The organism is Actinomadura sp. RB99, assembly GCF_014706005.1.
Lineage (GTDB): Bacteria > Actinomycetota > Actinomycetes > Streptosporangiales > Streptosporangiaceae > Spirillospora.
Map to the genome: position 1 here is coordinate 1 of NZ_JABMCA010000043.1, position 81,696 is coordinate 81,696.

The following is an 81,696-nucleotide window of genomic DNA, read 5'->3' on the forward strand; positions in this document are numbered from 1 at the left end:
CCCGCAGGTCCAGCGCGCCGAGCGCCTCGGCGTGCCGCGCGGCCGCCTCCAGCCCGGCGCGGACGGCGCCGACCGCGCCCGGGACGTCGCCGCGCGCCGAGCATGCCAGCGCGGCCGCGTGCCATCCGGCGATCCGGACCGCCGCGGGACCGTCCGTACCGTCGACCTCCGCCAGCAGATGGGCGGACGGCCTGCCGAGGGCCATCGCGACCCGCGCCGCGATGACGCGGGTCTCGGCGGCGGGCCCGGCCCATCCGCCGTCGCCGAGCAGGCCCGCCGCCGCGGAGGCGTCCGCCAGCAGCGCGCCGGACCGCTCGCCCGCCTCCCAGCGCGCCTTGATCAGCACGTGCTCGGCGAGCGGGATCCAGCCGGGGCGCTCCTGCCCGGCGAACGCGTCCCGTGCCCGCGCGGCGCTCCCGGCGGCGCGTCCGGGGTCGCCGTCCGCGAGTTCCGCGTGCGCGCGGAGCAGGAGGGCGTCCGCGACGTCGCACCTGTAGCCGTGCGCCTTCGCCGCGTCCAGGGCCGCGTCGAGGAGGGGCCGCGCCTCCCTCGGCAGGCCCGCGACGATGAGGGTCTCCGCCTGGTCCAGGCGGCACTGCGCCAGGCGCTCCCCGGTCAGGAACGGCTCGGCCTCCGCGTACAGCCGCAGGGCGCGCGGGACGTCCCCGCGCCGCGACACCGCGAACGCCAGGTTGCCCTTGGCCATCGCCGTCTGGTGTCGCAGCCCGGCGGCCTCGCCGACCGCGACGGCCTCCGCGAGGGCCTCCTCGGCGCCGCCGAAGTCGCCGCGCATCGCCCGCGCGAGCCCGATGTTGGTCAGCAGCCCGTTGAGCGCCGCCCGGTCGTGCCCTCGCCGCAGCCCCGCGAGCGCGCGCTCCGCGACGTCGTGCGCCTCCGCGACGCGTCCCGCGCGGGCTAGGGCGCAGGCCTTGTTGGCGGCCAGCCGGTCCGCCTCCTCACCGCGCAGGACGGTCTCCGCCTCCTCCGCGTGGGCCAGCGCCCCGGTGAGGTCCCCGCGAGCCGTCAGGAGACCCACGAGGTTCATCCGGACCTTCGCGGCGGTGTACGGGTCGGGACGCGTGTCACCGGTCCACGCGTCGTCGGCGAACACCGGCCAGCCGTCGTCCTCGGGCGCCGCGCGGGGCGTCTCGCGCCCGGTCGCCAGGTCGAGCGCCCGGTGCAGGAAGGCCAGCCCCTCCTCCAGGCGCCCCAGCTCCTTGCACGCCAGGCCCGCGATCCGCAGCGCGAGGATGTCGTCGCCGCGCTCCAGCAGCGTCGTCGCGCGGGCGTGCGCGGTCGCCGGGTCGATCGCCGCCAGCCACAGCAGCGCCCGCTCGTCCTCGCCGCTCACATGCGGACCCAGCTGGTGACGACCGACGAGCCGTCCGGCAGCCGGAACAGCAGGCTGACCAGCCCTTCCGGTACCTGCGGAAGGCAGAACATCCCGGCCGGCCCGGTGCGCCCGGCCGGACGCCCCGCCGGAAGGCCGCCGTGCCGGACGACGATCTCGGCGCTCGCCGGCGGGACGAGCCGTCCGGTGATCTCGCGGTGCCGCCCGTCGCCGGTGACCTCGATCTCCACCGCCGACCGGGGGCAGGTGAACGTCAGCGACCGGCCCGTCCCGCCGCGCACGCCCGCCGCCGGACGCACGGCGCCGTCCCGGTGCAGCTCCGCCAGCGCCGCCGCCGGTGTCCGCCACGCGAGCGCCGAACGCGCCGCCGCGAGCACGCCCTCCGGCACCGGGTCGAGGACGTCGAACGCGGCCCGCGCCCCCGCCATCAGCTCCTCGTCGTTCACGGGACGAGCCTCCGCAGCGCTGCCAGGCAGCGGGCCCGCGTCGGCCCGACGCTGCCGACCGGGACGCCCAGCGCCGCCGCGAGCTCGGCGTAGCTGGCCGCCTGCGCGAACAGCCGCAGTAGCGTCCGGCAGCGGCGGGGGAGCGCCTCCAACGCGGCGCCGACGCGGCCCAGCCGGTCGCGGGCGACCGCCACCTCGTCCGGGCCGGACGCCGGACGGGTGCCGAGCGCCACCGGCGCCAGGTCCCGGGTCCGCCGCCGCACCAGGGCCCTGCACTCGTTGCGCGCCGTCGTCGCCAGCCAGCATCCCGCCGCGGACGGGTCGTCGAGCGCGCCGATCCGTTCCACCAGCCGCAACCAGGACGTCTGCACCACATCGCCCGCGTCCGCGTCGTCCAGCCCGTGCGCGCGGGCGATCGACCACAGCAGCCCGCTGTACCGCTCGACGAGCCGCGCCCACGCCGCATCGTCGCCGTCCCGAGCCCGCACCACCAGCGCGCTCGTATCGTCGTCCTGCAAAGTCGCCAAGGGGGCTCCCACCACGTCATCCGCTGACATCGGTGGATCACCCTAAGTTGGAATACGGCGACGGTCCGTGCGCGGTTACCGCTTCGCCATCGGACCGTGCTCAAGAACTGATGAGTACGCCGAGATCGGGGAGGGTCGCGCAGCGCGCCGGATCGAGGACCCGGTCCGCCGCGGACGGCGCGTCCAGGCCCTCCCGCGCGGCGAGCCCGGCGATCCGCCCGGCCACGGCAGGCGCCGCGAACGACGTCCCGCTCCACGTCGCGTAGCCCTCGAACCGGTCCGCGTCGACGCCTCCCGAGGGGGCGCGCTGGCCGTCGAACCACACGTGGGTGCTCGCCACGTCGACCCCCGGCGCGCACGCGTCGACCCACCAGCCGTAGTTGGAGAACCAGGCCCGGTCGTCCCCGTCGAGCGCCGCCACCCCGATGACGGGCTTCATCGCGGCCGGCCAGAACGGGCGCTCGCTCGCGGTGTTCCCCGCGCACGCCACGACGACCGTCCGGCGGCCGAGCGCGGTGATCGCCCGCGCCAGCACCGGCGACGGGCGGTCGTCGAAGGTGTGGCAGCCGAGCGACAGATTTCATCTATCTCACGAAGCGGCCCCGGCCGGTGCTGCGAACACCGCCCGGGGCCTAGGGATCAACCTTGCAGGAGGCCAACCCCATGGCTTACGAGCCTACCCACCGCGTCGCCTTCAGCGCTGCCGCTCTGACCGACAGCCAGCGCGACGGCCTCGCCTGCGTCAACTGCGGTGCCGACCTCACGACCGGTATCGCGTCCGTGCCGGTCGCCACCGTCGACGGCGGGCAGGTGTTCGCCTGCTCGACCCACACCTTCCCCGCGGCGGTCGGGAAGTCGAGCACCTGGCCGGGCGGCGAGCCCGCGTCGGTCAGGGGCGCCGAGATTGACGTCGAGGAGCACGAGCGGTTCGTCCGCTTCGCCGAGGACGTCGTCGACCTGTCGCGCCGCGGCCCGTACGCCGAGCAGCTCGCCGAGCAGCTTCGCGGCGAGGGCCACCAGGCCGCCGCCGACGCCGTCACCGAGGCCGCCGCCGCGTGCAACGCCCTGCGTTCCGTCCTCGACGAGCGGCGGGGCCCGGACGCGCTCGGGTCGGCGCTGGAGACCGTCCACGCGGCCATGTCCCGCGCCGTGTCCGCGGTTCGTGCGGCCCGCACCGCCGAGGACGGTCGCAAGTGAGCGGCCAGGCGGCGGCCGTGCGCGTCGCGGAGCTGGAGGCCGAAGTGGCGACGCTGCGGACCGCTGTCGGCGCCCTTCAGCAGATCGTCAACGCCCTGTGTGAGGACGGCGGCGCGGCGCTGAAGGCGCGCGCGGCCGAGCAGGCGCAGCAGGCCGCCGAGGTCGCCGACCGGCGCGCCTCGCTCCGGCTGGTCGCCGGGGGTCGGTCGTGAGCGCGGCGGACAAGGCGATCCGGTGGGGTGCTGCGGTAGCCGTGACGGTCGTCGCGGGCATCGCCGCCGTCATCTCCTACGGCCACGCCTACGAGTTGGCCGTCCGGTACGGCGAGAGCGGCGCGACGGCCCGCGCGCTGCCTTTCACCGTCGACGGTCTCATCGTGACGTGCTCGCTGGTGCTGCTCGACTGCGCGCGCCGCGGGCAGCGTGCCCCGCTGTTGGCGTGGCTGCTGCTCGGTGCGGGGATCGCAGCGACGGTCGGCGCGAACGTCGCGCACGGCCTGTCCCACGGCCCGGTGGGGGCGATCATCGCGGGGTGGCCGGCACTGGTCGCGGTCGGGTCGTTCGAGATGCTCGCGAGGCTGATCCGCAACGCCCAACCTGGCGCGAACGTCGCGCCTGAGGACGTGCCCGCGGGCGCCGCTGGAGGGCTGCTGTGGTGGCCGCTCCCGGAGTTCGGGGCCGCAGGTCAAGGCGCGCCCGCCCCGACGCTCCAGGGCGGGCAGGGGCCCGGCGGGGAGCACGCTCGCGAGCGTCCCCCGAACGGGAACGGCGACGGCCCCGGCGAGGACGATGCCGCGGACGTCGAGCCCGTTCTTGCGGGGTTGGTCGCGACCGCCCGCGACCGGTTCGCGACCACGCTCGCCGCCGGGTCCGTGCCGTCGGTGCGGGCGCTCCGTCGAGAGCTCCGGATCGGGCATCCCCGCGCCGTCGCCGTCCGCCAGGCGCTCGACGGCGCGGCCGTCGACGCCGGTACTCGCAGCGGTACCGGCACGGCCGTGGGGTGATCCCTGAACGAGACTGGCGCCCCGTCCCTCATCGAGGGGCGGGGCGCCGGTGCATCGCGCTCACAGCGTAGCCCGCGCGGCCGGTGGCGGTCAGCCCGTCTCGATGCTCCACCCGCGTATCTGGGCGATCTGCTCGGCGAGGTCGGCCAGCGTCGACGACGGCCCGCCCGGACCGCACTGCGACCGCAGTACCTTCCGCACCGCCGAGCGAAGCATTACCTCCGTGCGCGCCGAGACGACCTCGCGCGTGAAGTCCGCGACCGTCGCCGTCAGCGCCTCGGTCTCCCGCCACGCCTCGGCCATCGTCAGCGCGAGCAGCAGGTGCACGAGGTCGTTGTACGCGGCCCGTCCCCATTCCTCGCCGCGCGCGGTGACGGGGCCGGCCTGGATCGTCGGGACGTACGGGTCCCGGGCGAGGCGCCCGTGCGCGGCCTCGTCGAGGTAGGGCATCGCGGCGTCAAGGTCGCCGAGCTCCATATGCAGGATGCCGCGGTGCCAGTTCAGTTCGGACGCGTCGAGCCACCATGTCCAGTGTGGGTCACGCGGGTGCAGGGACTCTTGCAGCGCGCCGGATGCGGCGTCGAGGGTCCGCAGCGCGCGGGCCCGGTCGCCGCCCTGGGCGAGGGCACGGGCGGCGCGCAGCTTGAACAGCGCTTCGACGCGCGGGGCGAGGGTGGCGCCCTCGATGGTGTGCTCGGCGATCTGGAGCGCCTCGCGGCTGTGCCGCTGATGGACGTCGATGAGGGCGAGGTGCGACAGCTCGAACAGCTCCATGCCGCGGTCGCCGGCGAGGCGGGACAGGAGCATCGCCTCGTGCGTGGTGGCGCGGGACTCCTCCAGGCGGTCGGCGTCGTACAGCGTCCACGCGGCGATCTCGCCTGTCTCGCCGGCGGCGGCCTGGAGGTCGCGCTCGTCGGCGTCATGGCGGCCGGTGGCGAGCGCCGTCCGGGCGGTGGTGAATGCGCGGACGGCGAGGTCGGCGATGCTCGTTCCGCCGAATCGGGAGTCGAGCACGATGAGGTGCTGGTTGGTGTCCCGGACGGTCGCGGCGTAGTCGAGCGCCGCTGTCCCGTTCATGGCGGGCAGGACGGCCTGTGCGGGCGCCTCGTCGCCGAACAACTCGGCCTCGGTCTTCCCGGTCACGCGGCAGTACAGCGCCCGATAGCGGGGCCATGGGACGTTCTTCCCCGCCTCCCAGTGTTTGATCATGTCGGCGAGGGTCTTCACGTGCGGCAGGCCCGGCCGGTCGCGCGGGTCCGCTGCGTCGCGCAGCAGGCGTGCGAGGTCGGGCCGCGACCAGTACGGCGGCGCCTCGCGTTCCGCGCGCAGGCGTGCGCCGATGGCTTTCTTGCCGGGGGTCATTTGCGATGCACCTTCCGGACTGTCCACCGAGGGGGAAGGAACTCGTCCCCTCCCATCCCCCACTATCCCCCTCCCCGTGTGGCACCCGCCACAGATTCACTGACGGTGACCGTGCATCGCAGCAGTGGGAGACGAGCCATGGAGACCGAGGGCCGAACGGCACCCGCCGCATTGACGCCCGCCGAGCAGATGCGAAACGCGCTACTCCGAGACCTGCGCGAGACCTTCCCGGACTGGCAGATCATCGCCATTCGGCACAAGCCGCACCCGTGGCGCGCCCGGCGGACGCTGAAGTACCACGACCTCGGCGGCGCGCTCGTCATCGAGGCCAAGGACGCTGAGATCCTCCGCGAGCTGATCGAAGCCGCGCGGGACATCGACGCCAAGATCTCCGGGACGCGGCCATGACGCTGGGCGCGTTCGAGGACACCGCGGTATTCAGCGCCGAGCCGATCCACCGCGCCGAGGCCGACCGGTTCCGCGAGCGGTACGGCGTCACCGCGTGGTTCGGGCACCACACCCGGAACTGGTGGGCGCTGGTCGACCGGCGGGCCCTGGTCGAGGGGACGACGCCGGAGCGGCTCGGCGAGGCCATCATGGCGGCGCGCAGGCGGTCGGCATGACCGCCGCTGAGGACGTCGGCGACCTGGTCGACGAGATGGGCCGGGCGTTCCCTGGCTGGACGGTCGTCGAGGTCGGCGGCCGGTGGTTCGCCGCGCGCGGCCCGCTCAACGGCGAGCAGCTCCCCGCCGGCGCGCTGGAGGCCGACTCCCCAGCCGCGCTTTACCTCCAGCTGGAGGCGAGGCGCCGGTGAGGATCGGCCGAACCCAGTACGAGGTGCGCGGCAAGGATGAGGTGTTCATCCTCGTGCACGAGCCGTCCGGCGACGTCGTCGGCGCGTTCTATGCCGAGCCGGACGAGCCGGGATGGTGGCGCGGCGCCTCGTGGGGGAAGGTCCGCCGGTTCTACATCCCCGGCGCCGAGCCCGTCGACATCGGCGCCCGTTTCCTGCAGTAGACCCCGTGGTCCCGGGTTCGGCGCGGCGGCCCGGGACCACGGGCCCATGAACGCGCGCCGGTCGCGGTTGTGCTGTCCCCAAACAGACACGGCCCGCGGCCGGCGCGCCCCTGCGTCAGCCTGATCCTCGCCCGAACGCGATCTGAACGCTGCCGCCGCCCTCGGTCCGCGCCGTCTTCCGGATCCACTTCTTCAGCTCGGCTGGCAGGCCCCGCAGGTCGATGATCACGCGCGTCGGGCCGCTGCTCGGCGCCGTGGTGGTGCGCGTCGAGTTCACGGCCCCGACCGAACCGGACGCGGTGAACTCAGCGGCGCGCGGGCCTGCCACGCCCACGAGGCCCGACATGGCGGCGGCGACCCTGCCCCGGGACGAGGTGATGCCCGTTGCGAGCATGGCGCCGATCTTCGCGCCGGACACCTGCGGGTTACCGGAGCCGCTCAACGGGCCTTCCTTCGCCGGGGAGAACGGCAAGAAACCGCGGATCTTGCCCGCGATGTCGCCCATGGCGCCGCCGAGGTCACCGATCTTGGACTTGATGCCGGAGATCAGGCCCGAGATGACGTTCCGGCCGGCGCCGCGGAGCAGGGAGCCGAGGGAGCCGAGCGCGGACTTGATCCGGCCTGGGAGCCCTCGCATCCAGCTGGCGAGGCTTTTGGCCTTGCTGATCGCGGAGTCCTTCATCCTGCCGAACCATCCCGCGACCGCGCCCGGGATGGACGCGAGCCCGCGAACTCCGGCCTTCAGCTTCGCGACCTGCGACTTCACGAGCGTGACGACCGCGTTCCAGATCTTGTGAACGTGGCCCTTGACCAGGTTCCAGACGGCTTTCCAGCCGGTCCATATCAGGCTGAGTGCGCCCTTCAGGATCGACCATACGGCGTTGAGAGCGCCGCTGAAAATCTGCTTGATGCCCTTCCAGACCCGCCCCCAATCGCCGGTGAAGATCCCGGCGAAGACGTTCCAAACGCCCTGGATCATCGTGAACAGGCCGGACCAATAGCCGAGGAAGGTATCGACAAAAATCCCGATCACATTTAGCAGGGTCGGGCCGAAAATCTGGCCCAATTTCGACGCGACATCGAGGGCAGACGACACGATATCCGCCACGGACCCGACGACTTTTCCGATCTTGCCGGACCACTCGTCGATCTTGCCCTTGTTGTCGTCGAGCCACCGCTTCACGCCCGCAACGGCGCTACCTACTCCGTCGGTGAGCTTCGTCCAGATCCGCTTCACCTTGTCGACGGTAGCGCCGTTGTCGCCGACCCACTTCTGAAACCACGTGTTGGCCTTGCCGCCGAATTTCGTCAGGCCGGGCAGGACTTGGCCGCCCATGAAGTCCGTGACTTTCATCTTCACGGTGCGCTGGAACTTCGTGAGGTTCTGGCTGGCGGTCTGATGGAGGGTCTTGCCCATGCGTTCCGCGGCGCCGCCGACCTTGCCGAGCTTGTTGTCCGTTGCGTCGAGGTTCTTGAGGAACTTGGGGATATAGCTGGTGCCCAGGTCCTCTAGTGGCGTCCCGAATAGCGCGAGGGCCGCTTGTGCCCGTGCGCTCGGATCCTTGATGCCGCGTAGGCCGGACACGATTTTCTGGAATGCTGACGCGCCCCGCGTCCCGCCGGCGAGCAAGTCGGCCGTCATCTTCTTCTGAGACAAGCCGATCTTGTCGTAAACGGCCTTGGTCGAGGCGGACATGTTCGTCGCTCGAAGCGTGAACTCTTTCAAGGCATCGCCGGTCTTATCGAGTCCGAACGCGCCCTTGTCGGCGGCACCCGCGAGCAGATTGAACGCCTGCTGTCCCTTCACGCCGATCTGCTCGAAGAACGGCGAGTACTCGTCGATTGCGTCGACCACGTCCTCACGGACCTCGCGGGGGACATGGGAAAGCGTTGCCGTCAGCAGGTCGAGGCCCTGCTTGGCGTTGTCGACGAGACCGGCCTTGACCATCTGCCCGGCGATCTGCGCGGACCGCCCGACGTCGAGGTCGAACGCCGTCGCCAGGTCGGAGACCTTCGCCGTCATGGACTCGATGTCGGCGTTCGAGGCGTTGCGCATGCCGCCGATGGAGGAGACAACGGCGTCGAGAGCCTCGGTCACCTCGCCCATGGACTCGCCATAGCCGCGGGCGAACAGGTGCCCGGCGGCCTTGCCGAGCCGGTCGGCCTCCGGCCCGAACGCGCCGAGGCTGGCCTTCAGCTTGGCCATGGCGTCTTGCTTCTCCATGGCGCCAGCGAGGCCGGTCATCAGGACACCGCCGATCGCGGCGCCGGCGGCCAGCCACGGGCCCGCCTTTGCGAGCGGCGCGAGCTTCGCGCCGAGCTTCCCGAACCGGGACTTGCCGGTCTTCTCGGCGCCCTCGCCGATCCCGTCGCCGGCGCCCTCGCCGACGTCCTGACCGGACGAGCGGAACCGGCTCCGGGAGCCGCGTAGTTCGCTCTGAACGCCGCGGGAGAGCTTCTCCCCGGCGGCCTTGCCCGCCTGCTTGGCCTCAGTCTCGACCTGGTCGAGACCGGACCGCATACCGTGGGCGGCCGCCTTCCCCGCGGCTTGCCCGCCCTCGCCGCTGATCGCCTCCATGCGGTTCATGGCCTGCCGGACCTGCTGAACGTTGCTGTTCCCGGCGCGCTCGTATTCGTGCTCGACCTCGTCGAGGCTGCGCTTGGTCGTCGACTCCAGCCGGTTGAGGCCGCGCTCTGCGGTCCGGAGCGTGCCCGTGAACCCCTTGTCATCAAGGGAAACGGTGGCGACGAGTTCGCCGAGGTCGAGAGCCATGGGGGGCGGGTCCTATTCCGGCTTGCGTGCGGTGTGGTGGGCGGTGACGTGGTCGTCGACGGCGTCGAGCCAACGGGCGGCCTGGGGGTCGCCGGTGGCGGCGTCCCACTGGTCGCAGGCGTGCGCGGCGAGCGTCGCGAGCTGCCCGACGAGCCACGCGTTCGCGGTCGCGTACTGGCCGGGGTGGGCGTCGAGCAGGTCGCGGGTGATGACGGTGATGTGTGTGCCGAGGTCGCCGGTTGAGAGGCCGTTCCGGACGGCGCGGATCAGCTCGACGGCAGCGGCGGTCCCGTCCTCGGCAGGCGTCCGCGGCGCCCTGGTCGCTGCTCTCGCCGCCTTCGCGGCCTCGTTGCGGGTCGCGGCCCGGTCGGCGCGGCGGGCGGCCTTACGCATCGCGTGAGCGGCGCGGCGGCGGGCTGCTCGGTCGCCGCTCACGCCGTCGCCACCGTGCGGGCGGCCGGGCGGCCGAGGGCGTGGTCGAGGCGGCCCGCCGCGTACGCCTCGGCGACCTCGTCCGGCTGCATCGTCGCGAGGGCGCCCACCGTCACCTGACCGTCCGGCACCGCGCCGCCGGTGGCGTCCTCGGCGTCGGGCGCTGGCGGGGCGGCGAGCAGCTCGGCGAGCTCACCGGCGGTGTACGCCGCGGTGATCTGGGCGGGGGTGGCGGCGACGAGCCACGCCTCGTCGCGCTGCACGGGTGCGGTCACTGGCCCCACGCCTCCCGCCGGGTGATCTCGGCCGTGATGCCGCGGGCCTCGTGCTCGTTCGGTTCGTGGTCCAGGACCAGGACGGCGCCGCCGGTGGTGCGGAAGAACCGCAGGTCCTCTGGCGGGTCCTGCACGGGCGCGTCGACCTTGCCGAGCTCGTCGTACACCTCGGGGTGCGGGGCGGCGCCGATGACCGCGGCGGGCAGGGCGCCGGCGGCGAAGCGGCTCCGCAGCGTCAGCCCGTCCACGGGGGTGTGGGCGTGGGCAACGCGCGCGAGCATCTGGCCGAGCCACGGGCCGGGGTCGACGGTGTCGAGGCGGCGCCGCCCGGCGATGACGCCGGAGCCGGGGAGCTGGCCGAGGTGGGCGTGCTCGGCGGGCGGGACGAGGGGGTTGCCGTGCTCGGGAACGCCCAGCTCGGCCATGCGCGCCCGCCACGCCCCGATCCGGGCGTTGCGGTCGGCGACGGCGGCCGTGAACGCGGCAACGGCGTCCTCGGCGGCCTGGAGCAGCTCGACGTACCGGGCGCCGGTGCCGGTGGCGTACGCCTCGATCTCGGCGCGGAGCGCGTCGCAGTCGGCGAGGCGGGCGGCGCGGGCGGCGCGCTTGGCCTTGCGGGCGGTGGCCTGGGCGCGCAGCTCGGCGAAGCGGGACAGGTCCCGCTGTGCGCTGATCTGGTCGGCTGTCACCGACTCATCGCCATCGATCACCCGGCCTTCGAGGGCATCGACGAGCGCGGCGGCGTCCGCCGCTTCCTGCTCGGCCCGGTGGACGTCGTCGGGGGTGACGTGCCCGGCGTCGGCGTCTGCGGCGAGCAGCTCGGCGACGCGCGCCGACGTGGGGGCGGGGGCGGTGGTCGTCGTCATGGTGCGGTGTCTTCCTTGAGGCTGTCGGGGTCGATCAGCCAGGTTCGGCCCACGCGGCGAGCGCGGACCCGGCCGGCCGCCGCCCAGTGCCGCAACGTCCGTGGAGGGTGTCCGGAGTAGGCGGCGAGCTGGGCGACGGTGGACCACCCGGTTCCCTCGATCGTTTCGGGTGCCTCGCCGTTGTTGCCGTGATCGGCAAGCGGGGCCGGTTCGGTGGCGTTGTGCAGGGCGCGCAGGAACGCGACGAGGTCGGGCGGGATGCGGGCGCCGCCGTCGCGTACGTCGCGGGTGAGGGCGCGGGTCAGGTAGGCCAGCAGCGGCCCGCACAGCGAGGCGGGCACCACGACCGGTCCGGCCTGCGTGGTGCCCGCCTCGTCCATCCTGTAGCGCCCGTTCAGTCGCCGGCGGCGGCGCGGACCCGCGCGGGGACGTCCCACCCGTGGACGAGGTCCCCGGCGGGGGACCATGCCTCGCCGGGCCGGATCGCCTGATGCACGATGACGTCGACGAGCGTCGCGGCGTCGAGGGGCCGGAACTCTCGGCCGTCGATCACAACCGCGCCGTCCTGCCCGAACACCACCGAGGCCGGCGCCTCGACGTTGCGGGGCGTGGTGCGGTCGGGGGCGTCGGCGTTGCGGGCGGTGGTGTGCCAGCGCGAGACGCGGGCGTTGTGGTCGGCGACGCTCTCGACGAGCGCGGCGACCGCGGCCCGGATGGCGTCCACCGCGGCGATGAGCGGCCCGGACCGGTTCGCCTCGTCGGCGGCCTCGGCGCGGAGCTGGTCGAGGACGGCAGCGCGGGGATTGGTCTCGGCCTGGTCGAGGGTGGGCTTGGTGGTGGCCATGGGTGCGTGGTTCTTTCCGGTGCGCAGGAGCAGGGCAGGGGCTATCGGGCGTACGGGTTGAGTTGCCGGGTGCGGGCCTGGGCGCGGGCGGCGTCCTCGGCGGCCTTGCGCAGCACCGCCACGTTGGCGGCCTCGGGCGGGCGCCGCTGCGGCATGAACGCCCTGCGCTCCCATCCCCGCGTCGCCGGGTCGTGTCCGGCGAGTTGCACCCGCAGCGCCCGGATCTCGGTCACGAACTCGGTCTTGCCGGTCGCGGCGGCCCACCGGTCGACGAGCTGGGTGTCGCCGTCGTCCTGGGCGGCGGTGATCAGGGCGCGGATCTGGGTGTCGTCGCCGAACCGGATCGCGTCGTCGAGTGCGGCGGCCCGGGCCTTGGCCGGTGTGGCGCGGGCCTGGTCGAGGGCGGTGCGGAACGCGGTCGCCAGGACGGCGCGGTCGGCGGCGGACGCGTCGGCGGGGTAGCCGGGGCCCGTGGGGATGACTGGTTCCAGCATGGCCAGACGCGCCGCGCGGCGGTTCTGCAGGTCGGTGCGGTGCTGGTCGAGGGCGGCGAGGTGGTTCTCGTGCGCGGTGGCCAACTGCTCGGCCTTGGCCAGTTCGGACAGGCGCGGGTCCTGCCGGATGGCGTCGATCTGGGCGGGGTAGGCGTCGGTGGCCGCCGTCGCGCCGATGACGGCCGGGTCCTGATTGATCGGCGGTAGCGGCGGGACGATGGCCGCGGCGGTCTGCGCTGGCGTCGGTGTGGTCATCGGTGGTGCCTTCCTCGTCGGGCCGCGACGAGCGCGGCGGCGTCCTGGGCGGCCCACAGGCCGCGCGATACCGGGGTGACCCCGGCCCGGCGGGCGAGGCGCCGCGCGTGCTGCTCGGTGACGCCCAGGCGCGCGGCGAGGTCGCCCGTCCGGACCGGCCCGGAATCCGCTGCTGAGGATGCGCCGATGTTCGGTCCGTCCGTGCGGGCAGGTTCGTTCGCGGTCGTCTCGACGAGGTGGGCGAGGTGTGCGGCGCGGAGTGCGTCGAGGGCGGCGGCGACGTTGGGCGGTACCTGTCCGCCGTCGGCGCGGTGCCGGGCGAGGTAGTCGCGCAGCACGCGCCAGAACGGCCCGCACACCGCGCCGGGCAGCCATGCACCCCCGCCCGCCGTCGCGGCGGTAGGCGCGTCCTGGGCGCCGCCCGCCGGGATCATGGGCGGCGGGCTTCCTGCGCGGCGCGGAACTCGTCGAGCTTGGGGGCGAGGCGGGCGAGCATCCGATCAGCCGTCGCGCGGGCCCGCTTCGATGCGGTGGTCTGTCCGTCCGCGCGGGTCGCCAGCTCGACCAGGAGCTCGGCGGCCTCGGCGGAGAACCGGACGCCGGCGGCGCGGGCAGCCGGGTCCGGGTCGCGGGCGAGCTTGGTCAACGCGACCCGGAGCTGTATGGCGCCGTAGTCGAACCGTTCCTTGCCGGTCCAACCGCAGTACCGGCCCTTCCGTCGCTCCGGCGCCTCGACGTCCTCGGCGTTCGGGCCGTCCGAGACGGGCGGGGTGGTGGTCATGGTCCGGTGTCCTTCCTCGCGTAGGCATGGGCACGCGACCGCGTGCGCGCGAGCGAACGTTCGCCGTTCGCGGCGGCCCGCGTTGTCGTCTGCGCTTGCGTCTGCGCTTGCGTGTGTGGGTGTGGGCGTCGCGTGCAAGGCCGCGACCGAGCGCGGTCGCGGTTGATCTGCTGTCCGGCGGCGAGGGCTGGCGTCTGCCCTGTCCCCCTCTATAGAGAGGGGGACGGGGACAGGTCGCCGCGGTGGCCCTGGGGTGCTGTCCCCGGACTGTCCCCAACCTGTCCCGGACAGGTCTGCAACGCCGTGACGTGCGGATACACGGGGCGGCGCGTCGACCTGTCCGGGACAGGTGGCGGTCATCGGTCGGAAACCTGTCCCCGACCTGTCCCGGACAGGTCGACGGTGTCGGCGGTGGCGTCGCCGCGTTCCCTGCGGACCTTGAGGGCTGCGGCGAGTACCTCGTTGCGGATCTTGTAGGCGTTGGCGCGGAGCACTTCGGCGGCGCGGTCGCGGCCCCAGCCCGGGGGGACGTCGAGGTCGTCGAGTTTGGCGATGCACGCGCGAACGTCGGGGGTCATGACGTCGGCGCCGGGCTGGTCGACGTGGTCGTGCCGGACGGGGCCGGTGCGGCGTTCGAGCTCGACGAGGTCGGGGCCGCGGCCGGTGCGGGTCTTGCGGCGTTCGAGTCGGAGACGGCCGTTGCTCTTGACGGTGAGGAGCCACAGGACGTCGACGTTGTCGACCTTGCTGGAGCCGCCGCGGGGGCCGCGTCCGAGTTCCTTGCCGGAGTGGTCGAGCGCGATCACGGTCACGTTCTTGCGGCGTAGGGGGACGATCGCGAGGTTGTACGCCTCGGTGTGCGTGGTGGGGGCGGCCTCGTCTCCGGCGAGGAACTTCGACCAGGTATCGAGGATGATCACGTCCGGGTTGAGGTTGTCGGCGAGCTGGTGGAGCTGTGCGGCGCCGTCGGGGGTGTCGAGGGCGGCGACGGGCGGGAAGCTGAGGTAGGTGAGGCCGGGCGGGTTGGGTCCGTGGTGGCCCATGTCGCGGCGGCGCTTCTTGACCTCGCTGACGGGGTTCTCGTGGTCGAGGTAGAGGACGCGGGCGCCGGCGGCGGCGAGCCGGAACGCGTGGTCCTGGGCGAGGAGGCTCTTTCCGACGCCTGCGGGCCCGTAGATGCTGGCGAACTGGCCGCGCTCGATCAGGGGCTCGATCAGCCATTCCGAGGGGTTCTCGTCGGCGTCCCAGTCGATCGCGCCGTGCGTCTCCCGAAGCGAGTGCTCGGTGACGAGGCCGAGGGCGGTAAGCGGGTTGTGCTGCTGACCGGCGTAGCAGATGACGCGGAGTTGCCCGAACTGCCGCTTGGACCGTGTGGGCTCGCAGGCTTCAACGAACACCTCAAGGCGGTGTTCGGTGTCGCCCGCGCCGAGGCATTGCGGGCACTGGGCCTTCACTGCCTTGTCGCCCCAGCCGTTGGGTTCGGGGTCGAGGCGGGGGAGGTCGTGGGTGAGGTTCTTCGCTCGGATGGCGTTCCACACGCGGTCGAAGTCGCGGCGGCCTCTTTCGATTGCGTCCATGAGTTTCGTCCTTACGCCCAGCTCGGCGCCGATCGCGTAGAGGACGTGTCGTTCCGACTCGCAGAAGAGTCCAGCGCTTCCCCATGGCCCGGGGTAGATGGCGAGTCCGCCGTTCTGGCCCTCCCGGGCGCAGAGGGGGCAGACGCTGCTGCATTCGTTGTGCGGCGGTTGCGAGGCGGTGACGACGTGTCCGCGGGCGGCGAGGGCGGTGGCGAGTTGTGTGAACTCGGCGACGCCTTCCGGGCTGTAGCTGTGGCTGGGGGGAGGGGTTGTGATGTGACGACCGGTCGCGACCTGGTCGTCTAGGATGGACGTCATCCATACCTCTCTTTGGCGGTGGGGTTGGTGTACGGCGGCGGCCTGGTCGGGCGAGGACCAGGCCGTTCGCGCGTTCGGGGGTTGTTCAGGCGGCGTCGGCGGTCGGAACCGCGGCGCGCCGGGGTGGTGCTGCGGCGAGGATCGCGGCCGCTTCGTGCCTGTCGTCGTCGGTGAGCGGCGGCAGGTTGCCGAGCAGCTCGTCGATCCGCCGATCAATGGCGTCGGTGTGTGGGGCGTCAGGCCGCATTGCTCACGCTCCGCAGCTCGAACAGATCGTCGGTCGCGCAGCTCAGGGCATCGGCGAGGCGCGCGAGGACATCAACTGTGGGGGTGACGCGACCGCGCTCGTACTCGCGGACGCTGAAGGTGGAGCGTCCTACGGTGTGAGCGAGTGCGGCGGGGGAAAAGCCGGCAGCGGTGCGCAGTGCGCGGAGACGGCGGCCGGAGAAGTGCCGAGCCATTCGTGAGACCCATTCCGGGAGAAACGGACACCGGACAAAGCAATGGGTCGGGCTGGGCTGGATCAGGCGGGGTCGAGCTGGATCGGATCGGGTTGGAGCCCGCAACGCGGGTTGAGAGTCTGCCTACATCATCGCACGAAGATCACGGCGTCTCACCGTCGGCGGTGAGTCAGGTGCGTCGGCCTCTCCGTGAGACCGGCACCAGGTCGACGCGGTCGGGGTCGAACCGGCCTCGGAGCTTGGTGGGGTTGATGATGATCCGCTTGATACCGGCGACGCGGAGGAGCCCGGCTTTCTGGGAGATGTCGAGGCGGTCCCAGCGGTCGTCGAGGTTGTCGACGTCGACGCCCACGAGGGGTTCCGCGCCGGTGAGGTGCGAGAGTTCGTCTCGGCGGCGCTTGATGCGTGCTCGGACGGTGCGGATCGCGGCGCGTGTCTCGGGGATGTCGTCCGGCTCGGTGTCCTCACTCTCGAGGTCGGCGCGGAGCATGGCGAGGCGCCGTTCGTCGCGTTCGATCGCGTCGACGAGCTCTCTGGATTCGTCCTGGGTGGTGCTTTCTCGCTGGGCGAGTTCGGCGAGGATGCCGGGGTCCCGGAGACGCTTGATGACGAGGCGCCGCATCATGCGGTCGAGCTCGTCGAGGTCGACGACCCGCCCGCCGCAGCCACCTTCCCGGCGGGGAAGGCACTCATATCGACGACGCCCGTTCTTGGCTTTCCCGACGCGCATGGACACACCGCACGAGCAGTAGACGTGACCGGTCAGCCAGAACTTGCGGGCGTTGCCGTGTCCGGGCTTGCCGCGCCCGGTCAGTAGGGCGTGGAGCTGCTCGTGGGTTTCGCGGTCGAGGATGGCGGGCCATTGCGCAGTGACGCCGGCGACGGCTTGACGGTTGTGCATGACGAGTCCGGCGAGGCGACCAGAGGTGATCATCTGCCGGAACGGGGTCACGGCCCACTGATTGCCGAGGCTGGTGAGTAGGCCGCGGTCGTTCCACTCCCCGACGATCGAGCGCATGGACTCGCCGCGGAGGAGACGTTCGGCGGCGTCGCGGATCGCGGCGGCCTCGGTCTCGTTGACGGTCTCTTTGAGGATGCGGCGGCGGGGGCTGTCTGGGTCGTCGTAGTGGCGGTCATAGCCGAACGGGCGGGGCCCGCCGCATGGCCGTTTCCCGTCTGCGATCATCTGCGCCGCCTTCGCCTTGAGCCGTTCGGACTTCCGTCCGCTCTCGAACTTAGCGACGCTGCCCGTGATGCGGGCGCGGAGCTGGCCTTCTTCGGTGTTGAGGTCGAGTTCCCCACCGGCGACGGTCTGAACGGTGGTGCGGTGCGGCACGAAGATGTCGACGAGCCGTTCCAGTTCCATCGGGTGCCGGGTGAGCCGGTCGAGGGCGAAGCACACGATGCCGTTGATGCGTCCGGACTGGACGTCGGTGAGCATGCGTTCGTACTGCGGGCGGGCCTTGCGCCGGTCGTAGGCGCTCTTGCTGTTGTCGGGGTAGACGTCGACGACGGTCCAGCCGAGGCGCTCGGCGAGTTGCCGGCAGGCGGTCACCTGTCGGGCGATGCCGAGTCCTTCGCCCTGGTCGTCGCGGCTGATGCGGGCGTAGATCGCTGCGCGGACTCCGTTGCTCTCCATAGTGTGAATAGCGTAGGTTACCGAGCGAGATGTTCACCACGTCCGCGCGCCCCCAGGCCGTGAGCCGGGCGAGCGCGCGGATGACGTCCAGTTCGTCGCCGACGCCGTCCCCGCCGATGACGCGCAGCGCGCGGAGCGCCGCCGTCGGCGCGTGCCGCAGCACCACGCCGGCGATGAACGTGCCGTGGCCCGCCTGCGCGTCCAGTTCGAGGTCGAGGTCGGCGTCGAGCACCTCCGCCACCTCGTCGCGCTGCTCCCGGAACCACGCCGTGTCCTCGTACCAGGGATGCGGCGACAGGCCCGTGTCGAGGATCGCCACCGTCACGTCCCGGCGCGCGCCCGCCGCGACCGGAGCGGGCAGCGGCGCCGCCGGGCGCGGCCGGTCGGCCGGGCCGCTCCACCACATCGGCTGGCCGTGGACGAGATGGTTCGGCGACACGCTCAGCGTCCGATGGCGGCCACCACCGGACAACTGGGCGGACAGTTCGCACACGTCCACCTTCGCCGACGGCCGCAGCCGCAGCCGGGTCGCGCCCGCCTCGTCCTCCCGCGCGTCGCACCAGCGCCGCACCAGGTCCTGCGCGGCGTCCGCGTCCCGGCCGGAGACGAGGACCTGGTCGCGGCGCACCAGCGCCCGCCGCCCCGGCACCGGCTCCACCATCACCGCGTCGCGGTGCCGCGCCAGCAACCGGACCAGCCGCGCCTCCTGGTCGAGCATCGCGTTCCCTCCCTGCCCACGGAATCGGCACTCATCGTGCCGGAAAGGCGACCGAAAGTGACCGCCGAACGCGCCGAAACGGCGGCGCGGCGGCGGGGCGAGGGCCTACGCTTGGCGGCCGAGAGCGGTGAACGGCGCGCATCCCGTGGTCAAGCGTTCGGCAAACGGTGAAGTCACGGTGGTGCGACCCGGGCCGATGATGCACAATGAGGGACGCGGACGCCGTCTTGGGACGTACGAGGCCGTAGGGGAAGACGAGCCTCGGTACAGATCCAGGAGGTCCGGTGACCGCACGTGGCGTTTTCTACGTCCACTCCGCGCCACCTGCGCTGAGCCCGCACATCGAGTGGGCCGCCGCAGGTGTTCTCGGCGTGCCCGTTTCCCTTGAGTGGGCTGATCAAGCGGCCGCGCCGGGGACGCTGCGCGCCGAGCTTCATTGGGAGGGCAGGCCGGGCACCGCGGCAGGGATCACCTCGGCCCTGCGCAACTGGAAGCTGGTGCGGTTCGAGGCCACCGAGGATCCGACGCCCGGCAGCGACGGCGTCCGCTACAGCTTCACCCCGACCCTCGGGGTGTTCAGCGGCGTCATCGGCGCCAACGGCGACATCATGGTGCCCGAGGACCGGCTGCGCTCGGTCATGGCCAACGCCGCCGTCGGCAAGACGAACCTGGAGCACGAGCTCGAGCGGCTCCTCGGCACCCCGTGGGACAACGAGCTGGAGCCCTTCCGCCGCGCCGGCGACGGCGCTCCGGTGCGCTGGCTCCACGCTGCGGTTTAAGGCAACCCCGGCCCAAGGTGCTCGCCTGGCGGCTCGCACCTTGACCGGGCTAGGGCGAGCGCGACCTCGCTTCGCGAGCTTCTCGGTGGGGGCTCGCCTTCGGCGTCGCCCCCACCGGTCAGATAACGCGCTCGCGTGATGGCCGAGGTCGTTGCCGGGGGCAGGAACGAGCATCACCTGCCGGTCATCACCTGCCGGTCATCGCCGCCGGCGTCAGGCTTGGGAACACAACGGCCCGGCGGGTCCGAGAAATCGGACCCGCCGGGCCGTTGACGTGCGCGGTCAGAGAGCGCGTTCGAAGGCGACCGAGACGTTGTGGCCGCCGAAGCCGAACGAGTTGTTGAGCGCCGCGGCGGGCCCGTCCGCGAGCTTGCGCGGCTCGTCCCGCACGATGTCCAGGTCGACCTCGTCGTCGAGGTCCTCCAGGTTGGCGACCGCCGGGACGAGGCCGTCCCGCAGCGCCAGGATCGTGAAGACCGACTCCAGCGCGCCCGCGCCGCCCAGCAGGTGCCCCGTCATCGACTTGGTCGCGGTGATGGCGACCTTGGCGGCGGCCTCCTCGCCGAGGCCGGCCTTGATGGAGTTCAGCTCGGCGACGTCGCCGGACGGGGTCGAGGTGGCGTGCGCGTTGATGTGCACGATGTCCTCGGGCCGCAGCCCGGCGTCGGCGAGCGCCCGCTGCATCGCCTTGGCCTGGCCGCCGCCGCTCGGGTCCGGCAGCACGATGTCGTAGGCGTCGTTGGAGTAGCCGCACCCGGCGGCGACGCCCTGCACGCGGGCGCCGCGGGCGCGGGCGTGCTCCTCCGACTCCAGGATGATCATGGCGGCGCCCTCGCCGAGCACGAAGCCGTCGCGGTTCTTGTCGTACGGCCGGGACGCGCGCGTCGGCTCGTCGTTGCGGGTCGACATCGCGCGCATGCGGCCGAACGAGGCCATCTGCAGCGGGTGGATGCACGACTCGGTGCCGCCGCAGATGACGACGTCGGCGCGGCCCGCGCGGATCATGTCGATGGCGTAGCCGACGGCCTCGCCGCTGGACGCGCACGCGCTGACCAGGGCGTGCGAGCCGGCGGTCGCGCCGAACTCGATGCCGACGTGCCCGGACGCGCCGTTCGGCATCAGCATCGGCACGGTGAACGGCGACACCCGCGACCAGCCCTGCTCGCGGTACACGTCGTAGCTGTTCAGCGCGGTGTGCAGGCCGCCGATGCCGCTGGAGACGACGACGCCCAGCCGGTCGCCGTCGACGACGAAGCCGCCGGGCACGCCGGCGGGCTCCTCGTTGCGCATGGTCTTGTTGCTGACGGCCGGGGCGAAGCCCGCGTCGGTCCACGCCTCGCGGGCCGCGATCAGCGCGATCGCCTGGCTGCGGTCCAGCCGGCGCAGCGACTGCTTCGGCATGACCTCGGCCGGGTCCACCTTCAGCGTGGCGGCGAACCGGACCGGCAGATCCTCGACGCCCTCCCAGTCCAGGCTGCGGATCCCGGACTCTCCGGCGAGCAGGGCGGACCAGGTCGACGGCAGGTCTCCGCCGAGAGGAGTCGTTGCACCGAGACCGGTCACCACGACTCTGGTCTGGCTCTTGCTCATAGATGCTCCTTGCGGACTGGAGGGGGAGTGGAGGCAGGGCGCGCCCGGCCCGGGACGCCGTCGGGGCCCGTGCGGACCCGTCCGGGCGGCCCGGCGGCGCGCCCTCCCTGCGGCCGGCCCGTGCGGAGCACGGCCCGGCCACCGGCCGGAACTAGCTCTGGAGCTTCTGGACGAAGTTGATGACGTCCTGGACGCTCTTCAGGTTGCGCAGCTCGTCGTCGGGGATCTCGACGCCGAAGCGGTCCTGCGCGGCCACCGCGATCTCCACCATCGACAGCGAGTCGATGTCGAGGTCGTCGATGAAGTTCTTCTCCGGGGTGACCTCGGACTTGTCGATGCCGACGATCTCGTCGATGATCTCGGCGAGGCCGTCCAGGATCTGCTGCTCGGTGGCGACTGCCATGGTTCTGCTATCTCCTTCGATGGGTTGGTCCAGAGCCTGCGGGCAGGCGTGACGGCCTACGGGATCTGGATGACTTGGGCAGCGTAGGACAGTCCGGCACCGAACCCCACCAGGAGGGCGGGGGCGCCGGACGGCACGTCGCCGCGTTCGATCATGCGGGACAGGGCCAGCGGGATGGAGGCCCCCGAGGTGTTGCCGGAGTGCACGATGTCGTCGGCCACCACGGCGTTGGTGGCCTTCATCTTCCGGGCGATGGCCTGGATGATCCGCAGGTTGGCCTGGTGCGGGACGACGGCGGCGAGGTCGCCGGGGGCGATCCCGGCGCGCTCGCACGCCTCCAGCGCGACCGGCGCGATGGCGGTGGTGGCCCAGCGGAACACCGCCTGCCCCTCCTGCCGGATGAACGAGTGCCGGTCGTCAATGATGATCTTGTCGTAGTTCTCGCCGGCGCTGCCCCACACGACCGGGCCGATGCCGGGGGACTCGCTGCCGGTGACGACCGCGGCGCCCGCCCCGTCGGCGAAGATGATGCTGGTGGAGCGGTCGGTCCAGTCGATCCACTGGGACATCTTCTCCGACCCGATCACCAGCACGTTGCGGGCGCTGCCCGCACGGACGGCGGCGCTGGCGGTGCCGAGCGCGTAGCAGAAGCCGGCGCAGGCGGCGTTCAGGTCGAAGGCGCCGGGCGCGTCGATGCCGAGCCGGTGCGCGACCTGCGGCGCGTGGCCGGGCATCGGCGACTCCGCCGAGCAGGTCGCGAGGATCACCAGGTCGATGTCGGACGGGTCGAGGCCGCTGTTGGCGAGGGCCTTGCCGCCCGCGTGCACGCCGAGCTCGACGATGCCCTCGTCCTCGCCGGCGATCCGCCGCTCCTGGATGCCGACGCGGGTGCGGATCCACTCGTCGTTGGTGTCGACGGTCCGCGACAGCTCGTCGTTGGTGACGATCCGGGCCGGGCGGTAGTCGCCGAACGCGAGGATGCGGGCGCCCGCGGCCGCCTCGGGGATGCGCAGGCCGGTCATGCCGCGTCCGCCTTGATCAGCTCGCGGGCCTTGTCCAGGTCCTCGGGGGTCTTGAGGGCAACCAGCTCGATGCCCTTCAGCTCGCGCCGGGCGAGCCCGACCAGGGTCCCGGCCGGGGGCAGCTCGATGATCCCGGTGACGCCGATCTCCCGCATCGTCGCCATGCACGCGTCCCAGCGCACGGGGGCGCTGACCTGCTCGACGAGGCGCCCGACGAAGTCGCGGCCGGACGCGACGACGGCGCCGTCCCGGTTCTGCAGCAGCTTGGTGCGGGGGTCGGCGACGGGGGCGCCGGGGGCCAGGCGGCGGAGGGTGTCGACGGCGGGGGCCATGTGGGCGGTGTGGAAGGCGCCGGCGACCGACAGCGCCCGCAGCCGCGCCTTGGCGGGCGGCTCCTCGGCGAACTTCGCGAGCTGCTCCGTCGTCCCGGCGGCGACGACCTGGCCGGCGCCGTTGACGTTGGCGGGGGTGAGGCCGTGCTTGTCGATGGCGGCGAGCACCTCGTCGGCGTCGCCGCCGAGCACGGCCGTCATGCCGGTCTCGGTGACGGCGGCGGCCTCGGCCATCGCGCGGCCCCGCTCCCGGACGAGCACCAGCGCGGCCTCGGGGGTCAGCACCCCGGCGATCGCCGCGGCGGCGAGCTCGCCGACGCTGTGCCCCGCGACGGCGCCGGGGACGGCGTCCTCGTAGAGCACCTCGTAGGCGGCGAGCGCGGCGGCGACCAGCAGCGGCTGCGCGACGGCGGTGTCGCGGATCTCCTCGGCGTCGGCGGTCGTCCCGTACCTGACCAGGTCCAGCCCGGTGACGGCCGACCACCAGGCGAGACGGTCGGCGACTCCGGGTATCTCTAGCCATGGCTGCAGGAAGCCGGGGGTCTGGGCGCCCTGGCCGGGCGATGCGAGGAGAATCACGGCGTCCAGCCTTTCGCGAACGCCCCTCCGCTCACGATGCCGATCGCGACGAAGTTTGGTCCGGGCCCTTTGTACGACCCCTACAAGCGCCTCAGGCGCGGGGCGGGCGGGCGGCGAACCGGCCCAGGACCAGGGCGATGCGGAGCGTGAACGCGTTGCGCCCGTCGGTCGGCGCGAGGCCCGTGAGCTCGGTGACGCGACGCAGCCGGTAACGTACCGTGTTCGGGTGCACGAACAGCAGCCGGGCGGTCGCCTCCAGTGACGAACCCTGCTCCAGGTAGGTGGTGAGCGTGTCCAGCAGCGGCGCGCCGGCGGCGAGCATCGGGTTGTAGACACCCTCCACCAGGTACCGGCGGGCCTCGGCGTCGCCGTCGAGGGCCCGCTCGGGCAGCAACTCGGTCGCCGGGACGGGCCGCGGCGCGTCCGGCCAGCCGGCGGCGGCGCGCAGCCCGGCGACCGCGGCCTGCGCGGACTTGGTCGAGTCGTAGAGGTCGCCGACCTTCGGGCCGACCACGACGGGCCCCGGCCCGCACTTGGCGGCGATCGGGCGGGCCGCCTCCATCGGGTCGGCGTCGCCGCCGACCACCACGATGACGCGGTGGCCGTGCACGCCGGCCAGCACGTCGGCGCGGGCGCGCCGGGCGGCCAGCTGCATCTGGTCGATGGTGACCTCGGGCTCCTCGTCCTCGGGGGTGTACCCGGCGATCACGGTGACGGGCTTGGACGTCCAGCCGAGCGCCGCCGCCCAGGAGTGCATGCCGTCGTCGACCTCGCCGCGCAGCACCGCGTTGACGACGAGGGCCTCCAGGCGGGCGTCCCAGGCGGCGCGGGTCTCGGCGGCGCGCGCGTACACCTGGGCCGCGCCGAACGCGACGTCCCGCGTGTAGCGCAGGATGGCCTCGCGGAGCTGGGCCTCGCCGCCGGGGGCGGCCAGCTCGTCCAGCCGGGTCTCCACCACCTCGATGATCACCCGGATCATGTCGATGGTGTGGTGCAGCTTGATGGACCGCAGCAGCTCGCGCGGCGCGGTGCCGAACACCTCGCCGGCGATGGCGGGCCGGGTCCGCTCGTTGCTCTTGAACCACTCCACGAACGCGGCGATGCCCGCCTGCGCGACCAGCCCGATCCAGGAGCGCTGGTCCGGCGGCATCCGCCGGAACCAGGGGAGCTGCTCCTCCATGCTGGTCAGCGCCGCGGTGCCGAACGTCCCCATCGCCTTCTCCAGGCGCTGGGTGGTCTGCTCGCGGATCTCGGCCTCGCTTGCGGTGTCCACCTCCTTAGGGTGCCACCGAACCGGCGATGTTCCGTCCCCGAGTGCGGAACGGGCCTCAGCCGCGGACGACGGCGGAGGCGTCGCCGAGGGCGATCTCGGTGAGGTTGCGCAGCGGGATCGAGCCCGGCGCGAGGTAGTCGCTGTGGCCGCCGGAGCCCGCGGCGAACACCCGGGCGCCGAAGCCGCGGGAGACCGGGTCGGGCCCGAGCCCGAGGCCGAGGATGCGGACGTGCGGGACGTCCTCCATCCAGTCCGTCGCGCCGCGTCCGGCCCAGACGCGGGCGGTGCCGGCCAGGTCGGCGGCGGACCACGCGGTCGTGCCGGGGCTGCCGTACAGGGCGATGTCGGTGACCTGCCCCCATGCGGCGGCCGGGCCATGGCCGTGGTGGTGGAGCGCGGCGCGGCCGCACACGACGGAGCCGTAGCTGTGGCAGAGCAGTGCGACGCGGGCGGTGGGGTTCGCGCGGCGCATGCCGGCGAGGAAGTCGAGCAGTTCGCCCGCGCCCTCGTCGGCGCGCTGGTCGGTCAGGACGTCTCCGCTGAAGGTCCTGGGGGCGGCGTAGCCGAGCCACGCCACGACGGCCAGGCCCGGATCGGCGGTGAGCGAGTGCGCCCGGGCGTAGACGGCCCGCGCCCCGCCGCCGGGCGTGGACCACGGCTTGCCGCCCCGCCGGTCGAAGGCGGTCAGCGTCGTGTCGGCGCCCGGGACGAGCACCGCGATCCGCCGCGCGCGGGCGAGATCGCCGACGACCTCGATGGCCTGCCCGCGTCCGCGCGGGTCGAAGTACAGGAAACGGCGGTCCGGTGCCAGGAACGCGCCGAGCGCGCGCGCCCGCTTCCCGTCACCGACGTTGCGCGCCGTCCGCAGCGCCTGCTCGATCGACCGGCGCTCGGTCGCGAACCGGGCGTCCAGGGTCGACGGCGCCATCGACGGGACGGCGGCGGGGGCGGCGTACGGGTCGGCGTGGCCGGTCCCGGCGGTGGTGAGCATGAGGGCCGAGATGGAGACCACGCAGGCCAGCGCCCGTCGCAACCGTCGGGCGCGCCTTGAGGTCGTCTTGGGTGGCGGCGGCATCTTCGGCCTTTCTACCATCCGGGGCCGGTGGGGGATCCCGGCCGGGGTGACCGCGGCGCGCCGCACGCCAGTTTCAGCCGGTCACCTCCGCGTCCCTGCCGAGCGCGATGAGCGCGAGGTTGCGCAGCGCGACGGTCCCGGGCTTCAGGTACGCGCTGTGCGGGCCTGTCCCGGCGTCGAAGCGCCGCGCGCCGAACCCGGGCGAGATCGGGTCCGCGCCGAACCCGATCCCGCCGAAGCTGATCTTCGGCACGTACCGCGTCCAGTCGCCGCCGGCGCGGCCCGCCCAGACTCGCGCGGACGTGCCGAGGTCGGACGCCCGGTGCGCGGTGACGCCGGGGCTGCCGAACAGGGCGATCTCGTCCACCGGCGCGGCGCCCAGGTGGCGGGCGGCCTTCCCGCAGACCACGGACCCGTAGCTGTGGCAGAGCAGCGCGATCCGGGCGCGCGCGTTGACGCGGTGGACGCCGGTGAGGAACCGGCCGAGCGCGCGGGCGCCCGCCGCGGCGCGGCCGCCGGTCAGCACCTCGGGGCTGAGCGTGCGCGGCGGCCGGTAGCCGAGCCAGGCGACCACGGCGATCCGCTCGGCGGGCGCGCCGGCGCGCGCCTGCCGGTACAGGGCGCGGCTGCCGCCGCCGACGAACTTCGGCGAGTCGAAGTTGGCGAGCGCGGTGTCGGCGCCCGGCACCACGACCGCGATCCGGTCGGCGGCCGCGAGGTCGCCGATGACCTCGACGGCCTGGCCGCGGCCGCGCGCGTCGAACGACAGGAACCGGCGGCCCGGCGCGAGGAACGCCGACAGGGCCCGCGCCCGGTCGTGGTCGCGGACGCGCCGCGCCGTCGCCCATGCCCGGGCGATCTCCGCGCCCGCCGCCTGGTAGCGGGCGTCCAGCGTCGCGGCCGACAGGTCCGGGAGACGCGCCGGGCCCGCGTACGCCTCGGCGTGCCCGGCGGCCGCGGTGGTCGAGGCCGTCACCGTCAGCACGGCGGCGGCCACGACCGCCCTGGTGCGCCGGCCGGGGGCCGGGTGCGCGCCGCTCATCCGAGGTCCTTCCTGGTCAGTGGTGAAGCACTGACCAGGACGCTAGGAACCGGACGCCGTCGCGCGGATCAACCGGTGGTGCGGTCCTGCGGGGTGCGACCCCGGTATGACGGGCGATACCCGGGAGGGTGCCCGCGGGGCGTCAGTCGCCGGGCCGGACCAGGCCGACCTCGTAGGCGTAGACGATCGCCTGCGGCCGGTCGCGGAGCCCGAGCTTCATCAGGACGCGCCCGAAGTGCGTCTTCACGGTCTGCTCGGCGACGACCAGCTCCGCGGCGATCTCGCCGTTGGACAGGCCCCGCGCCACCAGCGCGAGCACCTCGGTCTCCCGCTCGGTCAGCTCCTCCAGCCGCTTGCGGGACGGCGCGCGCGGCCCGCCCAGCCGGGAGAACTCGGCGATCAGCCGCCGCGTGATCGACGGGGACAGCAGCGCGTCGCCGGCCGCGACGATCCGGACGGCGTCGGCGAGCTCGGCGGCCGACGCGTCCTTCAGCAGGAACCCGCTGGCCCCGGCGCGCAGCGCTTCGTAGACGTAGTCGTCCAGGTCGAAGGTGGTCAGCATCAGGACCTTCGGCGCCCCGCCGCCGTCCCCGCCCGAGCCGCCGTCCCCGCCCGAGCCGCCGTCCCCGCCGGAGCCGCCGCGGCCGTCGAGGAGCCGCCGGGTCGCCTCCAGGCCGTCCATGACGGGCATCCGCACGTCCATCAGGACGACGTCGGGCCGCAGCTCGGCGACGCGCCGCAGCCCCTCCTCGCCGTTCACCGCCTCCCCGACGACCTCGATGTCGGGCTGGGCGTTCAGCAGCACCCCGAACCCGGTGCGGACCATGCCCTGGTCGTCGACGATCACCACGCGGACGGTCACGTCGCGGCCCGGGCCTTCACCGGAAGGGTGGCGTTCACGGCGAATCCTCCGTCCACGGTGGTTCGGGCGGACACCTCGCCGCCCAGCATGGCCGCCCGTTCGCGCATCCCCATCAGGCCGTGGCCGGTGCCCTCGGGCGAGGGGGTGGGGACGTGGCCGCCGCCCGGGGGGCCGTTGACGACGCCGAGCCGCAGTATGCCGTCCTCCCGGACCGCCGCGACCGCCACCCTCGATCCGGGCGCGTGCCGCATCGCGTTGCTCAGCGCCTCCTGCAGGATCCGGTACGCGGTGAGCCCGACGCCCGGCGGCAGCCCGGCCAGGTCGCCGGAGAGCCGCGTCGAGACGGTCAGCCCGGCGCCGCGCGCGTGCGCGACCAGCTCGTCCAGCCGTTCCAGGCTCGGCTGCGGCGCGGTCTCGGCGCCGTCCTCGGAGCGCAGCACGCCGAGGATGCGGCGCATCTCGGTGAGCGCGTCGAGCGCGGTCGCGCGGATCTCCGACAGGTCGCGGCGGGTCTCGTCGGGGACGGACTCGACCTTGTACGGCGCGGCCTCGGCCTGGATCGCGATCATCGACATGTGGTGCGCCACCACGTCGTGCAGCTCCCGCGCGATCCGCTGCCGCTCGGTCAGCACCGCCTCCGCGGCCTGGTGGCGCTTCTCCTGCTCGACCAGCTCGCGGCGCTGCTCGGCCAGCTGCGTCCGCGAGGTGTTGCGCAGCCGGACGGCGTACCCGACGACCAGGGCGAGCAGCAGGACGACGGTCGCTCCGCCCGCGGTCTGGGCGTCCTTGACCCACACCCCGGCCAGTGACAGCAGGCCCACGCCGATGGTGATGTCCCGCGCGCACCGCACCGCGACCGTGTACAGGCACACGATCGCGGCGAACGTCCCCGCCGGGAGGTACGGGACGGTCAGCCACTGGCCGGCCGGTATGACGGCCATCGCCACGAAGCTGAGCCGCCACGCGCCGAGCGGGTGCCGGTCGCGCAGCGCGAGCGGCAGCGTCACCGCGATCGACGCGAGCAGCCGCACGAGCGCGTCGACGTGCACGCCCGGCCGCGCCGGCTGCGGCGTCGCGAGCAGCGAGTTCGTCCCGGCGGCCAGCGCGATGGCCAGGCCGATGCCGGCGACGTTGACGACGAGCCCGTACGGCAGCCGCCCGATCCCGACGAACCGCGTCCAGCGCAGCAGGGTCGGCCACGGCCGGTCCTGCGGGACGGGGTCGGCCCGGCCGGTGAAGGCCGCGGCCAGGACGCCCCACAGCAGGCTGTTCGGCGCCGAGGGCGCGCCGTCGTCGTTCTGCCCGGCCATGAGCCCCAGGCTAGAGACACCGCGGCCGGACGCGTATGCCACCACGGTGCGACGTACGCGTCATACCTGGGTACCGTGCAGGGCGTGGAGCCCGTCGAAGCGCTGCGGCGCATCGCGTTCCTGCTGGAGCGCGCGCATGAGCCGACCTACCGCGTCCGGGCCTTCCGCAAGGCCGCCGACCTGGTCGAGGCGACGGCACCGGAGGCGCTCCGGGACCGGGCGCACGACGGCACGCTGACCGAGCTGCCCGGCATCGGGAAGGTCACCGCCCTGGTGATCGAGGAGGCGCTGCGCGGCGAGACCCCCGTCTACCTGCGCCGGCTGGAGGCCACCGAGGGCGAGCCGCTCGACGAGGCGACCGCCGCGCTGCGCGCGGCCCTGCGCGGCGACCTGCACACGCACAGCGACTGGTCGGACGGCGGTTCGCCGATCCGGGAGATGGCCGAGACGGCCCGTACGCTGGGCCACGAGTACCTCGCCCTGACCGACCATTCGCCGCGCCTGACCGTGGCGAACGGCCTGTCCGCCGACCGCCTCCGCCGGCAGTTGGACGTCGTCGCCGAGCTGAACGAGGAGCTCGCGCCGTTCCGGATCCTCACGGGCATCGAGGTGGACATCCTCGACGACGGCGCCCTCGACCAGGATCCGGACCTCCTCGACCGGCTGGACGTCGTCGTCGCGAGCGTCCACTCCAAGCTCCGCATGGACCGGGTCGCCATGACGAAGCGGATGGTCGCGGCGATCGCGGACCCGCGCGTGAACGTGCTCGGGCACTGCACCGGGCGGATCGTGAAGGCGGGCGGGAAGCGCGGCGGGCTGCGCCCGGAGTCGGAGTTCGACGCCGCGCTGGTCTTCGACGCCTGCGCCGCCTACGACGTCGCCGTGGAGATCAACTCGCGTCCGGAGCGGCTCGATCCGCCGAAGCGGCTGCTGCGCCTCGCCGTCGAGGCCGGGTGCCGCTTCTCGATCGACTCCGACGCGCACGCGCCGGGCCAGCTCGACTGGCAGCACTTCGGCTGCGAGCGCGCCGCCCGCTGCGCGGTCCCCGCCGACCGGGTCGTCAACACGCTGCCCGCCGACGCGCTCCTCGCCTGGTCCCGCAACGCCTGATCCCGGCGCCTGATCCGGGCGCCTGCTCCCAGGGCCGGCGCGCGGGTCTCGGGCGCGGACGATCCCGGCTTTGCTGGTCAGGCGGGTGCGCGGGAGGCACTATAACTTTGATCATGAAGTTTCCGTACTCCTGCGCACTGGTGCTGGCCGCGTGCGCTCTGGCGGCCGGATGCGGCGGAGGGGCGTCGTCCTCGGGGAAGGAGAAGCCGGCGGCCGAGGAGGCGCCGAGCGGCCACCCGATCTCGGCGCCCGACCCCTCGACCACGGCCTCCCCGGTCATCAGGCCCTCGCCGCGCGACGGCGCCCCGCCTGATCGAGGAGCTGAAGTACGACCTGCGCGAGCGGACCGTCAAGATGGCGGGGACGCCGGGCCGCACCAGCGCCGCGTGCGACCGGAAGTCGGTCGCGGCGGCCAAGGGCTCGAAGGTCACCTGCACGGTCACCTACGAGGGCGTCAAGGTGACCTGGCCCGTGACGATCCAGGGGCCGTCCATGGGCGGGCTGACGCTCGCCTACCAGGCCGAGCCCAGCGTCGGCATCCTGACGGCGAAGGGCGCCACCGCCGACTTCTGGGCGAACAACCACGACGCCGGCACCGATCTCCGCTGCGACGACATGCCGGCGGTCAAGCAGGTGCCGCTCGGCCAGAAGACCGGCTACCGGTGCAGCTACCTGACCAAGTCCTCGATCGACGACAAGCCGCTGCGGGTCCCGCTGGACCTGATCGTGCGCTCCACCGGCCCGTACTTCCGCGCCTGAACACCTGACAGAGCGCCCTACGAGGCGCATTACGAGGCCGTCCTACGAGGCGGACTCCAGAGAGCACGTGTTGACGAGGTCCCCGGTCGCCGGGCGGGGCAGGGGCGCGCTCGCGGGCGGGGACTGGTGCTTCGTCGTCCAGGACTCCAGGGCCGTGAACGCGCTGCGGATGCACGGCAGCAGCGGGCGGAGCTTGTCGGGATAGGTGTCGTAGAGGCCGTCGACGTGGTTGGCGGCCTCTACGCGGTAGTAGCGGTAGAGCGCGGAGCCGCGCGCGCGGACCATCCTGCTGTACACGTCGGAGTCGGTGCTGATCGGCAGGAGCGAGTCGTAGGTGCCCTGCAGGGTGATGAGCGGCTTGTGGATGCGGCCCGTCAGGGCGACGCGGGCCACCGCCTTGTGGACGGAGCGGGGGCGCGCGGCGTAGTTGTAGTCCGCTTCGTCGCCCGTGTACGAGGGGTCGAACTCCTTGCGGTAGATGGTCTGGGTGAGGCCCCAGTACACCTGGTCGTGGAACGGCCATAGGAACTCCGAGCCCGGCGCCAGGCCGGCGTCGAGGAGCGCCTTGTGCGCGGACGGGTCGCCGGTGGCCGCGTACGACGGGTACGCGCGCAGGATCGACGGCAGGTACGTGAACAGGTTCGGGCCGTCCGCGCGCCACAACGTGCCCTCGGCGTCGATGCCGCCGTCGTACAGCTCGGGGTGGTTCTCCAGCTGCCAGCGGACGAGGTAGCCGCCGTTGGAGATGCCCGCAGCGTAGGTGCGGCGGGGCGAGTGCCCGTAGCGGCCGGCCACGACCTTCTTGGCGGCGCGGGTGAGCTGGGTCAGCCGGTCGTTCCATTCGACCATCGCGTCGCCGGGGCGCTTCCCGTCCTTGTAGAACTCGGTGCCGCTGTTGCCCTTGTCGGTGGCGGCGTAGGCGTAGCCCTTGGAGAGCGCCCAGTCGGAGATGGTGAAGTCGTTGGCGTACTGGCGGCGGTTGCCGGGCGGGCCTGCGACGACGAGGCCGCCCGTCCAGTGCTCGGGGAGCCGGATGACGAACTGGGCGTCGTGGTTCCAGCCGTTGTTGGTGTTGAACGTCGAGGTGTCCGGGAAGTAGCCGTCGATCTGGACGCCCGGAACGTGCGCGGGGTTCGTCGTCGCGGTGGACTGCAGGCCCGCCCAGTCGGTGGGGACGGTGTGCCCGGACGCGACCGTCCCCGCGGTGGTGAGGTCGTCGAGGCAGGCGGCGACCTGCTTCTGCGCGCCCGGAACCGTCACGCGGGGCGCGCACTCGCGGGCCCGCGCCTGCGCGGGGAGGGCGGCGGTGAGCGCGGCGGCGGTCAGGGCGGCGCCGGTGAAGGCGGTGGCGGTCAGGAGGCTGCGGACTTTCGGCATCCCGGCTCCTTCGACGGGTCCCCGGTGCGGGGACGGGTGCCGTCATGGTGGTGAGCGCCCGTGAGCGCGGCCACGTGCGCGGCCCACATATCCGGGCGCGGCGGCATGTGCCGGCGGCCGTGACCTGCACGTGATGTGGGTCACACCCGTATCGGCCGGCCGGAATGTGGGTGCGCCTCACATGGTCCGGTCTCCGGACGCGATTTAGCGTTCCCGGTCACGGCGGCCCGGAGTGGTCCGGGTCACCCCTAGGAACGCGAGGAGGGCGCATGGCCGGTCCCGTCCCAGGGGCCCCGGTTCTGGCGGCGCGGGGCCTGGTGAGGGAGTTCCGCGGCTTCCGGGCCGTGGACGGCGTCGACCTGGACGTCGCGGAGGGCTCGGTGCACGCGCTGGTGGGGCCGAACGGCGCGGGCAAGACCACGCTGTTCAACCTGCTCACCGGCTTCCTGAAGCCGACGGCGGGCAGCGTGCGGCTCGGCTCGGACGAGCTCGCCGGGCGCAGCCCCGAGCACGTCGCGCGGCTCGGGCTGGCCCGGTCGTTCCAGATCACCAGCCTGTTCGCGGAGCTCACCCCGCTCCAGCACGTCGAGCTGGCGCTGGCGGGCCGGACCGGGCTCGGCTGGCGGTTCTGGCGGTCCGACAAGGCGCTCGGGCGCTTCTCCGACCGCGCCGCCGAGCTGCTCGAACAGGTCGGCCTGGACGGTCACGGCGCGACGCCCGCGGGCACCCTCGCCTACGGGCGCAAGCGCGCGCTGGAGCTGGCGCTCGCTCTCGCGCTGGACCCGAAGGTGCTGCTGCTGGACGAGCCGACCGCCGGCATGGGCGTGGAGGACGTCGACCGCACCGTCCAGCTCATCCGGCGGGTGCGCGAGACCGGCGACCGGTCGCTGACCGTCGTGATGGTGGAGCACAACATGAGCGTCGTCTCCAGCCTCGCCGACCGGGTGACCGTGCTGCAGCAGGGACGGGTGCTCGTCGAGGGCCCCTACGCCGAGATCCGCCACGACCCGCGCGTGGTCACCGCCTACCTCGGAGACTCCAATGCTGCGCATTGACGGGCTGTCGGCCTGGTACAGCGAGGCGCAGGCGCTGCGCGACGTGTCGCTGCGCGTCGACGAGGGCGAGATCGTCACGCTGGTCGGCCGCAACGGCGCGGGCAAGACCACCCTCCTGCGCTGCCTCATGGGCCTCCACAAGGACGCCAAGGGGACGATCGAGTTCCTCGGCGAGGACATCACCGCGCTCGGGCCGCACAAGCGGGCCCGGCGCGGGCTCGGCTACGTGCCCGACGACCGCGGCGTCTTCGCGACGCTCTCCGTCGAGGAGAACCTCGCCCTCCCGCCCGTCGCGCGACCGGACGACGCCCACGAGCCGTGGTCGCTGGAGCGGGTGTACGAGACGTTCCCGCGGCTGCGGGAGCGGCGCCGGTTCCCCGGGACGAAGCTGTCGGGCGGCGAGCAGCAGATGCTCGCGCTGGCCCGGGTGCTGCGGACCGGTGCCCGGCTGCTGCTGTGCGACGAGCCCACCGAGGGCCTGTCGCCGCTGATCGTCCAGCAGATCGGCGCCATCCTGCGCGAGGTCAAGGCCGCCGGCGTCACCGTCCTGCTCATCGAGCAGAACGTGCACTTCGCCGCGACCGTGGCCGACCGCCACCACCTGCTCGCGGAGGGCCGCGTCGTGGAGTCGCTGGACAACGACGAGGTCCTCGCCCGCGAGGGCGAGCTCCTCGAATACCTCGGAATCTAAGAACCACCTCGGAACAGCAGGGAGAACCCCGATGACACTTGTGCGACGTTCGGCGGCGCTCGCCACCGCCGGAGCGCTGCTGGCCGGCTGCGCGGGCGGACCCGGCGGGGGCGGGGGCAAGATCAGCGACGGCAAGGTGGTCCTCGCCGTCCTCACCGACGAGTCCGGCGTCTACGCCGATCTGTCGGGCAAGAACGCCGTCGAGGCGGTGAGGATGGCGGTCGCCGACTACAAGGCGAAGTACGGCGGCAAGGCCGTCGCGAAGAAGATCGAGGTGGTGGACGCCGACCACCAGAACAAGCCGGACATCGCGAACTCCAAGGCGCAGGAGCTGTACGACCGGCAGAAGGCCGACCTGATCGTGGACGTGCCGACCTCGTCGGCGGCCCTCGCCGTCGCGAACGTCGCCAAGAACAAGAAGAAGCTGTTCATCGACGTCGGAGCCGCGTCCACCGCGCTGGAGGGGAAGCAGTGCAACAAGTACACCTTCCACTACGGCTACAACAGCTACATGCTGGCCCACGGGACCGGTAGCGAGGTCACCAAGGACGGCTCGAAGAACTGGTACATCGTCTACCCGGACTACGCGTTCGGGCAGGACATGCAGAAGACGTTCTCCGCGGCGGTGAAGGAGACCGGCGGCACCGTCGTCAAGTCCGACCCGACGCCGTTCCCGAACGACAACTTCTCGACGTTCCTGCTGAAGGCGCCCGGGATGAACCCGAAGCCGCAGGTGCTCGGCGCCATGCAGGCGGGCGGCGACCTCGTCAACCTCGTGAAGCAGTACAACGAGTACAAGCTGCGGGACAAGGGCGTCGGGCTCGCGACGGGCCTGATGTTCATCACCGACATCCACTCGCTCGGCCCGGACGCCCTCGCCGGGACGCGCTTCACCGACTTCTGGTACTGGAACGCCAACCAGGGCAACCGGGCCTGGGCGGACAAGTTCCAGGCCAAGACGGGCAAGCGCCCGACGGCCGTGCACGCCGCCGACTACTCCGCGGCCCTGCAGTACCTGGAGGCCGTGCAGCGCGGCGGCACCGACAAGTCCGACGGGGTGGTGAAGCAGCTGGAGGGCCACCAGGTCAACGACGTGTTCACCGCCACCGGGACCATCCGGGCGCAGGACCACCTCCTCGTCCACGACGCCTACATCGCGCAGGTGAAGCCCGGCTCCGAGGTCAAGGAGCCGTGGGACTACGAGAAGATCATCAAGACGATCCCGGCGGCGCAGGCGTTCCAGCAGCCCGACGCCGCCTGCAAGCCGTAGGGCGGCCCGGCGTGCTGCAACAGGCGTTCAACGGGCTGGTGGGCGGGGCGTTCTACGCCCTGCTCGCCCTCGGCCTGGCCGTCATCTTCGGGATGCTCGGCGTGGTCAACTTCGCGCACGGCGCGTTCTACATGCTGGGCGCGTTCGGCTCCTACGTCCTGCTGGACTCGTGGGGCGTGAACTTCTGGGTCGCGCTGCCGCTCGTCCCGGTCGTGCTGGGCGTGGCCGGGACGGTGCTGGAGCGGCTGTTCATCCGCCGCCTGGCGCCCCTCGACCCGCTCTACAACTTCCTGTTCACCTTCGGTCTCGCGCTGATCCTGCAGGACCTCGTCAAGCGGGAGTACGGCGTGCAGTCCCAGCCGTATCCGCGGCCGTCCGCGCTGGGCGGCTCCGTGGACCTCGGCCTGTTCACCTACCCGGCCTACCAGGTGTTCGTGCTGGCGGTGTCGGTCGTGGTGTGCGGGGCGGTGTGGGTCGTGCTGACCCGGACCCGCGTCGGCATGATCGTCCGTGCGGCGACCGAGCGGCCCGAGCTGACCCGCGCGCTCGGCATCGACGTGGGCCGCTGGGTGACGCCGGTGTTCGGGTTCGGCGTCGCGCTCGCCGCGTTCGCCGGCGTGCTCGCCGCGCCGATGCGGGCGGTCAACCCGCTGATGGGCTCCGACCTGATCATCACGGTGTTCGCCGTGGTGGTGATCGGCGGCCTCGGCTCGGTGTTCGGGTCGGTCGCCGCGGGGTTCGCGGTCGGGATCGTCTCGGCGCTCGGGAACTACTACGTGCCGTCGCTGTCGCAGACGCTGGTGTTCATCCTGATGGCGGCCGTGCTGCTGTGGCGCCCGGCGGGCCTGTTCGGAAGGGAGGAGGCACTGTGATCCTTTCCAGGCTGGCCGGGCGGCCGGTGCTGCTGGTCATCGGGCTCGTCGCGGCGCTGGTGCTGCCGTGGTTCGTCTATCCGCCGGTCGCGATGGACATCGCCTGCTGGGCGCTGTTCGCCGCCGCCGTGGACCTGCTGCTCGGCTTCACCGGGCTGCTGTCGTTCGGGCACGCCGCGTTCTGGGGGTCCGCCGCCTACGTGACGGGCCTGATCGCGGTCCACTCCGGGCTGCCGTTCCCGGTCGCGATCCTCGGCGGCGCGGCGTTCTCCGCGGCGCTCGCCGTCCCGATCGGGTTCCTGTCGGTCCGGCTGCGCGGCATCTACTTCGCGATGGTCACCCTGGCCTTCGCGCAGATGGTGTACTTCGTCGCCAACCAGTGGCGGGACGTGACGGGCGGGGAGAACGGCCTTCAGGGCATCCCGAGGGACTTCTTCGGCGTCGACCTGTCCGAGCCGTTCTACTTCTACTACGCGGGGCTGCCGTTCATCCTCGCCGGCCTGTTCGTCGCGTGGCGGATCGTCCGGTCGCCGTTCGGCCGCGTGCTGGTGTCCATCCGCGACAACCCGGCGCGTGCGCGCGCGCTGGGCTACAGCATCGACCGCTACAAGCTGCTGGTGTTCGTCCTGTCGGCGGCGCTGTCGGGGCTGGGCGGCGGCCTGTTCGCCATCGGCCACGGCTTCGCGTCCCTGGACGGCGTCTACTGGACGACGTCCGGGCAGGCCGTGATGATGGTCGTCCTCGGCGGCATCGGCACCCTGTGGGGAGGCGCGATCGGCGCCGCGCTGATCGTGGAGCTGAACGACTACCTCGCCACGGCCGGCTTCCAGGAGACCGGGATCATCACCGGCGCGATCTTCATCGTGGTGGTGCTGGTGTTCCGGCGCGGCGTCTGGGGCACCGCCCGGGACCTCCTCGCCAAGCGCACCGCGCGCCGCCGCCCCGACCCGGCCCCCGCCAAGGTCACCACCCCCGTCTGAGCCCCGACTCAACGACGACGCGCGGCGTGTACCCCGAGGAGGGCGCGCCGCGCGGCCGTGCGGGGGCGGTTCTCCTTGGATCGTTGAGCGTCAGGCGAGACGGCCGCCGCCGTCGACGTGCAGCACGGTCCCGGTGACGTAGGAGTTGTCGATGGCGTAGAGGACCGCCTTGATCAGGTCGTCCGGGCCGCCCACCCGGCGGGCCGGGTTGCGCTCGGCGACGCCCCGCAGGAACGCGTCCTTGCCCGCGCCGAGACCGTCCCAGGAGCCGGTGTCGACGATGCCGGGCGAGACCGCGTTGACCCGAACCGGGGCGATCTCCACCGCGAGCGCCTGGACCAGGAAGGCCAGCGCGCCGTTGGTCGTCGCCATCACCGTCCGCGCCGGGGCGGGACGCCAGGCGGCCACGCCGGAGAAGAAGGTGAACGAGCCGCCCTCGGCGACCTGTCCGGCCAGGTGCTTGGCGAGCAGCAGCGGCCCGATCACCTTCGCCGCGAACGCCCGCCGCACGTCGGCGAGGTCGAGTTCCGCGAGCGGCCCGTTGGCGGGCACCGCGGCGGTGGAGACCAGGTGGTCGAAGCGGCCCGCCGCGGTCGCGAGCGCGGCGATCGACCGCTCGTCGGCGAGGTCGACCGGGATCACCTCGGCCGGGCCGGGCAGCTCGCCGGCGGCCCTCTCCAGCTTGCGGACGTCGGGTCCGGCCAGGACCAGTTCGGCGCCGGCGGCGGAGACGGTACCCGCGAGCAGGCGGCCGGTATGCGAGCCGGCGCCCACGACGACGAGCCGCCGGCCGTCGAGAGCCGGGCCGTGAAGGATGGACATGAGGGAGCTCCTCTGCAGGTCGGGATCGGCCGGGAGGCGCCGTCCCGCGCCTCCCGGCCTGCTCCATAACTCTCGCCTGACCTGCATTGATTAGTCCAAGGCTTGTTTTCTACCACAGCGATAGAATCTGTTCATGGCAACGCTGCGGCAGCTCGAATACCTGGTCACCGTGGTCGACACCGGCTCGTTCACCCGGGCGGCGGAGCAGCTGCACGTCACCCAGCCCGCGCTGTCCCACCAGGTCAGGAGCCTGGAGACCGCCCTGGGCGGCCCGCTGCTCGAACGTCTCCCGCGCGCTGTGCGCCTCACGCCCCTGGGCCGCGCGGTCCTGCCGCACGCCCGCGCCGCGCTCGCCGAGGCCGTCCGGCTGGACGCCGTGGCCCGCCGCTCAGCGGGGCTGGACGAGGGCGAGCTGGAGGTCGCCGTGGTCTACTCCGTCAGCCTCGGCATCCTTCCGCCGGTCCTGCGCGCCTGGCGCCGGGGGCACCCGCGGGTCCGGATCCGGCTCCGCGAGTACCCGCACACCGACGACCTGCAGGCCGCGATGGCCGCCGGCCGGGCGGACCTCGCCGTCGGCCCCGCGCCGGCCGGCTGGGAGGGTCCCGTCCGCGAACTGGGCGTCGAGGAGTTCGCCCTCGTGCTCCCTGCCGACGACCCCCTCGCCGCGAGCCCGGCCGGCACCCTCGCACTCGCCGACCTCGCCGACCGCGCGTGGGTGCACTACTCCCCGGGGAACGGCCTGGCCGACCTGGTCGACCGCGCTTGGGCGGAGGCGGGCTTCCGGCCGCGGATCGCGGTCCGCGCCGAGCAGACCTCCGCCGCGCTCCTGCTGGCCGCCGGCCTCGGCCCCGCCCTGGTGCCCGCCAACATCATCCCGCCCGACTTCGACGGCGTCGCCCTCCGCCCGGACCCTTCGATCCGCCGTACGCTGACCGCCTATACCCGCACCCGGCCCGACCGTCTGACCACGGCCTTCACCGACCTCCTGGCCCGCCAGGCCCAGGTGGTCCCGCCGCATTTCCCGGCGGGCCGTCCTCCCGCGGGCCGGACGGCGGCGCCGTGACCGGGCCTGGGCGGGGCCTCAGCGGGAGAGGCGGTGGAGGCGGAGGGCCAGTTGGAGTTCCAGGGCGCGCTCGGGGGACTGCCAGTCGTCGCCGAGGAGGCGGGAGATGCGCTCCAGGCGCTGGCTGACGGTGTTGACGTGGATGTGCAGGCGCTCCGCCGTCCGGGACAGGCTGCCGCCGGTGCCGAAGTAGGCGTCCAGGGTCTGCACGAGCGCCGTGCCGCGCCGCTCGTCATAGCCGAGGACGGGTCCGAGCGTGCCGTCGAGGAAGCCGGGGACGTCCCGGCCGTCGCCGATGAGCAGGCCGACGAAGCCGAGCTCGGACGCGCCGGCGCCGTCCCCGCGGCGGCCGAGGGCGAGCAGCGCGTCCGCGCAGCGCCGCGCCTCGAGATGCGCCGCCGTGATCCCGGACGGCCCGCGCACCGGGCCCGCCGCGCCGACGGTCGCGGGGCGGCCGAGCGAGGCGCCGAGCTCCTTGGCGACGCGGCGGGCCGCGTCGCCGGCGCGGTCGCCCGGCAGCAGCAGGACGATCTCGTCGCCGCGCGCGGCGGCCAGGCCGCGCTCGACCGCCGCGAACGACGACGCCCAGAACGCGGCGCGCTGCCGGTGGTCGTGCGACTCGTACCGGGCGCACAGCAGCACGTGCGGCGCGGTCAGGTCGACGTTCACCCGCCGGGCCCGGACGACCAGCGTGTCCGCGTCCGTCCGCCGGTCCGACAGGAGGTCGTCGAGCAGCTCGCCGCGGACGCGGCCCTCCGCCTCGGTGACGCTCCGCTGGAACAGCACCAGCAGCGCGGTCACGAGCGCGGCCCGCTCCAGGATGCGCTGGTCGGCGCTGGAGACCTCGTCGGCGGTGCGCAGCACCAGCGTGCCGAGCATCTCGTCGCCGGTCGTCACCGAGGCGATCCACAGGTCTCCGCGCCGCACGGTGCGTCCCTGCGCGCGCGCTGAGTGCGCCGACGCCATCACGCCGGACAGCTCCTCGTCGCTCAGGGCCGCCGAGTCCTTGCCGGTCGTGGCCAGGTGCCGGCCGTCGGCGTCCAGGACGTGCAGGGTCCCGCCCAGCAGTTCGGTGACGACGGCCCCGACGTCCTCGACGCCGCCGCCGCGGACGACCACCGCCGTCATCCGGTCGTGCGCGCGCGCCGCCTGCTCGACGGCCGCGCTGCGGGCCTTGATGACCTCGTTGGCGGCGCTCAGCTCCTCCAACGCGGTCTGCGTCTCCTCCAGGAGGCGGGCGTTGTCGATCGCGACCGCCGCGTGCGCCGCCAGCGACCCCAGCAGCGCGACCTCCTCCTGGTCGAAGGGGCGCTCGCTGCGGTTCGCCGCCGTCAGCACCCCGATCACGCGGCTGCCCAGCCGCATCGGCACGCCGAGGATCGCGACGATGCCCTCCTCGGCCACCGCCGAGTCGATGAACCCGCGGTGCCGGAACTGCTCGTCGCCGAGGTAGTGCGCGCTCGTGTACGGCATCGCCGTCTGCGCGACCAGGCCCACCAGGCCCGCCCCCATCGGCAGCCGCAGCCGCCGGAACGCCGCCGACACCGACCCGTCGGTGACCCGCATGTAGGTCTCGCCGCGCTCGTCGTCGTTCAGCGTCAGGTACGCGATGTCGGCGCTCAGCAGCCGCCGGGCGCGCCGCGTGATCGCCTCCAGCACCGCGTCGAGGTCGCGGAGCCCGGCGAGGTCGCCCGCGGTGTCGAACAGCGCCGCGAGCTCGGCCTCCCGCCGGGCGTGCCGCCGCATGATCGACCGGACCCGCAGCGCGGCGAGCTTCGCCGCCTCCAGTTCGGCCAGCACGGTCGCCGAGGCGCCCTGTGCCCGTGCCTGCACGAGCGGCCCCTCGAACTCGACGGGGGACGCCTCACGGGCGAGGAGTTCGAGGAAGACGCCGCAGGTCATACGGGCCATTGTCAATGCGCCGTCCAGCCGCCGTCGAGTGCGAGGGACGCCCCGGTCACCATCGACGCGGCCGGGGAGCACAGGTAGCCGACCAGCGAGGCCACCTCGTCGGGCTCGATCAGCCGCTTCACCGCCGAGTGCTCCAGCATGACGCGCTCGACGACCTCGTCCGGGGCCATGCCGTGCGCGCGCGCCTGGTCGGCTATCTGGCCTTCCACCAGCGGGGTGCGCACATAGGACGGGTTGACGCAGTTGGACGTCACCCCATGCGGGGCGCCCTCCAGCGCGATCACCTTGGACAGCCCTTCGAGCCCGTGCTTGGCCGTCACGTAGGCCGCCTTGAACGGCGAGGCCCGCAGCCCGTGCACGGACGAGATGTTGACGATCCGCCCCCAGCCCCGCTCGTACATGCCCGGAAGCGCCTCACGGGCGAGCCGGAACGGCGCCTCCACCATCAGCCGCTGGATCCGCGCGAACACCTCCGGCGGGAACTCGTGGACCGGCGCCACATGCTGGACGCCCGCGTTGTTGACCAGGACGTCGATGTCCGCGGCGAGGCCGTCCAGCGCGTCCATGTCGGAGAGGTCGGCGTGCAGGGGGACCCCGCCGATCTCGTCCGCCGCCGCGCGCGCCGCGTCGCCGTCCACGTCCGCCACCAGCACGCGGGCGCCCGCCCCGGCCAGCAGCCGGGCGCAGGCGCGGCCGATGCCGCTCGCGCCGCCGGTGACCAGGGCTCGTTTCCCCGACAGGTCCAGCGCCTCGGACGTCCAAGCGGCGGGCCGGGGTGTCACGCTCGTCATGCGCAGAACCTACGAAGCGCCGCCGCGGGCTCCCATGTGGCCCCGGCACACAATCCCGTGGCGAACGGTATGGACGGCCCTTACAGCAGCCCGTTCCACATCTGCTCCACGACGAGCGACCACCAGCGGTCCTCGCCGTGGAAGGCGGGCGGGTCGACGGCGGCGAGCTGCTCCTGGATCTTCTCCACCACCGCGCCCGCCGCGTACGGGTCGAGTCCCCGCATCCGCTGCCGTCCGCGCGCGAGCAGGGCCAGCGACCGCGCGAGCTCCGCGGGTCCGGTGTTGACGAACCGGGTCTTCCCGGTGATCGGGTCCAGGGCCCACACGCGGCCGATGATGTGCGGCGGGCCGTCGGTCATCAGGCAGAGGATGCAGTGCCCGTCGCCGCCGAAGCTGACGAACGGGTCCAGGTTGACCATCGCCCCGGTCACCGGGCTGCGCCGCGTCCGCAGTTGCTCCGCGACGGGCTTGGCCGCCCACGCCTGGAAGATGTGCGGCACCTGCGCCGGCAGGCCCGCCGCCGCGAGCGTCGCCGCCTGCCCCGGCGGGACGCCGATGCGCTCCAGCTCGTCCCGCTGGTAGCGGCGGACGCCGTCCGGGCCGAACGCGGACGCCAGGACCCGGCCGAGCTGCGCGTCGTCCAGCGGGGGAGCCTCGGCGCCGCCCGGCACCGGGACGGGCGACGCCGCGGGCGGGACGGGCTGCCCCACCAGTTGCGCCATCATCGCCGCCTGCTGGGCGTTCGCCGCGACGGCCGCGTCCCGCTCCTTCCTGGTCTCCCCGTAGGGCCGCCCGAACGAGACGTCGGCGTGCGGGAAGGCGAAATCGCGCAGGAGCACGGCGCAGTAGCAGCCGGGCAGCCGGCACGGCTCGATCTCCGAGTACGCCGACGACACGCTCTCCGCGGGCACGCCGAGCCGCTGCAACTCCTCCCACACCTGCCAGAACGGGGCCGGGAGCCCCGGCCCCGACACCTTGGCGAGGTAGGTCTCCTCGCCGCTCGCGTCCCGGTAGGTGACCGTGAGGGTGTTGCCCGCCCCCACCGCGGGCCGTCCCGACCCTTCCGCGGCGGCGCCGGCCTGCCCGTGGCTCCCGTCGTACATCCCCGTGCCGCCCTTTCGCCGCATCCTCGTTCGTATTCGATCTTGGGGAGAGGCTAGCGTTGGGCGCGGCGTCCGCCGACCGGCGAGAGGGTTCCGATGGCCGAGATCACGCACCGCTTCATCGAGTCGCAGAGCGGCCTGCGGATGCATGTCGCCGAAGCGGGCGAGGGCCCGCTCGTGCTGCTGCTGCACGGCTTCCCCGAGTGCTGGTACTCCTGGCGCCACCAGCTCACCGCCCTCGCGGACGCCGGGTTCCACGCCGTCGCCCCCGACAAGCGCGGCTACGCCCGGACGGGCGGCCCCGCGGACCCCGCCCCCTACTCGATCCTGCACCTGGTGGGCGACGCCGTCGGCCTGATCGAGGCCCTCGGCCGCGACCGCGCCGTCGTCGTCGGGCACGACTGGGGCGCCCCCGTCGCGTGGCACACCGCGCAGATGCGCCCCGACAAGGTCCGCGGCGTCGTCGGCATGTCGGTGCCGCACCGCCCGCGCAGCTCCAAGCCGCCGGTCGCCGCGATGCGGCGGATGTTCGGCGACGGCTTCTACATGGTCCGCTTCCAGGAGCCGGACGCCCCCGAGGCCGAGTTCGACCGCGACCGCGCCGCCGCGTTCCGCCGGATGCTGTACGCCGCGTCCGGCGACGGGCCCGGCACGGCGCTGATCGCGCCGGAGGGCGGCGGGGTCCTGGACGCCTGCCCCGAACCGGAGAAGCTCCCCGGCTGGCTCACCGACGACGACATCGCCGCCTACGTCGCCGAGTACGCCGGCAGCGGCTTCACCGGGCCGATCAACTGGTACCGCAACCTCGACCGCAACTGGGACCTCACCGCCCCCTGGCACCGCGCCCCGATCAGCCCGCCCGCCCTCTACATCGCCGGCGACCGCGACCTCGTCGCTACGGGCGCCGTGCACGCGGTCGAGCACCTGTCCGACTTCGTGCCCAACCTCCGCGAGACCGTCTGGCTGCCCGGCTGCGGCCACTGGACGCAGCAGGAGCGCCCCGCCGAGGTCAACGAGGCCCTGATCGCCTTCCTGCGGGCCCTCTAGCAGGCCGGCCGGGACGCTTCGGGAGGCGCTCCATCCGGGTCCAGCCGTTCCAGCCGCGCTCGCGCATCAGCTCCAGCATCCGCTCCGCCCGCGGATCGGCCTCGAGCGCGAGGGACTCCAGCAGGTCGAACGGCAGGTGGTCGCCGACCGTCCCGCCGAACTCGGCTTGGCCTTCGGCGTACGCCTGCTCGAACAGGCCGGCCATGATGTCGGCGGCCTCCACCAGGAGCCGGTCGTCGCCCGGGTCCGCTTCGATGATCTCCGACAGCACCCGGTAGAGCCGGACGATGCGCGGATCCTCCAGCTGCGCGAACTTCCCGGGCATGAACGCGCGGACGCGGTCGGGCCAGCGGGCCGAGACGAGGATCCACCCGTCCCGCTCGCCCTCCACGATCCGCTCCGACACCCCGAGCTCCCGCAGCCGGTCGAGATAGGAGACGATCTCCGGCGGGAGCACCAGGCCGTCCCCGGCGGCGAGCCGCGCGATCTGCTCGCGGCTGCTCTCCAGCCGTGCGATCTCCTCGCGCAGGCGGTCGTCGATCCGCCGGACGCCCTCGGCGAACGACGCGGAGTCGGCCTCGAGCATGTGCCCGATCCGCGACAGCGGGACGCCCGCGTCGGCCAGCGTGCGGATCCTGATGAGGGACACGACCGCCGTCGCGCCGTACCGCCGGTACCCCGAGGCGTCCCGCTCCGGCTCGGGCAGCAGCCCGATCTGGTGGTAGTGCCGCACCGCGCGCACCGTCACACCGGCGTACGCGGCCAGTTGCCCGATCGTCAGCATGCTCCGATCCTCCCGCCGCCCCGTCAGGAGATCCTGCGGCGGTAGGTGATGCCGGCGAACACGTAGGCGACGACGAGGATGCCGGCGCACCAGGCGAGCGCCGTCCACAGGCCGCCGCCGACCGGACGCTGCGCGAGCAGGGCGCGGAGCGTGTCGACGATGGACGTCACCGGCTGATGCTGCGCGAACGCGCGCACCGGGCCGGGCATCGTGCCGGTCGGCACGAACGCCGAGCTGATGAACGGCAGGAAGACCAGCGGATAGGAGAACGCGCCCGCGCCGTCCACGCTCTTGGCGGCGAGGCCGGGGATGACGGCGATCCAGGTCAGCGCGAGGGTGAACAGGACGAGGATGCCCGTCACCCCGAGCCAGGCCCCCACGCCCGCGCCCGACCGGAAGCCCATGAGCAGCGCGACGCCGATGACGGCCGCCACCGAGACCGCGTTGGCCGCCAGCGAGGTCAGCACGTGCGCCCACAGCACGCCGGACCGCGCGATCGGCATCGACTGGAACCGCTCGAAGATCCCGCTCTGCATGTCCGTGAACAGCCGGAACGCCGTGTAGGAGATGCCGGACGCGATCGTGATGAGCAGGATGCCGGGGAGCATGTAGTCCACGTACGACGCCGTGCCGGTGCGGATGGCGCCGCCGAACACGTAGACGAACAGCAGCATGATCGCGATCGGTGTGACCGCCGTCGTGATGACGGTGTCCAGGCTGCGGGTGACGTGCCGCAGGGTCCGTCCGGTGAGGACGGCGGTGTCGCCCAGGAAGTGCGCGGTCATCTCTGCTCCTCGTCCACGGGGGTCCGGCCGTCCGCTCCGACGACCGCGAAGAAGATCTCCTCCAGGGAGGGCTGCTTCTCGACGTACTCGACCTCGGCGGGAGGCAGCAGCCGCCTGAGCCCGTCCAGGGTGTCCTCGACGACGATCCGGCCCTGGTGCAGGATCGCGATCCGGTCGGCGAGCTGCTCGGCCTCGTCCAGGTGCTGGGTGGTCAGCAGCACGGTCGTGCCGCCCTCGGCCAGCTCCTTGACGGCCTGCCACACCTCGATGCGCGCCTCCGGGTCCAGCCCGGTCGTCGGCTCGTCGAGGAAGACGACGGGCGGGTCCCCGATGAGGCTCATCGCGATGTCCAGGCGGCGGCGCATGCCGCCGGAGTACGTCGCCGCCTTCCTGCCGCCCGCCTCCGCCAGCGAGAACCGCCGCAGCAGGCCGTCGGCGATCCCTCCCGGGTCCGCGAGATGCCTCAGCCTGGCGACCAGGACGAGGTTCTCCCGCCCCGTGAGCACCCCGTCGACGGCGGCGAACTGCCCGGTGAGGCTGATGGACGCGCGCACCCTGGCGGCCTGCGTCGCGACGTCGAAGCCGTTGACCCGCACCGTTCCCGCGTCCGCCTTGAGCAGCGTGGACAGGATTCTCACCATGGTGGTCTTGCCCGCCCCGTTCGAGCCGAGCAGGGCGAAGACGCCGCCCCGCCGCACCTCGAGGTCCACGCCGCGCAGCACGCGCAGCTCCTTGTAGGACTTCTGCAAGCCCCGCACCTGGATCGCGGGCCCTTGGCCCTGATCGGTCGTCATGGCGGCCAGCCTGAAGGGTTGACGCTGCGTCAGGGTCAAGTCCGCGTGGAAATGTCGGAGGCGGCGCGTACGGTCGCGACGTGAACCGCACCGACCGTCTGTACGCCCTGGTTGAGGAGCTGCGGGCCTGCGCCCCGCGCCGGGTGAGCGCCCGCGAGCTGGCCGCGCGGTACGAGGTGAGCGTCCGCACGATCGAGCGCGACATCGGCGCTCTCCAGCAGGCCGGCGTGCCGGTCTACGCCGACGTCGGCCGGGGCGGCGGCTACACCCTCGACAAGAGCCGGACGCTGCCGCCGCTGAACTTCACCCCGGCCGAGGCCGTCGCCGTCGCGATCACCCTCGCCCGCGCGGGCGGCTCGCCGTACTCCCGGTCCGCCCGCACCGCCCTGCACAAGATCGTCGCCGCGATGTCGGCGGAGCACAGCGCCTCCGCCCGCGAACTCGCGGCCCGCGTCCGGTTCCTGATCCCCGCCGGGGACGACGACCCGGCGTCCGTGCCCGCCGTGCTGGAGGAGGCCGTCCTCAGCCGCCGGGTCGTCCGCCTCACCTACATCGACCGGGCGGGCGCCGAGACCGTCCGCGACGTCGAGCCCGTGTCGTTCACCGCGTCGAGCAAGGGCTGGTACCTGACCGCCTGGTGCCGCAAGCGCGGCGGCCGCCGCGTCTTCCGCACCGACCGCGTCCGCCGCGCCGTCCTGCTCGAGGAGACCGCCCCCGAACGGCTCGTCGAGGCCATGCACGAGGACGTCCCGTCCGACTACGTCGTCCGCCCTCTCGAATTCGTCTGACGGGCGTAACGTCCCGATCATGAGCGCGTCAGCGGAGCGGGTGCTCCACCTGCCGGAGAAGGACAAGCACGGCATCGTCCAGACGCTGTGCCGCCAGTACGTCTCCCCGGACGAGGTCCGTGACGACCCGCGCGAGGCCACCTGCAAGCGATGCCTGGAGATCCGCAGGGACGACGAGCAACGCAGATTCGACGCGGAGGAAGACCACTACGGCGAATCCCTCTGATCAGCCCCGCGCCCGCAAACGGCTGGAAGAGCGGCAAGACATCGACGGCTGAGGACGAGGTGCCCGGCGGCCCTTCCAGGCCTGACCGTCGCGGCGGTGAGGTTTAGAGGCGATAGGCGTAGAGGTGGTCGACGGGGCCGTCCTTGTCCCCCGCGTCGTCGACGTCCGCCTCGTCCTTGCAGAGGACGGCGACGAGCCCGTTCGCGGCGGCGGCGCCGGAAAGGGGAACGCCCCCGTCGTTGGAGTTGTTGATGACCGCCGTCCAGCGCGGCCTGCCGGTCGCGGCGTCGAGGTTCACGAGCTTGCCGTCGACGGTGAGGGACACCGCCCCACCGGCGACGGCGGGAGAGGCATTGAGGGTCCCGTGCGGATCGGGAACGGGGGCCTGCCAGCGGGTCCCGCCGGTCGCGGCGTCGACGGCGACGGCGCCGGGGTGCTCGCCGTGGCCCGAGACGTACAGCAGCCCGCCGGAGGAGACCGCCGCGTTCTGCGCGTCGGGCACGGCGTCGTTCGTCCAGCGGACCTTGCCGTCCGACGCCGACACGGCCCGCAGCAGCGCATCGCGGACATAGAACACGCCGTCCGCCCCGATGGTGTGGCTGCGCTGGTTGAACCTTCCGTTGATCAGGGACGGGCCGTCGGACTGGCTCCAGCGGAGGTCCCCGGCCTTCGCGGTCACGCCGTGGAGGATGCCGTCGACGTCCATGGCGCAGGCGGTGCCACCGGTGATCGCCGGCACTCCGAGGAACAGGTCCGAGCCGCGTCCCACGCGCCACAGCTGCCTGCCGGTGGCGGCATCGAGCCCGTACAGGTAGCGCATGTTGCAGACGACGACACGTCCGCCGGCCGCCGAGGGCGGCGTGAGCCACGCGCCCGGGGAGAAACTCCAGACGAGCCGCCCGGTGGTGGGGTCGAGAGCCTGAAGGGTGCCCTTGCCGCCCGGCTCGTTGCGAACGGTGTAGAGGACGCCGTCGAGCACTTGCGGCGTGGTGGGTCCGTACTGCGAGGACGCGTCGTACTGCCCGTACGGTGACTCCCAGTGCTGGTGGCCCGCCGTGTCGAACGCGTACAGCTTCCCCTCGAACGACACGTAGAGCATCCCGCCCGACGCGGTCACGGAGTAGGGGAACAGGTCGTTGCTCGTGGAACCCGGCGTGACGAACCCGGTGTCACCTGTCTTGAACGTGTGCTTCCACACCGGTTTCCGGCCGCTCAGCTTGTTGGAGAGCACGCCGGCCGCGTCATCGCATGCCCCCGCCATGCCCGCGGCTCCGGCGAGCAACGCGGCTCGCAGGAGGGAGCGCCGCGAGAATCCTGTGTCCGCCATCCCCGACCTTGCCTCGCGCCAAAAGGAACGTCACAGGGTCCCGCACGCCGCTACACGTCCGGTATACGCGCACGCGTCGCCGCTGCGGCTGCTCCCTCCCGCGCCGACCGGGTCAAAACGATCAAGACTGAGATGACAGGTGGCTGAGGAGGTCGGCGAAGTCTCGGCGGGTGAGGGTGAGGTGCCCGGCGCCGGGGTCCTTGCTGTCGCGGACGCCGAGGCGTCCGCCGAGGCGTCCGCCGAGGTCACCGATCTCGACGCACTCGCCTTCGTTGGCGCCGCTGTGACTGCTCTTGCGCCAGTGGACTGGGGCGGTCATGGCCGCAGGTGGGCGAGGAAGTCGGCGAAGTCCCGGCGGGTGAGGGTGAGGTGCCCAGCGGCGGGGGCCTTGCTGTCACGCACACCAATGCGTCCGTCCAGGACGCTGATCTCGACGCAATTGTTCTCAACGCCGCCACTGTAAGTGCTCTTGCGCCAAAGACGCTGCGGCTCGGGGGTGTTCATGATTGCGACGCTACCTCGTCGATCAGAGCCAACGAAGCGGTTCTGCTCAGGGTTGCTGAGAGCAGCAGGTCAAAGATCTCGTTGTGAGCCGCGACCTCGTTCTCGTCCTCTATGAAGATGCTCCTGTTGAGTTGGTCGCCTACGGATACGGTGAGCCGTCCTGGCGGGCGTAGGGAGATGAGAGCGTACGGGGTAATGAGCCACAGATACGCGCTGGCCGTGCTGGGGAGCACACGTAGGTCGACGTGATCGAGCCGGGCGGCTTCGGCCAAGCGCCGGATCTGTGTACGGAGGATTGCGGGATCGCCTCCGACCCGGTTGCGGAGGACCGCTTCCGTAATGATCGGTATATAGCGAGGCGGATCGGGCTGTCTCAGTACCCGCTGGCGGGACAGCCGGAAGTCGATTAGCGCTTTGGCGTTGTGCTTGGCAGGTCCGACGGCGATGAGTTTCCGGGTGTAGTCGGGAGTTTGGAGCAGCCCGGGGACGATCAGGGGCTCGAAGTTGCGAATCTCGGCGGCGTCCTCTTCCAGGCTGGCCAGGTCGAGGGCGGCGGCCGAGATGCGGCCTTCCCATGCTCGCTCCCACGTCCCACGGCGGTGGGTGGCGAGGTGGAGGAGGGATTCGCGGAGAGGGCCGTCCTCGATGCTGTAGAGGTCGAGGAGGTCGCTGAGTTCGTCGGGGGCGATGGCCTGGAGGCCGTTCTCGACCATGCTCATCCAGCCCTGGGAGCGGCCGAAGCGGCGGGCGACGGTGGCGACGGTCAGGTTGTGGCGGTCGCGGGCTTTGCGGAGCGCCGAGCCGATCCGGCGCTGCCGGACCGTGGGGGCGTGACCGGAAGGCATCCTTCAAGAATGTCACCGAGCGTGTCGGACTGGTGACCGGTTGAACGTTCAGTCGGGAAACGTTCAGAGCCGGTACCGGGAGGCCGGCGAGCGGCGAATGTGGCGGGCGTTTCCGAATCGAGGGGAGGCGCATGATGGGAGCGCGCGAGAACAGAGGGACGGCCCCCGGCGGGCTGGTCGTGGTGAGCGCGCTCACCCTTCCGGGCGTCCGGCGATCCGTCGGGCACGCGCGGCGGTTCCTGCGGGACATGCTGCCTCCGGATCATCCCGGCCTGGACGACATGGTGACGGTCGTGAGCGAGCTCGTCTGCAACGCCGTCACGCACACGGCCTCCGGCGACGGCGGCCGGGTGACGGTCACCCTGCTGGCCGGGGGCGACCGCCTGCGGCTGGAGGTCGCCGACGACGGGGCGGGCGGCGGGCGTCCGCAGGTCAGGGCGGAGACGGGCGCCGAGAGCGGGCGCGGGCTGCGGATCGTGGACGCCTTGGCACGCGCTTGGGGATACCGGCCGGACGGGCCGGGCACGGTCGTGTGGGCGGAGTTCCGGTCGGCCGGCCGGAACTTGTTCGGAAACTCCGACAGGGGGCTGTCGCCGGACTCCCCGAGGCTGATTCCCGCAGCGTTCGAAGGAGGAGAAGGATGAGCATTCCCGCGTTCAACACCGTGGCGTGGTTCCAGATCGGCACCGACGCGCCGGAGGAGGCCCGCCGCTTCTACGGCGACATGTTCGGATGGAGGTTCACGTCCGACCCGCAGAGCGACGGCTACGACCTCGTCAGCTACGAGGGCGCCGAGGAGCCCGCCGGCGGTGTCGCGCACGTGCCCGACGCGTCCCAGAACCACGCGGTCTTCTTCGTCCTCGTCGAGGACGTGGACGCGGCGTGCGCGCAGGCCGAGAAGGCCGGCGGCGGGGTCGCCGTCCCGACCACGACGACGCCCGACGGCCTGCGGTTCGCGCACCTCCAGGACCCGTCCGGCAACCGCTTCGCCGTCTTCACGCCGCCCACGCCCTGACCGCGAGCACGGAAAAGGGCCCCGGGAGCACCCGGGGCCCTTTCGCCCTGCCCGCTGACGGCCGTCCGGCGGCCTCGGCGGTGATCGCGGCCTACACCTCCGCGATCACCCGCGAGGCCCGAACCTCAGCCACCGCTCACGGGCGGGCACGCCCGGCGGCCGGGAGGCCGTTTCGCCGCGGAGCGCCAGCGGAGCGGGGAAACGGCCTGGCGGCCGTGACGGGGGTTCCAGGGGGTCGCTCCCCTGGGAAATCACGCGTCTCCGCCGGTGTTGCTCTCGGCGCTGCCGACGCCGCCGGCGAAGACGTCGCTGACGGCGGCGTCGAGCCGGTAGCGGCGGATCGCCTCAGGCAGCGCCTCCGGCTTGATCTCGCCGTGCCGGGCCAGCCGGGTGAGCACCGCGAGGACGATCGACGCGGCGTCCACGTGGAAGAACCGGCGGGCGGCGGCGCGGGTGTCGGAGAACCCGAACCCGTCGGTGCCGAGGGAGGTGAAGTCCCCGTTCACCCAGGGCGCGATCTGGTCGGGTACGGCGCGCATGAAGTCCGATACCGCGACGATCGGCCCGGCGACGTTGTCGAGCGTCCGGGTGACGTAGGGGACGCGCTGCTCGGCGTCGGGGTTGAGGAGGTTCTGCTCGTCGCACTCGCGGGCCTCGCGGGCCAGCTCGTTCCACGACGTGGCCGACCAGACGTCCGCGGCGACGCCCCAGTCCTCGGCGAGCATCCGCTGGGCCTCCAGGGCCCACCGGCCGCCGACGCCGGACGCGAGGATCTGCGCCCGGGGCGGCTCCCCGTTGCCGGTGGAGACCTCCGGCGCGCTCCGGAACCGGTACAGGCCCTTGAGCAGGCCGTCGACGTCGAGGCCCTCGGGCTCGGCGGGCTGCTGGTAGGGCTCGTTGTAGACCGTCAGGTAGTAGAAGACGTTCTCGCCCTGCGGGTGCTCGTCGGACGAGCCGTACATGCGGCGCAGCGCGTCCTTGGTGATGTGCGCCAGCTCGAACGCCCAGGTCGGGTCGTAGTGGACGCAGGCGGGGTTCGCGGCGGCGAGCAGGGGGGAGTGGCCGTCGGCGTGCTGGAGGCCCTCACCGGTGAGGGTGGTGCGGCCCGCGGTGGCGCCGAGCAGGAACCCGCGGCCCATCTGGTCGCCGAGCGCCCACATCTGGTCGCCGGTCCGCTGGAACCCGAACATCGAGTAGAAGATGTAGACGGGGATCATGTGCTCGCCGTGCGTGGCGTACGCGGTGCCCGCGGCGATCGCGGAGGCCATCGACCCGGCCTCGCTGATGCCCTCGTGGAGCATCTGGCCGCTTTCGGCCTCCTTGTAGGAGAGCAGCAGCTTGCGGTCCACCGCGTCGTAGGTCTGCCCGTGCGGCGAGTAGATCTTGGACGTGGGGAACAGCGAGTCCATGCCGAACGTCCGGTACTCGTCCGGGGCGATCGGGACGAACCGGGCGCCGATGTTCTCGTCCTTGATCAGGTCCTTGAGCAGCCGGACGAACGCCATCGTGGTCGCGACGTTCTGCTTGCCGGAGCCCTTGCGCAGCTCGCTGTAGACCGGGTCGCCGGGCAGCTTGAGCGGCTTGGCGCGCACGACGCGCTTCGGCAGGAACCCGCCGAGAGCGGCGCGGCGCTCGCGCATGTACTGGATCTCGTCGGAGTCCTCGCCCGGGTGGTAGTAGGGCGGCAGCGGCGCCTCCAGGGCCGAGTCCGGGATGTCGAGGTACAGGCGGTCCCGGAACTCCTTCAGCTCGGCCTTGGTGAGCTTCTTCATCTGGTGGGTGGCGTTGCGGGCCTCGAAGTCGGACCCGAGCGTCCAGCCCTTGATGGTGTGCGCGAGGATCACGGTCGGCTGGCCGACGTGCTCGCGGGCCGCCTTGAACGCCGCGTACACCTTGCGGTAGTCGTGCCCGCCGCGCGACAGCTTGCGCAGGTCGTCGTCCGACAGGTGCTGGACGATCTTGCGGAGCCGGGGGTCGGCGCCGAAGAACTTCTCCCGGATGTAGTCGCCGGTCTCCACCGAGAAGGTCTGGAACTGCCCGTCGGGGGTGGTGTTCATCTGGTTGACCAGCACGCCGTCGACGTCCTGGGCGAGCAGCGGGTCCCAGTCGCGGCCCCAGATGACCTTGATGACGTTCCAGCCGGCGCCGCGGAAGAACGACTCCAGCTCCTGGATGATCTTGCCGTTGCCGCGCACCGGGCCGTCGAGCTGCTGGAGGTTGCAGTTGACGACGAAGGTGAGGTTGTCCAGCTCCTCGCGGGCGGCCAGGCCGATCGCGCCGAGCGACTCCGGCTCGCCCATCTCGCCGTCGCCGAGGAACGCCCACACGTGCGAGCGGGAGGTGTCCTTGATCTTGCGGTTGTAGAGGTAGCGGTTGAACCGCGCCTGGTACACCGAGTCGATCGCGGTGAGCCCCATGGAGACGGTGGGGAACTCCCAGAAGTCCGGCATCAGCCGCGGGTGCGGGTAGGACGACAGGCCGCCGCCGGGGTGCGACTGCTCCTGCCGGAACCCGTCGAGCTTCTCCTCGGGCAGCCGCCCCTCCAGGAACGCGCGCGCGTAGATGCCGGGCGCCGCGTGGCCCTGGATGAACACCTGGTCGCCGGACTCGCCGTGGTCCTTGCCGCGGAAGAAGTGGTTGAAGCCGACCTCGTACAGGGACGCGGCCGAGGCGTAGGTGGCGATGTGGCCGCCGACGCCGAGCTCGGGGCGGTTCGCCCGCGACACCATGATCGCCGCGTTCCACCGGATGTAGGCGCGGATGCGGCGCTCGACGTGCTCGTCGCCGGGGAACCAGGGCTCCGACTCGGGCGGGATGGTGTTGATGAAGTCGGTGCTCCGCAGCCCGGGGACCCCGACCTGCAGTTCCCGTGCCCTTTCCAGGAGGCGGAGCATCACGTAGCGGGCCCTGCCGCGGCCCTCGGTCTTGATGACCGTGTCCAGCGATTCCAGCCACTCCCGGGTCTCGTCCGGGTTGATGTCCGGCAGCTGGCTCGGCAGGCCGTCGCTGATGATCGAAAAGCGTTGACGTCCGGAAGCCACGGGATCCCCTCTGTGCTTGCCGTCTTTGCTGGTGGGGACCCGGCCGCCGTTCGGCGGTCCCGCGGTCCCCGGCGGAGGTGTCTCACCGCCTGGTCTCGTGATCCATCGTCGTCGTTCGTGACGGCTAACGCATCTCTACCAACCGGTAACCATTCTCCCCGGTCAACCGGGGTACGCACCTTTCGAGGAGCCGTTTTTCGACAGGAACGGAGGGGAGCCATGAAGGCGCGAATCGGGGACCGGCTGCACGTCCACGGCACCGTCGTGGGCCAGCACGACCGCGTCGGCGAGATCATCGAGATCCGCGGCGACGGCGGGGGCCCGCCGTACGTGGTCCGGTTCGAGGACGGCCACCAGACGCTCGTCTACCCGGGGCCGGACGCCGTCGTCGAGTCCCGCGAGGCCGCGGGGCACCCCGTCCGGTAGCGGACAGGGATACGCCCGCCCGGATCCGCGCGCGCCGGGATGCGTCCGGCGCCGCGGATCGGGTAGACCTGCGATCATGGAGAGCACCGTGGTCCGGGTGGCCACCGGTACACAGGAGGTCGTGCACGACATCACGGCCGAGTGCGAGCGGTTCGCCGGCGAGGCCGGCGGCGACGGCCTGCTGCACGTGTTCGTGCCGCACGCCACCGCGGGCATCGCGATCATCGAGCTGGGGTCGGGCAGCGACGACGACCTGCTCGCCGCGCTCGGCGACCTGCTCCCGGCCGACGACCGGTGGCGGCACCGGCACGGGTCGCGGGGCCACGGCCGCTCGCACGTCATGCCCGCGCTCGTCCCGCCGTACGCGACGCTGCCGGTGGTGGGCGGCCGGCTCGCCCTCGGCACCTGGCAGTCGGTGGCGCTGGTCGACCTGAACGTGGACAACCCGGATCGGCAGGTCCGGCTGTCCTTTCTCCGGGGATGACCGGGGCGAACGGGGGGATAGCCCCCTCCCGAGGGCCCGGGATGACCGTCTCTTGTCACCCTCTGTGGAGATCCTGTGACGACGGTCGCCGTGATCGGGCCAATGAGCCCACCAAAAGCCGGGAAGACACTTGCGCTAGGGGCCCTCACTTGTGTGGACTGTCCCGCAAACACCGCACGGGTGCGGACGGGCCGCCCGAGATGGCGCCTGGATACGAGACATGCGCGGGACACCGTGCGGACTGACGACAATGGGAGGACTTTCGTGAGCGCGACCGCGGGTCAGGCGCAGTCTGAGCGCAGCCTGGCCGAACGGCTCGGCCTCAAGCCGGGCCAGGTGGTGCAGGAGATCGGCTACGACGACGACGTCGACGAGGAGCTTCGCCGCTCCGTCGAGGCCGTCACGGGGACCGAGCTGGTCGACGAGGACTACGAGGACGTGGTCGACATCGTGCTGCTGTGGTGGCGCGAGGAGGACGGCGACCTGTTCGAGGGCCTGACCGACGCGATGATCCCGCTCACCGGCGGCGGCAACATCTGGCTGCTGACGCCGAAGGCGGGCCGGGACGGGCACGTGGAGCCCAGCGACATCGGCGAGGCCGCGCAGACGGCCGGGCTGTCGCAGACGAGCAGCGTCAGCGCCGCGAAGGAGTGGTCCGGAACGCGGCTGGTCGCGCCCAAGGTCCGCAAGTAGCCGCGCGGCCCCGGGCGTCCGCCGAGGCGGCGGGCGACCGGGCCGTCCGGCTCCGGCGGCGGGTGGCAGACTGGGCCCGTCCCCACGCCCGTGGGGGCGCCCACACCCCCGCCCGGGCGGGGACGATCCGCGGGAGAGGCTTTGTCGGTTGAGGTAGGCGACAGCGCACCGGACTTCGAGCTGAAGGACCAGCACGGCACACCGGTGAAGCTGTCGGACTTCCGGGGCGAGAAGACCGTCGTCCTGGTGTTCTATCCGCTGGCGTTCAGCGGCGTGTGCACGGGCGAGCTCTGCCAGATCAGGGACGAGCTGCCCACCCTCGGCGGCGACGACGTGCAGGTGCTGGCCGTGTCGGTCGACTCGGTGTTCGCGCTGCGCGCCTGGGCCGAGCAGGAGAAGTACCAGTTCCCGCTGCTGTCGGACTTCTGGCCGCACGGCGGGACGGCGCAGCGTTACGGCGTGTTCGACGAGGAGAAGGGGCTCGCGCTGCGCGGCACCTTCATCATCGACGCGCAGGGCGTGGTCCGCTGGAAGGTCGTGAACGCCATCCCGGACGCACGCGACCTGGACGAGTACCGCAAGGCGCTCGCCGGACTCTGAGCGAAACGGGCCGGTCCCGGCCGTGCGGCGGCGTCCCGCGGCCGGTTCCGGTCCCCGCACCCCTGGAGGTGTGATGCCCTGCTTCCGCTGCGGGGCGCGGCAGACCGACCCCGTGCGCGGGGCGAGCCCGTGGAGGCGCGGTGTCCGGGCGGACCACCAGGTGCTGGTCTGCCCCGGCTGCCAGACCGCCCACGACTGGGCGGACGATCTCGACCGCTGCGCGGTCTGCGGCTCCGCCGCGCTGGTCTGCCGGCTCGGCGAGGTCGAGTGCCGCGACTGCGGCCACACCCGGGAGGCGGTCCGCGACGATCCCCGCCCGGCCGACCTGGTGCCGTCGAGCGCGGGACGCCGGGACGACCGCGGGCTGTCGGAGGAGGTCGCGGCGGCGCTGAGCCGCGTCCTGCGGCGCGGCCCGGCCGGCTGACCGGCGGGCCTCCGGTGAGCGGCCGACCGGCTGACCGGCGGGTCTCCGGCGAGCGTCCGGCGGGCCGACCCGAGGCCGACTGGCGGGAGCCCTGCGGATGGCCGCCTCCGGCCATCCGCGCGGTCCGGTCACACACCGTGGTCGCCTCCCAGAGCATTCCAGGGCATTTCCGGGCTTGACGCGGTATTTCGCCTGCTGGCACGCTGCGCGAATGCCGATCATCCTGCTGCGGCTGGCGCACCGCGTGGCGGCGCGGTCCTGGCGCGCGCCCGCCCTGGTGCTGCTGGCGGCGTTCGGGGTCGGCTGGCTGCTGATCGCGGTGTTCGAGAAGCCCGGCGCCGAGATCAAGCGGCCCTGGAACTACATCTGGTACTTCGTCGTCAGCGGCACCTCCACCGGTTACGGCGACCTCTACCCGTCCTCGACGGGCGGCCGGATCGGCGGCGTGCTCGTGATCGTGGCCGGGCTCACCGCGGGGCTCGTGCTGTTCGCCGAGCTGACGCTCTGGATGGCGAGGGGCAGGACGATGCGGGCCAACGGCCAGGCGCAGTTGCACGTCAAGCGGCACATCGTGGTCGTCGGGTACGAGCGGGACGGGCTGCGCGCCATCATCACCCAGCTGCGCGCCGACCCGGCGTTCGCGCGTACCCCGGTTGTCACGGTCTTCTGGCCAGGCGAGCTGACCGGCGAGAACCCCGACCCTGAGCTGTACGACGTGGTCGCCTTCGACGACACCGCCTACCAGAGGGCCTGCCTGGAGGCGGCGCGGACGGTCGTGGTGGTCGGCCGCACCGACGACGAGACCGTCCGGGTGATGCTGGGCGTCTCGGCCTACCTGCGGCGGCACGGGGAGCCGCCCGTCCACCTGCTGGCGGGCGTGCACGACGGCGGCCGCCGCGCCGAGATCACCGAGGCGCTCGCCCTCGTCGGCCCGGACATCGAGCCGGTCGACATCGACGACCCCGCCGTGGTCGCCGTCGCGATCCGCAACCCGGGCGTCGCCGCGATCTACCACAACCTCGCCAGCACGCTCGACGCCGACGGCACCCTGTACCGCGTGGACGTCCCCGAGGGCGCCGGCGAGTGGCCGCGCCTGGACGTGGCGATCTTCCTGTTGCGCCGCGGCAGCACCCTGCTCGCCGTCGGCGAGTCGCACCGTCCGAACGCCCGGTTCCGGCTGACGTCCGACCCGGGCGAGCTGGTCCGCGGCGGCCAGTCCCTGGCGGTCGTCGCCCCCGACCGCCCCCAGATCCCCTGGCACGAGCTTTAGCCTCCGGCGATTGCGTCCTCAGCCCCGCACCCGCCCGCACTGGACCGTCCCTGACCTCAGCCGTCGCGGACCGGAACCTGGCGATCGCGTGCGAAGCCGAGTTCGAGCGTGCGAGAACTTGATCGCGCAGCGAGCCCCCAGGGCGAGTCGGAGCGATGCAGCGATCGCACGCATTGCCCGCCGAAGGAAGGCGCCCAGCGCCTGACGCCAAGGGCAATGCAAAGGACCAGGAGAGCGCCCCTCGCGCCCGCTGGGGGCGCTCTCCCGGCCGCCGCGGTGCGCGCGGCCCGAGGCACAGGTCAAGCCCCGGGGCCTCCCCGCGCGCCCGCGGGGTCTCACGCCGCCTGGCGGTGGTCGGCGTCGAGCAGGTGGTAGAGCAGGAGGAGCTGGGTGATGGCCAGGGGGTCGCTGGTGCCGGCGTCGCCCAGGCGGCCCAGGGCGTCGGGGTCGGGCAGGCCGGCTCCCGCGCGGGCGCCTAGGCGCTCCCAGATGGCCTTCTTCACCACTTGGGACTCCTCGGGCGAGACGTAGCCGTGCACGTGCAGGGCGTCGACGGGACGCCCGTCGTCGTCGCGGTGCAGGCGCAGGTGCAGCAGCTTGTCGGCGTCGCCGGACGCGCCGTCCAGCACGTCGGCGAGCTCGGGGTGGTCGATCGTGGGGCGCAGCAGCAGCTCGGCGGACAGCGGGGTGCCGGGCGGGTCGAGCCGGCCCTCGACCGGCGCGAACCGCACGACGATGTCGGCGTACTTGCGCTGCGGCCGGATGTAGGCGGCGCTCTCCGGCTCGCGGCGGGCGAGCTCGGCCATGACCTGCTCGGGGCTGTAGCCGCGCTTGTCGCAGTCGCGGCGGACCTTCCAGGAGTGCCGGAGCGGCTCGGGCGGGTCCAGGTAGACGGTGATGTCGAAGCAGGCGCGGGCGAGCCGGGTGTGCAGGGGGAGCAGGCCCTCGACGATCACGAAGTCGCGCGGCTCGACCAGTTCCGGCCGGACGAGCTCGCCGGTGGCGTGGTCGTAGACGGGCTTGAGGATCGGCTCGCCCATCGAGAGCAGCTGCAGGTGCTGCTCCATGATGTCGATGTGGTTGCAGTCGGGGTGCAGCGCCGTGAACGGCTTCCCGGCGCGCTCGGCCCGGTCGTAGCGGTGGTAGTCGTCGACGCAGACGGCCGTCATCCGCTCGGCCCCCAGGCACCGTACAAGCCCCCTGGTCAGTGTGGTCTTGCCCGCGGCGCTGTCTCCGGCGATGGCGAGCATGACGGGGCGGCGGCCCGACCCGCGCGCCCGGAGCATATGCACGATCCGATGGGGCACCTTGCTCCTCCGTCCTGCGGAATCCCGTTTTCGACAGGGAGAGTACGGCGGTCGCGGCGCGGGTGCGTCCCCCGGTCGGGTGAGAGCGGGGGTGAGATGGCGGGAGGCCCGGCCGCAGCGGGGCTACTGGTGAGTAGCTTCGGGTTGTTATCGTGCCGGAATGGGCGCCCCCGTACGCGTCGTCCTGGTGGACGACCACGAGATGATCCTCGCCGGACTCCAGGCGATGCTGGCCGGATTCGCCGGGCGGGTGCGCGTCGTCGGGCAGGCGGGGACGGGGGAGGAGGCCACCCGCCTGGTCACCACGCTGCGCCCCGACGTCGTCCTGCTGGACGTGCGGCTCGGCCCCGAGAGCGGCCTCGACCTGTGCCGGCTGCTCACCGGCCGCGTCCCCGAGGCGCGGGTGGTGTTCCTGTCGGTCTACGACGACGAGCAGTACGTCTTCGAGGCGCTGCGCGCCGGGGCGGGCGGCTACCTGCTGAAACGGGTGGACGGCCCGGAGCTGGTGCGCCGCCTGGAGGAGGTCGCGCAGGGCGAGACCGTCGTCGACCCGACGCTCGCCGGGCGGATGGCGGTGACGGCGGCCCGGCTGACCCGCGGCGAGTTCTGGCCCGGCGCGAACCGGGGGCTGACGCAGCGCGAGAGCGAGGTGCTGTCGCTGCTGGTCGGCGGGCTGTCCAACAAGGCGATCGCGGCCCGGCTGGTGCTCAGCGAGGAGACGGTGAAGAGCCACCTGCGGGCGCTGTACCGCAAGCTCGAGGTCACCGACCGGTCCGCGGCGATCGCGGTCGCGCTGCGCGAGGGGCTGTTCCGGTGACGCCGCCGTCGCCGGCCTCACCCGCGTCGCCGGCCTCACCGGCGGAACTGCTCGCCGGGCGCGGCAACGACCTGCTCATCCGGATCGTGGCGGTGGCCTGCTCGGACCGCGAGCTGCCGCGGATGGCCGAGGAACTGGCCGGGCTGGTCGTCCGCTCGGCGCGCGCGCTGACGTTCTGCGACGTCTACGTACTGGACGACGAGGAGCGGGCGCTGGAATGGTCGGCGGGCCCGGCCGTCCCGCTGGGGGAGGGCGACGTCGGCTGGGTGGCCGCGCACGGTCGTGCCCGCGCACACACGGACGGACGAGGCGTCGCGATCCCCGTCCGCAGCGGGAACACCACGATCGCGGTGGTGGACGTCCGCTCCGCAGGCCCGTGCCCGGATGACGACGTCGCGCTCGTCACCGCGCTGGCGGAGCTGTTCGCCCCGGTGCTGTGCTCGTGCCGGCGGCTGCGGGCGGCCCGCGAGCGCGAGCACGCCGCCGAGCGGTTCGCCGAGCGGGCCGTCGAGGCGCAGGAGGCCGAGCGGTCCCGGCTGAGCCGGGAGATCCACGACGGCATCGCGCAGCGGCTGGCCAGCCTCGGCTTCCACCTGTCGGCGGCCGAGCGGGCGCTGCCCGAGCACCATCCGGAGGGGCTCGCGCAGATCATGGTCGCGCGGAAGCTGTGCGAGCTGGCGGCGGCGGAGACGCGCGCCGCGATCGGCGGGCTGCGGCCGCCCGTGCTGGACGACCTCGGCCTGTCCGCGGCGCTGGCGACGCTCGCCCGCGAGGCGGGGGACGGCCCGGGACCGTCCGGCGTGATCGACGTCAGCGTGACAGTGGAGGGCGAGCTGGAGGAGGAGCTGCCCGACCACGTGCAGACCGCGCTGTACCGGATCGCGCAGGAGGCGGTCGGCAACAGCCTGCGGCACGCGTCGGCGACGTGCGTGGACCTGCTGCTGGAGCACGCGAGCGACCGGGTCCGGCTGAAGGTCACCGACGACGGCACGGGGTTCGCGGTGCGCGAGGTGTTCGCGCAGGGCGCGCGCGCGGAGCGGACCCGGCGCACCGACTCCTACGGGCTGCGCGGCATGCGCGAGCGCGCCGAGCTGCTGGGCGGCCGCGTCACCGTCACCAGCCGCCCCGGGGTCGGCACGACCGTCGAGGCGGTCATCCCCGTCCCGGGCCGCGGCCGCACCGGGCGCGCTACTTCCGGCTGAGCACCCGGAAGGCGATGCCGGCGGCGGTGAGCCGCGCGATCAGCGCGTCGCCCATCGCGGTGGCCGTGGTCACCTGCCCGGCCGTCTTCGGCAGGTCGTCGTGGGCGAGGCACAGCGCGGACTGCGCGAGCATCTTCGCGGTCTCGCCGTAGCCGGGGTCGCCGCCCGCGACCTCGGTGACGACCCGCCTCCCGCCGCCCTCGCCGACGAACTTCACGCTGAACCAGTTGCGGGCGCGGCGCTCCGGGGACGGACCCTCGCCCGGCGCGCGGAGCCGCAGCAGCAGCGACCGGGTGGGCGGGAGCTGCGCGAGCGCGAGCAGGGCGCCGGAGCCCACCGCCATCCCGGCGGCGACGGGCAGCCGCTTGACCGCCAGGTAGTGGCCGTAGGAGAAGTCCGGGCCGTACCGGTCGAGCGCGGCGGCGGACCGCGTGACGATCTGCGGGTCGATGGTCGGCAGCGGGAGCGTCCAGCCGCCGCCGACGCGGGCCCGCGGCGCGGGCCGCCGGGAGATCCTGACCCGCCGGCCTTCCGGCCGCCCCTCGGCGCGGCGCCGCTCGCGCTCGGCGCGCACCATGCCGGTCACGTCGGCGAAGATGCCGACCGCGGAGGCGATCGTGCCGCCCGACGCGTCGCCGTGCACGCGCAGGAACCCCTCGACGTGCAGCGGGACGCCCTCGGGCAGCTGCTTCACGGTGAAGTAGGCGCCGAGGTCGTGCGGGATCGAGTCGAACCCGCAGGCGTGGATGATGCGGGCGCCGGAGCGGACCGCCTCGTCGTGGTACTTGAGGTACATGCGGTCGACGAACGTGGGCTCGCCGGTGAGGTCGACGTAGTCGGTCCCGGCGCGCGCGCACGCCGCGACCAGAGGCTCGCCGTACTGGACGTACGGGCCGACCGTCGTGATGACGACCTTGGCCGACCTCGCGATCTCCTCGATGGAGGACGGGTCCGTGGTGTCGGCGTGCAGCAGCGGCAGGTCCGCGCAGGCCGGGTCGATCGCGGCGGCCCGGTCGCGGACGGCGGCGAGCTTGGCCTGGTTGCGTCCGGCCAGCGCCCAGCGCGTGCCCGGGTCGGCGTGCCCGGCCAGGTACTCGGCGGTCAGGGCGCCGGTGAAGCCGGTGGCGCCGAACAGCACGATGTCGTACGGACGGTCGGTGGTCATGGCCGCACCTCTCCCGGTACCGAGCGTGGATCTGTACCGAACATGATTCTGTCGTGTCACCTCCCCGCCATGGCGCCTCGTGCCGCCGGTGTGAGCGACTGCACTCGGATTCTTCGCGTGCGCGACCCATGCCGTGTATGCCCTAGTGTTGGCCCCTACGAAAAGAGGGGGATGGTGGCGTGATCGGGCTGGCCGTGGCGATGGACGCCGGCGCCGTGCTCTGCCTCTGCTGGTCCCTCCTCGGCGTCCTGCGTCCGGCGGCGGTGCCCGGCGGCGGGGACGGCGGGCGGTCCGTGGCCGTCGCGCTGATCGGCGTGAGCCTCATCCTGCTGTCGGTGCCCCTGTGGAGCCTGCCCTAGCCGGGGCCGCCCATCCGGGCGCGTCCAGCAGGTGCCGGACGAACAGCAGCGTCGTCGGGGTCGGCGCCGCGCCCGCGACGGCGTGCCACGGGCGGTCGAGGGGCATCCCCGGCGCGCCGACCACCACGAGCCGCCCCGCGGCCAGCTCCGCGCCGACCGCGTCCCGCGACACCAGCGCCACCCCCAGCCCGGCCGCCGCGCCCGCGATCACCGCGCCGTTCGAGCCGAGGACGAGCCGGGGCGGCGCGACCTCCCGCTCGGCCAGGTAGGCGTCCGCCGACGCCCGCGTCCCCGACCCCGGCTCGCGCATCACCCACGGCGTCCGGGCCAGGGAGAAGCCGTCGGCGACCGCCGGGGCGCCGACCACCACCAGCTCGTTCGGACGCGTCGCCAGCACCGTCGCGGCGGCGTCGGCCGGCGGGCGGCCCGCGAGGACGAGGTCGGCCTGGTGCGCGGCGAGGCTGCTCCACACCTGCCGCCGCGGCCCCACCTCCAGCGCCAGCTCGACGTCGGGCCAGCGCGTCCGGAACGAGGCGAGCAGCTCAGGCAGGACCTGGTCGGCGGCGGTCGTCACCGCCGCCAGCCGCAGCGGCCCGCGCCCTGGATCGGCCGCGCCCCGCGCCGCCGCCCGCCCCTCCTCCAGCAGGCCGAGCACCTGCCGCGCGTACCCGGCGTACACGGTCCCGGCCGGGGTGAGCCGGACACCGCGCCCCACCCGCCGGACGAGCGGGACGCCGAGGTCGCGGGTGAGCGCGGACACCGCCGCCGACACCGCCGACTCCGTCACGTACAGCCGGAGCGCCGCCGCCCGCACGGACCCGGTGTCGGCGAGCGCGACGAACGTCCGCAGCCGCGCCTCCGTCACGTCCCGCCTCCTCGTTCAAGTGAATGCTTGATGGTCACCATAGAACACTTGATGGACAGCGCAAGTGTCGGGAGGCGAAGCTCGACGCGTCACGGTTCCACGTGGCCGGAACGCGGCGCTCCGCCCCCATTCCCCTGGGCATGCCGTCCTTTCGCGGGACGGAGCCGCCGCGTCCCGCCCAGCACGCGAAGGAGATCGGCGATGAGTTCGGGCAGATGGTCGGCGGGCGTGATCCCCTATGCGGAGATGGGCTACTGGAAGCCCGACTACGAGCCGAAGGACAGCGACGTGCTCGCCGCCTTCCGGATCACGCCGCAGCCGGGCGTCCCGCCGGAGGAGGCCGGCGCCGCCGTCGCGGGCGAGTCGTCCACCGCCACCTGGACGGTCGTGTGGACCGACCGGCTCACCTCCTACGAGAACTACCAGGCCAAGTGCTACAAGGTGGAGCCGGTCCCGGGGCAGGAGAACCAGTTCATCGCCTACATCGCCTACGACCTCGACCTGTTCGAGGAGGGGTCGATCGCGAACCTGACGTCGTCCATCATCGGGAACGTCTTCGGGTTCAAGGCGCTGAAGGCGCTGCGCCTGGAGGACATGCGGATCCCGACCCACTACGTGAAGACGTTCCAGGGCCCCGCGCACGGCATCGTCATGGAGCGCGAGTACCTGGGCAAGTTCGGGCGCCCGCTGCTCGGCGCGACCGTCAAGCCGAAGCTCGGCCTGTCGGCCCGCAACTACGGGCGCGTCGTCTACGAGGCGCTGCGCGGCGGCCTCGACTTCACCAAGGACGACGAGAACATCAACTCCCAGCCGTTCATGCGCTGGCGCGACCGGTTCCTGTACTGCATGGAGGGCGTCAACCGCGCGCAGGCCGCGACGGGCGAGGTCAAGGGCCACTACCTCAACGTCACCGCCGCGACGATGGAGGACATGTACGAGCGCGCCGAGTTCGCCAAGGACCTCGGCAGCGTCATCGTGATGATCGACCTCACTATCGGGTACACGGCGATCCAATCGATGGCGAAGTGGGCGCGCCGCAACGGCGTCATCCTGCACCTGCACCGCGCCGGGCACTCCACCTACACGCGGCAGAAGAACCACGGCGTGAACTTCCGCGTCATCGCCAAGTGGATGCGGCTCGCCGGCGTCGACCACATCCACGCCGGGACGGTCGTCGGGAAGCTGGAGGGCGACCCCAACAGCGTCCGCGGCTACTACGACACCCTCCGCCTCGACCACGTGCCCGCCGACCCCGTGAAGGGCCTGTACTTCGACCAGGACTGGGCGTCGCTGCCGGGCTGCATGCCGGTCGCGTCCGGCGGCATCCACGCCGGGCAGATGCACCAGCTCCTGCACTACCTCGGCGAGGACTCGATCCTGCAGTTCGGCGGCGGGACGATCGGCCACCCGATGGGCATCGCCGCCGGCGCCACCGCCAACCGCGTCGCGCTCGAAGCGATGATCAAGGCGCGGAACGAGGGCCGCGACTACCTCACCGAGGGCCCCGACATCCTGCGCGCCGCCGCCAAGAACAGCCGCGAGCTGGACATCGCCCTGTCCACCTGGGGCGACATCACCTTCACCTACGCCTCCACCGACACCCCCGACGCCGTCGAGACCGCTGTGTTCTCGCCGACCCCCTGACGGGACCCACCCCCAACCTCGGAGCGTGTGACATGCGGATCACCCAAGGCACCTTCTCCTACCTGCCCGAGCTGACCGACGAGGAGATCACCAAGCAGGTCGCCTACGCCCTGGACCAGGGCTGGCCCTGCTCGGTGGAGTTCACCGACGACCCGCACCCGCGCAACTCCTACTGGGAGATGTGGGGGCTGCCCATGTTCGACCTCGCCGACCCCGCCGGCGTCCTGTACGAGGTGAAGGAATGCCGCAAGGCGTACCCGAACCACTACGTCCGGCTGAACGCCTACGACGCGAACTACGGGCGCCAGACCACCGCGCTGTCGTTCATCGTGCAGCGGCCGCCCGTGGAGCCCGGCTTCCGCCTGGACCGCGAGGAGACCTCCGACCGGCGCATCCGGTACACGCTGCACTCCTACGCGACGGACCGGCCCGAAGGCGAGCGCTACGGGGACCCGCGTTGAGCGACCGTCCCGGATTCGGCATGCGACCCTCCGAAAACGGCTCCCCGGCGGCCCCACCCCAGGCTCCCGCCGCCGGGGAGCCGGCCCCGCCGGCCCCGTCCGCCCCGCCGCCGACGCTGCCCCCCGGCGCCCGCGTCGACCTCGCCAAGGAGCGCGCCGACTCGCACGCCGACGAGGTCCTGGACGCCCTCGACGCCGAACTCGTCGGCCTCGCCCCGGTGAAGACCCGCATCCGGGAGATCGCCGCGCTGCTGCTGGTGGACCGCGTCCGCGCGCGCTTCGGCATCGACTCCGGACGCCCGAACCTGCACATGTGCTTCACCGGCAGCCCCGGAACCGGGAAGACGACCGTCGCGGTCCGGCTCGCCGAGCTGCTCCACCGGCTCGGCTACATCCGCAAGGGCCACCTCGTCTCCGTCACCCGCGACGACCTCGTCGGCCAGTACGTCGGCCACACCGCGCCGAAGACGAAGGAGGTCCTCAAGCGGGCGATGGGCGGCGTCCTGTTCATCGACGAGGCGTACTACCTGTATCGGGCCGAGAACGAGCGCGACTACGGGCAGGAGGCCATCGAGATCCTGCTCCAGGTCATGGAGAACCAGCGGGACGACCTCGTCGTCGTCTTGGCCGGCTACAAGGACCGCATGGACTCCTTCTTCTCGTCCAACCCCGGCATGAGCTCCCGCATCGCCCACCACATCGACTTCCCCGACTACAAGCCGGACGAGCTGGAGGCGATCGGGCACCTGATGATGGAGCGCGAAGGGTACGTCCTGGCGCCGGAGACCCAACCCGTCTTCCGCGACTACCTCGACCGGCGCCGCGTCCAGCCGCGCTTCGCCAACGCCCGGTCCGTCCGCAACGCGATCGAGCGCGCGCGCCTCCGCCACGCCAACCGCCTCCTGGCCGCCGCAGGAGAGGTGGACCGCGCCGCCCTGACCACCTTGGAACCGGACGACTTCCTCACCAGCCGGGTGTTCCAGTGACGGCGGACGGCGGGTGAGACGCCGATCACAGTGAATCAAGGGATTCGCCTCCGCATGTCCTAGTGTTGAGACCATCGACATGGAGATGTGGGGGAGAAGTTGCTGAACCCTGAGGATCTGTACGAGCTGGACACCGACCTGCCGGAGATGACCGGCCCGGTGCTGCTGCACAGCCTCGACGGCTTCGTGGACGCCGGATCCACCGGGCAGCTCGTGCGCGAGCACCTCCTGGAGGCCTTGGAGCACCGCGTCATCGCCCGCTTCGACGTCGACTCGCTGATCGACTACCGGGCCCGCCGCCCGACGATGACCTTCGACCGCGACCACTGGGCGTCCTACGACGCGCCCGAACTGGTGGTGCGGCTGCTCCGCGACGACGTCGGGAGCCCGTTCCTGATGCTGTCCGGTCCAGAGCCCGACCGGCTCTGGGAGGGCTTCACGCAGTCCGTGGTGCACCTGGTGAAGCGGCTGGACGTGGGGCTCGTCGTCGGCTTCCACGGCATCCCGATGGGCGTGCCGCACACCCGCCCGGTCGGCGTCACCTCGCACGCCACCCGCCCCGAACTGATCACCCGCAACACCTGGTTCGACAAGGTGCAGGTGCCCGGCAGCGCCGCCGGGCTGCTGGAGCTGCGGCTCGGCGAGGCGGGGCACGACGCGCTCGGCCTCGCCGTGCACGTCCCGCACTACCTGGCCCAGTCCGCCTACCCGGCCGCCGCGGTCGCCGCCCTGGAGCAGGTCGTCGCCGCGACCGGGCTGGTGCTGCCGACCGAGCGGCTCCGCGAGGCCGCCGCGGCCACCGACGCCGACATCGCCGAGCAGGTCGACGGCAACGCCGAGGTCGAGAAGGTCGTGCGGGCGCTGGAGCAGCAGTACGACGCGTTCGCCGGCGCCGCCGAGCGCGACAGCCTGCTCGCCGAGTCGCAGGACATGCCGACCGCCGACGAGCTCGGCGCGCAGTTCGAGCGGTTCCTGGCCGAGCAGGAGGGCCCGGACTCCTCGTCCTGACCCCGGCGGGGCGTCCGCTCGGAAGTGTCGGACATATCCGCGCGGGCGCTGGGTAGGCGAGCCCCGGAGGGGGGAGGCTCGCCCATGGCCCAGAGAGTGAACGAAGTGATGACGCCGGTGCCGGTGGCGGTGTCCCCGGACACCACCCTGGTCACGGTGAGCGACCTGATGCGCCGGCACGGCATCGGCGACGTGCTGGTGGTCCACGAGGGACGCCTGCGGGGGCTGGTCACCGACCGCGACATCGTCGTCCGCGCCGTCGCCGTCCAGAAGGACGTCGGCGCCACCACGGTCGGCGACATCTGCAGCACCAACATGGTCACGGTGGCGCCGGAGGAGGACGCCGACGCGGCCGTCCGGCTGATGCGCCGGCACGCCGTCCGGCGGCTCCCCGTCGTCGACGGCGACCGCCCGATCGGGATGGTGTCCATCGGCGATCTCGCGGTCCAGCGCGACGAGCGCTCGGCGCTCGCCGACATCAGCGCGGAACCCCCCAACACATGATCACGCTGCGGCTCCCGGACGCCGAGCTGAACGGCGACCTGGCGATCCCGGACGACCCGGCGGGCATGGTGGTGTTCGCGCACGGCACCGGCAGCTCCCGGCTCAGCCCCCGCAACCGCGCGGTCGCCGAGGGCCTGAACGCCGCCGGGATCGGCACGCTGCTGCTGGACCTGCTGACAGAGGAGGAGGAGCAGGTCGACCGGGTCACCGCCGCGCTCCGCTTCGACATCGAGCTGCTGACGTCGCGGCTGATCGGCACCGTCGACGCGCTGGCCGAGGGCCTGGAGTCCGCACCGCACACCGCGGGGCTGCGGATCGGGCTGTTCGGCGCCAGCACGGGCGCGGCGGCGGCGCTCGCGGCCGCGGCGGCCCGGCCCGACGTCGGCGCCGTGGTGTCGCGGGGCGGCAGGCCCGACCTCGCCGGCCCGTCTCTGCCGCGGGTGCGGGCGCCCGTCCTGCTGATCGTCGGCGGCGCGGACCCCGAGGTGCTGGCGCTCAACGAGCAGGCCCGCACGCGGCTGGAGGCGGCCGAACTGCACGTGGTGTCCGGCGCGACCCACCTGTTCGAGGAGCCGGGCGCGCTGGAGGAGGTCACCATGCGGGCCGCCGACTGGTTCAACCGCCACCTCGACCACGGGGCCTGATTCGGAACCGGCCGCCGGGGCACGATGTCGGCATGCCCGACGTCATCGTGGTCGGAGCCGGGCCGGCCGGCTCGGCCGCCGCCTGCCACCTCGCCCGCTCCGGACTCGACGTCCACGTGCTGGAGAAGTCCGCGTTCCCCCGCGAGAAGGTCTGCGGCGACGGCCTGACGCCGCGGGCCGTCCGGGAACTCCTGGACCTCGGCGTCGACATCGACGCCCCCGGCTGGTTCCGCAACAGGGGCCTGCGGCTGATCGCCGGCGACCGCCTCCTCGAACTGCCGTGGCCGTCCGACGGCGCCTACCCGCCCTTCGGCCTGACCCGCACCCGCCACGACTTCGACGAGATCCTGGCCCGCCGCGCGGTCACCGCCGGAGCGACCCTGTCGCAGAACACCAAGGTCACCGCCCCGCTCCGGGACCGGACGGGCCGCGTCACCGGCGTCCGCACCGACGCCGGCGACCACCGCGCGCCGGTCGTCGTCGCCGCCGACGGCGCGTCCTCCCGCCTCTCCGTCGCCCTCGGCCTGCACCCCCGCCGCGACCGCCCCATCGGCACCGCCGCCCGCCGCTACTACCGCAGCCCCCGCCACGACGACCCGTACCTCGAAGCGTGGCTCGACCTCGTCCCCGCCGGATACGGGTGGGTCTTCGGAATGGGGGACGGCACCTGCAACGTCGGCGTCGCCCTCCTCCGCACCGCGCACGCCGACTACCGCCGCCTCCTGGACGACTGGCTCGCCCGCACACCGCCCGACTGGGGCTTCACCGAACAGAACGCCACGTCCCCCCTCCGCGGCGCCGCCCTCCCCATGGGCTACACCCGCCGCCCCCACTACCTCCCCGGCCTCCTGCTCACCGGCGACTCCGGAGGCATGATCAACCCGTCCAACGGCGAGGGCATCGCCTACGCCCTCGAAGCCGCCCGCATCGCCGCCGAGACCATCACGACCGCCCTCGCCGCCCCCACCCCCGGCCGGCGCGAACGGATCCTGTACACCTACCCGTCCGCGATCCGCCAGGCCAACGGCCGCCCCTTCACCCTCGGCCGCGCCTTCGCCCGCGCGATCGAGAATCCCCGCGTCATGCGCGCCGCCACCCGCGCCGGCCTCGGCAACCCGGCGCTGATGCGCTTCGCGCTCAAGCTCCTCGGCAACCTCGCCGACCCGTCCGCCGACCGCCTCGCCGCCGCCCTCACCCGCCTCGCCCCCGCCTCCTGAACCGCGCCGCCCCGGCCCCGGCGCCCACCCCGAGGTCACGGGCGTCCGCATCCGCCGCACCGTTTCGCGATCGTCCCGCCGAACCGGGTACGCTTTCCCGGTCACGAGCACGCGGGCGCGTAGCTCAGGGGTAGAGCACTCGCCTTACAAGCGAGGAGTCGGCGGTTCGAAACCGTCCGCGCCCACCAAGGTCAGGGCCATGATCCAGCAAGCTGGATCATGGCCCTGACTCATTCGAGTGACAAAGTGAGCGACGAAGAGATTCCGCGGGTGGGGGCGCCATCGTCAGCGTCGCGATATTCCGCTGTGCCTTCGAATTTGCGTTGGAGTGCACTCCAGCTCCTAGTTTTCGGAAGCGTGCGATACATCAAACTCGGAACGACCGGGCTGGAAGTCTCCGCCATCACGCTCGGCTGCATGAGCTTCGGCGAGCCGGATCGGGGCGGCGAGCCCTGGTCGCTGGGTGCGGACGCCAGTCGAGACATCATCAAGCAGGCACTGGAAAGCGGCGTCAACTTCTTCGACACGGCCAACGGGTACAGCGCCGGAAGCAGCGAGGAGATCGTCGGCCAGGCGGTCAAGGACTTCGCCCGGCGCGAGGAGGTCGTTCTCGCCACCAAGGTCTGGATGCGGATGCGCCAAGGCCCGAACGGCGCCGGGCTGTCCCGCAAGGCGATCTTCGCCGAGCTCGACGCCTCCCTGAAGCGGCTGGGGACCGACTACATCGACCTGTACCAGATCCACCGCTGGGACTACGACACCCCGATCGAGGAGACCCTCGAGGCGCTGCACGACGCGGTCAAGTCCGGGAAGGTCCGCTACATCGGAGCCTCGTCCATGCACGCCTGGCAGTTCACCAAGGCGCTGTTCCTGGCCGACCTGAACGGCTGGACGCGGTTCGTGTCGATGCAGGACCACTACAACCTCATCCACCGAGAAGCAGAGCGGGAGATGCTCCCGCTCTGCGCCGACCAGGGCATCGGCGTGATCCCGTGGAGCCCGCTGGCGCGGGGAAGGCTGACGCGGGGCAGGGACACCGCCACGGCGCGTGCCGAGACCGACCCGGGCGGCAAGATCCTCTATCGGGACGAGGACCAGGCCGTGGCCGAGCGCGTCCAAGAGATCGCGGGCGAGCGGGGTCTGCCCCCGGCGCAGGTCGCCCTGGCCTGGGTCATGCGCAACCCGGTGGTGACCTCGCCGATCGTGGGGGTCACCAAGCCGGCACAGCTGGCCGACGCGGTCGCCGCGGTGGACGTCGAACTCGACGACGACGAATCCGCCTACTTGGAGGAGCCCTACCAGCCGCACGAGGCCGCCTACCTGCAGGAGTCCTTCTACAAGCGGCAGCCTGTGGCGGGCTCCCGGTAGTCCGGCTACCGCCGGGCTTGCCCGCCAGGACGAGGACCCCGTTTTCCGGTGGTGGAAACGGGGTCTCTGCCATTAGCGCGCCATCCGCGGCGGGGCCTCGGGTCGATGGTCGGGTGGCGCAACCCGATGGCCGGACGAGGCCAGGCGCTTTCGCCTCGGCGGGCCATTACGGCAGGTGGCGGGGTTCCGGCGGCGATAAAAACCCTCCGTAATCGCCTTCCGATACTCTCCGTTATCGAATGTGTGCGCACGGCTATGGATACTCCGCGTATTTCCAGTGACACTCAACGTGTTCGAGATTCTCGGCTCCCCGCCGTCTCGCGTAGCGGGTGCGGGCGGTGCGGGAGATCAACATAGAAGGAGAGCACATGCCGTCCCTGAAGACCACCTCCGTGGCCCTGGCCGTGGCCGCGGCGGCGACCTGCCTGGCGTCCGCCGGCGTCGCCAGTGCGCAGAGCACCGACGCCAGCCGGGCCCCGGCGCGGGTCGCCGAGCTCCCGGCGGGCTACCAGATCGTGTCCCTCCCGAACGCCAACGTTCCCAACTTCCAGCGCAGGACCCTCTACTGCCCCGGGACCAAGCACGTTCTCGGGGGAGGCGCCGAAGCCCAGGGCAACGGCGCCATCCTGGTCGGGTCGTTCCCGACGCAGGACGGGCGCGGCTGGATCGCGCTCGGCCGCCAGATCGGCTACAACGACGTCGGCATCAGCGTGTACGCGATCTGCGCCGACTGACCGTCACCGGTCCCGGCCGCCTGCGCGGCCGGGACCGGCCCCGTTTCAGCCCTCCTCGCCGTAGAGGGCGGCTATGTCCTTGCTGCCGGGCCAGCGGCTGTAGGTGGGGGACTGCGGCCAGCCCTCGGGCACGTCCTGCCACTCCTCCTGGCGCCCGTACGGCAGCAGGTCGATCAGCGGGAAGGTGTGGCCGAGCTGCTCGACGCCGCGGCCGTCGGTGTGCCAGGTCCGGTAGACGGTGTCGCCGTCGCGCAGGAAGACGTTGACCGCGAAGCCGCCCCCGGGCGGGGCGCCGACGTCCGCGCCGAACGGGCTGTTCGCCGTGGAGTACCAGGTCATCTTGTTGCCGACCCGCCGCCTGTACGCGAGGGCCTCGTCGAGCGGGCCCTGGGTGACGATGACGAACCGGGCGTCGTAGGCGTCCAGGAACTCCAGCCGCGTGAACTGCGACGTGAACCCCGTGCAGCCCGGGCACTGCCAGGTCTTGCCGGGGAACCACATGTGGTTGTAGACGATCAGCTGGGACCGGCCGTCGAAGACGTCGGCCAGCCGGACCGGGCCCTCCTCGCCCTCAAGGGTGTACTCGGGCATCTCGACCATCGGCATCCGGCGGCGCTGCGCGGCGATCGCGTCGAGTTCCCGGGTCGCGGCCTTCTCCCGCGCGCGCAGGTCGCCGAGGTGGCGTCGCCACGTCTCCGCGTCGACGACGGGCGGCAGTGCCTTGCTGGTCATGGTCCCTCCGAGGTTCGATTCGACGTCGTAGGTACAGACCGGGCCCGGCCGGCGAATTCATCGGTCCCCCGGGGTCACGAGCCGGCGGCCACCCCCTGCGCGAAGTCGGCGTATTGCAGTTCGAGGGCCTTGACGGGGCCGCCGCGCCAGCCCGCGGCGAGGGCTTCCGCCATCGGGTCGGGGAAGATGTCCTCCTCGTCCTTCTCCAGGCCGTCGAAGACGGCGCGCGCGACCGATTCCGGCGACGCCTTGGGCATCTCCACCCCGCGCGTCATGTCGGTGTCCACGATCCCCGTCAGGACGGCGTGCACCGTCACCCCCCGCGGGGCCAGGAGGGTCCGCAGCGACTGCGTCATGGAGAACGCGGCGGCCTTGGAAATGGAGTAGGCCGGGATCAGCGGGAACGCGGCGAGGCCGTTCACCGACAGGTTGTTGGCGATGGCCCCCTTGGCGTCGGTCAGCAGGGGCAGGAACGCCTCGATGACGCGGTGGACGCCGTAGAGGTTGACCGCGAAGTGCCGCTCCAGGACGGCCGGGTCGGTCAGGTCGTCGTAGATCGCGATCCCCGCGTTGTTGATGAGGAGGTCGAGCGAGTCGACGGCCTCGGCCGCCCGCCGGACCTGGTCCGGGTCCGTCACGTCCAGCGCCAGCGGCGTGACCCGCTCGTCGGGGTGCCGCTGGGGGACGCGCGCGCCGGCGTACACGCGCCGCGCGCCCCTGCGCAGCGCCTCGTCGAGCAGCGCCCGCCCGATTCCGCGGTTGGACCCTGTGATCAGTACTGCCTTGTCGGTGATCGTCGGCATGCTGCCGCTCTCCTTGGGTGTTCTCGGGTGTTCCCGGCCGCGGGCGCGGCCGGTCAGCTGGTGAGGGCGGGGGTGAGCCCGAACGTCGGGACGAGGCCCGGGTCGTTGAAGGACGTGATCCGGGCGACGCGGGCCCCGATCAGGGTGAGGACCTGCACGCCGTACGCCTCGTAGCGGCCGGTGCCGGAGCGGCGGTAGACGACGCAGGCGGGCTGGCCGTTGGCGCGGCTCGGGACCATGCGCCACAGGCCCGGCCGGATGACGCGCCCGGCCAGGAAGCCCAGCACCGCGTCCCGCCCGGTGAACCAGGTCGGGGTCGGCGGCATCTCCAGCTCGACGTCGGCGCGCAGCAGCTCGATCAGCGCGGCCGGGTCGGCCCGCGCGAACGCCGCGACGTAGTCGTCGAGCAGGGCGCGGCGGGCGTCCTCGTCGGGCTCAGCGAGGTCCTCCTCGACCGGCCCGGCCTCGGCGAGGCGCGTGCGGGCGCGGCGGAGGGCGCCGTCGACCGCGGCGGCCGTGGTGTCCAGCATCTCCGCGACCTCGGCGGTCCGGAACGCCAGGACGTCGCGCAGCGTCAGCACGGCCCGCTGCCGGGCGGGCAGGAGCTGGAGCGCGGCGATGAGGGCGAGCCGCACCCCGGCCCGCGCGGCGACGACGGCCGCCGGGTCGTCGCCGCCCAGCAGCGCGTCCGGCGCGGGCTGGAGCCACGGCACCGCCGTCTCGTCGGGCGCAAGTGCCACGCGGTGGTCGTCGGACGGGGCGCCCAGCCCGGACGGCACCGGCCGCCGCGGCCGCGTCTCCAGCGCCGTCAGGCAGGTCCGGGTGGCGATCGCGTACAGCCAGCGGCGCAGCGAGGAGCGGCCCTCGAACCGGTCGAAGGCGCGCCACGCGCGCAGGTAGGTCTCCTGGACGAGGTCCTCGGCCTCGTGGATCGAGCCGAGCATCCGGTAGCAGTGGGCGAGCAGCTCCGGCCGGAACGGCTCGGCCAGGGCGGCGAATTCCGTGTCAGATCGCATCGCGGGTTCCTCCGGGCGGGACGGTCGATATCAAGACCGTGCGCCGGAGGAGAATCCGACGGGGCGACGCTGTGACCTGCGTCACGGAGGCGCCCGCACGAAAGCATCGGCACGGAGGCGCCGGCTCGGAGCTCCTAGTGGGCCCGGTCGGAGGGCCGGGGCGCCGAGCCGGCCAGCGGAGTGGTGTCCAGGTACCTGACCTCGTAGACGCGCTCGGCGAACTTCCAGCCGTCCGGGGTGCGCCGGTAGCGGTCGTGGTAGACGGCGAAGTTCACGCCCTCGATGCCGTCGAGGGTGCGGACGAGCTCCTGGATGTAGGCGCGGCCGGTCGCGGTGTCGCCGTCGAGCTCGATCACCCCCGGGTGCGTGGTCTGCACGAAGAAGTCCCACCGGGCCTGGAGCGCCTCGCCCCCGGCGCGGATCTCCTCGCGGCCCGCCAGCTCGACGGGGACGTCGGGCATCCGCAGCACCCCGTCCTCGGTGAACAGCGACGCGAGCCGGGCGCGGTCGCGCATCATCGCCGCGTCGCTGAACTCGCCGCGCAGCGCCTCGATCTCGACCCGGTCGGCGACGGCCTGCATATCGGTCATGGTCCTCTCCTCACCTCGTTCGTCGCTCCTATGACGAGACGGCCGGGCGAATTGTGATGGTCCCCGCCCGGAGGCCGGATGCGGCGAGGCGGTGGACACGGCGTCCGGAGGCTGCGATAAACGCCTTGTACGTGACACGGCGAGCCCGGGCGGGATCATGCGGACGCTGTACGAGCATGCAGGCGGTCACGAAGGACTGCACCGGTTCATGGACGTCTTCTACGCGTCGCTGCTGGCCGACCCGCTCGTGGGGCCGCTGTTCGGCGAGGGGCGCCCGACGCACGTCGACCACCTGACGGCCTTCACCGCCGAGACGTTCGGCGGCCCCGACGCCTTCTCGCGGGAGATGGGCGGCTTCGCCCACCTCATCGACGTGCACCGGCACCTGAAGATCACCGAGGAGCAGCGGCGCAGGTTCGTCGAGCTGTACATGGCGGCGGCCGACACCGTGGGGATGCCCGGCGACGCGCCGTTCCGGCAGGCGCTGCTGGAGCACGTCGAGTTCGGCACACGGGTCGCCATGCAGAACTCGCACGCCGAGACCGACGACGAGCTGCACCCCCTCCGCGAGGTCCCCCACTGGGACTGGCCCGCCGGGACCTCGTGACGCCGGACCCCGTGGCCGGGGGCAAAACCGTTGATCTTGCCGCATAAGGTGTGCAGGTCACGGAACGTCCAGGTGGAACGGGGCTCGCATGCGTTACGTCATCATCGGCGCGGGGGCGATCGGCGGGGCGGTCGGCGGCCGGTTGCGGCAGGCGGGGCAGGACGCGGTGCTCGTCGCGCGCGGGGCGCAGTACGCGGCGCTGCGCGACCGGGGGCTGCGGCTCACCGGCCCGGACGGCGTCTTCGACCTGCCGGTCCCGGTCGTCGACGGTCCCGAGGCGCTCGAACTCACCCCCGGACGACGTGCTCGTGCTGGCGGTGAAGACCCAGGACGCGATCGCGGCCCTGGACGCGTGGGCGCCGCGCCCGGTCGCCGGCGGCGGGACGGCGGCGGAGCGCCTGCCGCTGGTCTGCGCGCAGAACGGCGTGGAGGCCGAACGGCTGGCGTTGCGCCGCTTCCGCCGCGTCTACGGGATGTGCGTGTTCCTCCCGGCGAGCTACCTGGAGCCGGGGGCCGTCACCGTCCGCTGCGCGCCGTACACCGGTGCGCTCAACCTCGGCCGCTACCCGTCGGGCGCCGACGAGACGGCCCACCGGATCGCCGAGGGACTGGAGAAGGCGAACTTCCTCGTGCCCGTCACGTCCGAGGTGATGCGCTGGAAGTACGCGAAGCTGCTCGGGAACCTCGCGAACGCGGTCGAGGCGGTGTGCGGTTCGCAGGCCGGCGACGCCGCGAAGGCGCTGGTCGCGCGGGCGCGCGCGGAGGCCGCCGAGGTCCTGGACGCGGCGGGGATCGACCGGGCCGGCGACGAGGAGCAGCGCGAGCTGCGGTCCGGGCGGATCGAGGTGCGGCCGGTCGAGGGCGGCGCCCCCGCCGGCGGCTCGACCTGGCAGAGCCTGCGGCGCGGCAGCACGTCGGTCGAGGCGGACTACCTCAACGGCGAGATCGTGCTGCTCGGGCGGCTCCACGGCATCGCGACACCGGTGAACGAGACGCTGCTGCGCGTGGCGAACGACTTCGCGCGCACAGGGCGGGAGCCCGGCTCGATGACGGCGGACGAACTCGCGGCCCAGGTGCCCCGGTAACCGACGTGGACGCCGCTCAGGCGCTCGGGCACCGACGTCGTCATCGCGGGATGTGGTGCGGGTCTCGCGAATGGGTCGGGTGTGTTACATGCCGTTCACATTTGGGCAACAGGTGCGAAATGGCTGGTCGGCAGTGTGGTGGCTGCCGCAGAACCCACAAGGCCGGGCAGTACCGAAGGGACCGACGTTGAGCTACAAGGCCGAGTACATCTGGATCGACGGCACCGAGCCCACCGCTCGGCTGCGGTCCAAGACCAGGATCCTCCCCGACGGCGCCGACCTGCCGGACTGGGGCTTCGACGGCTCCAGCACGAACCAGGCCCCCGGGGACCGCTCGGACTGCGTGCTCAAGCCGGTGTTCTCCTGCCCCGACCCGCTCCGCGGCGGCGACCACAAGCTCGTCCTGTGCGAGGTGTTCCTCGTCGACGGGACGCCGCACAAGACGAACACGCGCGCCGAGCTGCGCCCGGTCGCCGAGCAGTACGCCGCGCAGGACTCCTGGTACGGCATCGAGCAGGAGTACACGTTCTTCAAGGACGGCCGCCCGCTCGGCTTCCCCGAGCGCGGCTTCCCGGCGCCGCAGGGCTTCTACTACTGCGGTGTCGGCGCCGACGAGGTGTTCGGCCGCGAGATCGTCGAGCGGCACATGGACGCCTGCCTCGACGCCGGCCTGAAGATCTCCGGCATCAACGCCGAGGTCATGCCCGGGCAGTGGGAGTTCCAGATCGGCCCGGCCGGGCCGCTGGAGGTCGGCGACCACATGTGGATCGCGCGGTGGCTGCTCTACCGCATCGCCGAGGAGTTCGACGTGTCCGCGACACTCGACCCGAAGCCGGTCGAGGGCGACTGGAACGGTGCCGGAGCGCACACCAACTTCTCCACGAAGGCGATGCGCGAGAACTACGACGCCATCATCACCGCCTGCGAGGCGCTCGCCGAGCGCGCGCAGGAGCACGTCCAGGGCTACGGCGCCGACATCGAGCGCCGCCTGACCGGCATGCACGAGACGGCGCCGTGGAGCGAGTTCAGCTACGGCGTGTCGAACCGCGGCGCGTCCGTCCGCATCCCGTGGCAGGTCGAGGTGGACAAGAAGGGCTACATCGAGGACCGCCGCCCGAACGCCAACGTCGACCCGTACGTGGTGGCCCGGCTGATCACCGGCACCTGCTGCGCGGCGCTGGAGAAGGCCGGCCAGGTCTGACCGGAGCACGACCCGACGCACGACGCCAAGGGCCCTGGGAAGCGCGCTTCCCGGGGCCCTTTCGCGTTCCGCGACTAACGCCGCTATGACCGGTGACGGGGCCAAACATCTGCAAATTGTTGTGCTTGGGAGAGTTCCCCCTATCGGTGCCGGGTAGCACCTACATCGTTCGCACCGGGGGGAGGGAACATGCCCGACACGCCATTCGGGCGGTACCCCGGCGGCCTGCCGGGCAGGCACGCCGGCCGTCCTGCGCCACGGCCGTACGAGCGGTCGTTCCGGTGCCCCTCCGCGGCGCGGCGGCGCCGGGTGGAGGCTCCGGCGAGGAGGTACCAGGAGTTCGTCGCCCTGCACGAGGAGATCTCGGCGGGGTCGGGGCTCCCGCTCCGCCCCCTGTGGTGGGCGGGGACGGCGGCGGCGCTGGCCGCCGGCGGCACCGCGTTCGCGGCGGTGATGGGGCTGCGCGGCGTGTTCGGGCTGGACGTGCCGGTGTTCGCGGGCGGGCACACCGCGGCGGGACCGGCGGCGACGAGCTACGCGCTGATCGCGGTGGCCGGGACGATCCAGGCGACCGCGCTGATGCACCTGCTGCTCGCGACGGCGGCGCGCCCCGTCCGGGCGTTCGCGTGGATCGGCGGGTTCGCGGTGGCGCTGCTGACGATCCTGCCGCTGCTGCTGAACGGCCCGCTCGACGCGGCGGTGGCGACCGCGTGCGTCAACCTCGTCGGCGGGACGTCGGTCGTCGTGCTGCTCGCGGGAGTGGTGGCGGCGAGCTCCCGGCCGTTCTGGCCGGACCGGCCGTTCAGGCGCGGCCGACTGTGATGGCCAGCGGGTCCGGCGCGGACGACGACGACACGCGCACGTGCCGGAGCCGCCGCCACACCTGGACGTCCACCGCGTCCCCGGGCGCGAGGACGCCGAGTTCGCGGTGCATGCCGGAGAAGCCGAGGCAGAGCGAGACGTCCCAGGTGCCGCGCGGCAGCGGGTCGTCGATGAACGCCCGCGTGACGGGCAGCGCGGCGCGGTAGCCGAGCCGGTCGTCGGTCTCGTCGAGCGCGGCGATGACCTCGAACGTCCGGCGGCTGCTCCGCTCGGTGAGGACCAGCGTCCCGGAGATCGGCATGCTGATCCACCGCCGGTCGATGTGCCCGGTGACGACGACCTCCCCGCGGCGCCCGTCCCAGGCGACCCCGTCGGCGGCGGTCGTGCCGGCGACGTGCGAGCGGCCGCCGACGTCGATGGACAGCGTCCCGCGCCCCCCGAAGTAGGCGGCGACGGTGACCGCGCCCGGCAGGAACCGCCGCTGCGGCGCGGTGTCGAGGCCGGGCGCGCGCTCGGGCCCGAGCGCGACGACGCGGCCCTCGGGCGGCGTGCCGATCGCCAGGTCGACGTCCCAGAGCCCGCCGGGCAGCGGTTCGCCGCGCTCGACGGCCGCGACGTCCACCAGCGCCTCGAAGGTGACGAGGCCGTCCTCCGCGCCGACGGACGCGGGGAGCCGCAGCAGCCCGTCGCCGTCGCGCTCGCGCAGCAGCAGCTCCATCTCCGGCGCCGCCGGCAGGTCGTCGTCGCGCCTGATCGCGCCGGCGACGCGGAGCGCGGACCCCGCCCAGCCGACCTCCGTCAGGTAAGGCTCCGACATCGCCGCCCCCGCCTCGTCCTCCGCACGGTTCACCCGACCACTTCCCCTGGCGCCACCGTCCAACCTGGCCGCCGCGCCACCGACAGAGGCCAGGTCACGGGACGACGGTCACCGGCCAGCGGCCCGTGCGGACCAGCCGGACCGCGACGGACCCGATCAGCCGGTGCCCGGCCTGCGCGGACGCGCCGACGATCACCGCGTCCGCGCGGGCCTCGTCGGCGATGCGGGAGATCACGGTGAACGGGTCGCCCTGCTCGGTGACGAACTCGTACCGGACGTCGGCGCGCTCGGCGGCGCGCTCCAGCTCGCGGCGCAGGTCCTCGGCGACGGCCTCGCCGGCCTCCCGCATCACCGCGGCGCCGCCGGCGGTGAGGGTGGACAGCGCGGCGATGCGCTCCACGTGCACGAGGATCAGCCGCGCGCCGCCGCGGCGCGCCAGGCCCCACGCGTACGCGCCGGCGTGCAGCGAGGTCTCCGACCCGTCGACGCCGGCCACGATCACCTTCGGCCCGTCCACGCCGTATTCGAACGGCCCTTCGCCGCTCATGCGATCATCACGCGGACCAGGGTAGTCGGGAATGTCAGAGTCGGGTGAAGCGGGCCACCAGGTCGTCGAGGCCGAGCGCGCCGGCCGCCAGCGCCCCGTACATCTGCTCGATCTCGCCGTAGCCGAGGTCGCGGGCGACGGCCAGCGAGTCGCCGCGCGCCTCCGCGGCGAGCAGGTCGAGCCGCCGCTGCGCCAGCGCCCGCACGAGGGTGCGGCGCCCCGCGTCCGCCGCCTCCTCCGCGCGCCGCAGCGCGAGGCTCCGCCGGATGTGCATGCGCGCCGGGACCGTCACGGCGAAGTCCAGCCAGTCCTCGGACGGGGAGCCGGCCGGGTCGGTGAGCACCTCCACCACGTTGCCGCTGCGGACCTGCACCGACATCGGCGCGAGCCGGCCGTTGACGACGGCGCCGATGCAGCGGTCGCCGGTGCCGGGGTCCAGCGCGTAGGCGAAGTCGAGCGCGGTCGCGCCCTCCGGTAGCGGCACGGCGCGGCCGTCCGGGGCGAACGCGGCGAGGTGCCCGGCGGCGAGGTCGGCGCGCAGGCCGTCCAGGAAGTCGGCGGACGGCGCGTTGGACTGCCAGGCCAGCAGCCGGCTCAGCCACGCCAGGTCGCGGCGGCCCGCCACGGCGTCGGCGGTGGCGGCGTCGTCGCGGGCCTGCCGGATGTGCGCGACGATGCCGTACTCGGCGACCGGGTGCATTGCCTCGCTCCGCACGATCACGTCGAACGGGTCGCCGTCCGGGCTGATGACGCGCGTGTGCAGCGACCGGTACATGTTGTCCTTCGGCATCGCGATGTGGTCGCGGACCTGCCCGGCGACCGGGTGCAGCGCGGCGTGCACCGCGCCGAGCGCGATGTAGCAGTCGCGCTCCTCGCCGTCGACCAGCAGCAGGAGCCGCGCCGCCTCGCAGGGCCGCAGCCCTGCGAGATGACCGCCGAACGTCTCGTGCACCGCGTACAGGTGCGACGGCCGGATCTGCACGCGCGCGCGGACGCCGTGCTCGGCGAGCGCGTCGCGGATGCGCGCGACGGCGGGCGCGAACGCTGCGTCGGCCCGCCGCAGCGCGGCCCGGACGGCGCGCCCGGTCGCGGCGTGCTCCTCGGGGGCGCGCGCGGCGAACGCCAGGTCGTCCATCTCGCGCTTCAGCACGTGGATGCCGAGCCGCTCGGCGAACGGGACGAGCAGTTCCTGCGACGCCTTGGCGTACGGGGCCCGCTTGTGCGCGGGCCGGTAGCGCAGCGTCCGCAGGTTGTGCAGCCGGTCCGACAGCTTGATGACGAGGACGCGCAGGTCGGCCGCCGCCGCGAGCACGATCTTGCGGAACGTCTCGGCCTCGGCGCGCTCGCCCCAACGGCTGCCGTCCAGCTTCGTCACGCCGTCGACGAGGACGGCCACCTCCTCGCCGAAGTCGGCGCGGAGCTCGCCGAGCGTGTAGGGGGTGTCCTCGACGGTGTCGTGCAGCAGCGCGGCGACGAGCGTGGTGGTGTCCATCCCCATCCCGGCGAGGATCATCGCGACGGCCAGCGGGTGGGTGATGTAGGGCGCGCCCGACTTGCGGAGCTGCCCCCGGTGCAGGCGCTCGGCGACCGCGTAGCCGCGCAGCAGCTCCGCCTCGTCGCCGCCCGGGCAGGCGGACCGGTGGACGGCGAGGAGCGGCGCGACGGCGGGGCGGACGGGGTCGCCCGCGAGGGCGGTTCGGGCGCGGCGCAGCGGCAGCCGGACCGGGCCGCGCGG

91 protein-coding genes, 1 tRNA gene and 2 pseudogenes are annotated in these 81,696 nt (G+C 73.0%); 44 read left to right on the plus strand and 50 right to left on the minus strand.

Annotated features, from left to right (window positions below):
- The 4 genes and pseudogenes from amrb99_RS31025 to amrb99_RS31040 form a co-directional block, all read right to left on the minus strand.
- A pseudogene (locus amrb99_RS31025) lies at positions 1-1,351 on the minus strand (hypothetical protein); the annotation flags it as partial.
- Complete coding sequence (locus amrb99_RS31030) at positions 1,348-1,797, minus strand: hypothetical protein (protein ID WP_190862748.1); 450 nt, start codon at positions 1,795-1,797, stop codon at positions 1,348-1,350. The pseudogene amrb99_RS31025 and the gene amrb99_RS31030, both read right to left, overlap by 4 nt.
- The gene (locus amrb99_RS31035) at positions 1,794-2,324 is read right to left on the minus strand and encodes a sigma-70 family RNA polymerase sigma factor (protein ID WP_241756097.1); all 531 of its coding nucleotides are present in this window, start codon (positions 2,322-2,324) and stop codon (positions 1,794-1,796) included. The genes amrb99_RS31030 and amrb99_RS31035 overlap by 4 nt, the downstream gene beginning before the upstream one ends.
- Before the next feature lie 100 nt (positions 2,325-2,424).
- The gene (locus amrb99_RS31040) at positions 2,425-2,901 is read right to left on the minus strand and encodes a S8 family serine peptidase (RefSeq protein ID WP_190862917.1); all 477 of its coding nucleotides are present in this window, start codon (positions 2,899-2,901) and stop codon (positions 2,425-2,427) included.
- 86 nt (positions 2,902-2,987) lie between these two features.
- Here amrb99_RS31040 and amrb99_RS31045 point away from each other — a divergent pair, with 86 nt between their 5' ends.
- Genes amrb99_RS31045 through amrb99_RS31055 form a run of 3 tightly spaced genes read left to right on the plus strand, consistent with a single transcriptional unit; the run spans position 2,988 to position 4,524 of the window.
- Positions 2,988-3,521 (plus strand): hypothetical protein, encoded by a 534-nt coding sequence (locus amrb99_RS31045; protein ID WP_190862750.1) that lies wholly within the window; start codon positions 2,988-2,990, stop codon positions 3,519-3,521.
- Positions 3,518-3,733, plus strand: coding sequence for a hypothetical protein (locus tag amrb99_RS31050; protein WP_190862752.1), 216 nt, complete (start codon positions 3,518-3,520; stop codon positions 3,731-3,733). The genes amrb99_RS31045 and amrb99_RS31050 overlap by 4 nt, the downstream gene beginning before the upstream one ends.
- Complete coding sequence (locus tag amrb99_RS31055) at positions 3,730-4,524, plus strand: DUF2637 domain-containing protein (protein ID WP_190862754.1); 795 nt, start codon at positions 3,730-3,732, stop codon at positions 4,522-4,524. The genes amrb99_RS31050 and amrb99_RS31055 overlap by 4 nt, the downstream gene beginning before the upstream one ends.
- 90 nt (positions 4,525-4,614) lie before the next feature.
- Here the strand turns inward: amrb99_RS31055 and amrb99_RS31060 are convergent, their stop codons facing one another.
- The gene (locus amrb99_RS31060; protein ID WP_190862756.1) at positions 4,615-5,886 is read right to left on the minus strand and encodes a hypothetical protein; all 1,272 of its coding nucleotides are present in this window, start codon (positions 5,884-5,886) and stop codon (positions 4,615-4,617) included.
- Between the two features lie 138 nt (positions 5,887-6,024).
- Here amrb99_RS31060 and amrb99_RS31065 point away from each other — a divergent pair, with 138 nt between their 5' ends.
- From amrb99_RS31065 to amrb99_RS31080, 4 genes are read left to right on the plus strand one after another with little or no spacing between them, the layout of a single operon-like run.
- On the plus strand, positions 6,025-6,294 hold the full coding sequence (locus tag amrb99_RS31065) for a hypothetical protein (protein ID WP_190862758.1): 270 nt from the start codon (positions 6,025-6,027) through the stop codon (positions 6,292-6,294).
- A complete protein-coding gene (locus amrb99_RS31070) occupies positions 6,291-6,509 on the plus strand; it encodes a hypothetical protein (RefSeq protein ID WP_190862760.1) in 219 nt (72 codons plus the stop codon). The genes amrb99_RS31065 and amrb99_RS31070 overlap by 4 nt, the downstream gene beginning before the upstream one ends.
- Positions 6,506-6,700, plus strand: coding sequence for a hypothetical protein (locus tag amrb99_RS31075; protein WP_190862762.1), 195 nt, complete (start codon positions 6,506-6,508; stop codon positions 6,698-6,700). Before amrb99_RS31070 ends, amrb99_RS31075 begins: the two co-directional genes overlap by 4 nt.
- Positions 6,697-6,903 (plus strand): hypothetical protein, encoded by a 207-nt coding sequence (locus amrb99_RS31080; protein ID WP_190862764.1) that lies wholly within the window; start codon positions 6,697-6,699, stop codon positions 6,901-6,903. The genes amrb99_RS31075 and amrb99_RS31080 overlap by 4 nt, the downstream gene beginning before the upstream one ends.
- Before the next feature lie 115 nt (positions 6,904-7,018).
- On the opposite strand, the gene amrb99_RS31085 is transcribed toward amrb99_RS31080, so the two are convergent.
- The 13 genes and pseudogenes from amrb99_RS31085 to amrb99_RS53370 form a co-directional block, all read right to left on the minus strand.
- Positions 7,019-9,676 (minus strand): phage tail tape measure protein, encoded by a 2,658-nt coding sequence (locus amrb99_RS31085; protein WP_190862766.1) that lies wholly within the window; start codon positions 9,674-9,676, stop codon positions 7,019-7,021.
- A gap of 12 nt (positions 9,677-9,688) precedes the next feature.
- Positions 9,689-10,069, minus strand: a complete 381-nt coding sequence (locus amrb99_RS31090) for a hypothetical protein (RefSeq protein ID WP_190862768.1) — start codon at positions 10,067-10,069, stop codon at positions 9,689-9,691.
- Between the two features lie 38 nt (positions 10,070-10,107).
- Positions 10,108-10,383, minus strand: a complete 276-nt coding sequence (locus tag amrb99_RS31095) for a hypothetical protein (RefSeq protein WP_190862770.1) — start codon at positions 10,381-10,383, stop codon at positions 10,108-10,110.
- Positions 10,380-11,249, minus strand: coding sequence for a hypothetical protein (locus amrb99_RS31100; protein ID WP_190862772.1), 870 nt, complete (start codon positions 11,247-11,249; stop codon positions 10,380-10,382). The genes amrb99_RS31095 and amrb99_RS31100 overlap by 4 nt, the downstream gene beginning before the upstream one ends.
- On the minus strand, positions 11,246-11,629 hold the full coding sequence (locus tag amrb99_RS31105) for a helix-turn-helix domain-containing protein (protein WP_190862774.1): 384 nt from the start codon (positions 11,627-11,629) through the stop codon (positions 11,246-11,248). Before amrb99_RS31105 ends, amrb99_RS31100 begins: the two co-directional genes overlap by 4 nt.
- Before the next feature lie 14 nt (positions 11,630-11,643).
- Positions 11,644-12,093, minus strand: coding sequence for a hypothetical protein (locus amrb99_RS31110; protein WP_190862776.1), 450 nt, complete (start codon positions 12,091-12,093; stop codon positions 11,644-11,646).
- Positions 12,094-12,134: 41 nt separating this feature from the next.
- A complete protein-coding gene (locus amrb99_RS31115) occupies positions 12,135-12,842 on the minus strand; it encodes a hypothetical protein (protein ID WP_190862778.1) in 708 nt (235 codons plus the stop codon).
- Entirely contained in the window at positions 12,839-13,276 is a 438-nt protein-coding gene (locus amrb99_RS31120) for a hypothetical protein (RefSeq protein WP_190862781.1), read from the minus strand. The genes amrb99_RS31115 and amrb99_RS31120 overlap by 4 nt, the downstream gene beginning before the upstream one ends.
- Complete coding sequence (locus amrb99_RS31125) at positions 13,273-13,623, minus strand: hypothetical protein (protein ID WP_190862783.1); 351 nt, start codon at positions 13,621-13,623, stop codon at positions 13,273-13,275. The genes amrb99_RS31120 and amrb99_RS31125 overlap by 4 nt, the downstream gene beginning before the upstream one ends.
- Before the next feature lie 356 nt (positions 13,624-13,979).
- Positions 13,980-15,200: an AAA family ATPase gene (locus tag amrb99_RS31130; protein ID WP_190862785.1), complete on the minus strand. Its 1,221-nt coding sequence runs from the start codon at positions 15,198-15,200 to the stop codon at positions 13,980-13,982.
- Positions 15,201-15,603: 403 nt separating this feature from the next.
- Positions 15,604-15,765: a hypothetical protein gene (locus tag amrb99_RS31135; RefSeq protein ID WP_190862787.1), complete on the minus strand. Its 162-nt coding sequence runs from the start codon at positions 15,763-15,765 to the stop codon at positions 15,604-15,606.
- Between the two features lie 383 nt (positions 15,766-16,148).
- Positions 16,149-17,618 (minus strand): recombinase family protein, encoded by a 1,470-nt coding sequence (locus tag amrb99_RS31145; protein ID WP_190862791.1) that lies wholly within the window; start codon positions 17,616-17,618, stop codon positions 16,149-16,151.
- A gap of 7 nt (positions 17,619-17,625) precedes the next feature.
- Positions 17,626-18,336: pseudogene (locus tag amrb99_RS53370) on the minus strand (S8/S53 family peptidase); the annotation flags it as partial.
- Positions 18,337-18,620: 284 nt separating this feature from the next.
- Here amrb99_RS53370 and amrb99_RS31150 point away from each other — a divergent pair.
- Positions 18,621-19,115 carry a DUF3145 family protein gene (locus amrb99_RS31150; protein ID WP_190862793.1) on the plus strand — a complete coding sequence of 165 codons (495 nt, stop codon included), beginning with the start codon at positions 18,621-18,623 and terminating at the stop codon, positions 19,113-19,115.
- 282 nt (positions 19,116-19,397) lie between these two features.
- Here amrb99_RS31150 and amrb99_RS31155 read toward each other — a convergent pair whose 3' ends face one another.
- The 9 genes from amrb99_RS31155 to amrb99_RS31195 all read right to left on the minus strand — a co-directional run bounded on the left by amrb99_RS31155 (position 19,398) and on the right by amrb99_RS31195 (position 28,603).
- Positions 19,398-20,705 (minus strand): beta-ketoacyl-[acyl-carrier-protein] synthase family protein, encoded by a 1,308-nt coding sequence (locus amrb99_RS31155; protein ID WP_190862796.1) that lies wholly within the window; start codon positions 20,703-20,705, stop codon positions 19,398-19,400.
- 151 nt (positions 20,706-20,856) lie between these two features.
- Entirely contained in the window at positions 20,857-21,108 is a 252-nt protein-coding gene (locus amrb99_RS31160; protein WP_151544105.1) for an acyl carrier protein, read from the minus strand.
- A gap of 56 nt (positions 21,109-21,164) precedes the next feature.
- Positions 21,165-22,130, minus strand: a complete 966-nt coding sequence (locus tag amrb99_RS31165) for a beta-ketoacyl-ACP synthase III (RefSeq protein ID WP_190862799.1) — start codon at positions 22,128-22,130, stop codon at positions 21,165-21,167.
- Positions 22,127-23,041, minus strand: a complete 915-nt coding sequence (locus tag amrb99_RS31170) for an acyltransferase domain-containing protein (RefSeq protein ID WP_190862801.1) — start codon at positions 23,039-23,041, stop codon at positions 22,127-22,129. Before amrb99_RS31170 ends, amrb99_RS31165 begins: the two co-directional genes overlap by 4 nt.
- Before the next feature lie 91 nt (positions 23,042-23,132).
- The gene (locus tag amrb99_RS31175; RefSeq protein ID WP_151544107.1) at positions 23,133-24,314 is read right to left on the minus strand and encodes a helix-turn-helix domain-containing protein; all 1,182 of its coding nucleotides are present in this window, start codon (positions 24,312-24,314) and stop codon (positions 23,133-23,135) included.
- A gap of 55 nt (positions 24,315-24,369) precedes the next feature.
- Positions 24,370-25,326, minus strand: coding sequence for an alpha/beta hydrolase (locus amrb99_RS31180; RefSeq protein ID WP_347256935.1), 957 nt, complete (start codon positions 25,324-25,326; stop codon positions 24,370-24,372).
- Between the two features lie 136 nt (positions 25,327-25,462).
- Entirely contained in the window at positions 25,463-26,431 is a 969-nt protein-coding gene (locus amrb99_RS31185; protein WP_190862806.1) for an alpha/beta hydrolase, read from the minus strand.
- A gap of 142 nt (positions 26,432-26,573) precedes the next feature.
- Positions 26,574-27,293: a response regulator gene (locus amrb99_RS31190; RefSeq protein WP_190862809.1), complete on the minus strand. Its 720-nt coding sequence runs from the start codon at positions 27,291-27,293 to the stop codon at positions 26,574-26,576.
- Positions 27,290-28,603 carry a sensor histidine kinase gene (locus amrb99_RS31195; protein ID WP_190862811.1) on the minus strand — a complete coding sequence of 438 codons (1,314 nt, stop codon included), beginning with the start codon at positions 28,601-28,603 and terminating at the stop codon, positions 27,290-27,292. Before amrb99_RS31195 ends, amrb99_RS31190 begins: the two co-directional genes overlap by 4 nt.
- 84 nt (positions 28,604-28,687) lie before the next feature.
- Here amrb99_RS31195 and amrb99_RS31200 point away from each other — a divergent pair, with 84 nt between their 5' ends.
- Positions 28,688-29,713, plus strand: coding sequence for a PHP domain-containing protein (locus amrb99_RS31200; RefSeq protein ID WP_190862814.1), 1,026 nt, complete (start codon positions 28,688-28,690; stop codon positions 29,711-29,713).
- A 354-nt stretch (positions 29,714-30,067) separates the two neighbouring features.
- Positions 30,068-30,472 carry a hypothetical protein gene (locus amrb99_RS31205; RefSeq protein ID WP_190862816.1) on the plus strand — a complete coding sequence of 135 codons (405 nt, stop codon included), beginning with the start codon at positions 30,068-30,070 and terminating at the stop codon, positions 30,470-30,472.
- A 42-nt stretch (positions 30,473-30,514) separates the two neighbouring features.
- Here amrb99_RS31205 and amrb99_RS31210 read toward each other — a convergent pair whose 3' ends face one another.
- Complete coding sequence (locus amrb99_RS31210) at positions 30,515-31,849, minus strand: tannase/feruloyl esterase family alpha/beta hydrolase (RefSeq protein WP_190862818.1); 1,335 nt, start codon at positions 31,847-31,849, stop codon at positions 30,515-30,517.
- A 269-nt stretch (positions 31,850-32,118) separates the two neighbouring features.
- Here amrb99_RS31210 and amrb99_RS31215 point away from each other — a divergent pair, with 269 nt between their 5' ends.
- Genes amrb99_RS31215 through amrb99_RS31235 form a run of 5 tightly spaced genes read left to right on the plus strand, consistent with a single transcriptional unit; the run spans position 32,119 to position 36,717 of the window.
- On the plus strand, positions 32,119-32,904 hold the full coding sequence (locus amrb99_RS31215) for an ABC transporter ATP-binding protein (protein WP_190862821.1): 786 nt from the start codon (positions 32,119-32,121) through the stop codon (positions 32,902-32,904).
- Positions 32,891-33,595, plus strand: a complete 705-nt coding sequence (locus tag amrb99_RS31220; protein ID WP_190862824.1) for an ABC transporter ATP-binding protein — start codon at positions 32,891-32,893, stop codon at positions 33,593-33,595. The genes amrb99_RS31215 and amrb99_RS31220 overlap by 14 nt, the downstream gene beginning before the upstream one ends.
- A 31-nt stretch (positions 33,596-33,626) precedes the next feature.
- The gene (locus amrb99_RS31225; RefSeq protein ID WP_190862826.1) at positions 33,627-34,865 is read left to right on the plus strand and encodes an ABC transporter substrate-binding protein; all 1,239 of its coding nucleotides are present in this window, start codon (positions 33,627-33,629) and stop codon (positions 34,863-34,865) included.
- 11 nt (positions 34,866-34,876) lie between these two features.
- Complete coding sequence (locus amrb99_RS31230; protein ID WP_190862828.1) at positions 34,877-35,737, plus strand: branched-chain amino acid ABC transporter permease; 861 nt, start codon at positions 34,877-34,879, stop codon at positions 35,735-35,737.
- Complete coding sequence (locus amrb99_RS31235; RefSeq protein WP_206700170.1) at positions 35,734-36,717, plus strand: branched-chain amino acid ABC transporter permease; 984 nt, start codon at positions 35,734-35,736, stop codon at positions 36,715-36,717. Before amrb99_RS31230 ends, amrb99_RS31235 begins: the two co-directional genes overlap by 4 nt.
- Before the next feature lie 90 nt (positions 36,718-36,807).
- Here amrb99_RS31235 and amrb99_RS31240 read toward each other — a convergent pair whose 3' ends face one another.
- Positions 36,808-37,539, minus strand: a complete 732-nt coding sequence (locus tag amrb99_RS31240; RefSeq protein WP_190862830.1) for an SDR family oxidoreductase — start codon at positions 37,537-37,539, stop codon at positions 36,808-36,810.
- Positions 37,540-37,672: 133 nt separating this feature from the next.
- Here amrb99_RS31240 and amrb99_RS31245 point away from each other — a divergent pair, with 133 nt between their 5' ends.
- A complete protein-coding gene (locus amrb99_RS31245; RefSeq protein WP_190862832.1) occupies positions 37,673-38,602 on the plus strand; it encodes a LysR family transcriptional regulator in 930 nt (309 codons plus the stop codon).
- Positions 38,603-38,620: 18 nt separating this feature from the next.
- On the opposite strand, the gene amrb99_RS31250 is transcribed toward amrb99_RS31245, so the two are convergent.
- The 3 genes from amrb99_RS31250 to amrb99_RS31260 all read right to left on the minus strand — a co-directional run bounded on the left by amrb99_RS31250 (position 38,621) and on the right by amrb99_RS31260 (position 42,407).
- Complete coding sequence (locus amrb99_RS31250) at positions 38,621-40,504, minus strand: helix-turn-helix domain-containing protein (protein ID WP_241756098.1); 1,884 nt, start codon at positions 40,502-40,504, stop codon at positions 38,621-38,623.
- An 11-nt stretch (positions 40,505-40,515) separates the two neighbouring features.
- Positions 40,516-41,304 carry a 3-hydroxybutyrate dehydrogenase gene (locus amrb99_RS31255; RefSeq protein WP_190862836.1) on the minus strand — a complete coding sequence of 263 codons (789 nt, stop codon included), beginning with the start codon at positions 41,302-41,304 and terminating at the stop codon, positions 40,516-40,518.
- An 80-nt stretch (positions 41,305-41,384) separates the two neighbouring features.
- Positions 41,385-42,407 carry an SUKH-4 family immunity protein gene (locus amrb99_RS31260; RefSeq protein ID WP_190862838.1) on the minus strand — a complete coding sequence of 341 codons (1,023 nt, stop codon included), beginning with the start codon at positions 42,405-42,407 and terminating at the stop codon, positions 41,385-41,387.
- A 96-nt stretch (positions 42,408-42,503) separates the two neighbouring features.
- On the opposite strand from amrb99_RS31260, the gene amrb99_RS31265 reads away from it, so the two are divergent.
- Positions 42,504-43,454, plus strand: coding sequence for an alpha/beta hydrolase (locus amrb99_RS31265; RefSeq protein WP_190862840.1), 951 nt, complete (start codon positions 42,504-42,506; stop codon positions 43,452-43,454).
- Here the strand turns inward: amrb99_RS31265 and amrb99_RS31270 are convergent.
- The 3 genes from amrb99_RS31270 to amrb99_RS31280 are packed head-to-tail and all read right to left on the minus strand — an operon-like array spanning position 43,417 to position 45,817.
- Positions 43,417-44,238 (minus strand): MerR family DNA-binding transcriptional regulator, encoded by an 822-nt coding sequence (locus amrb99_RS31270; protein ID WP_190862843.1) that lies wholly within the window; start codon positions 44,236-44,238, stop codon positions 43,417-43,419. The two genes, amrb99_RS31265 and amrb99_RS31270, sit on opposite strands and share 38 nt — an antisense overlap.
- Before the next feature lie 23 nt (positions 44,239-44,261).
- The gene (locus amrb99_RS31275; RefSeq protein ID WP_190862845.1) at positions 44,262-45,023 is read right to left on the minus strand and encodes an ABC transporter permease; all 762 of its coding nucleotides are present in this window, start codon (positions 45,021-45,023) and stop codon (positions 44,262-44,264) included.
- A complete protein-coding gene (locus amrb99_RS31280; protein WP_190862847.1) occupies positions 45,020-45,817 on the minus strand; it encodes an ABC transporter ATP-binding protein in 798 nt (265 codons plus the stop codon). Before amrb99_RS31280 ends, amrb99_RS31275 begins: the two co-directional genes overlap by 4 nt.
- Positions 45,818-45,897: 80 nt before the next feature.
- On the opposite strand from amrb99_RS31280, the gene amrb99_RS31285 reads away from it, so the two are divergent.
- Positions 45,898-46,605, plus strand: a complete 708-nt coding sequence (locus amrb99_RS31285; protein ID WP_190862849.1) for a WYL domain-containing protein — start codon at positions 45,898-45,900, stop codon at positions 46,603-46,605.
- A 19-nt stretch (positions 46,606-46,624) separates the two neighbouring features.
- On the plus strand, positions 46,625-46,831 hold the full coding sequence (locus amrb99_RS31290) for a hypothetical protein (RefSeq protein ID WP_190862851.1): 207 nt from the start codon (positions 46,625-46,627) through the stop codon (positions 46,829-46,831).
- A gap of 103 nt (positions 46,832-46,934) precedes the next feature.
- Here amrb99_RS31290 and amrb99_RS31295 read toward each other — a convergent pair whose 3' ends face one another.
- The 4 genes from amrb99_RS31295 to amrb99_RS31310 all read right to left on the minus strand — a co-directional run bounded on the left by amrb99_RS31295 (position 46,935) and on the right by amrb99_RS31310 (position 49,507).
- Complete coding sequence (locus amrb99_RS31295; RefSeq protein WP_190862853.1) at positions 46,935-48,158, minus strand: PQQ-binding-like beta-propeller repeat protein; 1,224 nt, start codon at positions 48,156-48,158, stop codon at positions 46,935-46,937.
- 121 nt (positions 48,159-48,279) lie between these two features.
- Positions 48,280-48,477, minus strand: a complete 198-nt coding sequence (locus amrb99_RS31300) for a DUF397 domain-containing protein (protein WP_190862855.1) — start codon at positions 48,475-48,477, stop codon at positions 48,280-48,282.
- The gene (locus amrb99_RS31305) at positions 48,474-48,662 is read right to left on the minus strand and encodes a DUF397 domain-containing protein (RefSeq protein ID WP_190862857.1); all 189 of its coding nucleotides are present in this window, start codon (positions 48,660-48,662) and stop codon (positions 48,474-48,476) included. The genes amrb99_RS31300 and amrb99_RS31305 overlap by 4 nt, the downstream gene beginning before the upstream one ends.
- Positions 48,659-49,507 (minus strand): helix-turn-helix transcriptional regulator, encoded by an 849-nt coding sequence (locus tag amrb99_RS31310; protein ID WP_190862859.1) that lies wholly within the window; start codon positions 49,505-49,507, stop codon positions 48,659-48,661. The genes amrb99_RS31305 and amrb99_RS31310 overlap by 4 nt, the downstream gene beginning before the upstream one ends.
- A gap of 131 nt (positions 49,508-49,638) precedes the next feature.
- On the opposite strand from amrb99_RS31310, the gene amrb99_RS31315 reads away from it, so the two are divergent.
- A complete protein-coding gene (locus tag amrb99_RS31315; RefSeq protein WP_190862861.1) occupies positions 49,639-50,151 on the plus strand; it encodes an ATP-binding protein in 513 nt (170 codons plus the stop codon).
- Complete coding sequence (locus tag amrb99_RS31320; protein ID WP_194737352.1) at positions 50,148-50,522, plus strand: VOC family protein; 375 nt, start codon at positions 50,148-50,150, stop codon at positions 50,520-50,522. Before amrb99_RS31315 ends, amrb99_RS31320 begins: the two co-directional genes overlap by 4 nt.
- A gap of 251 nt (positions 50,523-50,773) precedes the next feature.
- Here amrb99_RS31320 and aceE read toward each other — a convergent pair whose 3' ends face one another.
- A complete protein-coding gene (gene aceE / locus amrb99_RS31325; RefSeq protein ID WP_190862863.1) occupies positions 50,774-53,563 on the minus strand; it encodes a pyruvate dehydrogenase (acetyl-transferring), homodimeric type in 2,790 nt (929 codons plus the stop codon).
- A gap of 219 nt (positions 53,564-53,782) precedes the next feature.
- Here aceE and amrb99_RS31330 point away from each other — a divergent pair, with 219 nt between their 5' ends.
- The 6 genes from amrb99_RS31330 (at position 53,783) to amrb99_RS31355 (ending at position 57,460) form a co-directional block, all read left to right on the plus strand.
- Positions 53,783-53,989, plus strand: a complete 207-nt coding sequence (locus amrb99_RS31330) for a DUF1918 domain-containing protein (RefSeq protein ID WP_190862865.1) — start codon at positions 53,783-53,785, stop codon at positions 53,987-53,989.
- Between the two features lie 76 nt (positions 53,990-54,065).
- Positions 54,066-54,473, plus strand: a complete 408-nt coding sequence (locus amrb99_RS31335; protein ID WP_190862867.1) for a YjbQ family protein — start codon at positions 54,066-54,068, stop codon at positions 54,471-54,473.
- A 264-nt stretch (positions 54,474-54,737) separates the two neighbouring features.
- On the plus strand, positions 54,738-55,166 hold the full coding sequence (locus tag amrb99_RS31340) for a DUF3052 domain-containing protein (protein WP_151542502.1): 429 nt from the start codon (positions 54,738-54,740) through the stop codon (positions 55,164-55,166).
- A gap of 141 nt (positions 55,167-55,307) precedes the next feature.
- Entirely contained in the window at positions 55,308-55,766 is a 459-nt protein-coding gene (locus tag amrb99_RS31345) for a peroxiredoxin (RefSeq protein WP_190862869.1), read from the plus strand.
- Positions 55,767-55,839: 73 nt separating this feature from the next.
- Positions 55,840-56,190 carry a hypothetical protein gene (locus amrb99_RS31350; protein ID WP_190862871.1) on the plus strand — a complete coding sequence of 117 codons (351 nt, stop codon included), beginning with the start codon at positions 55,840-55,842 and terminating at the stop codon, positions 56,188-56,190.
- 211 nt (positions 56,191-56,401) lie between these two features.
- Positions 56,402-57,460 carry a potassium channel family protein gene (locus amrb99_RS31355; RefSeq protein WP_190862873.1) on the plus strand — a complete coding sequence of 353 codons (1,059 nt, stop codon included), beginning with the start codon at positions 56,402-56,404 and terminating at the stop codon, positions 57,458-57,460.
- A gap of 335 nt (positions 57,461-57,795) precedes the next feature.
- On the opposite strand, the gene amrb99_RS31360 is transcribed toward amrb99_RS31355, so the two are convergent.
- The gene (locus amrb99_RS31360) at positions 57,796-58,746 is read right to left on the minus strand and encodes a phosphoribulokinase (RefSeq protein ID WP_190862923.1); all 951 of its coding nucleotides are present in this window, start codon (positions 58,744-58,746) and stop codon (positions 57,796-57,798) included.
- Between the two features lie 181 nt (positions 58,747-58,927).
- Between amrb99_RS31360 and amrb99_RS31365 the strand changes: the two genes are divergently transcribed.
- Positions 58,928-59,584: a response regulator transcription factor gene (locus tag amrb99_RS31365; RefSeq protein WP_151542498.1), complete on the plus strand. Its 657-nt coding sequence runs from the start codon at positions 58,928-58,930 to the stop codon at positions 59,582-59,584.
- Positions 59,581-60,786, plus strand: a complete 1,206-nt coding sequence (locus amrb99_RS31370; RefSeq protein ID WP_347256936.1) for a GAF domain-containing sensor histidine kinase — start codon at positions 59,581-59,583, stop codon at positions 60,784-60,786. Before amrb99_RS31365 ends, amrb99_RS31370 begins: the two co-directional genes overlap by 4 nt.
- Here the strand turns inward: amrb99_RS31370 and amrb99_RS31375 are convergent.
- The gene (locus tag amrb99_RS31375) at positions 60,773-61,951 is read right to left on the minus strand and encodes a saccharopine dehydrogenase NADP-binding domain-containing protein (RefSeq protein WP_190862875.1); all 1,179 of its coding nucleotides are present in this window, start codon (positions 61,949-61,951) and stop codon (positions 60,773-60,775) included. The two genes, amrb99_RS31370 and amrb99_RS31375, sit on opposite strands and share 14 nt — an antisense overlap.
- Positions 61,952-62,130: 179 nt before the next feature.
- Between amrb99_RS31375 and amrb99_RS31380 the strand changes: the two genes are divergently transcribed.
- Positions 62,131-62,310: a hypothetical protein gene (locus amrb99_RS31380; RefSeq protein ID WP_190862877.1), complete on the plus strand. Its 180-nt coding sequence runs from the start codon at positions 62,131-62,133 to the stop codon at positions 62,308-62,310.
- Here amrb99_RS31380 and amrb99_RS31385 read toward each other — a convergent pair.
- The gene (locus amrb99_RS31385; protein ID WP_190862879.1) at positions 62,273-63,175 is read right to left on the minus strand and encodes a LysR substrate-binding domain-containing protein; all 903 of its coding nucleotides are present in this window, start codon (positions 63,173-63,175) and stop codon (positions 62,273-62,275) included. The genes amrb99_RS31380 and amrb99_RS31385 overlap by 38 nt on opposite strands.
- 201 nt (positions 63,176-63,376) lie before the next feature.
- Between amrb99_RS31385 and amrb99_RS31390 the strand changes: the two genes are divergently transcribed.
- The 10 genes from amrb99_RS31390 to amrb99_RS31435 all read left to right on the plus strand — a co-directional run bounded on the left by amrb99_RS31390 (position 63,377) and on the right by amrb99_RS31435 (position 71,741).
- Positions 63,377-64,819: a form I ribulose bisphosphate carboxylase large subunit gene (locus amrb99_RS31390; RefSeq protein ID WP_190862881.1), complete on the plus strand. Its 1,443-nt coding sequence runs from the start codon at positions 63,377-63,379 to the stop codon at positions 64,817-64,819.
- A 32-nt stretch (positions 64,820-64,851) separates the two neighbouring features.
- The gene (locus amrb99_RS31395) at positions 64,852-65,280 is read left to right on the plus strand and encodes a ribulose bisphosphate carboxylase small subunit (protein WP_190862883.1); all 429 of its coding nucleotides are present in this window, start codon (positions 64,852-64,854) and stop codon (positions 65,278-65,280) included.
- Between the two features lie 20 nt (positions 65,281-65,300).
- Entirely contained in the window at positions 65,301-66,266 is a 966-nt protein-coding gene (gene cbbX / locus amrb99_RS31400; RefSeq protein ID WP_190862885.1) for a CbbX protein, read from the plus strand.
- Between the two features lie 99 nt (positions 66,267-66,365).
- Complete coding sequence (locus amrb99_RS31405; RefSeq protein ID WP_206700176.1) at positions 66,366-67,274, plus strand: PAC2 family protein; 909 nt, start codon at positions 66,366-66,368, stop codon at positions 67,272-67,274.
- 84 nt (positions 67,275-67,358) lie between these two features.
- A complete protein-coding gene (locus tag amrb99_RS31410; protein ID WP_190862887.1) occupies positions 67,359-67,778 on the plus strand; it encodes a CBS domain-containing protein in 420 nt (139 codons plus the stop codon).
- Positions 67,775-68,422 carry a dienelactone hydrolase family protein gene (locus amrb99_RS31415; protein ID WP_190862889.1) on the plus strand — a complete coding sequence of 216 codons (648 nt, stop codon included), beginning with the start codon at positions 67,775-67,777 and terminating at the stop codon, positions 68,420-68,422. Before amrb99_RS31410 ends, amrb99_RS31415 begins: the two co-directional genes overlap by 4 nt.
- 32 nt (positions 68,423-68,454) lie before the next feature.
- Positions 68,455-69,639, plus strand: a complete 1,185-nt coding sequence (locus tag amrb99_RS31420) for a geranylgeranyl reductase family protein (protein WP_190862891.1) — start codon at positions 68,455-68,457, stop codon at positions 69,637-69,639.
- A gap of 113 nt (positions 69,640-69,752) precedes the next feature.
- Positions 69,753-69,827 (plus strand) — tRNA-Val (locus tag amrb99_RS31425).
- Positions 69,828-69,996: 169 nt separating this feature from the next.
- On the plus strand, positions 69,997-71,007 hold the full coding sequence (locus tag amrb99_RS31430; RefSeq protein ID WP_190862893.1) for an aldo/keto reductase: 1,011 nt from the start codon (positions 69,997-69,999) through the stop codon (positions 71,005-71,007).
- A 368-nt stretch (positions 71,008-71,375) separates the two neighbouring features.
- Positions 71,376-71,741 carry a hypothetical protein gene (locus amrb99_RS31435; protein ID WP_190862896.1) on the plus strand — a complete coding sequence of 122 codons (366 nt, stop codon included), beginning with the start codon at positions 71,376-71,378 and terminating at the stop codon, positions 71,739-71,741.
- A 45-nt stretch (positions 71,742-71,786) separates the two neighbouring features.
- On the opposite strand, the gene amrb99_RS31440 is transcribed toward amrb99_RS31435, so the two are convergent.
- The 4 genes from amrb99_RS31440 to amrb99_RS31455 form a co-directional block, all read right to left on the minus strand.
- Complete coding sequence (locus tag amrb99_RS31440; RefSeq protein WP_190862898.1) at positions 71,787-72,473, minus strand: DUF899 family protein; 687 nt, start codon at positions 72,471-72,473, stop codon at positions 71,787-71,789.
- Between the two features lie 74 nt (positions 72,474-72,547).
- Positions 72,548-73,276 carry an SDR family NAD(P)-dependent oxidoreductase gene (locus amrb99_RS31445; RefSeq protein ID WP_190862900.1) on the minus strand — a complete coding sequence of 243 codons (729 nt, stop codon included), beginning with the start codon at positions 73,274-73,276 and terminating at the stop codon, positions 72,548-72,550.
- 53 nt (positions 73,277-73,329) lie between these two features.
- Positions 73,330-74,292 (minus strand): RNA polymerase subunit sigma-70, encoded by a 963-nt coding sequence (locus amrb99_RS31450; RefSeq protein WP_190862902.1) that lies wholly within the window; start codon positions 74,290-74,292, stop codon positions 73,330-73,332.
- 134 nt (positions 74,293-74,426) lie between these two features.
- Positions 74,427-74,882 (minus strand): nuclear transport factor 2 family protein, encoded by a 456-nt coding sequence (locus tag amrb99_RS31455; protein WP_190862903.1) that lies wholly within the window; start codon positions 74,880-74,882, stop codon positions 74,427-74,429.
- Between the two features lie 157 nt (positions 74,883-75,039).
- On the opposite strand from amrb99_RS31455, the gene amrb99_RS31460 reads away from it, so the two are divergent.
- The 4 genes from amrb99_RS31460 (at position 75,040) to amrb99_RS31475 (ending at position 78,597) form a co-directional block, all read left to right on the plus strand.
- Positions 75,040-75,489 (plus strand): group II truncated hemoglobin, encoded by a 450-nt coding sequence (locus tag amrb99_RS31460; RefSeq protein WP_190862905.1) that lies wholly within the window; start codon positions 75,040-75,042, stop codon positions 75,487-75,489.
- Between the two features lie 50 nt (positions 75,490-75,539).
- On the plus strand, positions 75,540-76,574 hold the full coding sequence (locus amrb99_RS53375; RefSeq protein WP_206700173.1) for a ketopantoate reductase family protein: 1,035 nt from the start codon (positions 75,540-75,542) through the stop codon (positions 76,572-76,574).
- A gap of 187 nt (positions 76,575-76,761) precedes the next feature.
- The gene (glnII, locus tag amrb99_RS31470) at positions 76,762-77,775 is read left to right on the plus strand and encodes a glutamine synthetase (protein ID WP_190862907.1); all 1,014 of its coding nucleotides are present in this window, start codon (positions 76,762-76,764) and stop codon (positions 77,773-77,775) included.
- A gap of 189 nt (positions 77,776-77,964) precedes the next feature.
- Positions 77,965-78,597: a hypothetical protein gene (locus amrb99_RS31475; RefSeq protein WP_190862910.1), complete on the plus strand. Its 633-nt coding sequence runs from the start codon at positions 77,965-77,967 to the stop codon at positions 78,595-78,597.
- On the opposite strand, the gene amrb99_RS31480 is transcribed toward amrb99_RS31475, so the two are convergent.
- The 3 genes from amrb99_RS31480 to amrb99_RS31490 all read right to left on the minus strand — a co-directional run.
- On the minus strand, positions 78,578-79,447 hold the full coding sequence (locus amrb99_RS31480; protein ID WP_347256937.1) for a hypothetical protein: 870 nt from the start codon (positions 79,445-79,447) through the stop codon (positions 78,578-78,580). The two genes, amrb99_RS31475 and amrb99_RS31480, sit on opposite strands and share 20 nt — an antisense overlap.
- A 61-nt stretch (positions 79,448-79,508) precedes the next feature.
- Complete coding sequence (locus amrb99_RS31485) at positions 79,509-79,961, minus strand: universal stress protein (RefSeq protein WP_190862913.1); 453 nt, start codon at positions 79,959-79,961, stop codon at positions 79,509-79,511.
- A 34-nt stretch (positions 79,962-79,995) separates the two neighbouring features.
- Positions 79,996-81,696, minus strand: a 1,701-nt coding sequence (locus tag amrb99_RS31490) for an HD domain-containing protein (protein ID WP_190862915.1), incomplete at its 5' end; no start/stop codon positions are given.

Excerpts from the sequence above, each read along its gene's own strand:
- amrb99_RS31045 (WP_190862750.1), top strand. The coding sequence starts at position 2,988 with ATGGCTTACGAGCCTACCCACCGCGTCGCCTTCAGCGCTGCCGCTCTG.
- amrb99_RS31060 (WP_190862756.1), bottom strand. The coding sequence starts at position 5,886 with ATGACCCCCGGCAAGAAAGCCATCGGCGCACGCCTGCGCGCGGAACGC.
- amrb99_RS31065 (WP_190862758.1), top strand. The coding sequence starts at position 6,025 with ATGGAGACCGAGGGCCGAACGGCACCCGCCGCATTGACGCCCGCCGAG.
- amrb99_RS31070 (WP_190862760.1), top strand. The coding sequence starts at position 6,291 with ATGACGCTGGGCGCGTTCGAGGACACCGCGGTATTCAGCGCCGAGCCG.
- amrb99_RS31075 (WP_190862762.1), top strand. The coding sequence starts at position 6,506 with ATGACCGCCGCTGAGGACGTCGGCGACCTGGTCGACGAGATGGGCCGG.
- amrb99_RS31085 (WP_190862766.1), bottom strand. The coding sequence starts at position 9,676 with ATGGCTCTCGACCTCGGCGAACTCGTCGCCACCGTTTCCCTTGATGAC.
- amrb99_RS31090 (WP_190862768.1), bottom strand. The coding sequence starts at position 10,069 with ATGCGTAAGGCCGCCCGCCGCGCCGACCGGGCCGCGACCCGCAACGAG.
- amrb99_RS31100 (WP_190862772.1), bottom strand. The coding sequence starts at position 11,249 with ATGACGACGACCACCGCCCCCGCCCCCACGTCGGCGCGCGTCGCCGAG.
- amrb99_RS31105 (WP_190862774.1), bottom strand. The coding sequence starts at position 11,629 with ATGGACGAGGCGGGCACCACGCAGGCCGGACCGGTCGTGGTGCCCGCC.
- amrb99_RS31110 (WP_190862776.1), bottom strand. The coding sequence starts at position 12,093 with ATGGCCACCACCAAGCCCACCCTCGACCAGGCCGAGACCAATCCCCGC.
- amrb99_RS31115 (WP_190862778.1), bottom strand. The coding sequence starts at position 12,842 with ATGACCACACCGACGCCAGCGCAGACCGCCGCGGCCATCGTCCCGCCG.
- amrb99_RS31120 (WP_190862781.1), bottom strand. The coding sequence starts at position 13,276 with ATGATCCCGGCGGGCGGCGCCCAGGACGCGCCTACCGCCGCGACGGCG.
- amrb99_RS31125 (WP_190862783.1), bottom strand. The coding sequence starts at position 13,623 with ATGACCACCACCCCGCCCGTCTCGGACGGCCCGAACGCCGAGGACGTC.
- amrb99_RS31130 (WP_190862785.1), bottom strand. The coding sequence starts at position 15,200 with ATGGACGCAATCGAAAGAGGCCGCCGCGACTTCGACCGCGTGTGGAAC.
- amrb99_RS31135 (WP_190862787.1), bottom strand. The coding sequence starts at position 15,765 with ATGCGGCCTGACGCCCCACACACCGACGCCATTGATCGGCGGATCGAC.
- amrb99_RS31145 (WP_190862791.1), bottom strand. The coding sequence starts at position 17,618 with ATGGAGAGCAACGGAGTCCGCGCAGCGATCTACGCCCGCATCAGCCGC.
- amrb99_RS31155 (WP_190862796.1), bottom strand. The coding sequence starts at position 20,705 with ATGAGCAAGAGCCAGACCAGAGTCGTGGTGACCGGTCTCGGTGCAACG.
- amrb99_RS31160 (WP_151544105.1), bottom strand. The coding sequence starts at position 21,108 with ATGGCAGTCGCCACCGAGCAGCAGATCCTGGACGGCCTCGCCGAGATC.
- amrb99_RS31165 (WP_190862799.1), bottom strand. The coding sequence starts at position 22,130 with ATGACCGGCCTGCGCATCCCCGAGGCGGCCGCGGGCGCCCGCATCCTC.
- amrb99_RS31185 (WP_190862806.1), bottom strand. The coding sequence starts at position 26,431 with ATGAGCGGCGCGCACCCGGCCCCCGGCCGGCGCACCAGGGCGGTCGTG.
- amrb99_RS31195 (WP_190862811.1), bottom strand. The coding sequence starts at position 28,603 with ATGGCCGGGCAGAACGACGACGGCGCGCCCTCGGCGCCGAACAGCCTG.
- amrb99_RS31205 (WP_190862816.1), top strand. The coding sequence starts at position 30,068 with ATGGCGGGGACGCCGGGCCGCACCAGCGCCGCGTGCGACCGGAAGTCG.
- amrb99_RS31210 (WP_190862818.1), bottom strand. The coding sequence starts at position 31,849 with ATGCCGAAAGTCCGCAGCCTCCTGACCGCCACCGCCTTCACCGGCGCC.
- amrb99_RS31215 (WP_190862821.1), top strand. The coding sequence starts at position 32,119 with ATGGCCGGTCCCGTCCCAGGGGCCCCGGTTCTGGCGGCGCGGGGCCTG.
- amrb99_RS31220 (WP_190862824.1), top strand. The coding sequence starts at position 32,891 with ATGCTGCGCATTGACGGGCTGTCGGCCTGGTACAGCGAGGCGCAGGCG.
- amrb99_RS31225 (WP_190862826.1), top strand. The coding sequence starts at position 33,627 with ATGACACTTGTGCGACGTTCGGCGGCGCTCGCCACCGCCGGAGCGCTG.
- amrb99_RS31240 (WP_190862830.1), bottom strand. The coding sequence starts at position 37,539 with ATGTCCATCCTTCACGGCCCGGCTCTCGACGGCCGGCGGCTCGTCGTC.
- amrb99_RS31245 (WP_190862832.1), top strand. The coding sequence starts at position 37,673 with ATGGCAACGCTGCGGCAGCTCGAATACCTGGTCACCGTGGTCGACACC.
- amrb99_RS31250 (WP_241756098.1), bottom strand. The coding sequence starts at position 40,504 with ATGACCTGCGGCGTCTTCCTCGAACTCCTCGCCCGTGAGGCGTCCCCC.
- amrb99_RS31255 (WP_190862836.1), bottom strand. The coding sequence starts at position 41,304 with ATGACGAGCGTGACACCCCGGCCCGCCGCTTGGACGTCCGAGGCGCTG.
- amrb99_RS31260 (WP_190862838.1), bottom strand. The coding sequence starts at position 42,407 with ATGTACGACGGGAGCCACGGGCAGGCCGGCGCCGCCGCGGAAGGGTCG.
- amrb99_RS31265 (WP_190862840.1), top strand. The coding sequence starts at position 42,504 with ATGGCCGAGATCACGCACCGCTTCATCGAGTCGCAGAGCGGCCTGCGG.
- amrb99_RS31270 (WP_190862843.1), bottom strand. The coding sequence starts at position 44,238 with ATGCTGACGATCGGGCAACTGGCCGCGTACGCCGGTGTGACGGTGCGC.
- amrb99_RS31275 (WP_190862845.1), bottom strand. The coding sequence starts at position 45,023 with ATGACCGCGCACTTCCTGGGCGACACCGCCGTCCTCACCGGACGGACC.
- amrb99_RS31280 (WP_190862847.1), bottom strand. The coding sequence starts at position 45,817 with ATGACGACCGATCAGGGCCAAGGGCCCGCGATCCAGGTGCGGGGCTTG.
- amrb99_RS31290 (WP_190862851.1), top strand. The coding sequence starts at position 46,625 with ATGAGCGCGTCAGCGGAGCGGGTGCTCCACCTGCCGGAGAAGGACAAG.
- amrb99_RS31295 (WP_190862853.1), bottom strand. The coding sequence starts at position 48,158 with ATGGCGGACACAGGATTCTCGCGGCGCTCCCTCCTGCGAGCCGCGTTG.
- amrb99_RS31300 (WP_190862855.1), bottom strand. The coding sequence starts at position 48,477 with ATGACCGCCCCAGTCCACTGGCGCAAGAGCAGTCACAGCGGCGCCAAC.
- amrb99_RS31305 (WP_190862857.1), bottom strand. The coding sequence starts at position 48,662 with ATGAACACCCCCGAGCCGCAGCGTCTTTGGCGCAAGAGCACTTACAGT.
- amrb99_RS31310 (WP_190862859.1), bottom strand. The coding sequence starts at position 49,507 with ATGCCTTCCGGTCACGCCCCCACGGTCCGGCAGCGCCGGATCGGCTCG.
- amrb99_RS31315 (WP_190862861.1), top strand. The coding sequence starts at position 49,639 with ATGATGGGAGCGCGCGAGAACAGAGGGACGGCCCCCGGCGGGCTGGTC.
- amrb99_RS31320 (WP_194737352.1), top strand. The coding sequence starts at position 50,148 with ATGAGCATTCCCGCGTTCAACACCGTGGCGTGGTTCCAGATCGGCACC.
- amrb99_RS31330 (WP_190862865.1), top strand. The coding sequence starts at position 53,783 with ATGAAGGCGCGAATCGGGGACCGGCTGCACGTCCACGGCACCGTCGTG.
- amrb99_RS31335 (WP_190862867.1), top strand. The coding sequence starts at position 54,066 with ATGGAGAGCACCGTGGTCCGGGTGGCCACCGGTACACAGGAGGTCGTG.
- amrb99_RS31350 (WP_190862871.1), top strand. The coding sequence starts at position 55,840 with ATGCCCTGCTTCCGCTGCGGGGCGCGGCAGACCGACCCCGTGCGCGGG.
- amrb99_RS31355 (WP_190862873.1), top strand. The coding sequence starts at position 56,402 with ATGCCGATCATCCTGCTGCGGCTGGCGCACCGCGTGGCGGCGCGGTCC.
- amrb99_RS31360 (WP_190862923.1), bottom strand. The coding sequence starts at position 58,746 with ATGCTCCGGGCGCGCGGGTCGGGCCGCCGCCCCGTCATGCTCGCCATC.
- amrb99_RS31365 (WP_151542498.1), top strand. The coding sequence starts at position 58,928 with ATGGGCGCCCCCGTACGCGTCGTCCTGGTGGACGACCACGAGATGATC.
- amrb99_RS31375 (WP_190862875.1), bottom strand. The coding sequence starts at position 61,951 with ATGACCACCGACCGTCCGTACGACATCGTGCTGTTCGGCGCCACCGGC.
- amrb99_RS31390 (WP_190862881.1), top strand. The coding sequence starts at position 63,377 with ATGAGTTCGGGCAGATGGTCGGCGGGCGTGATCCCCTATGCGGAGATG.
- amrb99_RS31395 (WP_190862883.1), top strand. The coding sequence starts at position 64,852 with ATGCGGATCACCCAAGGCACCTTCTCCTACCTGCCCGAGCTGACCGAC.
- cbbX (WP_190862885.1), top strand. The coding sequence starts at position 65,301 with ATGCGACCCTCCGAAAACGGCTCCCCGGCGGCCCCACCCCAGGCTCCC.
- amrb99_RS31410 (WP_190862887.1), top strand. The coding sequence starts at position 67,359 with ATGGCCCAGAGAGTGAACGAAGTGATGACGCCGGTGCCGGTGGCGGTG.
- amrb99_RS31415 (WP_190862889.1), top strand. The coding sequence starts at position 67,775 with ATGATCACGCTGCGGCTCCCGGACGCCGAGCTGAACGGCGACCTGGCG.
- amrb99_RS31420 (WP_190862891.1), top strand. The coding sequence starts at position 68,455 with ATGCCCGACGTCATCGTGGTCGGAGCCGGGCCGGCCGGCTCGGCCGCC.
- amrb99_RS31435 (WP_190862896.1), top strand. The coding sequence starts at position 71,376 with ATGCCGTCCCTGAAGACCACCTCCGTGGCCCTGGCCGTGGCCGCGGCG.
- amrb99_RS31440 (WP_190862898.1), bottom strand. The coding sequence starts at position 72,473 with ATGACCAGCAAGGCACTGCCGCCCGTCGTCGACGCGGAGACGTGGCGA.
- amrb99_RS31445 (WP_190862900.1), bottom strand. The coding sequence starts at position 73,276 with ATGCCGACGATCACCGACAAGGCAGTACTGATCACAGGGTCCAACCGC.
- amrb99_RS31450 (WP_190862902.1), bottom strand. The coding sequence starts at position 74,292 with ATGCGATCTGACACGGAATTCGCCGCCCTGGCCGAGCCGTTCCGGCCG.
- amrb99_RS31455 (WP_190862903.1), bottom strand. The coding sequence starts at position 74,882 with ATGACCGATATGCAGGCCGTCGCCGACCGGGTCGAGATCGAGGCGCTG.
- amrb99_RS31460 (WP_190862905.1), top strand. The coding sequence starts at position 75,040 with ATGCGGACGCTGTACGAGCATGCAGGCGGTCACGAAGGACTGCACCGG.
- amrb99_RS31475 (WP_190862910.1), top strand. The coding sequence starts at position 77,965 with ATGCCCGACACGCCATTCGGGCGGTACCCCGGCGGCCTGCCGGGCAGG.
- amrb99_RS31485 (WP_190862913.1), bottom strand. The coding sequence starts at position 79,961 with ATGAGCGGCGAAGGGCCGTTCGAATACGGCGTGGACGGGCCGAAGGTG.